Genomic DNA, 114,992 nt, shown 5'->3' with positions numbered 1-114,992 from the left:
GAGCGCGCCATGGAGTCGATGCGGCACCTGGCCGAGCTGAAGCCGTCGGTCCTGTGCTGCGGCCACGGGGACCCGGTGACGAGCGACACGGCGCGACAGCTGACGGACGCGGCCCGGTAGCGAGTCTGGTGTGCCCGCCGGTGGATTGTCGTGCGACTCCCTGAGGCCCCTTGGTCAGCCGACCGCCCCTTGGTCAGCCGACCGGTACGCCCGCCTCCAGATTGAGCACGGTACCGCGTTCCCGGGCGCGCAGGGCCCAGCGGAGGCGCTGGTAGCGGATCGGGGGCAGCATGTCGGCCGCCTCCTCCTCGGTGACGAAGCGCCAGCCACGGAGTTCGGCACCGGGCAGCAGGAGCCGGTCCGCCTCGGCGGCGGGGAGCCGGCCGCCGTCGAAGAGGAGGCGCAGGCCGCCGTAGCCGGGGGGCTGAGGGCGTTCCCAGTCGACGAGCAGCAGCCTGGGTACGGAGTCGAGTGCGATCCCTGTCTCCTCGGCGACTTCGCGCATGCCTGCGCGGGCGGGCGGCTCGCCGGTTTCGACGACGCCGCCGGGGAACTCCCATCCGGGCTTGTAGGTGGGGTCGACGAGCAGGAAGCGGTCGTGTTCGTCGAAGAGCAGGACCCCGGCGGCGAGCGTCTCGCCGGTGGGTTCGGGCGTCTGGACGATGCCGCAGGGTTCGGCGAGGCCGGCGTGTATGGCCTCGGCGACGGCGGTCGCGGTCTCGGCGGGCGTGAGCGTCGAGTTGTCGATGGTGTAGGCGTCGGCGGAGAGCCAGTCGAGGGCGGCGGTACGGAAGGGCTCGACGTGGTCGTGGCACCACTGGCGGGCGCGCTCGGCGCCCTCCGTGTCCTTCTCCACTGCCGCGCGGCTGTCGATCCGGGTCCGCAGGATCGTTTCGTCGGGGGCGAGCAGCACGTGCCGCACCTCGATCCGGCGCGCCGCGAGACCGCCGAAGATCTCGTCGCGGTACTCCTGCCGGATCAGGGTCATCGGTACGACGAGGACGCCGCCGACCTCGGCGAGCAGGGCGGCCGCGGTGTCGACGACCATGCGCCGCCACATCGGCAGGTCCTGGAAGTCGTCCACCTCGTCGAGTCGCTTGCGCGGCAGCAGCAGGTTCAGTGCGCCGCCGATGAGCTCGGGGTCGTACAGGGTGCTGTTCGGGATCAGCTCGACCAGCTCGCGCGCGGTGCTCGTCTTGCCCGCGCCGAACGCACCGTTGACCCAGACGATCACGATTCCCCCTCTTCGGTAGCCCCCAGTGGCTTGCCCGGAACACCCTGCCACGGAAACCCCCGGCGCGAACGCGCGTGCGGGCCGGTGCGTAACACTTCGGCGCGGGCTGTCGTTGGACCGGCGAGGCAAGGGGGTGCGGAGATGAGCCGTACGGTATTGGAGAGGTTCCCCGCGGGAGGCCCACGGGGCAGTTGGCCCGCCGAGGAGTTCGCCAGCGAGCGCCGGAACGAGGGGCTCCCGGCGGAGGTCGTGATGGACCTGGAGTCCGACGCGTTCCTGGTGGTCGTACGGCAGAGGACGCCGGAGGCGGCGGGGGCGGGGGCGGGGCCTTCGGCAGGACTCCGGCCGGGACTGCCTCGCCGATGACCATGGCGATCTGACGGCGCGTGGGACGCGGCCCCGCGCGGACGGCGTCGGGCGACGGGCTGTGGGGCCGACCTGCCGTCGGGCGTAGGCAGGCCGTCAGGCGGCAACCGTCAGGCCCGCCGCCGTCAGGCGAGTTTACGGGTCGCCGCTGCTGCGCCGAGGAGGCCCGCGTCTGTGCCGGTGAGGGCCGGGACGACGGCGAGGTCGCGGACGAAGGAGAGCGTGGCGTACTCCCGCAGGCTGCGCCTGAGCGGTACGAAGAGCACGTCGCCCGCGCCCGCCACCCCGCCGCCCACGACGGCGATGTCGATCTCGACCAGGGTCGCGGTGGCGGCGATCCCCGCAGCGAGGGCACGCGCGGCGCGCTCGAAGGACGCCGTGGCGATCGGGTCCCCGGCCGCCGCGGCCGATGCCACCGCCGCCGCGGAGGTGTCGCCGTCGGGACCCGGCCGCCAGCCGTTCTCCAGGGCGCGGCGGGCGATCTGCGGGCCGCCGGCGATGCGCTCGACGCAGCCGCGCCCGCCGCAGGCGCACAGCTCCCCGTCCAGCTCCACGCTGATGTGGCCGATGTGCCCGGCGTTGCCCGTGGGGCCGGGGTGCACCCGCCCGTCGAGCACGAGACCTCCTCCGACGCCCGTCGAGACGACCAGACACAGCGCGTTGTCGTGGCCACGGGCGGCGCCCTGCCAGTGCTCGGCGGCCGTCATGGCGACGCCGTCGCCGACGAGCGTGACCGGCCGTCCGCCGGCCGCCCGGTGGACCCGCTCGACCAGGGGGAAGTCGCGCCAGCCGGGGACGTTGACCGGGCTGACCGTACCGGCGGAGGCGTCCACCGGGCCCGCACTTCCGATGCCGACCGCGTGCGCGGACGCCCACAGCGGCGAGGCCGCCAGCTCCGCGAGCACCCCTTCGACCGCCCGCATCACCGTCTCGCCGTCCTCCCGCGCGGGAGTGGGCCGCTGGACCCGTACGAGAATGTCGCCGGCACCGTCCACCAGCGCGCCGGCGATCTTGGTGCCGCCGAAGTCCAGAGCGGCAACGAGGTCAGTCTGCATGTGCGCGGTGTCTCCAGAGGGGGCCGAGAGCGGTAGATCGCTGTGACGTACAGTCTCCCTCGGTCTGACAACGTTGTCCAGGGCCTATGCTCGGACGAGACGGAGACGAGACCGAGGAGATGCGCAGACTGTGGCCGACACCGCCCGCCGCCCCGAGCACCGCTACGGCAATCGGCCCACGATGAAGGACGTCGCCGCCCTGGCCGGCGTCGGGCTGAAGACGGTCTCGCGGGTCGTCAACGGCGAACCGGGGGTCACCCCCGACACCGAGCGCCGCGTCCAGGAGGCCATCGACTCGCTCGGCTTCCGGCGCAACGACAGCGCGCGCGTGCTGCGCAAGGGGCGTACCGCCTCCGTGGGCCTGGTCCTCGAGGACCTCGCCGACCCGTTCTACGGTCCGCTCAGCCGCGCCGTGGAGGAGGTCGCCCGGGCGCACGGGGCGTTGCTCATCAACGGTTCCAGCGCAGAGGACCCGGACCGCGAGCAGGAGCTGGCGCTCGCGCTGTGCGCCCGCCGGGTCGACGGACTGATCGTCATCCCGGCCGGTACGGACCACCGTTACCTCGAACCGGAGATCAAGGCGGGTGTCGCCACCGTCTTCGTGGACCGTCCCGCGGGCCGGATCGACGCCGACGCCGTCCTGTCGGACAGCTTCGGGGGCTCGCGCACCGGGGTGGCGCATCTGATCGCCCATGGCCACCGCAGGATCGGGTTCATCGGCGACCAGCCCCGCATCCACACGGCGACGGAGCGCCTGCGCGGGTACCGGGCGGCTATGGAGGACGCGGGCCTTGCCGTCGACCCCGCGTGGGTCTCGCTGGGCCCGACGGCCCCCGACCGGGTCCGGGAGGCGGTGACGGCGATGGTCTCCGGCCCGGACCCGGTCACGGCGCTCTTCGCGGGCAACAACCGCGTCACCGTCACGGCGGTTCGCACGCTGGCCGGGCGCGCCCACCCGGTGGCGCTCGTGAGTTTCGACGACATCGAGCTGGCCGACCTGCTCGGCATCACCGTGATCGCCCAGGACGCGGCGGCTCTGGGTCGCACGGCGGCGGAGCGGCTCTTCCGCCGCCTGGACGGTCTCGACGAGGCGCCGGCCCGGGTGGTCCTGGACACCCGGCTGATCCCCCGCGGCTCGGGCGAGATCCCGCCGCCTTCGGCATGACACGGCTCGGCCTCCACCAGCTCAGCAGACCGGCAGGCCGGGCACCGGCTGGTCGTTGTCGCCGCCCTTGATGTACACCACGCTGAAGTAGACGTTCGTGTTGCCGCTGTCGTCGTCCGTCTTCGCCCACCAGACGTTCGTCCACTCGCCGGACGTCTCGCGCCGGCCCAGATTGGCCTGGCAGTAGAAGTAGTTGGTGCCGGCGTTGAGGATGCCCGCCGCGGCGCCGTCGTACCGGTACGTCTTCTCGGTGCGCCACACCGTGCAGTCGTACTTCCCACCGCCCCGGGAGTGGCAGACGGGCGCGGGCGGTGTGGCCGTGCCGCCGCCGCTCGTCGTGGTCGAACCTGCGCTCGTACCGCCGGTGCCGGTCGTGCCGCCGGTCGTGCCACCGGTCGTGCCGCCCCCGGAAGCGTTTCCGCCGGTCGCCGTGGTCCCACCGTCCGTACCGCCGCTGCCGGAGCCCGGCAGGGGTGCTTTCGACGCCCCCGACGGGGAGGGCGTGGCGGTCTCCTTCCCGCCCGCCTTCGACGGGCCGGCGGACGGTGTCCCCGAGCCCACGGCACCCGGGTCGAGGACACGGCCGGGGCTCGCACCCGGGCTGCTCGGCGAGGCCTGGTCCCCGGCCAGTTGCTGCTGGTCCGTGCCGTCGCCGCCCCGGCCGAGCAGGGAGTACGTCACTCCTCCGCCCACCAGCAGGACGGCGGCCACGGCGGCGGCGACCAGCGCCGTGGACCGCTTCCGCCCAGACTCCCGCGAGGCGGAGGCCGGCGCCGGGCTCGGTGGCGCGGACGGCGCGTACCCGGCAGGAGGCACCAAGGGCCCGAAGCCGTCGGCTTGGTGAGCCCTCGGGGCGAACCCCTCGGCGGGATGCGGCAGAGCGGGGCCGAAGCCCTCGGGCCGGTGCGGCACCACGTTGGGCTCGGTCGGCACGGGCCCGGAGACCGGGCCGCGGCCGGCGATCGGGAGGTCGTACGCCGGGCGTCCGGGCGCCTGGCCTCCCGACGTCGGGAGGTCGTACGCAGGTCCGCCAGGCACTGGCCCAACGGACGCCTGGGCGTCCGACGTCGGGCCGACGTACGCCGAACCTCCCGGCACCTGCGCGCCGGACGTCGGGACGCCAGACGCCGGCCCGACCGGCACCGGGCCAACAGGCGCCTGGGCGCCGGAGCCCGCGGCGCCAGCCGGGGCCGCCGAGGCGGTCGCCTCCGTGTCCTGGCCTTGGGCGACGGTGGCGAGGAGTCGGGCCGCTGTTCTGGCGTCGGGGCGTCGGGACGGGTCTTTGTCCAGCAGCTGTCGCAGTACGGGGCCGAGGGCGCCGGCCCTGTGGGGTTCCGGCAGGGGCTCCACGACGATGGCGGTCAGCGTCGACCAGGTCGACGTGCGGCGGAAGGGAGAGGCGCCCTCCACCGCCGCGTAGAGCGTGGCGCCGAGCGCCCAGATGTCGGAGGCCGGTCCCGGCTGCTGGCCCTGGGCGCGCTCGGGCGCCAGGTAGTCCAGTGAGCCGACGATCTCACCGCTGCGGGTCAGATGGGTCGTGGAGCCGTCGCCGGGGTCGTCCATCGTGGCGATCCCGAAGTCGGTGAGGACGACCCGACCGCTCCTGTCGAGGAGGACGTTGCCCGGCTTCACGTCACGGTGCAGCACACCGACGTCGTGTGCTGCCGCCAGCGCCTCAAGGACGGCGGCTCCGATTCCCGCGGCTTCCTGCGGGTCGAGCACCCCGCGTTCGCTCAGCACGTCGTCGAGCGAGGGTCCGTCGACGAGCTCCATGACGATGACAGGGCGGCCCTGATGCTCCGTCACGTCGTGGACGGCGATGACCCCGTGATGCCGTACCCGGGCCGCCGCCCGCGCCTCGCGCTGCATCCGCAGGCGCAGATCGGCCAGTTCCGGCCCCGACGAGTCGTTGTACGTCCGCAGTTCCTTGACGGCCACCTCTCGGCCGAGGACCTCGTCGACGGCGCGCCAGACGACGCCCATACCGCCGCGGCCCAGTTGGCGCACGACTCGGTAGCGGCCGGCCAGCCGCTCGTTCTCCCCCGAAGACACCGATGCCCCGTTCCCTGTGGCGTGTGATGAACGCGTACAGAGTACGGGGCTCGGGTGGCGGGTCCGACGGCCGTTGGACGGCTGTTACTGGGCCGTGGCCGTGAGGTCGCCTCGGCGCGGGGCCGCGAAGCGGTCGAGGTCGGCGCGGGTGAGGCCGGTGAGGGCGTCGACCTCGGCGGTGTCGAGGGCCCCGCAGTCGATGCCGCGCAGGAGGTACGAGCTGAGGGCCTTGGCGGTGGCGGGCTCGTCCATGACGTCGCCGCCCGCGTGGTTGGCGTAGGCCGAGAGGCGCTTGGCGGCGGCCTCGAAGCCCTCGCGGTAGAAGGCGAAGACGGCGGCGTACCGGGTCGGGATGTGGCCCGGGTGCATGTCCCAGCCCTGGTAGTAGGCGCGGGCGAGCGCGCGGCGGGTGAGGCCGTAGTGCAGGCGCCAGGCCTCGTGCACGTGCTCGGTGGAGCCGACCGGCAGGACGTTGGTGGAGCCGTCGGAGACCCGTACGCCCGTGCCGGCGGCGGCGACCTGCATGATCGCCTTCGCGTGGTCGGCGGCCGGGTGGTCGCTGGCCTGGTAGGCGGCGGAGACGCCCAGGCAGGCGCTGTAGTCGAAGGTGCCGTAGTGCAGCCCGGTCGCGCGGCCCTCGGCGGCGCCGATCATGCGGGCGACGGCGGCGGTGCCGTCGGTGGCGAGGATGGACTGGCTGGTCTCGATCTGGATCTCGAAGCCCAGGCGGCCGTCGTCCAGGCCGTGGGCCTTCTCGAAGGCCTCCAGGAGGCGGACGAAGGCGGAGACCTGCTCGGGGTAGGTCACCTTGGGGAGGGTGAGGACGAGGCCGTCGGGCAGGCCGCCGTGCTCCAGGAGGCCGGTGAGGAAAATGTCGGTGGTGCGGATGCCGCGGTCGCGTACGGCGGCCTCCATGCACTTCATCCGGATGCCCATGTACGGGGCGGCGGTGCCGTTCTCGTACGCCTCCGAGATCAGCCGCGCCGCTCGGGCCGCGTCCTGGTCCTCGTCCTTGCCCGCGTAACCGTCCTCGAAGTCGACGCGGAGGTCCTCGATCGGCTCGCGCTCCAGCTTGGCCCGTACGCGGCCGTAGACGTCCTCGGCGAGGTCGTCGGCGAGGCCGAGGACGGCGGCGAAGGAGGCGGCGTCCGGGGCGTGCTCGTCGAGGGCGGCGAGGGCCTGGTCGCCCCAGGAGCGGATGGTTCCGGCGTCGAAGACGTTGCCGGGGACGTAGACGGTGTGGACGGGCTGGCGGGTGCCCGGGTCGCCGGGGTAGCGCCGGTCGAGCTCGGCGTCCACCGCTGCGAGGGAGGCGCTGATGCCCTCGCTGACCGCTCCGGCGAGGCTCGTCGACACCTTCTCCTGCTGACCCATCCCACATCCTCCTGTTTTCCGCTTCACGGAATCAACAATCCGTATAGCGAAGTTAGTAGTCCGCCGGGACCCGCGTCAATGGGTGTCCGAAACGGCCGGGGGCCGCGCGGTGATCATCACCACGCGGCCCCCGGGCCGAACAGAACCGCAGGTCAGCCCTTGCGGGCCTGGATCTCCTCGGTCAGCTGCGGGACGACGTCGAAGAGGTCGCCGACCACGCCGTAGTCGACGAGGTCGAAGATCGGGGCCTCGGCGTCCTTGTTGATGGCGACGATGGTCTTCGAGGTCTGCATACCCGCGCGGTGCTGGATCGCACCGGAGATGCCGGAGGCGATGTACAGCTGCGGCGAGACCGACTTGCCGGTCTGGCCGACCTGGTTGGAGTGCGGGTACCAGCCGGCGTCGACGGCGGCACGCGAGGCACCGACGGCCGCGCCGAGGGAGTCGGCGAGCGCCTCGATGATCGCGAAGTTCTCGGCGCCGTTGACGCCACGGCCGCCGGAGACGACGATCGCGGCCTCGGTCAGCTCGGGGCGGCCGGTCGACTCGCGCGGGGTGCGGGAGACGACCTTGGTGCCGTGGGCCTTCTCCGAGAAGGAGACGGCGAGCGCCTCGACGGTGCCGGCGGCCGGGGCGGCCTCGACGGGGGCCGAGTTCGGCTTGACCGTGATGACCGGGGTGCCCTTGGAGACACGGGACTTGGTGGTGAAGGAGGCGGCGAACGCGGACTGCGTCGCGACCGGGCCCTCGTCACCGGCCTCCAGGTCGACGGCGTCGGTGATGATGCCGGAGCCGATGCGCACCGCGAGGCGGGCGGCGATCTCCTTGCCCTCGGCGGAGGACGGGACGAGCACGGCGGCCGGGGAGACAGCCTCGTACGCGGCCTGCAGGGCCTCCACCTTCGGGACGACCAGGTACTCGGCGAACTCGGGGGCGTCGGCGGTCAGCACCTTCACCGCGCCGTGCTCGGCGAGGGCCGCGGCGGTGTCGGCGGCGCCGTTGCCGAGGGCGACGGCGACGGGCTCGCCCAGACGGCGGGCCAGGGTCAGCAGCTCCAGGGTGGGCTTGCGGACGGCTCCGTCGACGTGGTCGACGTAGACGAGAATCTCAGCCATGGGGATTCAATCTCCTGCGGAAGAAACGGGGGCGGACGTCAGCGGCTCGCGCGAGCCCTAGATGAACTTCTGGCTCGCGAGGAACTCGGCCAGCTGCTTGCCGCCCTCGCCCTCGTCCTTGACGATCGTGCCGGCGGTGCGGGCCGGACGCTCGGTGGCGGAGTCGACCGCGGTCCAGGAACCCTCCAGGCCGACCTCGTCGGCCTCGATGTCGAGGTCCTCGAGGTCCAGGGACTCCACCGGCTTCTTCTTGGCGGCCATGATGCCCTTGAAGGACGGGTAGCGCGCCTCGCCCGACTGGTCGGTCACGGACACGACGGCCGGAAGCGAGGCCTCCAGCTGCTCGGAGGCGGTGTCGCCGTCACGGCGGCCCTTGACGACGCCGTCCTCGACGGAGACCTCGGAGAGCAGCGTGACCTGCGGGACGCCCAGGCGCTCGGCCAGGATCGCCGGGAGGACACCCATGGTGCCGTCGGTGGAGGCCATACCGGCGATGACGAGGTCGTAGCCGGTCTTCTCGATCGCCTTCGCGAGCACCAGCGAGGTGGCCATGACGTCGGAGCCGTGCAGGTCGTCGTCCTCGACGTGGACGGCCTTGTCGGCGCCCATGGAGAGCGCCTTGCGCAGCGCGTCCTTGGCGTCCTCCGGGCCGACCGTGAGCACGGTGACCTCGGCGTCGTCGGCCTCTTCCGCGATCTGCAGCGCCTGCTCGACGGCGTACTCGTCGAGCTCCGACAGCAGGCCGTCGACGTCGTCGCGGTCGACGGTCAGGTCATCGGCGAAGTGCCGGTCGCCGGTGGCGTCGGGCACGTACTTCACACAGACAACGATCCTCAAGCTCACGCCGGCTCTCCTACTGCATCGTCATAACTGGGCTGCCTTGTTGCTCGCAGCATAGGCGCCTGAAGGGCGGGTTTCCGGTCAGGGCGTCCGACCGTCCCCACCGGGATATTACTCGTCAGTACAGCCGTTCCGTTACCGGTGAGCAAGCGCTCAGGCGTGTGACCTTGCCAACGCCGGGGTGAGGGGACCCTCAGTCACGCAGCGCGTTGAAGCGGCCCTGGTGGTACAGCAGGGGTCGGCCCACTCCTGACGGGTCTCCGGCGACGGCCTCGGCGATCACGATCCGATGATCTCCGGCCGGGACGCGGGCCACCACCCGGCACACCAGCCAGGCGAGGACACCGTCCAGGACCGGGACACCCTCGGGGCCCACGCTCCACCGGGTCGGGGCGCCGAAGCGGTCGGCGCCGCTGCGGGCGAAGGTGTCCGCCAGCTCCCGCTGGTGCTCGCCGAGCACGTGGACGCCTATGTGCTCGGCCTCGGAGACCACCGGCCAGCTGGAGGAGGAGGTCCCGACGCCGAAGGAGATCAGGGGAGGCTCCGCGGCGACGGAGCTGAGGGAGGTGGCGGTGAAGCCGACGGGGCGGTCCCCGTGGGCGGTGATGACCGCGACGCCGGCGGCGTGCTGCCGGAAGACGGAACGGAGCAGATCGGGAGAGGCCTGCCGGGGGGCGCCGATCGTGCGAAGCTCGGGCGAAACCGTCATGGAGTTGTCCTTCTGCCAGGGTGGTGTGCGAGGGGTCCGGGGGTTCTCAGACACCCGGACAGCGCGCGCTCGCGTGACGGACCAGATCGATGTGGACCCGTCCGTGGAGAAGGAGTTCTGAAGGCACGTCGTCAGACTGACGATCGGTGGCCGGTGCAGTCAAGCGCGTCCCGGGATGTGGGAGATGTGTCACCGCGTCAGACAGCGCGGCCCAGAGCGGCGATGACGTCCGCGCGGCGGGGCTGACCGGAGGCGCGGACGACGACGCGCCCGGTGCGGTCGAGGACGAGCACGGTGGGGGTGCGGACGATGTCGTACTTCCGTACGAGGTCCAGTCGCTCCTCGGCGTCGATCTCGACGTGGCCGACGCCCTCGACCATCGCGGCGACCTCGGCGAGGGTCCGGCGGGTGGCGCGGCAGGGCTGACAGAACGCTGTGGAGAACTGGACCAGGGTGGCCTTCTCCCCCAGCTCGACCCCGCTCTCGGTGCCGAGTCCGTCCCCGGTTCCGATTCCGGTGCCGGTTCCCGCGCCGGGCGTCTCGGACTGTCCCGCCATGTCTCCATCTCCCCTGTCGCGCACTACTCCCCCCATGCAGCGTCACACGCCGCCGATCGATCCCGTCACGGCCACCGGGGGTGACGATTATCTCCCCGTACGCAGCCGTCAGGACTGGTCACGGGGGCCCTTATGGGGCACGATCTGCCCAAAGCCGAAAACCTACGGCTGCGTAACTTCCGCCGGGAGAACCCTCCCCAGGCACAGAAGAAGGGGTTCCTCCCAGATGGCAGAACTCGTGTATCGGCCGGTCATCGGCGCCGCACTGACCCTGTTCAAGGCGCTCGACCTCAAGATCGACACGCAGGGTTCGGAGCACATCCCGCGTACGGGCGGGGCTGTGCTCGTCAGCAACCACATCAGCTATCTGGACTTCATCTTCACGGGCCTGGCCGCGCTGCCGCAGAAGCGGCTGGTGCGCTTCATGGCGAAGGAGTCGGTGTTCCGGCACAAGATGTCGGGCCCGCTGATGCGCGGTATGAAGCACATCCCGGTGGACCGTTCGAACGGCGAGCACGCCTACAAGCACGCGCTGGAGTCTCTGAAGGCCGGGGAGATCATCGGCGTCTTCCCCGAGGCGACCATCTCGCAGTCCTTCACGCTCAAGAGCTTCAAGTCGGGTGCGGCGCGGCTCGCGCAGGAGGCCGGGGTTCCGCTGATCCCGATGGCGCTCTGGGGCACGCAGCGGATCTGGACCAAGGGCCGCCCGCGGAACTTCAGGCGCAGCCACATCCCGGTGACGATCCGGGTGGGAGAGCCCATGGAGGCACCCGCGGACCAGTACGCGGGCGCCATCACGCGGCGGCTGCGCGAGCGCGTCCAGGAACTCCTGGAGGCAGCGCAGCGCGCCTATCCCGTACGGCCCAAGGACGCGAGCGACACCTGGTGGGTGCCCGCGCACCTCGGGGGCACGGCGCCGACCCCGCAAGAGGTCAAGGACGCCGGCTGACCGTTCCTACTCCGGGTCGCGGACGGTGATCCGGGCCCCGGGGCTCAGCTTCTCCAGCGACTCGGCGAGCTCGGTCCCGGCGGCGAGGAGTTCCTCGCGCGTCATGGGCGTGAGGGACTCCAGCAGGAAGACGGCGTTGACGGTGTCGTCGTCGATCCGGGTGCGCGGACCCTGGCGCCAGTTCCAGCGGCGGCAGGTGACGCCCGCCTCGTCACGCCAGACGATCTCGCCCGGCTCCGGGTGCTCGACGGTCTCCTCGCCGCCCGCCATGGTCACGAACGGCTCGTCGCCGGTGGCCCGTACGAGGCTCATCTCGCCCTGGATCTTGTCGAGATCCTCGCCCCCGACCGGGATGAGGTGCGCGACGCTGATCGCGTTGTAGGCGTCGACCAGCCGGTTGATCCGGGGCAGCCCGCCGTCGGCAAGGGCCCGCTTGGCCAGCGCCTCCGCGGAGTTGCGGGTACGGGAGGGCTTGGCGCCGAACGCGGAGTACGCCGCGCGCCAGGCCGCGATGTGCGGGTCCTTGTCCGGGGCCTGTCCGTCGAGCCGCGCGGCGAGGCGGCGGGAGGCGTCGTCGAGCAGAGCCGAACTGGCCTCGTCACTGGGTCCGTTGACGAGCCCATGGGCCTCGATGGCGAGGTGCGTGAAGCCGGGTACGAGGGTGCGCACCTCGTCGGAGACGGTGAGCGTCAGGGTCATGATCCGCCGTTCGAGTTTCCGGAATTCAGAGTTCCGTGGGGAGCGTCCGCCAGAGGTACGGCCGGTCGGGAGCATCCTTCAGCACGCTCAGGACAGCCGGGTGTGGTTCAGCATAGAGCACTGGATAGTCCACTTCACTGAACTCCGGTCGAACCGTCCACGCCAACCGCTCCTCCTCCAGTGAGAACTGGGCGTCGACGCCCGGCTTGTTGCCCCGGACGTCCTGGCGGGCCCACCTCTGCTCGCCCGGCAGCCTGACCGCGACCAGACCGTGAACGGCCGGGTTCGAACCGTCGTCATCGGTGAGCCGCTGATAGCAGAGCGCGGCCGGGATGCCTTCGGCGCGCAGGAGGGCCACGTAGGCGTGGGACTTGGCGTAGCAGATGCCCGTGCCCTGGGCGAGCACGTCGGAGGCCCGCCAGGTGACGCGCATGTCGCCGGAGTCGGCGGAGTGCGGAATGGTGTCGCGTACATACTCATAGGCGGCCTTGGCGTATGAGTATGCATCGCGATGCTTGGCGCGCAGCTCGCCGGCTATCTTGCGCACGAGCGGGTGGTCGTGGTTGTTGACCGCGTCGGCGGCGAGGTAGGCGGAGATTTCAGGGATCTGCTGGATCAGCTCCATAGTGGCAAGCATAAGTATGCGGTCGATCGGAAGTCAATGCATTTCCTTGATCGACCGCATACTTATGCATCAGTGCCCGTGGGTCATCTCTTCCTTCAGCGCCTGAAGGAAGGCGTCGACGTCGTCCTCCGTGGTGTCGAAGGAGCACATCCAGCGCACATCGCCCGCGGCCTCGTCCCAGAAGTAGAAGCGGAACCGCTTCTGCAGCCGGGTGCTCACGGCGTGCGGGAGCCGGGCGAAGACCGCGTTGGCCTGCACCGGGTAGAGGATCTCCACCCCGTCCACCTCGCGCACGCCGGCCGCGAGGCGCTGGGCCATCGCGTTGGCGTGCGAGGCGTTGCGCAGCCACAGGTCCTTGGCGAGCAGCGCCTCCAGCTGCACCGACACGAACCGCATCTTCGACGCGAGCTGCATGGACAGCTTGCGCAGATGCTTCATGTGGCTGACCGCGTCCGGATTGAGGACGACCACGGCCTCGCCGAACATCATCCCGTTCTTGGTGCCGCCGTACGAGATGACGTCCACCCCCACCGCGTTGGTGAACGCGCGCATCGGCACGTTCAGGGACGCGGCGGCGTTGGCTATCCGGGCGCCGTCGAGGTGCACCTTCATGCCCTTGCCGTGGGCGTGCTCCACGATGGCCCGGATCTCGTCCACGGTGTAGACGGTGCCCAGCTCGGTGTTCTGGGTGATCGAGACGACCTGCGGCATGGCGCGGTGCTCGTCCTCCCAGCCCCAGGCCTGCCGGTCGATCAGCTCGGGGGTGAGCTTGCCGTCCGGGGTCGGCACGGTGAGCAGCTTGAGGCCGCCCATCCGCTCCGGGGCGCCGCCCTCGTCCACGTTGATGTGCGCGGACTCGGCGCAGATCACCGCGCCCCAGCGGTCGGTCAGCGCCTGGAGGGCGGTGACGTTCGCACCGGTGCCGTTGAAGACCGGGAAGGCCTCGGCGGTCGGCCCGAAGTGGCTGTGCATGATCCGCTGGAGGTGCTCGGTGTAGTCGTCCTCGCCGTAGGCGATCTGGTGACCGCCGTTGGCAAGGGCGATGGCCGCGAGCACCTCGGGGTGGGCGCCGGCGTAATTGTCGCTGGCGAAGCCCCGGACCGACGGGTCGTGGTGACGACGGGCGTCGGTCTTCGCGGGCAGGCCCGACGGCAGGGCCGGGGTCACGGCTTGGGGGTCAGCCACAGACGCTGTCCATTCACTTCCTGCGCGGGCCGGTCCCAGACGGCGGCGATCTCTTCGGCCAGATCCTTGGCGTCGGTGAAGCCCGCGAACTTCGCATTCGGGCGCTCGGCGCGCATGGCGTCGTGCACCAGTGCCTTGATCACCAGGATGACAGCCGCCGCGTCCGGAGCGTCCTCGCCCCCTGCCTTGCGGAACGAGTCCGCCATGGCGAGGGTCCAGGCCTCCGCGGCGGCCTTGCCGGCGTTGTACGCGGCGTTGGTGGCCACCGGCTTGTGCGCGCCGGACTGGCTGACCAGGACGTACCGACCGCGGCCGCTGCGCAGCAGTACGTCGTGGAAGGCGATCGAGGTGTGCTGGACGGTGCGGATGAGGAGCCGCTCCAGGAAGTCCCAGTCCTTGAGGTCGGTGTCGGTGAAGGAGGCGCTGCCGCGCCAGCCGCCGACCAGATGGACCAGACCGTCGACCCGGCCGAACTCCTTCTCGGTCTTCGCTGCCCAGTCCTTGGTCGCCGCGAGGTCGAGCAGGTCGACCGTGTCGCCGACGACCGTGGCGCCGCCGTGCGCGTACCGGGCGGCGTCGACCGCCTCGGCCAGCCGGGCGGGGTCGGCGTCGCAGCCGACGACGATGGCTCCGGCTTCGGCGAGCCGCATCAGCGTCGCCCGCCCGGCCGGACCGGCCGCTCCCGCGACCGCGATGACGGCACCCTCCAGCGGCCCGCCGTTCCCGTTGGCGTTCATGGTCGTCCCCTCCTCCTCCGTGACTGGGTTCACGCGGCAGCCTGCTCGGTCCGCGAAGCGTTCGCGGCGGTGATGCCCTTGGTGGAGGCGATCACGGCCTTCAGCTTCTTGGAGAGGGCCTCATAGAACATGCTGAGCGGAAACTCGTCCGGAAGCACGTCGTCCACGAGCTTGCGCGGCGGCTGCGTCAGGTCGAGGGCGTCGGGACCCTTGGCCCAGCGCGATCCGGGGTGCGGAGCGAGGTAGGTGGAGACGAGTTCGTACGCCTTGAACCAGTGGACCAGCTTCGGGCGGTCGATGCCCTCGCGGTACAGCTTCTCGATCTCGGCGCACAGCTGGTTGGTGACCTCGGGGGCACGCTTCCAGTCGATCTTGAGCGTGTTGTCCGTCCAGCGCACCACGTCGTGCTTGTGGAGGTACGCGAAGAGGAGCTGGCCGCCCAGACCGTCGTAGTTGCGGTTGCGGTCACCGGTGACGGGGAAGCGGAACATCCGGTCGAAGAGCACGGCGTACTGCACGTCGCGGCCGTGCGCGTTGCCCTCGGCCTCGAGCTTCACGGCCTCCTTGAAGGCGGTGAGGTCGCAGCGCAGCTCCTCCAGGCCGTACATCCAGAACGGCTGGCGCTGCTTGATCATGAAGGGGTCGAAGGGCAGGTCGCCGTGGCTGTGGGTGCGGTCGTGGACCATGTCCCAGAGCACGAAGGCGGCCTCACAGCGCTTCTGGTCCTCGACCATGGCCGCGATGTCCTCGGGCAGCTCGATGCCGAGGATGTCCACGGCCGCCTCGGTGACCTTGCGGAAGCGGGCGGCCTCGCGGTCGCAGAAGATGCCGCCCCAGCTGAAGCGCTCGGGGGCCTCGCGGACGGCGATCGTCTCGGGGAAGAGGACGGCCGAGTTGGTGTCGTAACCGGCGGTGAAGTCCTCGAAGGTGATGCCGCAGAACAGCGGGTTGTCGTAGCGGGTGCGCTCCAGCTCGGAGAGCCACTCCGGCCAGACCATGCGCAGCACGACCGCTTCGAGGTTGCGGTCCGGGTTGCCGTTCTGGGTGTACATCGGGAAGAGCGCCAGGTGCTGGAGCCCGTCCCGGCGGTCGGCGGCCGGCTGGAAGGCGAGCAGGGAGTCCAGGAAGTCCGGGACCTCGAAGCCGCCCTCGGCCCACTTGCGCAGGTCGGCGACGAGCGCGCGGTGGTACGCCGCGTCGTGCGGGAGCAGCGGGGAGAGCTTCTCGACCGCCGTCACGATCCGCTCGACCGTGCTCCGGGCCTGGTCGGGCGACGGCGCGCCTTCGGCCTCGAAGTCGATGGAGCCGTCCTTGCTCTGCCAGGGACGGATCCCCTCCACGGCATTCTTGAGCTCGGGCCAGGCAGGGTGTTCGATCACCGGAGCAGCGGTGGATATCCCCCCACCGGTCACGTCCTGCACAAGAATTTCCGTCATTACTCTTCCTCCACAGGAGAACCTCGCGTCAAGACACCGTATCCGTCCGCGGTTCCTCCGGACAAGAGGAGCTTGGGAAATTATCCTGCGCGACCCCCATGGTCACCGTCAATTTTCCTGTCGGACAGGGTTACGGCAGTCGCTTCCGCCGACGGGCTCACACGTCGGAGGGGCACGTTCCGACGGCACGCGCGCGTGCGCTTCCTTCTCGCGGTGAAGTCATTAGGCTGCGCCCCGAGCCGCACCGGGAGCCCGGAGGGACCTGGGCCCGGACATCGACGGAAGCGAGAAGATCTTGAGTTTCCTCACCATCGGTCATCGCGGAGTCATGGGCGTCGAGCCCGAGAACACCCTGCGGTCCTTCGTCCGCGCCGAACAGGCCGGAATGGACGTCATCGAGCTTGACCTCCATCTGAGCAAGGACGGCGCCCTCGTCGTCATGCACGACGCCGATGTCGGCCGGACCACCGACGGCAGCGGCCCGATCGCCGAGAAGACCCTCGCGGAGCTGCGCGAGCTCGACGCCGGGGACGGGGAGCGCGTCCCCGTCTTCGAAGAGGTGCTGGACGCGGTGCGGTCCCCGCTCCAGGCGGAGATCAAGGACGTGGCGGCGGCCCGGACGCTCGCCGAGGTGATGAACCGGCGCGACCTGGTGGGCCGCGTGGAGGTCCTCTCCTTCCACGACGAGGCGCTCGCCGAGGTCGCGCGGCTGGTCCCCGGCGTCCGTACCGCGCTCGTCGCGGAGGAGTGGGGGGCGGACATCGTGGACCGGGCGAAGGCCGTCGGCGCCGGCGCTCTCGTCCTGAGCATCCAGCACCTCACCCTGGAGACGGTCGAGCACGCCCACCGGGAGGGGCTACGGGTGATCGGCTGGGTGGTCAACACCCAGGAGCATCTGCGGCTGGTCCGCGCCCTGGAGCTGGACGGTGCGACGACCGACTATCCGGAGATCCGCCGCACCGGCCGCTTCACGGCCTGAGCGCCGCCGTCACACCAGCGGTTTCACGAGGAGCTCGAACTCCAGGTCGTCCCGCTGCGGGACGCCGAAGCGCTCGTCGCCGTACGGGAACGGGGTCATGCGTCCCGTACGGCGGTAGCCGCGCCGCTCGTACCAGGCGATGAGCTCCTCGCGGACCGAGATCACGGTCATGTGCATCTCGCCCACGCCCCAGATCTCCCGCACCCGGCGCTCCGCCTCCTCGATGATCCGGCGGCCGAGGCCCGCGCCCTGGAGCTCGGGGCGTACGGCGAACATGCCGAAGTAGGCGGCGTCGCCCCGGTGTTCGAGCTGGCAGCAGGCGACGATCTCGCCGTCGCGCTCCACCACCATCAGCCGGCTGCCCGGCGTGGTGATGACGGCGCGCACGCCCTCCTCGTCGGTCCGCTGTCCCTGCAGGATGTCCGCCTCGGTGGTCCAGCCGGCCCGGCTTGAGTCGCCCCGGTAGGCCGACTCGACGAGCGGAACGAGGGCCGGGACGTCGTCCTCCACCGCGTCGCGGTACGCGATCCGGCCGGTGTCCTGGGTCGTGACGGTGTCCATGCGGTTCGGGTCTCCCCTCGGGGGCGCTGACGATCCCCCCGAGGGTAACGCGCTCGGGGTGTGCTCCCCCCACGTACGCCTGTGCGCTCGCGTGCGCCTGGCCGGGCGCGGGCATCGACCGGGGAGGGAGACCTGGGGAGGTGTGCCGTGCACGGACCGGCCTTGTCGGCCTGGCTGTTGCTGACGCTGTGCGGGGCGAGCGGGGCGTACTGCCTGCTGCGGGCGCGCCGCTGCGCGGGAGAGGAGCGCAGGACGGCGGCGGGCGAGGCCGTGATGGGCTTCGGCATGGCCGCGATGGCGCTGCCGGCGGCGGTAGTGACGCTGCCGTCCTGGTCATGGGCGGTGTACGCGGCGGTGTTCGGGGCGGCGGCGCTGCTCGCGCTGGCCTCGGTGCGGCATGGCGGACACCATCTGCACCACCTGGTGGGTTCGCTGGCGATGGTCCACATGGCGTGGCCCGGGCAGGGGGCGCACGGCGGGCACGGCAGCGGCGGTGGCGGCGTGCCGCTGGTGACGGCCGCGCTGCTCGTCTATTTCACCGTCTATGTGCTGCGTACGGGAGCGAGACTGGTCCCGGTGACGGCGGCGGTAACGGTGGCGGCGCCGGCGGGCGGTCCGCCGGTCGAGTGGGTCGTACGGCCCGAGTTCACGCTCGTGTGCCGGTTGTCGATGGCGCTCGCGATGCTGGCGATGCTCGTCGCGATGTGAGCCGGCCGGCGGGCCGGTGGGGCCGTGGCGTGCGTCACTTGGCGCGCGAGGGGCGTACCCATGGGTAGCGCGGCCTCATAGGCTGGCGTCATGTCGGTCTCCCTCGCGTTGCTCGCGCTCGGCGTACTGACCGCTGTGCTGGCCCCGCGGCTGCTGTCGCGGTCCGACTGGGCGGAACGCGAGCCCGTGGTGGCGCTGTGGGTGTGGCAGTGCGTGGTGGCCGCGGTGCTGCTGTGCTTCGCGCTGTCGATGACGTTCAGCGCGGCGGCTGCCTGGCAGGTGGTACGGGGTCAGGTGTTCGCGCCTGCGCCGAGCCGGGTGATCGAGGCGTACGGGCTGGGCACCGGCCAGCCCTGGTCGGCGGCGCTCGCCGTGCTCCTCGCCAGTGGCGGGCTGTGGACCGGCGCGATGCTCACCAGGGAGATCCGCGGGGCGCGGGTCCGCCGTCGGCAGCGGCGCTGCGAACTGCTGGTCCGTTCCCCGCTGTTGCCCGGCGAGGAGCCGGGGAGCGAGCGGCTGGTCGTCATGGAGGGCGAGCGTCCGGATGCCTGGTGGCTGCCGGGGACGAGGCCGCAGCTGGTGATCACGACGGCGGCGCTGCGCCGGCTGAAGGGGCGCCAGCTCGACGCGGTCCTCGCCCACGAGCAGGGACACGCCCGGGCGCGACACGACTGGCTGCTGCACTGCTCGGGCGCGCTGGCCGGCGGCTTCCCCGGGATTCCGGTCTTCGCGGCCTTCCGTGACCAGATGCACCGGCTGGTGGAACGGGCGGCCGACGATGTCGCCTCGCGCCGGTTCGGGCGGCTGACGATCGCCCTCGCGCTGGTGGAACTCAACGAGGAGCGCGGGGTGTTCGGCCCCGGCCCCGCGCCCGACGCGGACCTTCCCCGCCGGGTGAACCGGCTTCTGACCGCCGCGCCCCGGCTCACAGCCGGCCGGCGGCTGCGGATGACGGCCGCCGCCGCCCTGGTGCCCGTGGTGCCCGTCCTGGTGGCGTTCGTCCCCGCACTGAAGGCGCTCGGGTAGTCCCGACAGCGAGGGCACGGGTGCTCCTCCGCGAGCGTCGGGGAAGATCGGCTCATGCGCTCCTCCGCCGTGGTCTCCGGTGCTCTGGCCGTGCTGCTGCTCGTGCTCGTGGCGGTGGGCTGGTCCCCGCTCCTCTCCCTGGACCGCTCGGTCGCCGACGCCCTGCACCGCAGCGCCCTCGGAGAGCCCGGGTTCACCCGTTTCAACCGGATCCTGACCGACTGGGTCTGGGACCCGTGGACGATGCGGGCGCTCGTCGCCGTCGCGGTCCTCGTGCTGTGGTGGCGGCGCGAGCGGCGGCTCGCCCTGTGGCTGACGGTGGCGATCCTGCTGACGTCGGGCGTGCAGCAGGTGCTGAAGGCGGCGGTCGGGCGGGAGCGGCCCGGCTGGCCCGATCCTGTGGACTCGGCGGAGTACGCGGCCTTCCCGTCCGGGCACGCGATGACGGCGATGGTGGGCTGCGGGCTGCTGCTCTGGGTGCTCGCCCTGCACTGGCGGGAGACCTGGCGGGGCTGGAGCCTGCTCGCGGTGGCGGGGCTGGTGTCCGTGCTCGGTGCCGGATGGACCAGGATCTATCTGGGCGTGCACTGGCTGTCCGACGTCGTGGCCGGCTGGCTGCTCGGCTGGTGCGTCGTCGCTGTGACGATCGTCACATACCGCCGGTACGGCAGAGACGGGCGGGGCACCGGAGGGGTGGACCCGTCAGGCCCGGACCGGAGCAGAATGGGAGAAACGCCGTGAAGCCGCCTGTCCTGGACGATCCCCCGCGTCGCCCAGAACAGACGGCAAACCCGCTGACCAGCCACGAAGGCGCGACAGCAGGCTGCGCTGAGTATATTGGCTGTGAGCCAGTCAACGCAGGAGTCCAGCATGTCCCCGCGTAGCCCATCGGTCAATGAAGAGCTTCGGCGGCGCTCCCGCGAGCGGCTGCTGCAGGCGACCGTCGAGCTGGTGTCGGAGCGCGGCTACGAGGCGACGACGCTGGGCGACATCGCCGAGCGGGCCGGTTCGGCGCGCGGTCTGATCTCGTACTACTTCCCGGGCAAGCGCCAGCTCCTGCAGTCGGCCGTGCACCGGTTGATGCACCTGACGCTGGAGGAGGCGCTGGAGCGCGAGCCGCGCACGGAGGACGGCCGGGAGCGGATGGCGCGGGCCATCGACGCGATACTCGGCCTGGCCGTGGACCGTCCGGTGCTGATGCGGACGCACATGGCGGGCATCCTGCAGGCCGAGGGGTTCGTGCAGTGCCCGGAGCAGCAGCGTCTGGCGTTCCTGCTGCGGGACACGGTGACGCGGTACGGCTCGGCGAACGTGGACGCGGACTATCCGCTGCTGCGGGCGCTGCTGATGGGCGCGGTGGTGGCGGTGCTGCTGCCGGGGGCGCCGATGCCGGTGACGCGGCTGCGGGCGGAGCTGTTCCAGCGGTACGGGCTCGACTGGGAGCAGGGCATGCCGCCGGACGGGGGTCCGCCCGACGGCATGCCGTTCACGGCCTCGGTGTTACCGCCCCGAGTGCCGCGTCAGTCCTCGAAGTCCTCGAAGTAGTCCGGCTGGGTCTGGACGTTGAGCGCGTCCATCCGGATGCGCTTGGCCGGGTCCGTACGACGGTCGTCGAGCTTCAGCACGTCGAAGCCCTTCGCGATGTCGTTCGAGTAGATGTAGCCGTTGTAGTAGTACGCGGACCACGAACCGCCCGTGCTGATCGTGGTGGTGGAGAGCGGGCCGCGCTCGAAGTAGGCGATCTCCTGCGGCTTGGCCGAGTCGGTGAAGTCCCAGACGGAGACGCCGCCCTGGTACCAGGCCTGGACCATGAGGTCCTTGCCCTTGACCGGGATCAGCGAGCCGTTGTGGGCCACGCAGTTCTCCGTGTTCGCCTGGTGGCGCGAGATCTTGAAGTAGCTGCGGAAGACCAGCTTGCGGTTGTCGCCCTTGCCGACGATGTCGTAGATGCCGTCGGCGCCGCGGTTCGGGCCGACGGCCGCGTTGCAGGTCGCGCCGGAGCCGCCGCCGAGCTCGTCGGTGAAGACGACCTTGTTGGCCTTCTGGTTGAAGGTCGCCGAGTGCCAGAACGCGAAGTTGACGTTGTCCTGGACCTGGTCGATGACCTTCGGGTTCTCCGGGTCCTCGATGTCGAAGAGGATGCCGTCGCCCATGCAGGCGCCGGCCGCGAGGTCCTTGCCCGGCAGCACGGTGATGTCGTGGCAGCCGGTCGTCTTGGAGACGCCCGGGTTCGTGGGACCGCCGGGGTTGCCGCCGCCGTCCGGGCCCTCGCCCGGGAACAGGACGGGGAAGTTCACGATCGCGGACTGCTCGGGCGCCTTGCGGGGCACCTTGATGACCGAGATGCCGTCGTGCGGCGGCTGGCAGTCCGGGAACTCGGCGCGCGGCGAGTAGGACGAGACGTAGACGTACACGTCCTTCTTCTTGGGCACCAGCGTGTGCGTGTGCGAGCCGCACGCGGTTTCGACGGCGGCGACGTACTTGGGGTTGGTGATGTCGGTGATGTCGAAGATCTTCATGCCCTCCCAGGAGGACTTCTCCGTGGCCGGCTGGCTGACGCTGGCACAGGAGTTGTCGTTGCGGGAGGAGTCGGTGGAGAGGAAGACGAGGTTGCCGGAGACGGAGATGTCGTTCTGGGCTCCGGGGCACAGGACCTGGGCGACCGTCTTCGGGGCCTGCGGGTCGCTGATGTCGAAGATGCGGAAGCCGTCGTAGTTGCCCGCGAAGGCGTACTTGCCCTGGAAGGCGAGGTCGGAGTTGGCGCCCTTGAGCGCGTCCTTGGGGATGTTCACGAGGTGCTTGATGTTGTCGCTGTGGACGATCTCGTCCACGCCGGGTATCTCACCGCTCTGGATGGCGGACCGGGCTTCGGCCGCCTGTTCCGAGGACACGGTTCCCTGCGCGGCGGCGTCACCCGGGTCGGGCGTGGCGGCCGCGGGGCCGGCCGCGAGCAGGCTGACCAGCAGTCCGGCGGCGGCGGTCGCCACACCCAGACCTCTGATCCGGGCTCGCGGGGTACGTGTGATGCGCGTGGTACGCAACGAAGTCACTCCGTCCTCCCTTGTATCCGTTCGCAGTTGAACGGTTGATGGACCCCGGCAGTATCGTCCTTAGCGTGCACATCTCAACAGATGGCCACACGCATGTCATGAATGTTTTTGCCCGACGCCCCTGAGAAACGTGCTAGGAACGGTGCCCGACGCTTCTCCCCCGGTCCCTCGGAACCACCCCTGGAGGTCGCCTTGTTGAACCGCCGTATCCGTGGAGCTGTCGCCGTCGCGCTGAGCGTCGCCGCCGTATGGGCGCTGTCCGCCTGCGAGTCGGCCCCGGACGAGAGCGCGCCGCGGAGCAAGGCGTCCACGGGTCCCGCGGTGGTGGCCCCGGGGAAGCCCGGCGAACCGGCGCGGCGGATATCGCCCGCCGAGGCGTCCCGGCTGCTGCCCGACGACAAGCCCAACGCGGCGGACTTCGGCTACGCGCAGATGATGATCGTGCATCACCGGCAGGCGCTCACGATGACCGCGCTCGCTCCGGGGCGGGCCGGGTCGGCGCAGATCAAGAAGTTGGCGGACCGGATCACGGCGGCGCAGAAGCCGGAGATCGACGCGATGGACGGCTGGCTGAAGAACCACGGCGGCCCGCGCGAGCAGAGCGGTCACGACCACCACACGATGCCCGGGATGGCTACCGAGGCGCAGCTGGCCGAGCTGAGGAACGCGAAGGGCACGGCCTTCGACGAGCTGTTCCTGAAGCTGATGATCAAGCACCACGAAGGTGCCGTGACGATGGCGGCCGAGGTGCTGGGGCAGGGGAACAACGTCCTGGTGGAGGAGATGGCGAACGACGTGATCGCGCAGCAGACGGCGGAGATCAACCGGATGCGCTCGATGTAGGGGTCCGGCCGGGGGTCGCGGGGGGGGCGTCCGGTCCGCCGGCGTCGCGGGGGGCCGTTCGGGTCCTCCGGGCCCCCGCCGGCGTCGGGCGTCTCCCGTCCGGGGGCTTCCGGTGGGATGCTGGAAGCCTCTCGGCGGGTACACCCGCGGCGGGAAGGGGTACGGACGTGCTTCGTGTCGCAGTCGTCGGATCCGGGCCCAGCGGGGTCTACACGGCCCAGTCGCTGGTCCAGCAGTCGCTGGTGCCCGACGTCCGGGTCGACGTCCTGGACCGGCTGCCCTGCCCGTACGGCCTGGTCCGCTACGGGGTCGCGCCCGACCACGAGAAGATCAAGTCGCTGCAGCAGAACCTCCGGGCGGTCCTGGAGGACGAGCGGATCGCCTTCATCGGCGACGTCGAGATCGGCGCGCGCGGGCTGACCCCGGCCCGCCTCCTGGAGCTCTACCACGCGGTCGTGTACTGCGTGGGCGCGGCACGGGACCGGCGCCTCGGAGTGCCGGGCGAGGATCTGGCGGGCAGCTTCTCGGCGACGGAGTTCGTCTCCTGGTACAGCGCGCACCCCGACGCCCTGGGCAACGGCTTCGCCGGATCGGGCGCCGGCCTGGACGGCCGCTCGGCGGTCGTCATCGGCGTGGGGAACGTGGCGGTGGACGTCACCCGCATCCTGGCGCGGGGCGCGGACGAGCTGCGGGCGACGGATGTGCCCGAGGGCGCGCTCCGGTCGCTGGCGGCCAGCCGGGTGCGCGAGGTGCACATGGTGGGGCGGCGCGGCCCGGGGCAGGCCAAGTTCACGACGAAGGAGCTGCGGGAGCTGGGCGCCCTTCCGGGCGCGCGGGTGAGCGTGGAACCGGCCGACCTGGCCCTGGACCCGTCGTACGCGGACCCCGCGGGACTGCCCGCCGTGAACCGGCGGAACGTGGAGGTCGTGCGCGGCTGGGCGGACGCGGGTGCGGGGGCCGGGTCCGACGCGGCGCGCGAGATCCGGCTGCGGTTCTTCCTGCGCCCCGTGGAGCTGCTCGGCGAGGACGGCCGGGTGGCCGCGGTCCGTTTCGAGCGGACCGAGCCGGACGGGGCCGGGGGTGTGCGGGGCACCGGCCGGTACGAGGAGATCGAGGCCCAACTCGTCCTGCGGGCCGTCGGGTACAAGGGGGTCCCGCTGTCCGGGCTGCCCTTCGACGAGGCCCGGGGCACGGTGCCGAACGAGGCGGGACGCGTGCTGCGCGACGGTGCGCCGTCGCCCGGCGAGTACGTGGCGGGCTGGATCAAGCGTGGGCCCACGGGCGTCATCGGCACGAACCGCCCGTGCGCCAAGGAGACCGTGGCCTCACTCCTTGCCGACGCCGCGGATCTTGCCGGCCGGGAGGTCGCGGGCGACCCGCTCACCGCGCTGCGGGACCTGGGGCATGAGCCGGTCGCCTGGCGTGGCTGGCTCTCCATCGAGCGCGCGGAGTCTGCCCTGGGGCACTCGCTGGGCCGCGGCCAGGTGAAGATCCCCGACTGGGCGGGCCTGCGGGCGGCGGCCCGGTCGGAGTGACTTCCTCGAGCCTCTAGGCGCCCAGGCGTGCGGACTGGGCGTCGGCCGCTCCCAGGACGCTGTCGAGGAGGCCCGGGAAGAGCGCGTCGAGGTCGTCCCTGCGCAGCGCGTTCAGTTTGGCCGTGCCCCGGTAGACCTGCTGGATGACACCGCTCTCGCGCAGCACCCGGAAATGGTGCGTCTTCGTCGACTTGGTCACCGGCAGGTCGAAGAACGAGCAGCTCACCTCGGCGCCCTCGCGCGCCATGTCGCCGACGATCCGCAGCCGCACCGGGTCCGAGAGCGCGTGCAGGACGGCCTCGATACGGATCTCCTCGCGCGCGGGATGGTCGAGGGCGCGAGTCCTGGTCGCGGTCGTCACGGCGGCTCCACTTCGTCCGGGAGCCATCATTGTACGACAGTCACCGTAGTTTGACAGATGCCGTACTACGATGAGTATCGTACGAGCAGCCCCCGAAGGCCCCGGAAGAGGAGTCCCTCATGAGCGTCGCCCTGTTCGAGCCGTACACCCTGCGGTCGCTGACCATCCCGAACCGGGTGTGGATGGCGCCCATGGACCAGTACTCGGCGGAGGCGACCGGCCCGACCGCGGGCGTCGCGAACGACTGGCACTTCGCCCACTACGCCTCCCGCGCCACCGGCGGAACCGGACTGATCCTGGTCGAGGCGACCGCCGTCTCTCCCGAGGGCCGCATCAGCCCCGCCGACCTCGGCATCTGGAACGACACCCAGGCGGAGGCCCTCGGCCGCGTCGCCCGGTTCCTCAAGGAGCACGGCACCGTTCCCGGCATCCAGCTCGGGCACGGCGGCCGCAAGGCGTCGACCAGGCGCCCCTGGGAGGGCCGCGGCCCGGTCGGCCCCGGCCAGCACGGCTGGCAGCCGGTCGGACCGAGCCCCCTCGCGTTCGCCGAGGACCACCCCGTCCCGACCGAGTTGACGACTGATCAGATACGAGAGATCACCGGGCAGTTCGCCGAGGCGGCCCGCCGCGCGCTCGCCGCGGGATTCCAGGTCGTCGAGGTGCACGGCGCCCACGGCTACCTGATCAGCAGCTTCCTCTCCCCGTACGCCAACCACCGCACCGACGCCTACGGCGGCTCCTTCGAGAACCGCACCCGGCTGGCCCTCGAAGTCGTGGACGCCGTCCGGTCGGTGTGGCCCGAGGAGCTGCCGGTCTTCTTCAAGATCTCGGCCACCGACTGGCTGGAGGACCAGGGCTGGACCGGCGACGACACCGTGCGCCTCGCGGGCCTGCTCCGCGACCACGGCGTCGACCTCCTGGACGTCTCCAGCGGCGGCAACGGAGGTCCGGCCCGGATCCCGATCGCCCCCGGCTACCAGGTGCCCTTCGCGGCCCGCGTGAGGTCCGAGACCGGGCTGGCCGTCGCGGCCGTCGGGCTGATCACGGAGGCCGAACAGGCCGAGAAGATCGTCGCGAACGGGGAGGCGGACGCCGTCCTGCTCGGCAGGGAGCTGCTGCGCGACGCCTCCTGGGCCCGCAGGGCCGCGCGCGAGCTGGGCGCGCAGACCCACGCGCCGGCCCCGTACGCCTGGGCGATCTGAGTCCGCACGCCTCACTCCCGCCGGAGCGCGGAACACGCCTTTGACCTGGGGAGATGACCGTACCGGGAGCCGCTGTCAGTGGTCGGGTGCAGACTGGCCCGTATCCGCGACAACGGCGTCCTGGAGGTGTCGGCCATGCCCGACGTAGTACTGACCGTAGGCACCCGCAAGGGTCTGTTCATCGGCCGACGGCGCGACGGCCGGTGGGAGTTCGACGACCCCCACTTCAACGCGCAGGCGATCTACTCGGTCGCGATCGACACGCGGCGCGCGACCCCGCGGATCCTCGTCGGCGGGGACAGCTCCCACTGGGGTCCCTCGGTCTTCCACTCCGACGACCTCGGTGCCCACTGGACCGAGCCGGCCAGGCCGGCCGTCAGGTTCCCCCAGGACACGGGTGCTTCGCTGGAGCGCGTCTGGCAGCTGCACCCCGCGCCCGCGCACTCTCCGGACGTCGTCTACGCCGGGACGGAGCCCGCCGCCCTGTTCAGATCCGAGGATGGCGGGGAGTCGTTCGAGCTGGTCCGCCCCCTCTGGGAGCACCCCACGCGCTCCCGGTGGGTGCCCGGCGGAGGCGGCGAGGCCGTGCACACGGTGGTGACCGACCGGCGCGATCCGGACGCGGTGACGGTCGCGGTCTCGACCGCCGGCGTGTTCCGCTCCCGGGACGGCGGGGCGAGCTGGGCCCCGTCCAACCAGGGGGTGTCCGCGGTGTTCCTGCCCGATCCGAACCCGGAGTTCGGGCAGTGCGTGCACAAGATCGCACAGGACGCAGGGGACCTGGACCGGCTCTATCTGCAGAACCACTGGGGCGTGTACCGCAGCGACGACGCGGGTGCGAAGTGGACCGACATCGGCGCCGGCCTGCCCTCCGACTTCGGCTTCACGGTCGCCGCGCACCCCCAGCGGGCCGATGTGGCCTATGTGTTCCCCATCAACGCCGACGCGGACCGGGTGCCCGCCGGCCGCCGCTGCCGGGTCTACCGTACGAGTGACGCCGGGGAGAGCTGGGAGCCGCTCACCGCGGGGCTGCCCGAGGGCGATCACTACGGCACGGTGCTGCGGGACGCGATGTGCACGGACGACGGGAACCCGGCGGGCGTCTACTTCGGCAACCGCAACGGAGAGGTGTACGCGAGCGCGGACGACGGCGACAGCTGGACGCTGCTCGCCGAGCATCTGCCGGACGTGCTCTGCGTACGGGCGGCGGTGATCGGGTGAGGGGACATGACACAGCGCCAGTAGAGTGACGGCCGTGGCAGCACGACCGTTGAATGAGATCGTCGAGCCGGGATGGGCGCACGCGCTCGCGCCGGTGGCCGACAACATCGCCGCGATGGGCGACTTCCTGCGCGGGGAGATCGCCTCCGGGCGTACCTACCTGCCCGCCGGAGCGAACGTCCTGCGCGCCTTCCAGCAGCCCTTCGACGAGGTGCGGGTCCTGATCGTCGGACAGGACCCTTACCCGACGCCGGGGCACGCGGTGGGCCTGAGCTTCTCGGTGGCGCCGGAGGTGAGTCCGCTGCCGCCGAGCCTGGAGAACATCTTCCGGGAGATGCACACCGATCTGGGGCATCCGCGGCCCGCGAACGGCGACCTGACGCCGTGGACCCGCCAGGGGGTGCTGCTGCTCAACAGGGCGCTCACGACGGCGCCGAGGAAGCCGGGGGCGCATCGCGACAAGGGCTGGGAGGCGGTCACCGAGCAGGCCATCCGGGCGCTGGCCGCCCGCGGCAAGCCCCTGGTGTCCGTGCTGTGGGGGCGTGACGCGCGCAATCTGCGTCCGCTGCTCGGCAGTCTGCCGGCGATCGAGTCCTCGCACCCCTCCCCCATGTCCGCGGACCGCGGCTTCTTCGGGTCGCGGCCGTTCAGCCGCACCAACGAACTGCTTCTGCGCCAGGGGGCGCAGGAGGTGGACTGGCGGCTGCCGTGACGGCCGGGGCCGAGGGCTGGGTCGTCGGGGTCGACTCCGGCGGCTCGGGGCTGCGGATCGCCCTGGGACCGGCCTCGGACGCGACGCGGCCCGTCGAGACCGTGACGTCCCGTGAGCCGGTGCGGACCGGCGCCGGCGGGATCGACGCGGCCCATCTGCTCGATCAGCTGCTGCCCGCCGTCGAGTCGATGCTGGGCCGCGCCGGGGACCGGCCCGTGGTCGCCCTGGCCATCGGCGCCGCCGGTATGGCGACGCTCGGCGACGAGCTGCGGGCCGTTCTGCCCGGCGCCCTCGACAAGGCCCTGGGCGTGCGGCGCGTCTTGCTGGCGGCCGACGCCGTCACCGCGTACGCCGGAGCGCTCGGGCAGCGGCCCGGTGCCGTGGTCGCGGGCGGCACGGGCCTCATCGCCCTCGGTACGGACCTGACGACCTGGCGCCGTGCCGACGGCTGGGGCCATCTTCTGGGCGACTGCGGCGGCGGCGCCTGGATCGGCCGCGCCGGCCTGGAGGCGGCGATGCGAGCCCACGACGGCCGGCGCGGCGGTTCATCCGCGCTGCTCGACCGCGCCGAGGCCCGGTTCGGGCCCGTCACCGGTCTGCCGGGCGCGCTGTACCCCCGGACCGACCGGCCCGCCGTGCTCGCCTCTTTCGCGCCCGACGTGGCGGACCGCGCCGCCGACGGCGACCCGGTGGCGGCCGGGATCCTGCGGCAGGCCGCCGCGCACGTGGCCGAGGCCGCGGCCGCCGTGTGCCCGGCCCAGGGCGCCTGCGAAGTAGCTCTGACGGGTGGTCTGTTCAAGCTGGGCGACCCGCTGCTCGTGCCGTTGCGTGCCGAGCTGGCCGAGCAACTGCCGCATGCCCGGGAGGTGTCGGCGGCCGGGGATCCGCTCGACGGTGCCCTCGCGCTCGCCGGGGCGCTGGCGACGGACGGGCTACGGCTGCCGGTGGAGCCGAAGTTGGTGCATGTGACCGCGTAAACCGCGGTTCGGACAAAGAGGGGCAGATAACGCTCTGCCGCACCTCACCGCAGTGCGCGGCGGGCAAAACCAGTAGCATGCGGCGCCATGAGCTCCCCCACTGGGCCTGCTTCCGGCCTGCCTGTACGAATGCCGCGACCCCGCCAGTCCGGGCGACACCGTCGCCCCGAACCCGTGGCGGCGCCCGAGGGCGCTCCCGCGCTGGTGCTCGCCGTCCCCGGCGTGCCGTCGGCCGCCATACGCTCGCTGGCCGAAGAGGTCGTGAGCATCGCCCGCTCCGAGCTGCCCGGCCTGGAGGCCGCGATCGGCTACCTGGACGGTGACGACGCCGAGTACCCCACCCTGGGCGGCGTGCTGTCGCAGGCGGAGACGCTGCGGACCCAGCGGTACGAGCTGGCCGTGGCCGCCGGCCGCGAGGTCAGCGCCCCGGAGGGCCCCGCCGCCGTCGTCGTACCGCTGCTCGCGGGCCCGGACAGCGCCCTGATGCGCCGGATCCGCCAGGCCGTGATGGACAGCGGCAACGTCGCCGAGCTGACGGACGTGCTCGGTCCGCACCCGCTGCTCGCCGAGGCCCTGCACGTGCGCCTGTCGGAGGCCGGTCTGGCCCGCGCCGACCGCGCGCGCCTCTTCACGGTCGCCACGGCCGCCGACGGCATCGTGCTCGCCACGGTCGGCGGCGAGGAGGCCGTCCAGGCCGCCGGCATCACGGGCATGCTGCTGGCCGCGCGCCTGGCCGTCCCGGTGATGGCCGCCGCGCTCGACCAGGAGGGTTCGATCACCGCGATCGCCGAGCAGCTGCGCGGCTCCGGCTCGGAGCAGCTGGCGCTCGCCCCGTACCTGATCGGCCCCGAGCTGGCCGACGGCCTGCTCGACGCGGCCGCCAAGGAGGCGGGCTGCGCCGCAGCCGAGCCGCTGGGCGCCTACCCGGCGATCGGCAAGCTGGTGCTCTCGCAGTACACGGCCGCGCTGGGCATCGCCCCGCAGCAGCCGCAGGGAGCCCCGGCGCACTGAGGTTCCGCGTGGCTGAGGGCCCGTACCGGACGCGTCCGTTACGGGCCCTCGGTCGTACCGCCGTACAGCCGTTTCAGCCGAAGACCACGCAGGACGCCGCCGGGGCGTCGATCGAGCCCGCGCGGTGCGGAATGCCGGTCTCCGGGTCGAGGTCGAACCAGGTCACGTCGCCGGAGCGCTCGTTGGCCGCGTAGAGCCGTCGCCCCGAGGGGTCGAGGGTCAGGTCGCGCGGCCAGCGCCCGCCGCAGTCCACGGCGGTACGGAACTCGGCCCGCTCGCCGCTCGGGTCGAGGGCGAGGACGGCGATGGTGTCGTCGCCGCGCACGGCGGCCCAGAGGAAGCGGCCGTCGGGGGAGACGACGACCTCGGAGGGGTGGCTCGGCCCGGCGGCCGCGGCGGGGACGACGCGGGTCTCGCCGAGCGGCTCCAGGGTGCCCGCCGACGCGTCCCAGCGGCAGACCGTGAGGGTGGGCTCCAGCTCGTTCAGGACGTAGGCGTGGCCGCCGGCCGGGTGGAAGGCCACGTGGCGCGGACCGGTGCCCGCCCGCAGCGCGGTCTCGCCGTGCCGCCGCAGGGCGCCGGATGCGGCGTCGAGGGCGTAGATCCGTACGGAGTCGGTGCCGAGGTCCACGGCGACCGCCCAGCGCCCGCCGGGGGCGGGCAGGACGTGGTGGGCGTGCGGGCCGCTCTGGCGGTCGGCGACGGGACCTGAGCCCTGGTGCGGGGAGACGTGGGTGGCGGCGCCGAGGGAGCCGTCCGCCGTGATCGGCAGGGCGGTGACGCTGCCGGAGGTGTAGTTGGCCGTGAGGACGTGGCCCTCGGTGACGGCGAGGTGGGTGGGGCCGGCTCCGCGTACGGACGCGGGGGCGCCGAGTGGCCGCGGTACGGCCCCCGTGACGTCGAACGCGGCCGCGGCCCCGTCCTCGGTCTCGGAGACGGCGTAGAGGACCGGGCCTTCCAGGGCGAGGTAGGACGGGTCGGGAAGCGCGTCCGTCGCGCCGGTGACGGTCAGGGCTCCGGTGTCCGGGTCCACGTCGGCGCTGAGGATCCCCCGGCCGCCCGCCGAGGTGAACGACCCGATGAAGGCCCGTACCGGTTGTCGCGCGTCCGTCCCGCCCATGGCGTCTCCCCTCTCCGCCGGGCGGTCACGATTGACCGCCCGCGTGGTCGGGGCCGACGTTAGCAGTCGGTCTAGACCAACTTGGATCAAGCGGCTCGAGCCAGCCGCTTGGATCAGGCGGCAGGCACGAGTGGGGCGCTCGGCGCCGTGCGCAGGGGGGCGGCCAGCTCGACCAGCGCCCGCTCCACGCCGTACAGGTGGCCGAGCGCGGCCTCCGCGCCCGGGTGGTGGGACGGGGCTACGGCCGGCTCCACGGCGCGGCGCCCGGGGCGGGCCGGCGGGACCAGGGCGTGGACGGCCGCCTCGACCCGCCAGGAGGCGGCGGCGAGCCGGGCGTCGTGCGAGGCGTCCGGGTCCGCGGCGACCGCCGCGAGGCCCCGGACCTCACGGGCGCAGTCGTCGAGCAGCGCGAGGACCCGGCGGGCGCGGGCCTTGCGGGCCCGCAGCGGGCTCAGCGGGTGCACGAGCGGAGCCAGCGAGAGCCGGACCCGGCCGAGGAGCACCTCTAGCTCGGCGGCGAGCGGCGCCGGGTCGGCCTCCGGGTCGCCTGCGAGGCGCCGGGCCGCCGCGGTGGTGCAGTCGTGCACGCAGGTCACGGCGCGCTCGATCCACGCGTTGGTGGCGGCGTGCGTAGTCACCGGCAGCAGCGCGACCCCCACGGCCGCGCCGAACGCGCCGACCGCCGTCTCCTCGAAGCGCAGCAGCAGGAGCCCGGGGTGCAGGACGCCGAGGAGTCCGTACAGCAGCCCGGCCATGACGGTCACGAAGAACATCATCCAGCTGTAGGAGAGCGGGGCCGTGTAGAAGATCCCGAAGACGCAGACGGCGACGAGCGCGGCCGTCGGTCCGGCCGCGCCGGCCAGCGGGATCGCGATCAGGAGTCCGGCGGCGATGCCGGTGACCGTTCCGACGACCCGGCGGAAGCCGCGGATCAGGGTCTCGCCGCGGGAGGCGGTGTTGACGAAGATCCACCAGGCGGTGCCGACGGCCCAGTACCAGCGCTCGTGCGAGATGAACTGGCCGGCGGCGAGCGCGACGGCGCAGGCGGCGGTGGCCTGGAACGCCTGCCGGGTGGTGACCCGGTCGAGGCCGCTGCCGGGCAGCGTGGCGGGCGCGGCGGGCGGCGGGACGCGCCGCTCGATGCACCAGGCCACGAAGCGGACCGCGCTCGAGGCGGCGAGGGCCAGGCCCACCGCCGCGTACAGCTCCGGCAGTTGCGCGGGCAGCGCGTGCAGGAACTGCGTGACGAAGAACATCATGAACGCGAAGATGCCGAGCGCGTGTCCGCGCGGGCCCCAGCGGCGGGCGTACACCCCTGCGAAGATGACGAGGAGCCAGGAGGCGTCGCGCAGCAGCGGCGCGTTGTGCAGCACGGTCGCGAGGGCGAGGACGGGGAAGCCGACGGCGGGGAGCAGGGCGGTCGTCTCGACCTGGCGGCGCACGGTGGGGTCGCCGACGGTGAAGAGCGCGAGCAGCGCGGCGAGACCGCCGGTGATCGAGGCCGTGAGGGAGAGCCCGGCCAGTTCGGCCGCGGCGACCGCGAGGCCGACGCCGATGACGGCGCGCGAGGAGACGCGCAGCCGGACGCGGCCCGGGTCGGGGGCCACGAACACGAGCCTGACCAGCCGACGGCCGGCCGCTCGGACCTTCTTCACGGCGGTTGTCCCGCCCCTGCTGACGTGCACACACCCTCTTCGCGCGATCTCGTGCCCCGGCCTGCTTGTGGCGGCTCCAGGACATGGGAAAGGCGCCGCGGTCCTGGTCCGGCCTCGTCGCCGGTCCGGCGCGTGCGCGGCGCCATGTCTTTCGTACTGTTCCCCCAGGGAAACACCTCACCCCCCACTGGCTCAACCGATGCTCCAGGCGGTGGGCCATTGGTACAGTCGAGAGATATCGGAGACAGCCAGAGGGGAGCCAACGGACCATGGCGGTGGACGAGCTCGACACGCGGATCCTGCGGCTCCTGATCGAGCAGCCGCGCACGAGCGTGCGCGAGTACGCGCGGATCCTCGGGGTGGCCCGGGGCACGGTGCAGGCCAGGATCGACCGCCTGGAGCGGGACGGGGTCATCACGGCGACCGGTCCGGTCCTCTCCCCCGCCGCGCTCGGCCATCCGGTGCTCGCGTTCGTCCACATCGAGGTCACCCAGGGGCATCTGGACGAGGTCGGGGACGCGCTCGCCGAGGTGCCGGAGATCGTCGAGGCGTTCTCGATCACGGGCGGCGGCGATCTGCTGACACGGGTGGTGGCCCGGGACAACGGGCACCTGGAGGACGTGATCCAGCGGCTGATCCAGCTTCCGGGGGTCGTCAGGACCCGTACGGAGATGGCGCTGCGCGAGCGGGTGGCGCACCGGCTGCTTCCGCTGGTGGAGTCGCTGGGGCGGGCGTCGGCCCGTACCGGCTGATCGCGGCACCGCTCCTCGGTTCGCCCGCGATGGCGACGTTCCACCATGCGTGAGATCATTTGTATGAAGCGACAACAGGCCCCACGATGACACACAAAGAGGGCGCAATGTCTGCCATCAAGGAAACCATCGACATTTCCCGCAGCCCCGCGGAGGTCTTCTCCTACGTCACCGACCCCACACATCTGCCCGACTGGCAGGAAAATGCCGTCGCGGCCCGCCCGTTGAGCGACGAGCCCTTCACCGTCGGGTCGAAGGTCGCCGTGACGCGGCACATCGGGCGTCGGGACATGACCATGACGATGCAGATGATCGACATGGATCCGCCGAGGAGTTGGCACATGCACGGCATCGACGGGCCCGTACGCGGCGATGTCCAGGGCACGATCGAGCCGATCGACAACGGTACGCGCTCGCGGCTGACGCTCGCCGTCGATTTCGAGGGACACGGCATCGGCAAGGCGCTCGTCCCGCTGGTCGTCCGCCCGCAGGTACGCAAGGAGCTGCCCAGGAACGAGCAGACCCTCAAGGGCATTCTGGAGGCCGGCGCGGCGCGCTGACCAGGCCGCGGGAACGATCAGTCGTCGCTCGTTCGGCCGGCGTCGAGGAGATCGGGGACGTCGGCGAAGGAGTCGAGGACGTGGTCGGGGGTGCCGGAGGCCGCACGGTGGGTCTCGGGCAGGTACTTGCCGGTCTTCACCAGGGCGCCGGTGATGCCGCAGCGCTGGGCGGCGAGGACGTCGGACTCGATGTCGTCGCCCACCATCAGGGTGGCGGACGCGTCCGCGCCCACATGCGCGAGGGCCGCCTCGAAGAAGGCCGGTGAGGGTTTGCCGGTGATCTCCGCCTCGACGCGGGCGGCCTGTTCGAGGCCGGTGAGGAAGGCGCCGGTGTCGAGGTCGAGGCCGTCGGCGGTACGCCAGTAAAGGTTGCGGTGCATGGCCACGAGCCGTGCACCGTCCCGCACATGGCGGAAGGCGCGGTTGAGGGTGGCATAGCCGAAGGCGTCGCCCGCGCCGCCTAGGACGACCACATCGGGCGGCTCGTCCTCGTCCACGAGCGTGAGGCCGCCGAGGTCGTCCCGTACGTCCCCGGTGTTGATCAGCAGACAGCGCGCACCGGGGTGGTGTTCGCGCAGATACGCGGCCGTGGCGGCGGGTGCCGTGAGGATGTCGTCGGAGCCGACGGGAAAGCCCTCGGCGGTCAGTGTGGCGGCGAGGGAAGCGCGGGTGCGCGAGGTCGTGTTGGTGACCAGCGCGAGGGGGATTCCCCGGTCCCGCAGGTGCTTCATCGCCGCCACGGCGCCCGGCAGCGGTTTCCAGGACACGGTGAGCACACCGTCGATGTCGATCAGGACCGCTTCGATACGGGGCTTACGGGGCACGAGAGGGCCTCCACACATGCAGTCCCCGGTAGTCCATCTCCGCACTCGGACATCTCGGCCGTCGCCGAAAGGCCTGAGTTCCGGGAGGATCTGCCGGGGGCCTGGCCAGAGCCAGCGAGTGGTCACGCGCGTCAGTGAACGTCTTCACCGGCGTGTGCGGCTCGCTCCGGTTTTCTGGTGTATTAGGGATTTTCCTCCTTATTTCGCCCGCGTCAAGACCCCCAGGCCTCGAACTCGTAGATCCTTGCCGCGGGGTCGGTGGTCTGGGTGGGCCGGGTGATCTCCAGGCGGACGTAGCGGGCCGTGGTGCTCACCGGATGCGTGGTGGTGGCCGCCGTATTGCCGGTGACGGTGGCGACGGTCGTCCAAGGGTCGGCGGTGGATCCCCTGACCTTGAGGGTGAAGTCCCGGGTGTTCCAGGACGCGCTCTCCCCGCCCGCCGCCGCGTGCTTCACCGTGAACCGGGCGAGCGCGCGGGCCGAGCCGAGATCCACCTCCAGCCATTTCGCGGAGGTCGTGGTGCACCACTTGTCGGCGTTGCCGCCGGTGACCGAGCCGTTGACCGCCTTCGCCGGGGTCTCGCTGCTGTTGCACTGGCCGGAGGCGGTCGCCGGGCGGCCGAGGGCGAGGTTGGACTCGGTGCCGCCCGGGGCCCAGCCGACGGTGGCGGTGGCGGCCGGCGAACGGCCGTACTCGGTGGAGACGGCCTCGACGTCGAGCGTCGTCGACGTCTCCGTACCGACGCGGTCGAGCTGGGGGACGAAGAGGGCGTCGTTGGGGGTGGCGCCGAGGAAGGTACGGGAGCCGTCGGCGCCCCGCCGGTACACCTCGTAGTGGTGGACGGAGCCGGAGGCCGAGGGCGTCCACGACAGGCGCAGCGACTTGCGCGTGGCGCTCACATCGGTGGCGCCGAGGACGGTGACGCCGGTCGGGGCGGCGGCGGTGTCCACCGCGCCGTCCTGGACCGCGATCTGGCCGACCCTGATGTCGTACGAGGGGACGGAGCCGGCGGCCTCCAGGCCGATCTGGGCGATGGTCCGGCCCGCGAAGGCGGACAGATCGAGGGTCCTGCGCTCCCAGCCGGTGGTGGTGGTCGAGCCGAGGTCGAGGGTGGTGAAGCTGGTCGGGGCGTCGGTGAAGGAGACGGCGGCCTTGAGGCGGGTCGGGCCGGCGGCCGGGGTCTTGAGGACCACGGACAGCTTGGTGTCGGCGGCGACCGGAAGCTTCGTCTGGTAGAGCCGGACGGTGTTCACGACGTCGAGGGTGCCGGTCAGGCGCAGGGAGGAGCCGCCCTCGTACGCGTCGGTGAAGTCGATGGACGGGGTGAGCCTGGAGCCGCTGGAGGTGACCCGCCAGCGGTAGGTGGGCGGCACGTCCTGGAGGGAGAGGTTGTTCCAGCCGGTGGACGAGACCCGCACACCGCCGGAGTGGTAGAAGTCGCCCTGGCCGGCGCCGAACGAGGTGACGAAGGGTTTGGCCGTCACGGCGGAGGACTCGGGGACGTAGTGGGCGAGGCCCTTCCAGGACGAGGTCGTCGTGGTGTTCGACGGGTCGCCGTTGGCGCCGACCCAGTAACGGGACTCACGGGCATGGGAGTCGGCCCGGCCGGTGGACGAGGTGAAGGTCCACTCCGGCCGGTAGATGCCGAGCGAGGTGACGTGCGACTGTCCGTCCGGGAAGACCGCGGACCAGGGGACGGAGGTGTTGAAGCCGTTCGCCTCGGTGTCGATGCCGGAGTACAGCTCGTACTCGCTCCGGCCCAGGCTCCGGGCGAGCGTACGGGAGGAGCTCAGTCCGGAGGCGCTCCAGCCGAAGTCCAGGAACATCGAGTCCGAGGTCCGCAGCGAACCCTCCTGGAGGAACGAGTCGTTGGCGGAGGTCAGGGCGTCCTGCCAGCTCACCGCGCCGGACTCGGTCATCGCGTCGTACCACATGAACTCGACCGGTCCGAGGGAGCGTGCGTAGCGCATCTCGTTGCGCAGCTCCGTAGCGAGCGCCGCGTCGCCGCCCGCGGTCTCCTGGTTGATGAACCAGCCGTCGAAGCCGTAGTACTGGGCGACTTGGGCGAGCTTGTCGGCGACCGGGTAGGTGGAGCCGGACTTCTGGGCGAAGTCGCGCACCCACTGGATCTGGCCGCCGTAGGCGGTCGGCGGGAAGAAGACGCTGCCGTAGACCTTGACGCCGTTGCGGTGGGCGGCGTCGATGACGGTCGCGTTCGGGGCGAGGATCAGGCCCTCGCTCGCCGAGCCGCCCCAGAAGACCAGCTTGTCGATGTACTGCCAGTGGCCGAAGGCGTAGTAGTGCGGGTTCGTGGAGCCCTGCGAGGGGTTGTTCGAGGTGGGGCCGAAGGAGACGAGGGCGGCGATCTTCCCTTCGCCCGCGCGGGCGTTGGCGTTGGCCTTCAGCGCGGGGTCGGAGATGCGGGGCCGCAGCGGGACGCGGGAGCGGTTGAACCGCGCGTCGGGGTCGGTGGCCGGGTCCCAGTTCAGGAGGGTGTTGGGGTGCCAGTACGAGGCGTAGGGCTGATCGCCGGCGGCCGACGGGGCCTGGGTGGCGGCGTGCGCCTGGGGGGTGAGCGGGGTGAGCGGGGCGAGGCCGAGCAGGGCGGCGATGAGCGCCGCGACGATCAGCAGGGGGAGGTGTCGTCTCATCCGATACTCCGGTCCAGCGGGAGGGTGGGGTGCTGGGACGTACGGGAGGTGCGGCGGTACGGAGACAGTGCGGCGCTTCGGCGAGCGTGCCGTGGCACGAGGGCGCAGTGGTACGGAGTGGGCGCGGCGCGCGAGGAGCGGCGGGCCCGCCCGGGCCACGGACCGGGCGGGCGTCGGCGCCCGTCTCGCCTCGGGAGGCTAAACCCCTTTAGTCGGCCGGGTCAAGGGCGGGTGGCGCGGTGGACTCGCGGACTGTGAGGCGCGGTGTCGGGTTCTTGATGTCCCGTGCCGCGGCCGGGTCGTCGACGACGGCGAGGAGCGCGTGCGCGACCTGCTCGCCGAGGGCGAAGGTGTCTCGGGAGAGCGCCGTGAGCGAGGGGTGGACGATGCGGGCGAGGGCGGAGTCGTCGAAGGAGACGATCGACAGTTCGCCGGGGACGGCCACGCCCATCTCGTTGGCCACACCGAGCCCGGCCACGGCCATCACGTCACTGTCGTAGATGATCGCCGTCGGCCGCTGCGGCCGGGCGAGGAGCGCGCGGGTGGCGGCGGCGCCCTCGGCGTCGCTGAAGTCGGTCGGCAGCGACACCGCCTCGGTGAGCCCGAGGCGCCGGGCGCTGTCCCGTACGGCGCGGATACGGCGCTGGGTGTGCTGGAAGGCCGGAAGTCCGGCCAGGTGCGCGATGCGGCGGTGGCCGAGGGCGGCCAGGTAGTCGACGATCGACACCATCGCCTCGCGGTCGTCGGCCCAGACGCTCGGCAGGCTGCCGTGCCGCCCGGGTCCGCCGAGCACGGTCGTGGGCACGCCAAGCTCTTCGAGGACGGGGATCCGCGGGTCGCGGACCTGGAGGTCGACCAGGACGAAGCCGTCCACGCGGTGCTCGGAGGTCCAGCGCCGGTAGACCTCGATCTCGGCGGCCGTGTCCTCGACGACCAGCAGGTTCAGGGCCGTGCCGCGCACGGAGAGCCCGGCCTGGAGTCCGCTGAGCAGATGACCGAAGAAGGGTTCGAGCCCGATGGTCCGCGCGGGGCGGGCGAGGACGAGGCCGACGGCGCCGGCCCGGGCTCCGCCGAGGGCGCGCGCGGCGCTGTGCGGGCGCCAGTTCATCTCCTCCGCCACCCGCAGGATGCGTGCGCGGGTGGCGTCGCTCACCCCGGGGCGGCCGTTGAGCGCGAAGGACACGGCGCCCTTGGACACCCCGGCCCTGCGGGCGATGTCGGCGATCGTCGGTCTGGCCACGCGGCGGCCCCTTCGGTCTCGCGCAGTGCCGTCTCGCGCACTGTCTTGACAGCGGAGTGTAGCGGGAGCATAGTCCCCCATCGCTAGACCGGTTTAGTAGCTCTGCCTCGTCCGCCAGAACAGACCGGGAGACCTCTCATATGCGAACAAGCAGCCACTGGATACGGCTGGCCGTGGCCGCGGTCGCCGCGGTGACCCTCGCCGGCTGCGGCCTCGGCGACCCGAACGCCTCCGACGACGCGGGGGCGGGCGGCGGCGGCGAGGTCAAGGGCAGGGTCTCGCTCCAGACCTGGGCCCTGAAGCCGAAGTTCACCGCGTACATGGAGGGCGTGATCGACGCCTTCGAGAAGGAGCACCCGGGCGTCGAGGTGGAGTGGCTCGACCAGCCGGGCGACGGCTACTCCGAGAAGGTGCTCAGCCAGGCGGCCGGCGGCTCCCTGCCCGACGTCGTCAACCTGCCACCGGACTTCGCGCTGCCGCTGGTGAAGCAGAACATGCTGCTCGACGTGGCGGGCGCCGACCCGAAGCTGGAAGCCGACTACGTCGAAGGCGGCACCGCCGCCTATCGCTTCGCCGGCCACGAGGGTACGTACGGCTACCCCTGGTACCTCAACACCGACGTCAACTACTGGAACTCCGCGCTGCTGACCCAGTACGGCCTGGACCCGAAGAACCCGCCGGCCACCCTGGACGAGCTGATCACGGCGGCCAGGACCGTCAAGGAGAAGTCCAAGGGCTCGGTCTATCTGATGAGCCGCAAGCCGGGGCTGATGGACTTCGCCAACGCCGGCGTGAAGCTCATGTCCGAGGACGGCAAGAGCTTCACCTTCAACACCCCCGAGGCCGCCGCCCTCCTGGACACCTATCGCGGCGCGTTCAAGGAGGGGCTGCTACCCAAGGACGTGCTGACGGAGACGTACGCGGGCAACACCAAGCTGTTCTCCTCCGGCACGGCCGCCTGGACGACGGCGGGCGGCAACTACATCACCACGCTGGCCGTCGACAACCCGAGCCTCGCGCCCAAGGTGGTCTCCTCCCCCGCGATGGGCACCCCGCCGCTGTACGTCCAGGGCCTGTCCGTCTCCAAGGCCACCAAGAACCGGGCCACGGCGCTCGCGCTCGCCCGCTGGGTCACCAACGCCGAGAACCAGGCCGCCTTCGCCCACCTCACGAGCATCTTCCCCTCCACCAGGGCCTCGGCCTCGGACGCCTACTTCAGCAAGAGCGACGGGACGAACGCCGCGGACGCCAAGGTCACGGCGTTCGCCTCGCTCGCGAAGGCCCGGATGCTGGAGCCCGTCCAGGCCAACGACGCGATCAAGACGGTGATCAACCAGCAGATCGCCCTCGCCCTGAACGGCCAGGCCGGTTCCCAGGAGGCGCTGGACACCGCGGTCGACCGCGCCAATCAGATGCTGAAGGACTGAGCGGCGGCCGGGAGCGGCGCCGACTTCCCCCGGCGCCGCTCCCCTTCCCGGAAGGCACCCAATGACACACCGGCGCTGGTTCACCCCGTGGCTGCTCGCCGGGCCGGCCGTCGTCTGGCTCGTCGTCTTCAACCTGTGGCCCGCCGTGAACACGGTGATCCTGTCGTTCACCAACGCCAAGCCGCTGGGCGGCGGCCGGTTCACCGGCCTCGCCAACTACGAACGCGCCCTGAACGACGACCAGTTGACCGACGTGCTGATCAACAGCATCGTCTACCTGCTCATCTGTCTGCCACTGCTGACCCTGCTGCCGCTGCTGCTCGCGCTGCTCGTGGAGAAGAAGCTGCCGGGCATCACCTTCTTCCGTACCGCCTTCTACACCCCGGTGGTCGCCTCCGCCGTCGTGGTCGCCCTGATCTGGGGCTGGGTCCTGGACGACCGCGGCCTCCTCAACGGTCTGCTCGGCCAACTCGGCCTGACGGAGCGGCCGGTGGACTTCCTCACCGACCGCTGGCTGCTGCTCTTCAGCGCCATCGCCCTGACCGTGTGGAAGGGCCTCGGGTACTACATGGTCATCTGCCTCTCCGCGCTGGGGAACGTGGGCCGGGAGCTGCACGAGGCCGCCGCCGTCGACGGGGCGTCCGCCGTGCGCCGCTTCTGGCACGTCACGCTGCCCGGCGTACGAACCACGATGATGCTGGTCTCCGTCCTGATCTCGGTCTCCGCGCTGCGGGTCTTCTCCGAGCTGTATGTCCTGTCCCACGGCACCGGCGGGCCGGGCGGCCGGGACATGTCGGTGGTCATGCTCATCCAGATGTACAGCCGCGGTTTCACCGGGCACATCGGCTACGCCTCCGCCCTGAGCCTGCTGCTCTTCGTGATCACCGTCGGCCCGATGCTGTTCCTCGCCCGGCTGAACAGGAAGGCGTCCTGACCATGCCCGTACGAGGATTCGGTACGGCCACCCCGGCCGCGAAGGCGGCACGCTATCTGCTCCTCGCCCTGGTCCTGCTGCTCACGATCGGGCCGTTCCTGTGGCAGCTGTCGACGTCGCTGAAGGGCCCCGGCGAGGACGTCTACTCCCGTACGCCTGACTTTCTGCCTCGGGATTGGACGTTCTCCAACTACACCCAGGTCGCCGACGCCATCCCGGTGTGGACGTACGCCCTCAACTCGCTGACGGTGGCAGCGATCGCGGTCGCCGGGAACGTCGTCGGGGCCACGCTCGCCGGCTTCGCGCTCTCCCGGCTGCGGTTCCGCGGCGCGCGCCTCGCGCTCGGTCTGTTCCTGGCCACGCTGGTGCTGCCCGGGGAGGTCACGATCGTCTCCCAGTACGTGACCGTGCGGAGCATGGGCCTGACGGACACCCTGCTCGGGGTGGCGCTGCCCGGGGCCATCGCCATGCTGAACGTCCTGCTGATGTACACGGCGTTCCAGGCCGTCCCGCCCGAGCTCGACGCCGCCGCGCTCGTCGACGGCGCGAACGTGTGGCAGCGCCTGGTCCATGTGGGGCTGCCGAACGTCCGGGGCATGCTCAGCGTCGTGGTGATCTTCACCTTCATCGGCGCGTGGGACGACTTCCTGTGGCCGCTGATCGTGCTCAACGACCCTGAGCGGTACACCCTCACCGTGGGGCTGCAGTACCTCGACGGAACGTTCACCGCCAATCCGCGCCTGATCGCGGCCGGGACCATGATCGCCTTCCTGCCGGTCGTGGCCGTGTTCGCCGCGCTCCAGCGGTTCTTCTTCAAAGGCGTCGAGGAAGGCGCCATCAAGGGGTGACCTCCGCAGATGACCTACGTAAAGGACTCGATGCCGAGCATGACCTCCCCGCTCGACGCCCCTCGCTTCGGCGTCAACTACACCCCGAGCCAGGGGTGGTTCCACCACTGGCTGGACTTCGATCTCGACGCCGTCCGCGCCGACCTGGACTCGATCGCCGCGCTCGGCCTTGACCACGTCCGGGTCTTCCCGCTCTGGCCCGTCTTCCAGCCGAACCGCACCCTGATCCGCCCGCGCGCGGTCGAGCAGCTCGTCCGGATCGTCGACGCGGCGGCCGAGCGGGGTCTGGACGTGGCCGTCGACGGGCTCCAGGGCCATCTGTCCAGTTTCGACTTCCGGCCCTCGTGGACGCTCACCTGGCACCGGCGCAACCTCTTCACCGACCCCGAGGTGCTCGACGGCCAGGCGACCTACCTGCGCACCCTCGCCTCGGCCCTCGCGGACCGCCCGAACTTCCTGGGGATGACGCTCGGCAACGAGATCAACCAGTTCTCCGGCGACCCGCATCCCGATCCGGACCGGATCACCCCGGACGAGGCCGAGAGCTGGCTGCGGCGCATGCTGGAGGCGTGCGAGCGGGGCGCACCCGGACGACTCCATCTGCACGCCGAGTACGACGCCGCCTGGTACCTGGACGACCATCCCTTCACCCCGGCGCAGGCGGCCCGGCTCGGCGCGGTGACGGCCGTCCACTCCTGGGTCTTCAACGGCACCGCCCAGCGCTACGGCGCCGACTCCGTCGCGACCGGGCAGCACGCCGCCTATCTGGTCGAGCTGTCCAAGGCCTGGGCCGAGGACGCGGCGCGCCCGGTGTGGCTCCAGGAGGTGGGCGCGCCCGCCCCGCACATCGCGCCCGACCGGGCCGCCGCCTTCACCCGTACGACGGTGGCGGCGGCGCTCGACTGTCCGGACCTCTGGGGCATCACCTGGTGGTGCTCGCACGACGTCGACCGCTCGCTCGCCGACTTCCCCGAACTGGAGTACAGCCTCGGTCTGTTGACCACCGACCGTGAGGTGAAACCGGCCGGGCGGGCGCTCGCGGACGCCGTGGCGGAGGCCCGGGAGAGCGCCCACCGCCCGCGCCCCCGGACCACGGCGCTCGTCCTCGATCTGCCGGACGAGGCGCCGAAGCGCTCGACCTGCGCGCCGGGCGGGGCGTTCTTCGAGGCCTTCATGCGGCTCGCGGCGGACGGCGCGCGGCCGACGGCCGTACTGGCGTCACGGGCGTCGGACCGCGATCATCTCAGCGCACGCGGGATCACCGAGACGGTCACCGTCGACGACGTCGGCCGGGCCTGACCGCCTACCTCTTACGTGATGGAGCGACTGCCATGCATGACGACCGCACCCTGATCGAGTCCCGTCTCAAGCGCGTCCTCGAGGAGCGCGTCCGCCCGGCGATCCATCCCGAGTCGGTGCCTCTGGAGGTGGGGATCTGGACCGCGCCCGACGAACCGGTGCCGGTGGCCGAGGGGATCGCCGCGCCGCGCAGCCCGATCGCCGTCGGCGACGCCTGGGGAGCGCCCTGGGGTACGAGCTGGCTCACCGTCTCCGGAGTGGTGCCGGAGGCCTGGGCGGGGCGGACGGTGGAGGCCCTGATCGACCTCGGTTTCGACGCGAACATGCCCGGCTTCCAGTGCGAGGGGCTGGTCTACCGGCCGGACGGCTCGCCGGTGAAGGGCCTCAACCCGCGCAACCAGTGGGTGCGGATCGCCGCTCCGGCGGCCGGCGGCGAGGAGGTGCTGCTACATGTGGAGGCCGCGTCCAACCCGGTGATCCTGGACTACCACCCCTTCCTGCCGACCGAGCTCGGCGAGAAGGAGACCGCGGGCGACACCCCGCAGTACCGGCTCGCGCGGATGGACCTGGCGGTCTTCGACGAGACCGTGTGGCAGCTGGTGATCGACCTGGAGGTGCTCGGCGAGCTGATGGCGGAGCTCCCGGTGGAGGGCGCCCGCCGCTGGGAGATCCTGCGGGCCGTGGAGAGCGCCCTGGACGCGATCGACCTCCAGGACGTCAACGGTTCGGCCGCGGCGGCCCGTTCACGTCTTGCCGGGGTGCTGGCCTCGCCGGCCGAGCCGTCGGCGCACCGGATCAGCGCGGTGGGTCATGCCCATATCGACTCGGCGTGGCTGTGGCCGCTGCGCGAGACGGTCCGCAAGGTGGCGCGGACGACGGCCAACATGACCGCGCTCCTGGAGGACGAGCCGGAGTTCGTCTTCACGATGTCGCAGGCGCAGCAGTACGCGTGGATCAAGGAGCACCGTCCCGAGGTGTACGCGCGGGTCAAGAAGGCGGTCTCGGAGGGCCGGTTCGTGCCGGCCGGTGGCATGTGGGTGGAGTCGGACACGAACATGCCGTCTTCGGAGGCGATGGCCCGTCAGTTCGTGCACGGCAAGCGGTTCTTCCTGGAGGAGTTCGGCGTCGAGAACGAGGAGGCGTGGCTGCCGGACACGTTCGGGTTCGCGGGCGGCCTCCCCCAGATCATCAAGGCGGCTGGCTCGAAGTGGCTGCTGACGCAGAAGATCTCGTGGAGCCAGGTCAACTCGTTCCCGCACCACACGTTCTGGTGGGAGGGCATCGACGGGACGCGGATCTTCACGCACTTCCCACCCATCGACACGTACAACTGCTCGATGAGCGGCAAGGAGATCGCGCACGCCGTCCGCAACTTCAAGGACAAAGGCCGGGCGCGGCACTCGATCGCGCCGACCGGCTGGGGCGACGGGGGTGGTGGCACCACGCGCGAGATGGTCGCGAAGGCGGCCCGGCTGCGGGATCTGGAGGGCTCGGCGCGGGTGCGCTGGGAGCGGCCGGCGGAGTTCTTCGCGAAGGCGGAGGCCGAGTACCCGCACGCGCCGGTCTGGGTGGGCGAGTTGTATCTGGAGCTGCACCGGGCGACGCTGACGAGTCAGGCGCGGACCAAGCAGGGCAACCGGGCGAGCGAGAACCTGCTGCGCGAGGCGGAGCTGTGGGCGGCCACGGCGTCCGTGCGGTCCGGAGTGCCGTATCCGTACGAGGAGTTGGACCGGATCTGGAAGACGGTGCTGTTGCACCAGTTCCACGACATCCTGCCGGGCTCCTCGATCGCGTGGGTGCACCGTGAGGCGGAGCGGACGTACGCGGCGGTCGCCGAGGAGCTGACCGGCATCATCGGCCGGGCGCAGCGGGTGCTCGCCGGCGACCCGGTGGCGGGCGGCGAACTGGTCTTCAACGCGGCCCCGCACGAGCGCTCAGGGGTTCCGGCGGGCGGGGCGAGGGTCGTCGCCGAGGCCTCGGGCGGCTGCGTGGCGGAGGCGCGGCCCGGCGGCGGGTTCGTCCTCGACAACGGGCTGCTGCGGGTGACGGTGGACGGGCGCGGTCTGGTGGTGTCGGTCCTCGACCTGGCGGCGGGCCGGGAGACGCTCGCTCCGGGGGCGGCGGCCAATCTGCTCCAGATCCACCCCGACTTCCCGAACATGTGGGACGCCTGGGACGTCGACCAGTTCTACCGCAACACCGTCACGGACCTGACCGAGGCGGACGAGGTGACGCTCGCCGCCGACAGCGCGCGGGCGGTGTCGGTGCGCGTGACGCGCACGTTCGGCGCCTCGCGCGCGGTGCAGACGCTGACACTCGCGGCGGGGGCGAAGCGGCTCGACCTGGACACGGAGGTCGACTGGCACGAGACGGAGAAGTTCCTCAAGGCCGCCTTCCCGCTCGACCTCCACACCGACCGGTACGCCGCGGAGACCCAGTTCGGCCATCTGTACCGGCCGACGCACACCAACACCAGCTGGGAGGCGGCGAAGTTCGAGGCGTGCAACCACCGCTTCGTCCACTTCGAGGAGCCCGGCTGGGGCGTCGCCGTCGTCACGGCGTCGACGTACGGGCACGACGTGACCCGTACGGTACGGCCCGAGGACGGCGGCACGACGACGACCGTACGGATGTCCCTGCTGCGCGCCCCCAGGTTCCCGGATCCGCACACGGACCAGGGGACGCACCGGTTCCGGCACGCGCTGGTACCGGGTGCCTCGGTCGGGGACGCCGTGCGCGAGGGCTACCGGATCAATCTTCCGGAGCGCGTGGTTCCCGGGGACGCGGAGGTCGTCCCACTGGTCGTCGTGGACGACGACACCGTCGTGGTCAGCGCGGTGAAGCTGGCGGACGACCGGAGCGGCGACGTGGTGGTGCGGCTCTACGAGTCCCGGGGCGGGCGGGCGCGGGCCCGTCTCACCACCGGCTTCGGCTGGGACGGGGTGACGGCGTGCGATCTCCTGGAGCGCCGGATCGGCGACGCCCCGCCCGGGGCGGTGCGCGGCGAGGACGGGGGTGTGGAGCTGTCCCTGCGCCCGTTCGAGCTGGTGACGCTGCGCTTCGCGGGGGTCGGCCAGCGCGGGTGAAGGGCGTCGATGCGGAAGTCGTGGACATGGCGGTGCCCCTGCCCCGCGCCGGCCAGGTGCGGGTGGTCGGTGGCCAGCTCGGGGTGGCGGTGTTCCAGCTCGTCCGGGTCCGCGCGCGGCCAGAGCCGTAGGGCGGCGACGGCCGCGAGGAGCGCGAGGAGGGCCAGCGCGACGGCGGCGGCCGAAAGGCCGGCGCGCGCGGCCGTCCACCCCGCGAGGGGGTAGGTGAGCAGCCAGCAGCCGTGGGCGAGGGAGAACCGGGCGGCGAAGACGGCGGGCAGGTCCGCGCTGCGCGCCGAGCGCCGCAGCAGCCGCCCGCCGGGAGTGAGGACGGCGGAGCCGGCGGCCCCGAGCAACAGCCAGGCGGCGAGCAGCGCGGGCCAGGCCCAGGGGCCGGGGCCCGCCGCCAGGCCGGCCGGGAGGAGGGCCAGGACCGCGGCCGTCACGAAGGCGGCGGGGAGCATCAGAGCGCGGTCGCCGGCCCGGTCCAGGATCCGTGGCAGCAGCAGCGCCGCGGCCATGGACCCCGCTCCGTACGCCCCGAGCGCGAGCGTCACGTCGCCGACCGGGCGGCCGAGGACCTCGCGGACCAGGACGACGGTGTTGACGAGGACCATCGCGCCGCCCGCGGCGACGACCAGATCGAGCGCGAGGAGGGCGCGCAGGCGCGGGGTGGCGAGGACGAGCCGGATCCCGAAGGCGGCCTTGGCGTACACGCCGCCGGTCCGCTCCGCCGGTGCGGGCGTGGGCAGCAGGACGGAGGCGACCAGGGCGGCGGAGGCCAGGAAGCCGGCGGTGGTGCCCGTGAACAGCAGGCCGGGCGGCACGACGAGGAGCAGGGCGGCGGCCAGCGCCGGGCTGAACAGGTTCTCCAGGTCGTAGGCGAGTCGGGAGAGCGAGAGGGCGCGGGTGTAGTCGCGCTCGTCGGGCAGGATGTCGGGGACGGTCGCTTGGAAGGTCGGGGTGAAGGCGGCGGAGGCGGCCTGGAGCAGCAGGATGAGGACGTAGACCTGCCAGACCTCGGTGACGAAGGGCAGGGCGAGGGCGGCCGTCGCGCGGCAGAGGTCCATGGCGACGAGGAGCGCCCGCCGGGGTATTCGGTCGGCGAAGGCGCTGATCAGCGGCGCGATGCCGACGTAGGCGACCATCTTGATCGCGAGCGCGGTGCCGAGGACGGCGGAGGCGTCGGCGCCCGCGATCTCGTACGCGAGGAGGCTCAGCGCGACCGTCGCGAGCCCGGTGCCCGCCAGGGCGACGACCTGCGCGGCGAAGAGCCGACGGTAGGTACGGTGACGCAGTACGGACAGCATGGGGCCCGCCCTCGTTCGGCTCCGGGGGTCGTGACCACCGTAGCGGACATGTGCATGGTTGCGCACATGTCATGCGAGCGAGGGGTTCAGTCGTGCCAGGGCTCTCCCGTCACCTGGTGGTCGGCGTGGCTGATCGCCTCGACCACGAGGCGCCGCATATGGCCGTCCGGAAGCGTGTACACGACCCGCCGGCCGTCCTTCCGGTACTGGACGAGCCCGCTGAGCCGCAGCTTGGCCAGGTGCTGGCTCACGGCCGGACGGGCCGCGCCGCAGGCCTCCGCGAGGGCGGTGACGTCCGACTCCCCGCGCGACAGCAGCCAGACCAGATGCAGCCTGGTCGGGTCCGCGAGGAGCGCGAACACACCCGCGGCGGCGGCCAGCTCACGGGCGCCGGGAGTGCGCTGGTGCACGATGCTCGCAGGTGGGGATCCCTCGCGTTCTGCCATGGGGCCATCGTAGGCACGGGTACGGAAACCGCCCCGGCGCGTGATGCGCCGGGGCGGTCTCCGTGAGGCTGTCGGAGCTCTGTCAGAGCTTGTGCATGCCTTTGAAGGGGCTGAGGACTCGGACCTGGGTGGCTCCGAAGTCGACGAGCAGCGCACCCGTCGGCTCCTGGCCGATGATCTTCCCGAGGCCGTGACGATCGTGGGAGACGCGGTCACCGACGGCGAACTCCTTGATCACGGGATCGGCGGGAGCCGCGAAGGGGCTGGTGGACAGGTGGCGCCGGGGCGCGGATCGGTTCGTCATCGTCCTGCCAGTATGCCCCGAGGGAGGGCGGGGGCACAGACACGAACGCCCCCGGGATGCCCGGCCGCCCCGGGCCGGAATCCGCCACTCCCGGCACGTCCGGCCCAACTCCCCCGGTTCACCGGCGGTTTCGGCGGGTAGCATCCGCCGTACGGCGAGAGAGGGAACGGGTGTGTCCGTCCGTTATTACCTGTACATCAGCGATGCCAAGGTCGACATGCTGCTCTCGCAGATCGACGCCTCATGGGCGCGCAAGCGCGTCACGGAGTTCGGCGTGGACCTGAAGGTGGCCAGCGCCAAGCGGAGCGTCGAGGCGGCCGGCACGGACCGGGTCGCGCGCCTGGAGCGCGTGGTGCGGCATCTGGAGGACCACGGCGATCTGGGAGACGTGGACGAGCCGGGGCAGTACGTGCACGGGGTGCTGCCGATGCAGTGGGGCACGCTCAGCAACGCGGACGGGGTCTACTTCGGCGGTAGCAGCGAGCGGACGATCGTCGGACTCGGCGGGTCGACGGCCCACCTGTTGGGCGCCGTCGCAGGTGAGCCCCCGGCGCGCACCGCGATCACCTCCTCGCTGCTGCCCGTGCTCATCGACCAGCTCACCACCCTCACCGATGGGGAGGGGACCGCCTCACACGACCACCTGGCGACGGTCGTGCGGGCCCACGCCAGGCTCCGGGGTCCCGCGCAGACCGTCGAGTTCGTGGCCAAACGCCTGCTGCACGGACCGCACCCGTACCCGGAACTGGCCCCTCGGAACGACATGACGGTGCTGCTCGCCAGCCCCCTCTATGTCGCACTCGTCGACTGAGCGGGCGGGGCGGGAGGAGAGGCGGGAATGACGGGCGTCGGCGGGGGTGTGTCCGCACGGATCGAGTCGGCCTGCCGGGTCATGACGCAGCTCGCCATCGACCCCCTGGTCCTGGAGATCGGCCCGGACGGGGCCCTGATCGTCGCGGTGATGCAGGACCACGCCCTCAGGACGCGCAGCCGCGGCCCGTACAGCCCGGACAATCTTCCGCCCGAGGCGATGCGCATGATCGAGTGGCTCAGCCTGCGCTGGTCGCTGGAGCCCGAGCCCCCGGGCTTCACGATCGCGGGCGGTGGCCCCTGGCCGGGCCTTGTGATGGTCCTCCCGGACCGCCGGGTGCGGGTCCACTACCTCGTACCGGAGGAGGCGCCCTGGCCCTACCCGCCGGATCCGGGCAACCGGGACCTGGGCACGCACATCCGCATCGCCCTGCAGTTTCTGGCCCGATCGCTGGCGGAGGCCGCCGGCGACACGCGTGAGGGGGAGCCTCCCGTCACGCTGTCGCTCGCCTTTCCGGCGGATCCGGCGTACGAGGAGGTGCTCGCCTCCACCGACGAGCGGTTCCGCGACGTGGTGCCGTCGGTCGTGCCCACCGTCGAGGTGGACCGGAGCCGGTGTTCCCGGCGGCAGCGCGCCGCACACGACAAGGCCCTGTGGGCGGGGGCGTACACCGATCAGAGCGTGGGGCGGCTGGGACGTACGGGCTTCACGACGCGGATCGGCCAGGCCCGCGTCCAGGACTCCGGCGGCTGAGCGGCACCCGGCGCCGCCAGGCCCCGGCGCCTGGTGCCGCCTACGCGCACTCCTCCAGCGCCCGCGCAAGTTCGGCCGCGGTCCTGACCTCGATGCGCGGGGTGTCCACGAGGGCCGCGTCGACGACCTCGGCGAGCCGGGCCGGAACCGACGGGTCGCGGTCCCCGATCCGTACGACCGGCTCGCGCAGCGCGACCGCCACCGGGTCCTTGTGCGGCGGAAAGTCGCGCGGGGTGGCGCCGGTGAGCATCCAGTACAGGCAGGCGGCCGCGGCCCATACGTCGACCTCCGGCCCGGCGTACTTGTAGCCGAGGAGCTGGGCGCGGGGGGTGAACGGGATCGTGCCGCCCAGGGCGCCCGTCTTCGTGTGCCCGGAGAGGCCCGCGTGCTCGAACGCCTTGGCCAGACCGAAGTCCGCCAGCTTCACCGCCGGGCCGCCCATGGGCGAATCGCCGCCTGTCAGCAGGATGTTGGCGGGCTTCACATCACGGTGCACCAGTCCACGCGCCGTGGCCGCGGTGCCGTCCGCGAGGCGGGCCGCGGGCAGCTCCGCGCGGTGCGCGTGGTCGAGCGCGGCGAGCACCTGCCGTACGACGGACAGTGCGGCGGTCACCGGAAGACGGCCGCCCTCGGCCCTGGCGGCCGACCGCTCCAGGCTGCCGCCGGGGCAGTACTCGCAGGCGAACCAGAACTCCTGGGCGCGGTCTCCGCTGTCGCGGAAGGCGACGATGTTCGGGTGGTGCAGGGCACGGATGCCCGCGAACTCGCGGCGGAAGGCGAAGCGTGTCTGCTCGTCCACGGGTCCCTCGGCCGACACCCGTTTGAGCGCGACGAGTTCTCCCGAGCCCCGGTGGCGGGCCAGGTGGACGACGCCCTGGGAGCCACGTCCGAGCTCGCGGAGGACGTCGTAGCCGGGGACGGCGAACGGGGGCCGCGTGGCCGGGTCCTCCTCCGGGGGCTTGTCGATGCTCTCCAGGACGGCGATCCGCAGCCGGACGTCGCCGATCGCGATCTCGTCGCCGTGCGCCAGCGGGTGTTCGGTGAGGCGGCCGAGCCGCGCCCCGTTGACGTATGTTCCGTAGCTGCTGCCGAGGTCGCGGACCAGCACGCCGGGCGGGTCGATGGTGAGCCGGCAGTGGCGGCGGGAGACGCTGCGGTACCGGTCGGGGATCCGCAGGGCGCACGCGGCCGAGCGGCCCACCTCGCGGTCGGCCGGGGTGTCGTAGACGTACTCCTGGACCGTGTCCGGGGTGTGGACGGTGACCGTCACCCGTGCCGTCACCGGGCGTCGGGCCCGGTGGTGACCTCGTAGTCCCAGTCCAGCTCCCACAGCCGCAGCGCGGGGCGGAAGTCGGCCGAGACCACGTTGCGGCCGTCGGCGGTGAAGACGACCCCCGACAGGCTCTGCGGATGGCCCTCGAGGCGGTGGACACACGCTCCGGTGCGGACGTCCCAGATCCGCAGGACCCGGTCGCGCCCGGCGGTCACCACGTACCGCCCGTCCGGGCTCACGTCGTACCACTCGGTGAACTCGGGCAGTTCGCACAGGACGCGGCCTCTCCCCGTCTCCCACACCCGGACCGTGCCGACGCCGGAGGACGCGGCAACGCGGCCGTCGGCGCTCATCGCGAGGGTCCGGTGGTAGGCGGCCTCCTGGGTGTGGATCTCCCGCCCGGTGCGTACGTCCCGGACGGTGACCTGCCGGGCATCGTTGACGTACAGCCGCCGGCCGTCCGGGGAGAACCTGAGGGTGATGTCCCCGATGCCGACGGGGAAGGTGAGCAGCGGGCGGCCCGTGGCCGTCTGCCAGAGCCTGCCAGTGCGGTCGTCGTGCCCCGCCGACGCGGCGTACGCGGCGTCGGGGCTCAGCCGCACCGCGCCCACCCTCCCCTCGTGTCCGACCATCGTGCGGATCCGCGAGCCCAGACGCAGATCCCACAGGCACAGCGCGCCCTCGCTGTCGCCGACCAGCGCGGTCGTGCCCGCCGGGTCCATCGCGATGCGGGTGACCTGGCCGTGGTCGCCGTACAACTGGCGGCGCCTGATGCCGCTTTCCAGGTCCCACTGGTGTGCCGTGCCGCCCCGGTCGGCGGTCAGGGCCACCGAGCGGTCGTCGGCGAGGAGGACGGTGTGGGTGTCGCCCACCCGCTCGGGGAACCGGTGCAGGCACTGGGCGGTCTGGAGCTCCCAGACGCGGATCCAGCCGTCGGTTCCCCCGGTGACGAGCAGTTCGGCGTCGCGGCTCAGCGCGAAGGTCGGCGTCTGCGTGAGGATCCAGGTGGCGTGGAGGTCGTACCGCATCCAGAGGCCCAGCAGTTCGGTGCTCCGGCCGGCGACGCGGCCCACGTCGTTCCAGAGGGCCCGTAGCTCGGGATGGCGCTCGAAGCCGGGGATGGCGCGGGCGGCCCGTAGCTCGGCGGCGGCCGCCGCGTACGAGCCCCGCCCGGCCAGCTCCCGGGCCCGATCGAGCGCCTGCCGGGCCCGGGTCTCGCCGTCCTCGAGGGCGAGCGCCGTGCGCGGGCGGGCGTAGCTCCAGCCGGCGCGGAAGCCGGGCGGCGGCAGGTGGTGGACCTGGATGCCGCCGTAGGTGTCGCCCACGACGACGACCCGGCCGTGGCTACTGATAGCCACGCACGTGGGCCGCAGGAAGTCTTCGCCCTCGACCTCGGTGGAGATCGTCCGCAGGCAGCGTCCGGTCCGCGTCTCCCAGATCCGTAACGGCGGAGCGCTGCCGCCCCCGACGCCGACGGAGGCGGCGATGGTCCCGTCGCCGTCGAGCGCGAAGACGTCGCGATGGTTGAACCGGTTCGTCGCGGTGTGGCGGATCCGGTCCGTCCTGGTCTCCCAGACGCGGAACAGACCGGACGGGGGACCTGCCAGCAGCGCGTACGTGCCGTGCGGGCTGAGCACCACCTCGTCGATGCCGGTGGTGTGGAGGTCGGCGGACGTGACCAGTTGGTGCAGCGGGCGGGCGGTGGCGACGTCCCAGACCACGACGCTGCCGTCCCAGGGCGCGGCGGAGACGACGGCGGCGCCGTCCGCGCTCAGCCCGAGGACGGTGGCCGTGGACGGCTTGTAGAGGGTCTCCGGGTGGGGCCGAAGGGTCTTCGGGTCCATCTTCCGGTACGGCGCGGGCGGGTGGACGAACTCCCGCATGAGCCGGCCCGCCAGGTCCCAGACCTGGACCGGCCCGCCGTCGTACGCCACGGCGGCGGCGCCTGCGCCGTTCAGCGCGACGGCGGTGACGCGGGCGGCGCGGCCGGGGAGGGTGCGGAGCAGGGTCCCGTCGGCAAGGTCCCAGACCTCCAGAGCGCCTTCGCCGCGCGCGGAGAGACCGGTCCGGCCGTCGGGGGTGACGGCGACGGCGGTGACGGGCGTGTCGTCGTCCACCGGTGCGGCCATCGGTGTGCGCGGAAGCTCGTACCGGCAGCGGCGTTCCGTCGTGGACCAGACCCGGACCCGGCCGTCCTTGCCCCCGGTGAGCACGGTCTGGCCCGTGGCGTCCACGGCGAGCACCGTCACCGCTCCCTCATGGCCGGTCAGCCGGATCCGTTCCGGGGTTCGGCCCCGGCGCGCCAACTCGGCCCGTCCCGACTCGACTTCGGGAATGTCGGGCGCGCTCGTCAGCGGTGCGCGGGCGGCTTCGTCGTCGCCTCGTTCGAGGTGGACGAGGCCGAGCAGATGGTCCCCGCTCCATCGCGCGCCCTCGATGGTGCGCGCCGTCCTCAGCTCCGAGACGATCTGCTCGTCGGTGAGCTTGCCCTGCCGCCACCGGTACAGCGCCCAGTTGTAGACGGTGGACGGGTGGTGCGGATCGATGTCCGTGGCGGCGCGCCAGAGTTGCTCGGCCTCGTCGGGGCGGCCGAGGTCGAGGAGCGAGAGGGCCTGGTTGGAGAGGCCGTCGGCAAGCAGGTTGGCGGCCTGTGGCGCGGGGCGGGGGAAGGGGGCGCCGACGACGTCGGCGTAGATCTCCGTGACGGCCGTGGCGAGTTCGGCCATGTCGCGGGGGCGCGCGTCCGGGTCGATCGTGAAGCAGGCGTGGAGCAGGTCGACGAGTGCCGGGGGCATGGCGGGTGTTCCTGGCCCGGCCCGGCCGCCGTACTCCAGGTACGCGGCGAACACCTCGGGCGCCGACTGCCCGAACAGCCAGGGCCGTTCGCCCATGAACATCTCGAGTACGCACAGGGCCCAGGACCAGACGTCCGTGGCGCGGGTCAGCGTGACGGGTACGCCGGCGGCCGCGGCGGCCTGCTCGGGTGAGCAGTACGCGGGGGTACGCCCGCCGTAACTGGCCGCGAGGCTCGCTCCGGGCGGCGGGGTCGTGTTCTCTCCCGCGGCCGCGCGGGCGCCCGCGATGCCGAAGTCGGTGACCTTCGCGGTCCAGTCGGCGTCGACGTCGACCATGATGTTGGCGGGCTTCACGTCCTGGTGGATCACGCCCTGGCGGTGCGCGTGGTCGATGCCCCAGGCGATCTGCGCGGCGAGGTCGAGGGCGCGGGCGGGTGACGGCCCGGAGCGCGCCGGCTCGGCCTCGTACAGCTGCCCGGAGCGCGCCGGCTCGTCCTCGTACAGCCTGCCGTTCCGTACGAGCTCGGCGAGCGAGCCGCCGCCCACCCACTCGGCGAACACACACGGGATGTCGTCGACCCTGCGGACGTACACGCAGGGGACGACGTGGGGGTGCAGCCCCAGATCGACCCAGGTGCCCGCCTCGGACTCGAAGCCGGTGCGTCCGGCGGCGGTGGCCACGAGCTCGGGGCGCGGCACCTTGACGGCGAGGTCGGTGTTCCACGCCCGGTGGCGGACGCGGTGGACCAGTCCCATCCCGCCGCTTTCGAGCACGTCAAGTACGTCGTACAGACCGAGGACGACGTCCCCGCGCCGCCAACTCCCCACCGTCATACGGTCATTCTGCCATCAGCCCTTCGTCAGTTCCCTGAGCGCGATGTTGAGCTGGAGGACGTTGACGCGGGGCTCACCGATGAAGCCGAGGATCCGGCCGTCGGTGTGGTCGGCGACGAGCTTCTCGACCCGCGTGACGTCGAGGCCGTTCTTCTCCGCCACGCGGTGGACCTGAAGCTTCGCGTACTCCGGGGAGATGTGCGGGTCCAGGCCGGAGCCGGAGGAGGTGACGGCGTCGGCCGGGACGTCCTCCGGCTCGACCGTGCGGCCGGGGACGGAGTTGTCCTTGACGACGGCCGCCTTGGCGTCCTTCACCCACTGGATCAGGTCCGCGTTGTCGCCGGACCGGTTGGTCGCGCCGGAGAGGATCAACTGGTACTGCGTGTTGACGCTGTTGGTGCCCAGGCCGTTGGAGGGGCGGGGCTGGAACCACTTCAGGTCCGGGGCCGCCGTCTCCTCCCCGTCCTTGAGCGGCAGGTTGTAGGTCTGGCCGATGAGTTCGGAGCCGACGACCTTCCCCTCGCTCCTGACCTCGGAGCCGTTGGCCTTGTCGTGGAACGCCACCTGGGCGAGGCCCGTGACGGCCAGCGGGTAGAGCACGCCCGTCACCACGGTCAGGACGAGCAGGGCGCGCAGTGCCGCCCAGAGCAGCCGTCCCGCGTTTGCTACGGAGTTGTTCATCGTGGTCAGCACGCTTTCTGATTAACGCAGCCCGGGGATGAGGGAGATGAGCATGTCGATGATCTTGATGCCGATGAAGGGCGCGATCAGGCCGCCGAGACCGTAGATCCCGAGGTTGCGGCGGAGCATCCTGTCCGCGCTGGTCGGCCGGTACCGCACGCCCTTCAGAGCGAGCGGGACGAGCGCGATGATGATCAGCGCGTTGAAGACGACCGCGGAGAGGATCGCGGACTCCGGCGAGGCCAGGTCCATGATGTTGAGCCTGTCCAGTGACGGGTAGGCCACGGCGAACATCGCGGGAATGATCGCGAAGTACTTGGCCACGTCGTTGGCGATCGAGAACGTCGTCAACGCGCCTCGTGTGATGAGGAGTTGCTTGCCGATCTCGACGACCTCGATGAGCTTGGTCGGGTTGGAGTCCAGGTCCACCATGTTCCCGGCCTCCTTGGCGGCCGAGGTACCGGTGTTCATGGCCACGCCGACGTCGGCCTGGGCAAGGGCCGGGGCGTCGTTCGTGCCGTCGCCGGTCATCGCGACGAGCTTGCCGCCGGCCTGCTCGCGCTTGATCAGCGCCATCTTGTCCTCGGGGGTGGCCTCGGCGAGGAAGTCGTCGACGCCCGCCTCCTCGGCGATGGCCTTGGCGGTCAGCGGGTTGTCACCCGTGATCATGACGGTCTTGATGCCCATGCGGCGCAGCTCGTCGAACCGCTCCCGCATGCCCTCCTTGACCACGTCCTTCAGGTGGATGACACCCAGGACCCGGGCGCCCTTGTCGTCCTCCACGGCCACGAGCAGCGGGGTGCCGCCGGCCTGGGAGATGGTGTCGTTGAGGGTCTGGGCGTCGTCGGAGACGTCGCCGCCCCGCTCCTTCACCCAGGCGAGGACCGAACCGGTGGCGCCCTTGCGGACCTTGTGGCCGTCGACGTCCACACCCGACATACGGGTCTGGGCAGTGAAGGCGATCCACTCGGCGTGGGCCACTTCGCCCTGGTGGCGCTCGCGGAGGCCGTACTTCTCCTTGGCCAGGACCACGATCGAGCGGCCCTCGGGGGTCTCGTCGGCGAGCGAGGAGAGCTGGGCGGCGTCGGCCAGTTCGGCCTCCGTCGTCCCGCGCACCGGGACGAACTCGGCGGCCTGGCGGTTGCCCAGGGTGATGGTGCCGGTCTTGTCCAGGAGCAGCGTGGAGACGTCACCGGCGGCCTCGACGGCGCGACCGGACATCGCCAGGACGTTGCGCTGCACCAGCCGGTCCATGCCGGCGATGCCGATCGCCGAGAGGAGCGCGCCGATCGTCGTCGGGATGAGGCAGACGAGGAGCGCGGTCAGGACGATCATCGAGGTCTGCTTGTCGGCGCCCGCGTAGATCGCGAACGGCTTCAGCGTGACGACGGCCAGCAGGAAGACGATCGTGAGCGACGCCAGCAGGATGTTGAGGGCGATCTCGTTCGGGGTCTTCTGCCGGGCCGCGCCCTCGACCAGGTTGATCATCCGGTCGATGAAGGTCTCACCGGGCTTCGTCGTGATCTTGATGACGATCCGGTCGGACAGCACCTTCGTACCGCCGGTGACGGCCGAGCGGTCGCCGCCCGACTCGCGGATGACCGGGGCCGACTCGCCGGTGATGGCGGACTCGTCGACGCTCGCGACACCTTCGACGACGTCACCGTCGCCGGGGATGATGTCGCCGGCCTCGCAGACCACGAGGTCACCGATCTTCAGCTCGGTGCCGGGGATGTTCTCTTCGCCCGTCTTGGTGAGGCGGCGGGCGACGGTGTCGGTCTTGGCCTTGCGGAGCGTGTCGGCCTGCGCCTTGCCGCGGCCCTCGGCCACGGCCTCCGCCAGGTTGGCGAAGATCGTGGTGAGCCACAGCCAGGCGGTGATCGCCCAGCCGAACCAGTCGCCCGGGTTCTTGACCGCCAGGACGGTGGTGACCACCGAGCCGATCAGGACCACGAACATGACGGGTGACTTGACCATCACGCGCGGGTCGAGCTTCCTGATCGCGTCCGGGAAGGACGTGAGCAGCTGCTTGGGGTCGAAGAGACCCCCGCCGACGCGTCCGGCCGGCTTGTGCCCGGCGGACTGGTCGCCGTGCGGCGCCTTCGTCGGAGCGGCGGAGTCGGCGGCGGAGTCGGTGGCGGTAGACGTCTGCGTCACAGCGTCCTCGTGCTTCTTTACGTCGATGGTCATGCCGCGAGCCCTTCGGCGAGCGGGCCAAGGGCGAGGGCCGGGAAGTAGGTCAGACCGGTGATGATCATGATCGTGCCGACCAGAAGGCCGGTGAACAGCGGCTTCTCGGTCCGCAGCGTGCCCGCGGTCTCGGGGACGGGCTTCTGCTCGGCGAGCGAACCCGCCAGGGCCAGGACGAACACCATGGGCAGGAACCGGCCGAGCAGCATCGCGATGCCGATCGTCGAGTTGAACCACTGCGTGTCGGCGTTCAGACCCGCGAAGGCGGAGCCGTTGTTGTTGGCGCCGGAGGTGTACGCGTAGAGGATCTCGGAGAACCCGTGCGCGCCGCTGTTCGTCATCGAGTGGGCCGGGGTGTCCAGGGCCATCGCCGCGGCGGTGAAGCCGAGCACGAGCGCCGGGGTGACGAGGATGTAGCAGGCCGCGAACGTGATCTCGCGGGTGCCGATCTTCTTGCCGAGGTACTCGGGCGTACGGCCGACCATCAGACCGGCGATGAACACAGCGATGACCGCCATGATCAGCATGCCGTAGAGGCCGGAGCCGACACCGCCGGGGGCGATCTCGCCGAGCTGCATGCCGAGCATCGCGATCCCGCCGCCGAAGCCGGTGAAGGAGGAGTGGAAGGAGTTGACCGCACCCGTGGAGGTGAGGGTCGTCGCCACGGCGAAGATCGACGAGCCGCCGACCCCGAACCGGGTCTCCTTGCCCTCCATCGCGCCGCCGGCCAGATCGAAGGCCGGACCGCCGTGGTGGAACTCGGTCCACATCATCAGCCCTGTGAAGACGAGCCAGATGGTGACCATCGTCGCCAGGATCGCGTAGCCCTGCTTGAGCGAGCCGACCATGCGGCCGAAGGTGCGGGTGAGCGCGAAGGGGATGACGAGGATCAGGAAGATCTCGAAGAGGTTCGACAGCCCGTTGGGGTTCTCGAAGGGATGGGCGGAGTTGGCGTTGAAGTAGCCGCCGCCGTTGGTGCCCAGCTCCTTGATGACCTCCTGGGAGGCGACCGCGCCGCCGTTCCACTGCTGCGAGCCGCCGATGCTGTGCCCATTCAAGAATTGGCCGACCTCGTGGATGCCGGAGAAGTTCTGGATGGCGCCGCAGGCGACGAGGATCAGGGCGCCCACGACGGAGATCGGGAGCAGGATGCGGACGACACCGCGGACGAGGTCGGCCCAGAAGTTGCCCAGCTCACCGGTACGTGACCGGGCGAAGCCGCGCACGAGAGCGACGGCGACCGCGATGCCCACGGCGGCCGAGACGAAGTTCTGCACCGCGAGGCCGCCGGTCTGGACGACGTGGCCCATGGCCTGCTCGCCGTAGTACGACTGCCAGTTGGTGTTGGCGACGAACGACGCGGCGGTGTTGAACGCCTGGTCCGGGTCGATCGAGGCGAAGCCGAGCGAGCCGGGGAGCGATCCCTGCACCCGCTGGAGCAGGTAGAGGAAGAGGACGCTCACCGTGGAGAAGGCGAGGACGCCGCGCAGGTAGGCGGGCCAGCGCATCTCCGTGTTCGGGTTGGCACCGATGGCCTTGTAGATCCACTTCTCGACGCGCAGGTGCTTGTCGGAGGAGTAGACGCGAGCCATGTGGTCACCGAGCGGCCGGTGGGCGAGGCCGAGAGCGACGATCAGCGCGAGGAGCTGGAGGACACCAGCAAGGACGGGGCTCATATTCGTACTCAGAACCTCTCGGGCTTGACGAGGGCGAGGACGAGATAGGCCAGCAGGGCGACGGCCACGATCAGACCGACGATGTTCTCGGCAGTCACAGCTTGGCCACCCCCTTGGCGATGAGGGCCACCAGCGCGAAGACCGCGATCGTGGTGACGACGAAGGCCAGGTCGGCCATCGTGAGCTCCTGAGTGAAGAACGGATTCTCGGACGAGATGAGCAAAACGCCTTTTGTCCAGGTCACGGCCTTCGTTAACGCGTCCCTGACGACCCGCGGCGCGCTCTTGACGCATCCCCTACGGCGTACGGTGTGAGCCGGTGAGTTCGTCACGTGCGGGACGGGAGGGAAGCGATGGTTCCGGGGACGGTGCAGCAGCTGACGATTCTGCTGGTTCTGGTCCTGCCCGGGGTCTTCTACCAGGCCGTACGCGAGCGTCTGCGCGGCGCCCTGGCGGCGGAGCAGGAGCCGCAGAACCGGATCGTGCGGGCGATCGCGGCGGGGGCTCTCCTCGACGCCGTGTACGCGGTGGCCGCGGGGCCCTGGCTGGTGCGGCTGCTCGCGGGGCAGGGGCAGGGGCCGGTCGCGGGGGTGCTCGCGCGTCCTCGGGAGGCGGGCCTGGCGGCGCTGCTCCTGGTGGTCGTGGTCCCCTCGGGGATCGCCTGGGCGGAGGCCGCCCGGGACCGCCGGCGCAGGAGGGCGCGGTACGAGCCGACTCCGACGGCCTGGGACGCGCTGTTCCGGGACCGTGGTTCGTGTTTCGTCCGGGCCCGGCTCAAGAACGGTCTGTGGGTGGGTGGTTGGCTGGGATCGCGGTCTGCGGTGTCGGCCTATCCGCAGCCCGGCGACATTTATCTGGAGTCCCAGTACCGGATGGCGCCCGACGGCAGGTTCCTCGGGAAGGTGCCCGACACCGGCGGGGTCTATCTGCGGGCCACCGACATCGACGTACTGGAGGTGCTGCTGCGGCCGTCGGCTCCGCCCGCCGTCCCCGCACAGCATCAGCAGGAGGAGGAAGGAGCGTCACATGACGCAGCATCACAGCCCGTCGGATGAGCGGGAGTTGGAGGAGCTGGCTGCGGAGTACTCCGAGCGCCGGACGTACCGGCCGTCCGACGACGCCGCGGAGCCGGACGACGTGCCACAGGCACCGTCGGGCACGGCGATGGGCGAGGCTCCGGCGTCCGACTGAAGCGGCGCGCTCGGTCTCCTGGCGGCTCGGCCGGAGTGGGCTCACCACACATACAGAGGTCCATACATCCCGAACACTGAGGAACAGTCATCATGCGTACTCTGATCAGCACGGCCTTCATCTCGCTCGACGGCGTCGTGGAGGGCCCGGGCGGCGAACCCGGCTACCGGAACTCCGGATGGACCTTCAAGGACGTCGAGTTCGTCCCCGAGGCGTTCGAGATCAAGGGGCGGGAGCAGCAGGAAGCCACCGCGATGCTGCTGGGCCGGGTCAGCTACGAGGCGTTCAGCCCGGTGTGGCCGGACATGGAGGATTTCGCGCGGTACAAGACGATGCCGAAGTACGTCGTCTCCACCACCCTCACCGAGGACGACCTGGTGTCGAACTGGGGCGAGACGACGATCCTGCGCTCGCTCGACGAGGTCGCCGCGCTGAAGGAGACCGAGGGCGGCCCGATCATCGTCCACGGCAGCGCCACGCTGAACCAGGGCCTCTCGGACGCGGGCCTGATCGACCGTTACCACCTGCTCGTCTTCCCCCTGCTGCTCGGCGCCGGCAAGCGCCTGTTCAGCACCACGGACAAGGACACCCAGAAGCTGAAGCTCGTCGAGCACGAGGTCTACAGCAACGGTCTGCAGAAGCAGGTCTTCGACGTCGTCCGCTGACGGCGCGGCCCGACCCCCCGCCTCACGGACCTGTGTGGATGTGCGCCGCCCACAGGTGCGGGGCGCGGGCGAGGCGGCGGCGCAGTTCACGGACCGGACGGTGCAGGGCCGTCGCCGGATCGATCGGCCGGCGCCGCGCCAGGTCGTCCGTCAGCGCCGCGTACAGCTCCTCCGTCAGACGGGTCGCCACCTTGTCCGCGACGGGCCACAGCGTGCCGATCACATGCGGATAGCCGGCCAGTTGGAACGACGACGCCAGCTGCACCGACTCGTCGGGCACCGTGAATCCGCCCTGGGACGTGGAGCAGGCCGACAGGACGGCGAGGACCGCCTCGCCGGGGCGCTGCTCCGCGGCGTCGGCAGCGGTGAGCCGCCCGTCGTGGAGGATCAGCCCGCTCTCGGACGGCGTCTCCGGATCGGTGACGCCGTGGCAGCTGAAGTGGACCCAGGGGTGGGCGGGCAGCGCCCGCCGGACCGCGTCCACGGTGGCCGCGGAGCCCGCGAGCTCGACGTGGTCGGGAAACAGCCTCCGCAGCAGCCTGGCCTCGCGGGAGGCACCGGGCAGGGGCGGGGCGCCGGGTGTCTCGGCCAGGGTGACGATCAGCGGGGCGGGAAGGGTCGTGGCGGCGCCCGCGGGCGCGTTCCGGGCGCGGACCAGGGCGCGCAGCGTCGGCGTGTACGAGGAGACGACCCGGTCCATGACGGTCTCGCCCGCCGTGGTGTCGGTTCGCCCGGCGGCGTGCAGCGGCAGCAACGACAGCCATCCGGTGGGGCACCACCAGAGCCGGGTCCACGGCGCGTGCGCGTCGTCGCGCGGGGCGGCGGTGCGCAGGCCCAGCCGGTCGAGGACCGGTGCGGCGACGGCGGTCCAGAGCCACTCCAGGGTGTCGGACAACGTCCGCATCGCGGCGACGGCCTGCCGTGGCCCCCGTTCGCCGTACGCGTCGTCGACGGCCTCGACGAACTCCGTCGCCCGGTTGAGGACCTCCTCCGGGGTGAGGGCCGGCAGCGGGACGACCTGGATGCCGTCGTCCGCGGTGACGAGGATCGCGTCGGAGCGGTACTGGCTGACGTTGACCACGACGACCGGTCCCCCGGACGCCGCGCCGCGCAGCTCCGCCGCCGACGGCGGGGTCAGGAAGCCTTCGAGGCCGGGGAGGCGGCGGATGCGGTCGAGGAGTTCGTCCCACGTCCGGGCCAGGGCGTGCCGTGACTCGGCGAGCAGCCCGGCGTCCGACGTGCCCGTCGCGCCAAGGCCGGTGGGAACCGTCCCGGAACCGGCACTCAGGGCATCCCGGACCCGCTCGAACTCGGCGGCCAGGGCAGGGTCGACCGTACGGAGCCGGGAGAGGTCGCCGCGGGTCTCCAGGCCCTGGGCGAGCAGCACGCCACGGCCCTGTTCGAGCAGCGTGAGCGCCGCCTCCGGGTCGCCCAGCCGCAGCGCCATCGCGGCGGCGTCGGAGGCGAGGCCCATGCCGGCGACCAGCCGGTCCTCCTGATCGGCGCGGAGGAGACCGCGTTGGGCGATACGGGGCAACAGGCCGACCGCGTAAGAGTAGCCGGCGAGCGCCTCGGCATCCTGACCGTCGACCGCCGCCGCGTCGCCCCACGTGCGGGCGGCGAGCAGTCGTCTGGCCACGGAGGCGACCGGGCTGTGTGCGGCCTGCCGGGCGAGCCGTACGGCCTCGGCGAGGTCCGGGCGGTTGGTGTCGTCCGGCCGGTCGGTGACGGCGGCGCGGTCGGCGGCGGCGCCGTCGAGTCGGCCGTGCTCCGTGCTGTCGAGTCGGCCGTCCTGCGCGCTGTCGCGTGGGCCGGGCGTCGCGCTCGGTGTGGCGCGGAGGCGGGCGAGCGAGAGTTGGGTTCGGGCCAGGGTCCACTGGGCGTGGGACTGTTCGGGGTGGAGTTCGGGCAGTCGGCCGAGTGCCTCCCGCGCCGCGCTCGCCGCGCGGTCGAGCAGGGGGCGGAGTGCCGGATCGGTCGTGTCCTCGGCCAGATCCGCGGTCGCCAGGCACGTGCCGGCCAGGTTGATCAGGGCGGCGGTCCGCCGGGGGTGCCCGTCGTCGAGGCTCGCGACGGCCTCCTCCAGGACGCGCCTCGCCTCCGCGAGCAGTACCGGATCCCCGGTCCCGCCCGGGGCGGGGAGTGCGATGCGGTGCAGCAGGACGCCGAGGTTGATCCGAGCGATGTCCCTGCCGTGCGCCTCGCCGCGGTCGAGGGCGATCGCCTCACGCAGCCGTTCCACCGCCTCGTCGGCGAGGGCCCGCTCCCACGTGTCCTCGTACCGGACCCTTAGCGCCTCGGCGAGGTTGGCGAGCTGGACGGGGCGTTCGAAGGAGTCCGGCGGGCTCTGCTCGACGGCCCGGCGCAGGAGCGTCACGGCCTCGTCGAGCCAGGTGCGGTCGCCGGTGAGGCGCGCACGCCGCATCAGCACGATGCCCAGGTTCATGAGGACGCCCGCGTGTCCCGTGTGGTGGGCGGGGACGACGGCGGCGGCCTCGCGCAGGACGCCGATCGCGGTGGCCATGAGCGTGTCGTCGGCGGTGTCGGCGGCCTTGCCGCCGAGCACGTTGCCGTAGCTGGTGAGCAGGGCGTGACGGTGGCGGGGATCGTGGGGGCCGGCGAGCACGGCGCGGTAGTGCTCCAGCGCCTCGTCGCGCAGCGATTCGTCGCGGGTGCGGACGTGCTGCTCGGCGAGGGTGCCGGCGAGGCCGGCCCGGGCGTGTGCCTCGGAAGTCCGCCGCGTACCGGCCCCGCTTCGGCGGGCTCCGTACGTGACGGCGCCGTGCGCGCCGGTGCCGTGCGCGCCGGTGCCGTGCGTGCCGGTCTCCTGTGCCGCGGCGACGGCCTGCCGGTGCCAGTGGACGGCCTCTTCGAGCGGTGCGCCGTCGCCGGTGAAGCGGGCGAAGGTACGGAGGGCGCTGCCCAGGCGGGACAGGTTCTCGCTCCGGCCAGGCACGGTGGGTCCGGCGGTACGGACCGCCTCGCGCAGCACCTCGACGGCTTCCTGGACGAGGCCGACGTCCGAGCGGAGCTGGGCGAGGTGGTGGAGCGCCTCCCCCAGGCTGCCGAGGCAGTGGGCGGCGTAGCGGTCGCCGGGCGGGGCGGCGGCGACGGCGTCCCGGTGTGCCCGCACCGCCTCGGCGAGCAGGGCCCCGTCGGCGGTGAGGTCGGCGAGGCTCGCAAGGGCGACGCCGAGGTTCGAGCAGCTCATCGCCCGCTGGTGCCCGCTCGTGCGCGGGGTGGCGGCCACGGCCAGGCGGAGGACGCGTACGGCCTCCGCGTACGCATCCGGGTCGTTCACCGTGGCGGCGTGCTCGAAGTGGACACCGCCCAGTTCGAACAGATACTCCGGGCGTCGCGGATCGCCCTCGCCCAGCAGGTCGATGACGCGCCGGATCAGGGCGATGCCCTCCCGCCGCGCGCCGTCGTCGTCGGCCCGGTTGCCCCGCTGAGCCAGCGCATGCCCGAGCGCGAACGTCACGTCGGCCAGGTCACCGCCGAGCGACTCCGTCAGCGTGAGGCACTCCTCCAACGTCCGCTCCGCCTCGACGTCGGCCGCCGCGGCCGTCGCCCCCGTGCCGTTCCCCAACGCCTGAAGCGCCCGCCCCAGTTCGAGGAGCACGCGGGCCCGCAGGGCGGAGTGCGCCGGGAGGTCCGCGGCGAGGCCGCGCAGCAGGGTGAGCGGTTCGGCGAGCGCGTCGGGGGCGCCCACGGCGTCGGCGCGCAGTCGCAGCAGGTCGGCGAGGGTCACGCCCCGGCTCACATGGCGCGGGTCGTCGGCCCCGTTGGCCTCCAGCGCGCTCCGGGCGTACTCGATCGCGGCGTCCAGGTCGGCGAGGACGCCCGTCTCGAGGTACCGGGAGCGCAGGACCTCGGCCAGGACGTACTGGGCCTGGGTATGGGCCGGGTGACCGGGCGGGGCCGCCGCCAGGGCGTCACGCGCGGCGCCGTGCGCGTCGTCGAGAGCGGCGGGGCTTCTGGCGCTGCCCGTGGGCCCGTTGAGGACGAGGGCGAGGTTCGCGAGGTAGAAGGAGGCCTCGACGGGGTTGCCCGCGGCTTCGGCGGCGCTCCGGCAGGTGTCGATGCCCTCGTCGTACAGCGCGGTGCCGTCCTGCCCGTCGGGGGTGTCCACCGGGGCCAGCGAGAGGGTGACCAGCGCCATCCCGAGATCGGCGAGGTGCGCGGCGGGGGTCGGCCGGTCCGGGGTCGCGGCGGCGGCGGAGCGGCGCAGGAGGTCGACGGCCTCGGGCAGGAGAGCCGGGTCGCGGAGGCGCGCGGCGGCGTCGGAGAGGGCGGAGCCGAGCAGGGCGAGATGCAGGACGTGGTGAGGATCCCCCGGCTCGCCGCCCCGTAACGCCTGCCGCAGCACGGCCACGCTCTCGCGTGCGGTGTCCGGGTCGGCCGTGGCCTCCGCCGCGTGCTTCAGTACGAGCCCCAGGTTGCCGAGTCTGCGGGCCTGTTCGGTCCGCTCGCCGGGCGCGGCGGCCACGGAGGCGCGGCTGTGGTGCACCGCCTCGGCGAGCAGCTCGGGGCCGCCGCCGTCCCGGAACGCGTAGAGCATGGTGAGGCCGAGGTCGGAGAGGCAGGTGCCCTGTTCGGCGCTGCCCTCCGGGAACCCCTGGACGGCGTGGCGCAGCAGGACGGCCGCGGCGGGCAGCAGGCCGGGGTTGCGGTGCCGCGTGTACACGGCGAGGACTCCGGCGCCCGCCCGGTACGCGACGCCGGGGTCGGCGTCGGCACCGTCGGGCTCGCCCGCGAGGAGCGCGAGGGCCGGGCTGAGGACGGGCGGTGGGTGGCTGGGTGAGACGCGGTGGATGTCGAGGAAGCAGAGGACGGCGGAGCCGAGTGCCTCCATGTCGGCCTCCTCGCCTGCGAGATGGCGGCACCAGTCGTAGTAGCCGATCGCCTGGACGGCGACGAGCATGATCTGCCCGTCCGGCAGCGTTCCGGCGCGGCGCACGTCGTCGGCGGCCGCGGCTGCCTCGTCGGTCAGGAACCAGCGCAGCGCGTCGGGATCGTGGTCCACGCTCAGGACGCGGTCCAGAATGCGCTGTGCTGCCTGCTCGGCGTTCATGTTCCGCGCCACCCCCGACTGCGTACCCCGAAACCGCGTTCCCGGACGCGTTGCCCGACTGTGTTGCCACCCCGTCCGGTCAACGTAGCTCAGCGGAACGGGCGTTCATCAGGCGGGCCCCCGTGACGTGGCCCGTCGCCCCGCTCGTCAATACGCCGCGAGCCGCGCCTCCGCCGCGTCCAGCATCAGCTCCAGGGCGAAGGGGTAGCCGCTGTCCCGCATGTCCGCGGCGAGCAGCGGGAACGTCGCCGCGATGTTCGGATGCGTCTCCGGTGGCAGCTTTCCGTACGAGGCGAGCCACACCTCCTCGTCCGCCTCACGCGCCGGGTCCGGCAGCGCGAGCGCGGCGGCGTCCAGGGCCGCGAAGGCCAGGGCCTGGTCGACGAAGGCATGGTAGAGCCGTACGGCGGTCGCGTCGGGGAAGCCTGCCCCGCGCAGGATGCCGAGGATCCGCTCCACCGCCGCCGTCTCGTGGACGCGGCCCGTCGTCCGGTGGGCTGCGAGGAGAGCCGCCTGCGGGTTGGCGAGATACACGGAGTGGATCCGCAGGCCCATCTCGCGGAGGTCGGCCCGCCAGTCACCGGACGGCTCCCAGCCGTGCTGCGCGCGTCCGACGAACTCGTCGGACAGGGCGAGCAACAGGTCGTCGGTGTTGCGGAAGTAGCGGTAGAGGGAGCTGGGGTCGGCGCCGAGGGCCGCGCCGAGCCGCCGTACGGACAGGGCGTCCGCGCCGTGCTCGCCGACGAGGCGCAGGGCGGTCTCGATGATCAGCCGCTCCGAAAGGACGGCGCCTTGCTTGGTGGGCCTGCGGCGCCGCCGCTGCCCCTCGGGGACCACTCGCTCGACCATGCGGGGACCTTATGACAACGCCATTGACATGTAAATGGCCCACCCAGTTGCATGTCCGTTCACCACGCCTCCACCCTCTCTTGCTCTGGAGCACCCCTTGACCAAGGCCGATCTGGTCTTCACCCATGGCCCTGTCCACACCGGCGATCCGGCCCGCACCCGCGCGTCGAGCCTGGCCGTCACCGGCGAGCGCATCAGCGCCGTCGGTCATGACGAGGTGCGCGAGCTCATCGGCCCGGGCACCGAAGTCGTCGACCTGCGAGGCAGGTTGCTGCTCCCGGGCTTCCAGGACGCGCATGTCCACGCCGTGTTCGGCGGGACGGAGCTGGCCGAGTGCGATCTGACCGGCACGGTCGGCGTCGAGGACTATCTGGCCCGGATCCGGGATTTCGCCGACGCGCACCCGGACCGGCCCTGGATCACGGGCAGCGGCTGGTCGATGGAGAGCTTCGAGGGCGGTGTGCCCACCCGGCAGTTGCTCGACTCGGTGGTCCCCGACCGGCCGGTCTACCTCGTCAACCGGGACCACCACGGCGCCTGGGCCAACACCCGCGCCCTCGAACTCGCCGGGCTCACCCGGGAGACCCCCGACCCCGCCGACGGCCGCATCGAGCGCGAGCCGGACGGCACCCCGAGCGGCACCTTGCAGGAGGGCGCCACCGGCCTCGTCTCCCGCCTCGTGCCGCCGAGCACCGCCACCGACCGGCTCGCCGGTCTGCTGCGCGCGCAGGAGCTGCTGCACTCGCTCGGCATCACCGGCTGGCAGGACGCCATGCTGGGGGTGTTCGCGGGGCACCGCGATCCCTCCGACGCGTATCTCGCGGCGGCCCGCGCGGGGACGCTGACCGCCCGGGTCAACGGGGCGCTGTGGTGGGACCGCAAGCGGGGAGCGGAGCAGATCGACGAACTCGTTGCGCGACGCCGGGAGTTGTCGTACGGACGCTTCCGGGCCGGCTCGGTGAAGATCATGCAGGACGGCGTCGCCGAGAACTTCACAGCCGCGATGACGACTCCGTACCTGGACGGCTGCGGCTGCGCCACCGCCAACTCGGGCCTGAGCTTCGTCGATCCGCTCGCCCTGCGCTCGTACGTGACCCGGCTCGACGCCCTCGACTTCCAGGTCCACTTCCACGCGCTCGGCGACCGCGCGGTGCGTGAGGCCCTCGACGCGATCGAGGCCTCGGTCGAGGCCAACGGCCGGCGCGGCAACCGGCACCACCTCGCCCACCTCCAGGTCGTCCACCCCGATGACATGGAGCGGTTCGCGCGGCTCGGCGCCATCGCCAACATCCAGCCGCTGTGGGCCGCGCACGAACCGCAGATGGACGAGCTGACGATCCCCTTCCTCGGGCCCGAACGGGCCGCCTGGCAGTACCCGTTCGGCTCCCTGCTGCGCGCCGGGGCGACCCTGGCGGCGGGCAGCGACTGGCCGGTCTCGAGCCCCGACCCGATCGCGGGCATCCATGTCGCGGTGAACCGGAAGGAGCCCGGCACGGCCGACGAGCGGGTCTTCCTGCCGGAGCAGCGGCTCGACCTCATGACCGCCGTGGCCGCGTACACCGCCGGTTCGGCGCATGTGAACGGGCTCGACGAGACCGGCACGCTGCGGCCGGGCATGCTGGCCGACCTGGTGGTGCTCGACCGTGACATCTTCACCGGGCCGCCGGAGGAGATCGCCGAGGCGAGGGTGCTGAGCACGTACGTCGGCGGCACGCGGGTGTACGCGGCCTGATGTCACACGGACACGGCCTCGCCGCCCGCCCCGCTCCCGCGCCGCCGCGAGGACTCCCGTACCAGGAGACGGGTCGGCACAAGGACCCCCGACGGCTCCTCGTCGCCCTTCTCCAGGGCGGCCACCAGCAGCTCGATGCCGGCCTCGGCGACCGCCTCCGGCTGGAGGCTGAGCGTCGACACCGGCGGGTCGGTGTGCGCGGCGGTCGTGTCCTCGCTCACGCACACCACGAGGAGGTCGCCGGGCACGTCGTGACCGTGACGGCGCGCCGCCTCCAGAACCAGCGGCGGGCTGAGTTCGGCGACGACGAACAAGGCGTCGGGCCGTCCGGCGTCGGGCGACAGCGCCTCGTCCACCGCCCGTACGACCGACGCGTTGCCGGGCTCGGCGGCGAGGGTGATCCGGGGCGTGGCGCCGTGTGCGGCGCACCAGTCGCGGTAGGCGGTGAGGACGCCCTGGTGGAACAGCGTCGTGCTGTCGGGCAGGACGAGCGCGGGCCGCCGCGCGCCCTGCTCCCTGAGGTGGTCCAGGGTCTCGCGGACCGCCGCCCCGGTGTCGACGTCCACCCAGTACGCCCCTGCCCTGCCCTCGACCGAGGCATCGCTGAAGACGGGGATACGGGCGGCGAGCAGCTCCTCGACGACGGCGTCGTCGGCGACCGGATCGGCGACGATCACCGCTTCGAACGGCAGATCGGCCCACTCGCTCTGCAGCGAGCCCGCCGGCAGCATCACGAGCGCGTATCCGCGCCGGAGTGCCGCCGCGGCGACGGCGCTGGTCAACTGGGCGAAGTACGGCGACTCCAGATAGGTCCACGGCCGTGCCGCGAACTCCCCCACCACGTAACCGATCAGCCGGGCCCGTCCCGCGCGCAGCTGGCGCGCGGTGGCGTTGGGCCGGTATCCCATCCTGCGCGCCGTCTCCCTGGCCTTCTCCCGTACGGCCGGGGAGAGCCGTCCCGTGCCGTTGAGCGCGGCCGAGACGGTCGTCTTCGAGAGGCCCGCCTCCCGGGCCACGTCAACGAGACGGACGCGGGGCTGCACGGGGCGCGAGGGGGTCGGCGAGGCGTGCCCGCCGTGCCTCGGAGCATCGGTCATGTGCTGATGCTGCCACCCCTTTGACCTCGGCAGAACCCCTCCCGCAAAGTCCCGCAAAGCCTTGTGCGGGAACGTTCCCGCATCAATACTCGCTCCATCCCCCAGCGCCCGTCACTACACCCGTAAAGGGGTGGGTCTCCTTGCGCATGTCCAGAGCCACCGCACTGCTCGTCTGTTCCGCCGCCGTCGCGGCCACCACCGCCGGGTGTTCCGGCGCGACCGGTGCCGGATCCGGCGGCGGCGACTCCGCCTACACCGTCACCCCCACCTCCCCCGCGGCGCGGGGAGCGCTCGACTCCCTCACCTGGTCGCTGTACGCCGAGCCCTACACGCTCGACTACGCGCTCGCCTACGACTACCCGCCGAACACGGTGCTCGCCAACGTGTGCGAGCAACTGCTGCGGGTCACCCCCGACTTGAAGATCGAGCCCGGGCTCGCGGAGAAGTACGCCAACCCCGACCCGAAGACCTGGGTCTACAGCCTGCGTCCCGGCGTGACGTTCCACGACGGCACGCCCATGACCGCCGATGACGTGGTCGCCTCCCTCAAGCGCCACATGGACCCGGCCACCGGCTCCCCGTGGGGATCGGCGTTCAAGAACGTCGCCTCGATCGCCAAGAGCGGTCCGCTGGAGGTGACGATCAAGCTCACCAGGCCCGACGTCCTGCTCAACGAGCTCCTTGCCGCGTCCCCCGGCACCGTCGAGAGCGCCGCCTTCCTCGCGAAGGCCGGCAAGGACTACGGCGGCCCCAAGGGCAAGGTGAACTGCACCGGCCCGTACGCGCTCGACAACTGGGCCCAGGGCGACAGCGTGACCCTCAAGAAGTACCCGGCGTACTGGGACAAGGCCCTGGCCCCGAAGACCGGCACCGTGAAGTTCACCTTCATCGAGGACCCGGCCGCCCGTACCAGCGCCTTCCTGTCGGGCACGGCCGACGGCGGGTACATGGTGCCCTCGTCCTCGCTGGGGCAGCTGCGCAACACCCCCAAGGGAAAGGTGTACTTCGGCCCCAACACCGCGGCGGCCGACCTCGCTGTCCTCGACTTCGAGGGCACGCTCGGCGACCTCAAGGTCCGCCAGGCCCTCTCCATGGCCCTCGACCGGAAGAACATCGTCAAGGCCGCGGCCGGCGGCATCGGCGTCCCGGCCAAGGCCCCCACCGCACAGGGCGCTTGGGCACTCGTACCGGAGAAGACGGAGGGCTACTTCAAGGCCCTGCCGGAGCCGGTGTACGACGTGGCCGCCGCGAAGAAGCTGATCGAGGAGGCCGGTGCCACCGGTCGCAAGGTCACCCTCGTCACCAGCACGCTCGCCCCGGAGATCAGCGTCGTGGCCAACGCCGTCCAGGCTGCCGGCCGGCAGATCGGGCTCGATGTCCAGCTGAAGTCCGTCGCCCCGGAGGCGTACAGCAGCATCTTCGTCGACCCGACCGCCCGCAAGGGCCTGGACCTGGTCATCACCAACGGGTACGACAGCACGCCCGATCCTCTGGAGTTCTACCAGTACCTGCGCACGGGCGACTTCGGGAACTACGGCAACTGGTCGAACCCTGAGTACGACGCCGCCTTCGACAGGGCGAACGCGGAGCCCGACCCGGCCCGCCGGGCGGACCTGACCGCCGAACTCCAGAAGATCGCCGTGCGCGAGCTGCCCGTCATCCCGCTGTACGAAGCGCCCTTCTCGGTCTTCCTCGGCAGCCGGGTGACGGGCGCGCCGACCGGGATCGCGCAGCTGTACTACCCGTGGGCCGCGACGATCGGGGCCGCTCGGTCATGACGCGCCCTCTCAAGACGCGCAATCTCACGACGCGCAATCTCACGACGCGCCATCTCACGACGCGCTTCCCCATGACGCGCTATCTGGCAGGCCGGCTCGCCGGCCTGGCGACGGTGCTGCTCGTGACCTCGGTCGTGGTCTTCGCCACCGTCCACCTCGCGCCCGGCGACCCGGTGTCCTTCCTGCTCCACGGCCGCCCGGCGACCCCGGAGACGGTCGAAGCGCTGCGCGCCCAGTACCACCTGGACGACCCGCTTCCGGTCCAGTACGGGAAGTGGCTGGGCGGGGTCCTGCACGGCGACTTCGGCCGCTCCTCGCAGTTCCACCAGGACGTCGGCTCCCTGATCGGCTCGCGTCTGCCGGGCACGGCGGTGCTCGTCGGGTACGCGGCGCTGCTCGTCGCCGTCCTCGGCGTGTCCGCCGGCGTCCTGGCCGCCCTGCGGCCCGGGGCGGTGGACCGGGCGGTGCTGCTCGGCACCGGAGTGGCGACGGCGACGCCCTCGTTCGTCAGCGCCATCGCGCTCGTCTCGCTCTTCTCCGTCCAACTGGGCTGGCTTCCCGGGCCCGGTGGCACCCCCGAGACCTTCGGCGACCGGGTCTACCACCTGACGCTGCCGGCCTTCGCGCTGGCGATCACCTTCGCCGGTCTGCTCGCCCGGGTGACCCGGTCGGCGATGCTCGACGAACTGGGGCGCGAGCACGTCGAGGTGGCGCGCGCCCGCGGGGTCGCGGGCGGCGCCGTCGTCCGCCGGCATGTGCTGCGCAACGCCCTGGGCCCGATCGTCACCGTCGGCGGCACCATGCTCGCCGGTCTGCTGATCAGTACGTCGATCGTCGAGACCGCCTTCAACGTGTCCGGCGTCGGCTCGCTGCTCGTGCAGTCGGTGACGGCCAAGGACTTCGCCGTCGTCCAGGCGATCACCCTGCTGAGCGTGACGGCGTTCGTCCTCGTCAATCTGGCCGTCGACCTGCTCGCCCCGCTCGTCGACCCCCGGCTCTCGCTCCACGGGGAGGCGTCCCGATGACCACCACCGCCTCCCCGGCGTCCGGCGCGCTGCGCCGCCGCCCCGGGCTGCGCGCGCTGCGCATCTTCGGGCAGGGCCCGCTGTTCACGGCCTCGGTCGCCGTCCTCGCGGCGCTCGTCCTGGTCGCCGTACTGGCTCCCGTACTCGCGCCGTACGATCCCGAGGCGCTCGACCTGTCGGCGAGCCTGGTGGGCACCGGCGGCGACCATCTCCTCGGCACCGACCAGTCGGGCCGGGACATCCTGTCGCGGCTGCTGCACGGCGCGCGGACGGGGCTGCTCGGACCGCTGCTCGTGGTCGGCGTCTCGACGCTCCTCGGCACGCTGCTCGGTCTCGCCGCCGCCTGGCGCGGCGGCTGGGCGGACGCGGTGCTGTCCCGCTCGATGGACATGGCCTTCGCGATCCCGGGGCTGCTGCTCGCGATCCTGCTCGTGGCGGTCCTCGGCTCGGGCATGACCGCGCCCGTGATCGCCATGGCGGTGGCGTACACGCCGTACGTGGGGCGGCTGGTGCGCGGGATCGCCCGCCAGGAGAAGGCCCGTCCGTACATCGAGTCGTACCGGGTGCAGGGCTGGTCGGGCCTGACGATCTGTCTGCGCCACCTGCTGCCCAACATCGCGCCGACCGTGTGCGCGCAGTCCGCGATGAACTTCGGGTACGCCCTGATGGACCTCGCCGCGCTGTCGTTCCTCGGGTTCGGTGTGCAGCCGCCCACGGCCGACTGGGGAGCCATGATCAACGAGGGCCAGGCGGCGCTCCAGCAGGGGGCCATGCTGCCCGCGCTGGCGCCGTCGGTGTGCGTCGTCCTGGCCGTGGTGGCGTTCGGCATCGTCGGCGAGGGCCTCGCCGACCGGATCGCGAAGCGGGAGCGATGAGCACGATGACATCTGCTGTCCTGGAGATCGACGGGCTCGGGGTCCGGCTGCCGGGCGGTCAGGCGGCCCGGCCCATCCTCGACGGTGTCTCGCTCCGCGTCGCGGCCGGCGAGACGGTCGGCCTGGTCGGCGAGTCCGGGTCGGGCAAGTCGGTGGCGTGCCGCAGCGTGCTCGGCCTGCTGCCGCCCAAGGCCCGGACCACCGGTGAGGTACGGGTCGGGGGCCGCGACGTCCTGACGATGGACCGGACGGAGCTGACCCGGCTGCGCGCCCGGCAGGTCGCGATGATCTACCAGGATCCGCGCGCCTCGGTGAACCCGCTGCGCCGCGTCGGCGACTTCCTCACCGAGGGTCTGCGCGGTGCCGGCACCCCCGCGGCGGCGGCGCTCGCCCGGGCCGAGGAACTCCTCGACGCCGTGGGCATCCGCGATCCGCGGGGCGCGCTGTGCCGCTATCCGCACCAGTTCTCCGGCGGCATGCTCCAGCGGGTGGTGATCGCGGCGGCGCTCGCGGGCGAGCCGGAGCTGCTGGTGGCCGACGAGCCGACCACGGCGCTCGACGTCACCACGCAGGCCGAGATCATCGCGATCCTCACCCGGCTCCAGGCGGAGCGCGGCACCGGCATGCTCTTCGTCACCCATGACCTGGAGCTGGCGTCGGCGACCTGCGACCGGGTGTACGTGATGTACGCCGGCCGGATCGCCGAAACGGCGGACACCGACGCGCTGTTCGACCGGCCGCGCCACCCGTACACGGCGGGGCTGCTCGCCTGCACCCCGCGTATTGAGGCCGAGGCCTCCGCCCCACGGCCCATCCCGGGCCGGCCCGTCTCCCTCGCCGAGGCCCCGCCGGGGTGCGCCTTCGCGGCGCGCTGCGTCCACGCGCAGCCGCGGTGTGTGGCGGAGACACCTGTACTGGCACGCCACGGCGACGGTCTGGCCGCCTGCCACCGCGCGGACGAAGGGATCGCACTGTGACCGCAACCGGGACCGGGCTCGTGGTCGAAGGGCTGTGCAAGCGGTACGGGGACCATCTGGCCGTGGACGACGTGTCGTTCACGTTGGCGCCGGGCGCCTCGCTCGGCATCGTCGGCGAGTCGGGCAGCGGCAAGACGACGACCGTGCGGATGCTCGTCGGTCTGGAGCGGCCCGACGGCGGCCGGGTCCGCATCGGCGGCCGCGACCGCTCGGCGCCGGCCCGCGGGCGGGCCGAACGCCTGGCGCGGGCCCGCGAGATCCAGATGGTCTTCCAGGATCCGTATCTCTCGCTCGATCCGCGGGTGCCGGTGGGCCGCTGCGTCGAGGAGGTGCTGCGCCTGCACGCCCCGATGGAGCGGGGGGCCAGGCAGGCGCGCGTCGCCGAACTCCTCGACCAGGTGGGGCTCGGCGAGCGGGAGGCGGCGGCCCTGCCCGCCAGGCTGTCGGGCGGCCAGCGCCAGCGCGTGGCGATCGCCCGCGCCCTGGCCGCCGAGCCGCGGGTCCTCGTCCTGGACGAGTCGGTGGCGGCCCTGGACGTGTCCATCCAGGCGCAGGTGCTGGAACTCCTGGGCACGATCCGGCGCGAGACGGGCATCGGCTTCCTCTTCGTCACGCACGACCTGGCCGTCGTCCGGCACATCACCGACGAGGTGATGGTGCTCAGGGCGGGCCGGGTGGTGGAGCAGGGCCCCACCACCGACGTACTGGCCGCACCGACCCATCCGTACACCCGCCTGCTGCTCGACTCCGTCCCCCGCCGCGGCTGGAACCCGTCCCTGGCCGCGGCGGACCGCCGGTCCCTGGAGTGACCACGATGCGAAGAGGAGCCAGGCCGGAGAGGTCCGGCCTGGCTCCTCGCCTCATCGGATGTCTCAGTCCAGGTTGTACGGGCGCGGATACGGCCCCGGCTCGAAGCGGGTGTAGCGGGTCGGGGACGACGGATCGGCCCGGTGGGCCGCCGCGTTGAGGGACTCGGGTGAGGTGTCGGGCCAGTGTCCCGTGGCGATCCGCCGCTCCAGGGTGCGCAGGGCGGCGATCTGCTCCCCGGGCGAGAACGTGCAGTGGCCCGCTGCCTCCACGTACGCCTGACGCAGCAGCGGGGCCCGGCCGGCCGCGGTGACGGCCGCGCGGTGGGCGCTCTCCACCCGTACGGGGACCAGGGCGTCGCCCGTGGTGTGGATGTCGAGCTGCGGCTTCGTCAGCTGTCCGGTGAAGGCGATGTTGCGGGCCATGTACGCGACCGCCTCCGGGTCGGCGGAGAGCCGCGGTGCCTGGTCGAGCGCCCGCAGGTCGGCGGTGAGCGAGCGGTCCGCCGCCTTGTACAGGGCCTTGACCTCGGCGTACTGGGCGGAGTGCCGAAGCATCGTCGCGTAGTCGACGCCGGTGTTCCACGACATCGTGCCGCCCGCCCGCACCTCGGCCTCCTGCCGCCAGCGGAAGGCGGGCGCCTGGATCAGCCCCTGGACGGCCCTGAACTGCTGGGCCTCCTGCGCCGCGTGGTCGTCGGGGGCGGGGCGCGGCAGGTCCGGGTCGTTCCAGCCGGGGATCGCGTGCAGCGCGGCGGCGAGCGCGATCTGCGCCCGGCCCTCGGGCGTCCGCTGCGCGTCGGTCACCGCCGCCCCGAGCCGGTCGGCGGCGCGCCCCGCCTCGGCCGCGTCCCGGAATCCGGTGAGCGGGATGTCCGCACCGGGTGCGAGCAGCGTCCTCAGGGCGTACGTGGCGTCGAGCGTGGAGTTCCAGTTGGCCACGCCGCCGTGGACGAGGCCGCACATGGCGAGCGAGCCGTCGACGCGCCCGGGGTGGCGTTCGGCGATCGCGGTGGTGACAAGGCCGCCGTACGACTCGCCCCAGGCGATCGTGCGGCGGGCCTCGCCGACGCGAAGGGTGAACGCGTCGAGCGTGGAGAGCTGGTCGGGCACCGCCTGCTCGACGGCCCACCCGGTGGTCGCGTACGACGAACCGGCCAGCGCGTACCCGCTGTCGAGGAGCAGGGCGCGGGTGGCGTCGTCCGGGGCGTCGGTCGCGGGGTTGGCGGAGCCGGCCGGCCGGTAGCCGTGGCTGAAGAGCAGCACGGTGCCGTTCCAGCGTTCCGGTACGTCGATCTCGTACGCCGCCCCGGAGTCGAGGATCCCGGTCAGGTGACGGGGCGGTGCCGGTGACGGAGTGGCGGCGGTGAGCCCCAGGACCAGGGCGGCGGCAACCGTGGTGGCGGCCGCACCCCGGCGGCGGGAACGCGTGCTGGTCATGGGGCGACTCCTTGCTCGGCCGGGGAGGCGGCGGTCGGGACGGACAGGGAGGTGCGGTGCGTCTCGCCGATGCGCCATACGGCGAGCACGGTGAGCGCGGCGGCGACCAGAAGGAGCAGCGCGACGGGCCCCGTGCCGCCGTACGTGGCGACGAGGGACTGCGCGAGCAGCGGCGACAGGCCGCCGCCGACGAGGGTGGCCGTCTGGTAGCCGAGGGAGGCACCCGTGTACCGCGTCCGCGTGCCGAACAGCTCGGTGAGGAGCGCGGCCAGCGGACCGTACATGATCGACTGGGCGATGCCGTGGCCGATGACGCAGGCCAGGATCAGCAGCCCGGGACGGCCCGAGCCGACGAGCGCGAACACCGGGAACGCGGTGGCCGCCGAGAGGAGCGCGCCGAGGGCGACGACCGGGCGCCGGCCCCAGCGGTCGGACGCGGCGGCCGCCACCGGCAGGACCACGAGCGCGACGGCCGCGGCGCAGGTGACGCCGGTCAGGACCTGTTGCCGGGTGTAGCCGTGGCCGGTGGCGTACGAGATCAGGAACGTCGTCATGACCGACTGGGCGGCGAACGGGGCGATGCCCACCCCGGCCCCGAGCAGCACCGCCCGGGGCCGGCGGAGCACCTCGACCACCGGCGGCCGGCGCCGAGCGGCCCCCCGTGGCCGCTCGGCGCGGAAGAGCGGGCTCTCGGCGACCGAGACCCGGACGTACAGCCCGATCGCGAGCAGCACCACGCTGAGCAGGAACGGGACCCGCCACCCCCAGCTGAGGAAGTCCTCGTCGGGCAGCGTGGACACGGCGGTGACGACGGCGGTCGACGCGAGCGTGCCCGCCGGGGCGCCGAGCTGGGTGAACGCGGTCCACCGGCCGCGCGGTCGGTCCCCGGCGTGCTCGGCGGCCATCAGCGTGGCCCCGCCCCACTCCCCGCCGATCGCGATGCCCTGCACCACGCGCAGCAGGACGAGCAGCACGGGCGCCCACACCCCGATGGCCTCGTACGTGGGCAGCAGGCCGATGAGGAGGCTGCCGGTGCCCATGAGCGTCATCGTCCACAGCATGGACGCCTTGCGGCCGATCCGGTCGCCGAAGTGACCGAAGAGGATGCCGCCGAGCGGCCGGGCGATGTAGCCGGCGGCGAACGTGCCCAGGGCCGCGATGGTGGAGATCGCCGGATCGGCCTCGGGGAAGAACAGCTCGCCGAAGACGAGGGCGGCGACCGTTCCGTAGACCAGGAAGTCGTAGAACTCCACGGCCGAGCCGAGCAGCCCGGACAGTGCCACGCGGCGCAACTGCCGTATGTCTGCGGAGTGTTGCGGAGGAGCGGACATGGCGTACTCCTGGAGGGTGGGGACGGGCGGAGGGTCAGACGTAGAAGCGGGACAGCGAGCGCAGGACGGCGGCCGGCTTGGCGCCGCCCTCGATCTCGACCGTGCCGTCGACCGCGATCTGCACACCGCCGGGGACGTCGTCCACCGAGGCGAGCCGCCCGGCGAGCCGGATGCGGGAGCCCACCGGGACCGGAGCGGGGAAACGGACCTTGTCCAGGCCGTAGTTGACCTTCGTGGCGACTCCCTGGACGTCGAGCAGACCGGTGAAGAGGGGGATGAACAGGGAGAGCGTCAGATAGCCGTGGGCGATCGGCGCGCCGAACGGGCCGGCGGCGGCGCGCTCGGGGTCGGTGTGGATCCACTGGTGGTCGTCGGTGGCGTCGGCGAAGGTGTCGATGCGCTGCTGGGTGATCTCCAGCCAGTCGCTCGTGCCGAGGTCGCCGTCGTTCTCCGCGGCGAGCTTCTTCAGCGCGTCGATGCCGTGCACAGTGATGGTCATGCGGGGTTCTCCTCGGAGTTCGTGAGGCCGTGGATGCGGCGGAGTTCGGGCTTGCGGAGCTTTCCGGAGGCCGTGCGCGGCAGTACGTCGGTCACGACGGCCGTCTTCGGGATCTTGTACGGGGCAAGGCGCCCGGCGAGCGAGGCGAGGACGGCGTCCGTGTCGAGCTCGACGCCCGGGTGCGGCACGAGCACGGCGCGCGGTACCTCGCCCCACTTGGCGTCGGGGACGCCGATGACGGCGCACTCGGCGACGTCGGGGTGGGCGAGCAGCGCGTCCTCGACCTCGGCCGGGTAGATGTTCTCGCCGCCGGAGATGATCATGTCCTTGATCCGGTCGGTGATGGTCACATAGCCGTCGGTGTCGGCACGGGCGGCGTCGCCGGTGTGCAGCCATCCGGCGCCGAGCGCGGCGCCGCTCGCCTCGGGCAGCCCCCAGTAGCCGGACATGACGTGCGGGCCGCGTACGAGCACCTCGCCGGTCTCGCCGGGCGCCGCGTCGCTCCCGTCGGGGCGTACGACGCGGACGTCGGTGAAGAAGTGCGGGACGCCCGCGGAGCCGGCCTTGCTGACGACGTGCTCGGGGTCGAGGAACAGCACCCCGGGCGAGGCCTCCGTCAGCCCGTATCCCTGCTGGAAGACGAGACCCCGCTCCTGGTAGGTGGAGATGAGCCGGCCGGGGACGGGCGAGCCGCCGCAGTTGAGCGTGCGCAGCGACGACAGGTCGGCGTCCGTCCAGCGGGGCGAGCGGGACATCAGGTCGTACATGGTGGGCACGCCGAACATCGCGGTGATGCGGTGGCGTTCGACCAGGTCGAGGGTGGCGTCCGCGTCGAAACGCCCCACCAGGACGCAGGTGCCGCCCTTGAGCAGGACGGGCAGGGCCAGCATGTTGAGGCCCGCGGTGTGGAACAACGGGGCGGTGACCAGGGCCCGTTCGTCGGCGCGCAGTTCGGTGTCGATCAGGACGTTGACGGCGTTCCAGGTGAGGTTGGCATGCGTGAGCATGGCGCCCTTGGCGCGGCCCGTGGTTCCCGAGGTGTACATGATGATGCAGACGTCGTCCCCGGAGACCGGCTCGTCGGGCGGGGAGGCGCCGGTTGAGGAGGAGATCAACTCCTCGTAATCTTCCCCCACTTGAACGCGGCGGACCGATCCGACAGTGGTGCCGTCCGCGCATCCCGGAGCGTGCACCAGGGTGTGCGTGCCCGAGTCGGTGAGCTGGTGGTCGATCTCGGGCGGCGCGAGGCGGGTGTTGAGCGGCACGAAGACCGCGCCGAGCAGTCCGGCGGCGAACAGCGTCTCCAGGAACGACGGATGGTTCGGACCGAGGTAGGCGATCCGGTCGCCGCGGCGCACGCCCCGCGCGCGCAGCGCGGCCGCAAGCCGCGAGACACGGTCGTGCAGCTCGGCGTAGGTCAGGGAGGTCCCCTGGTGGATCAGGGCGGTGCGGTCCGGGGTCTTGCGGGCCCGGCGTGCGGGCCACGAGCCCAGGCCCATGTTCGTACCCTTGTGATGCATCTGGGGCGGCCCTTCAGACGAGCCCGAGCAGCCGGGCGGCGTTCTCCTTGAGGATCTTGGGGCGGACCTCGTCCCTGATCGCGAGCTTGTCGAAGTCGGCGAGCCAGCGGTCCGGGGTGAGGACGGGGTAGTCGGAGCCGAAGAGGACCTTGTCCTTCAGCAGCGTGTTGGCGTACCGCACGAGCTGCGGCGGGAAGTACTTCGGGGACCAGCCCGAAAGGTCGATGTGCACCCCGGGCTTGTGGGTGGCGACGGCCAGGGCCTCGTCCTGCCACGGGAAGGACGGGTGCGCCAGGATGATCTTGAGGTGGGGGAAGTCGGCGGCGACGTCGTCGACGTGCAGCGGGTTGGAGTACTTCAGCCGGATCCCACCGCCGCCGGGGACTCCGGCGCCGATGCCGGTCTGGCCGGTGTGGAAGAGCGCGATGGTGCCGGTCTCTTCGAGCACCTCGTACAACGGGTAGGCGAGCGAGCGGTCGTCGGGGAAGAAGCCCTGGATGCTCGGGTGGAACTTGAAGCCCCTGACCCCGTACTCCTCGACCAGCCTGCGGGCCTGGCGGACGCCCGCCCTGCCGCGGAAAGGGTCGACGGAGGCGAAGGGGATCAGTACGTCGGAGTTGGCCGCCGCGGCCTCGGCGATCTCCTCGTTCGGGACCGGCGGGGTGCCGGTCGCGGACTCGGCGTCGACGGTGAAGACCACGGCGGCCATGTTCCGCTCGCGGTAGTACGCGGCCATCTCCTGGACGGTCGGCCTGCGCTCGCCGGCGACCTTGAAGTACGCGGAGGAGGCGTCGTTCAGTTCGTCCGCCAGGGAGGCGTGGCCCTGGGCGGAGACCTCGGCGTGGGTGTGGACGTCGATGGCGACGAGGGCGTCGAGGTTCATCGGGTCTCCGCCGGGGCCGGAACCTTGGGGGCGGGGATGCCCACGGTCTGCGGGCTCGCTCCGACAGAGGTGTGCCACGCGGTGGCGATCGCGTCCGGGGTCCAGCCGCCGTCCGCGTACGCCGAGGCGACCTCCTGCGGGTGCGACCAGAGGGTCAGCCGGTCGCCTCCGATGCCGATGCACTGACCCGTCACGTCGCGGGCCGCGTCCGAGGCGAGGAAGGGCACGAGCGCGGCGCAGTCCTCGACGGTGCCGAAGCCCTCGCCCTTGCGCAGGAGGTCCGGCAGCGGCTCGCCCCGCTCGCGCAGCGCCGCGATGTGCGGCGCGAAGGCGGGGATGGTCTCCGTCATGGCGGTGGCGGCGACCGGCACGATCGCGTTGACGGTGATGCCCGCCTTGGCCAGCTCCATGGACCAGGTACGCGTCATGGCGGCGATACCGGCCTTCGCGGCGGCGTAGTTGGTCTGCCCGAAGTTGCCGCGCTGGCCGGCGGGCGAGCCGACGAGGACGAGTCGGCCGCCCTCGCCCTGCTCGCGCATGCGCACGGCGGCGGCGCGGGCGCAGGTGAAGGTGCCCTTGAGGTGGGTGGTGACGACGGCGTCGAAGTCGTCGTCGGTCATCTTCCACAGCACGCGGTCGCGCAGGATGCCGGCGTTGGTGACCATCACGTCGAGCCGGCCGAACTCCGCGACGGCCCGGTCGACCAGGCGCTGGGCGGCCTCGGCGGTGCCGACGGCGACGGCCTCGGCGACCGCGTCGCCGCCGCCCGCCTTCCCCGCCTTCCGTACGGTCTCGGCGGCCTGCTCGGCGGTCTCGGCGTCGAGGTCGTTCACGACGACCCGGGCTCCGGCACGGGCCAGCGCGGTGGCGTAGGCAAGGCCGAGGCCGCGGCCGGAACCGGTGACGACGGCGACCTTCCCGCGCAGGTCGACGTGCGGGGACGGGAGGGGAGCGGGAGAAGACACAGGTGTCCCTTCGAGAGGAGTCTCCTGGCAGGAGGCGTCGTTGATGGGTCGACCGAATGGAAGCTAGGACCAATAATTGTTGACGTCAATAGTTGTCGCATGGGTCGACCATGGCGCATCCTGGGGCCATGAACCTGGCGATGGACTCCGACGAACCGTGGATGCGCTCGCTCCACTCCGACACCGGCTACCTGCTCTACCGGCTGGGGCTGCGCTCGGGACAACTCTTCAACGCGGCGCTCCAGGAGTCCGGCGTACGCCTGCGCCACTACGCCGTGCTGCGCTACCTCTCCACCGTCGAGGGCGCCCTGCAACGGGAGTTGAGCACGAACCTCGGCTACGACCCGAGCGCGATCGTCAGCCTCGTGGACGACCTGGAACGCCTGGGCTTCGTGGAGCGCCGCCCGGCCCCCGGCGACAGGCGCAGCCGGATCGTCGTCCTGACCGCCGACGGCGGCGCGTTCCTGCGGGACACCGACCGGACGAGCCGCGGCGTGACCGACGAACTGACCGCGCCGCTCGACGACGACGAACGCAAGGTCTTGCACGACCTGTTGCTGCGCATGGCGGGCGAGGAGTGAGGTGGCGCCCACTCACCCCAGCCTGACGACCGCCTTGTGCGTGGCGGCCAGCGTCCCCGGGGTGATCCGCAGGGTGATCGCGGAGCCCGTGGTCAGCACCTGGACCGTGGCGTCCTTGGACACCACCGACGGCACGGGGCGGTTCCACGTCAGGTCGATCGTCGCCCCGTCGCGCAGGGGGCCCGAGACGCAGATCGTGGCGGTCGTACCGGACTCACGGATCAGTACGGACGCGGGCGCGCCGGCCGTGACGTCGCCGACCGTGCCGGCGAGCCAGAAGTTGACGCCGGTGAAACCGAGCGCGGGGACCCGTACGCCCTGCTGCTCGTTGGCGTTGGCGAGGACCGTGAGCCACCCCGTGTCGGCCGCGCGCGCCGCCGTCTCCGCCTGGCTCGCGCCCGGCATCAGGACGTACGAGTAGGCCGCCCACGTCGGATCGGTGCCGTGGTCGAACCAGAGCGTGAGGTACCGGCGCGTGTACGGACTGGTCACGGCCCCCTTGTTGATGTCCGACCAGGCGCCCGTGCGGGCCTGGCGCAGGGCCTTCAGCGCGCCGGCGCCGCCGGGGAAGACATAGCCCGCGAAACCGGCGAGATGGGCCCACCGGGCGCCCGTGAGGGTGGCGCTCCAGCCGAGCGCCGTGGACTGCGCGGCGCCGTCGACGGTGAAGGCGTGGACTCCCGTCTCGCCGAGATTGCGGTTCTCCACGACCGACTCGACACCGGTGCCGTCGCGGCCGTGGATCCCCGCGCCCAGACAGACGATCGCGTCGTCCAGGAAGAACCAGGACTTCTTGGCCAGGAGCGTGGACGACAGCCCCTTGAGGTACTGCCCCACGGCCGCGTACGTGCCGTCCGTCGTCCCGCCGACCCAGCGCACATCGGGCCGGGCCGCGCCCCAGACCCCGCCTTCGCCGTCGGCGAGCGGCTTGCGCGAGGCGGTGGTGCCGGGCAGCCGGTAGGGGTCGACGGTCGGCCAGAAGTGGTCGCTGTACTGCCCGTTGGCGAAGTCGTCGCCCCACCAGTAGAGCATTCCCGAGCCGCTGTGCCAGGCGCGCAGGTTCTCGCCGTTGCCGTTCTCGTAGTACGTGATCCGGTTCGACGCCATGGAGAGCGACGCCGCCCACCCGGCGCGCCGGTGCACGGCCCGGTCCATGGCGGGGAAGAGACGGTGCCCGGACGGCTCGGGGCTCGCCGCGGCCGTGCCGTCCTGGACGGCCTTGAGGCGGGCGAGCGCGGCGACACCGAGCGCCGGGTCGGCGAGCAGCGGGCTGTAGTAGTCGCGCGCGATCCAGCCCTTGACCATGCCGTCCCAGCGGGCCTTCTCGGCGGCCGACGCGCTCTGCGCGAGCAGCGCGACGCACGCGATGATCCCGTGTCCGCGCAGATGGTCGTCCTGGCGTACGCCCCTGGTGTCCGTCTTCTGCACGCCGCGGCTGATCGCGCGCCCCGCGACGGCGTCCATGGCCAGGCCGTTGAAGAGGAAGGGCGCGTAGGCCCTCTCTACGGAGTCGAACACCACCTGCCGGCCGCTGTCGGTGACCTCCCACGCCGAACCCTTGAGCAGGGCGAAGAGCATCGAGAGCCCGCCGAGCATGACGGCACCGTACGAGGCCGCGTAGGGGACGTAGGTGTGCTGGATGAAGCTGCCGTCGGCGTGGAGCCCGTCGCCGGACGTGACGTACGGGAAGACCGGTGAGAGAGCGTCGCGGGCCAGGGCCAGCTTCGCGGAGGACTTTCCGACGACTCCGCGGAGCGCGAGGACCCGGCAGAGGTCGACGCGGTTGGCGCCGGTGGAGGTGCCGGTGTAGCTCGCGACGGCGCTGTCGGGGACGAAGTGGTCGACGGCGGCGCAGTGTTCGGCGATACGGGCGGCGCCGAGGACGTCGTACAGCAGGACGTCGATGTCGAGCAGCGCCTGCGGGATGCCGATCTGCCAGCTGTACCAGTTGCCGTAGCGGACCTGGGTCGCGTTGTACGCCTGGTCGTGGAGGTGGTCGAGACCGGCGAGGATCTCGGCGCGCAGGGTCGCGTCGCCGGTGAGTCCGGTACCGGGCTGTGCGTACGCCTCGGTGAGGGTACGGAGCCGGTTGTAGCTGGTGTTGAGGTTGCCCGAGTACGTGTACGACTCGGCGTCCGTGTCCGGTTCGGGGTCGGCGTACGGCAGGTCCGGCCAGAGGGAGCCGTTCGCCGGGGCCATGGCGGAGCGCAGGTCGCGGGCGGTCGCGCCGAGCGCGGCGAGCTTCGAGGCGAAGGGCTCGGCGGTCGGCACGACGTCGGTGCCGAGGAGCAGGTCGCGCCATGTCAGGCGCAGGGTGTCGTACGCGTCGGCGGCGTGCGCGGGTGTCGCGGCGGCCGGTATCGCGAGCGGGGCGACGACGGCGGCGCCGAGGGCCGCGCGCAGCAGACCTCGGCGGGACGGGGAGGAGGGCATGGGGGAGGAACCTCCGGAGGACGGGCGCCCGGGCGGTCGGCGCGGTGGCGGACAGCATGCCCGGGCCAGAAAGCGATTTCTAGCCCTTGGTGGCCGGGATCCACCGCCGAGACGTCCGCGCCCTAAGCCGGCCGCGTCGACGTCAGGACGCCTATCTTGTCGATCCGGTGCTCGGGGTTGCCCTGGGCATCCCGCCAGAAGTTGCCCGCCGCGTCGTCCTCCGGCGTCGCGCACGTGGAGAGGGTGATCATGGCTCGTGTGGGCTTCTCCCCCGGCTCACCCGGCACGGCGGCCCGCTGCTCGGCGAGCGAGCGGTCCGAGCGGAAGGACGTGGTCCGCGTCTGGACTATCTCGTACGTGTAGACCGTGCCCCGGGCGGTGACATGCACCAGGTCCCCCACATCGACCGCAGGCAGGTCACGCAGCGGCCCGCCGGCGGAGAGCCGGTGGGCGGTCACCAGATAGTTGCCGATGTCTCCGGGCCCGACGCCCCCGCGCTCGCCGTAGGGGCTGGCGGCCATGCCGCGGTCCTGGATCCGGGTTCCCGCCCGGTCGTCGGTCGTGCCCTCGTACGGCACGACATCCAGCGCTTCGATCCCGATCGACGGTATGGACACCTTCGCTGCGACGGGAGCGACGGGAGGCCGGGGTGTGGGCGCCGACGGCGAGGGCGGCGGCGCGACCGCCGACGACGGGCCGGGAACAACAGCAGTCGCACCGCCCGCACCGCGGACACCGGGAAACGTACCGTCCGCACCACGGACCGCGGCCGTCGTACCCTCCGCGCCGCGCACACCGGCAGGCGTACCGCCCGCGCCGCCGCCGCGCAGAGCGACGCCCGCGGCCACCGCGACGACGGTGATCACGGCGGCGGCAGCGAGCACGGCGCGGGCGCCCCGGACTCCGGACAGGCCCTTGCGCAGGGGCCCACGACGGTTGGCACCCATACGCCAAGGATCGCCCACCCGACACGCCCCGGCACCTGCGGCCGGTCAGCCGACGCGATCCCCGGGCGCCACGCGGTGGACCTCCAGGCCGGGGGCCGTGAGCAGTTCGGCGATCAGGGCCTCCGAGCCGCAGACGTACGTGCTCACCAGATCGACGTCCCCGCCCACGCACCAGGCCCGGTCTTCCGGCCACCACAGATCCGGGAGTTCGTCGAACGAGTCGACCAGCTCGGGGGACACGACGTCGGCCAGCGCTCCCGACAGCAGGATCTCGTCCCGTCCCGGGGTCGGGAAGGTCGGGATCCCGGGCCACTCACGGCGGCCGTACCCCTCCCACAGCCCGAACCAGCACCGCTCCGGCGTGTCCGTGTGCAGGGCCAGTACGGGAATCAGTTCCCGCGCCACGTCGCCTGGCGTGGGGCCTTCGGCCGGGTGCTCGTCCCACACCCCGGGCAGGCCGTACACCTCGTCGTTCTGGTAGAACCAGTCCACGCCGATCACCTCGTGCCAGTCCGTCAGCGCCCGGACGCTCCGCCCGTAGGCGGCGGCGACGGTCTCCCAGCGCACGGGGCGCTCGTCGAGGCTCGCGGGGTGCAGCACGCGCGCGTAGGCGGCGAATCCGGGTGCGGCGACACCGCTCACGGTCCCGAACTCACCGTGTCCGAGCCGCCGTTCGGTCAGCCGGCGCGCAGGCCCGAGGTCCGTCCGCTCGACGCGCAGACGCCCGTACAGGCCGGCATCCGGCCTCTCCTCGCTCACGCGCCACCCCCGCCGTTTCGACGTCCGCCGAGGCAGACGTCCGCCAGGGCAACGGTCAGCGTAGCCGCGCGGCGAGGGCCCAGCGGCCGTACAGAGCGCGTACATACTCCGTCCAGAGAGCCCCTTGCAGAATGGCAGCGCCCGCCACCCATGCGGCCCCCGCAAGAACGATTCGCCGCAGCACGAGCAACGGCAGGCCTTCCGTCGTCCTTCCCGGCGACGGTGCACAGACCGCGCGTCGGAAATCTGATTCGTCCAGTGAATCCAAGGGGAAACACATGCCAGAAGTCGGCGGCTCCAAGGGTCTGACCGTACCCGATGACCCGTTTCTGTCCACCGTGGACAGGGTGTGCGCATGGCTCGGTTCCGCGCCTGAGAAGGTCGACGCCCTGTCGGGCGGCGAGCGGAGCCGCGTCCTGGGCGAGGTGGCCGACATCAACGCCGCTGCGGCCGCGGGCGACAGCGGCGCCCTGTACGCACAGCAGTACCTCCTCGACCGGATCTACCAGCTGTACACGAAGATCCCGCAGCGGCAGAACGCCGAGGGATCGGTCGTCGTGTACGAGATAGCCCGGCTCCTCGAGACCGCCACCGCGGCCGCGCAGGACCGGCTGATCGAGCCGGGGCTGCTCGAAGAGGCGCCCACGGAGGCGCGGGAGTACCTGTCCTGGCTCAAGAACACGGCCCGGAGCCACCGGGTGTACAAGCACCCGTACTACCACGAGTTCATCCGCAACGAGGCCACCCACGACGACCTGCGGAACTACGTGATGCAGGAGTCGGTCGTGGACGGCCGCTTCGACGACCTGCTCGCCATGATGCAGGTGGGCACCGCCGGCGCGGCCAAGATGGAGATCGCCGCCAACTTCTGGGACGAGATGGGCAATGGCGACCACGCCCAGGTGCACACCCATCTCTTCAACAAGATCTACGAGGTCTTCGAGATCTCGGAGGACGAGCTGAGCCGCTCGCTCACCGCGACCTCGCTGCTCAACGGCAACCTCGCGGTCATGCTGTGCCGCCACCGCGCCCTGTACGCGGAGGCCGTGGGCTTCCTCGGCATGACCGAGTGGATGGCGCCGGACCGGTTCGTCCAGGTCGTGCACGCCTGGGAGCGCCTCGGTCTGCCCGAGGTCGGCATCACCTATCACAAGCTGCACATCACGATCGACTCCCAGCACGCGCAGGGCTGGTTCCACAACGTGGTGCTGCCCGCCGCCGAATCCGCGGACATGCGGCGCGCCATCGCCCGCGGCATCCTCTGGCGGCTCAACTCCTCTGCCGCCTACCTGGACGAGCGCATGCCGTCCGTCGCCGCCTGACGTCCGACGACATCACCTTTTCTGGAGGAGAGACCATGGCCCTTGGCAGCGAACGCTTCGCCATCATCGACCTGCCCGATGTCTCGGCCGACATCCTGCCCAGCTACGACGACTGCCCGGTCGACGAGTACATGGGCAACGGCACCCGCTTCAAGCGGTTCTCGCAGTACCGCCTCCGCCCTGAGGGCAGTGACGGGTGGTCGTTCGAGCGTCTCGCGCACCGCGACTACACGACGTACAAGAAGTTCAACTCGGTCGGTGGCGGCATCCGCCGCGTCTACGAGCCGATCAAGGTGGACTTCACGCCGCTGATCGAGCACGGCGTCCGTGAGCTCGGTCTCGACCGGTCCGAGGACTGGCAGATCAACGTCCACCAGAACCGGACCCGCGCCGACGGCGGCACGCCGGGCCCGCTCACCCCGGAGGGCGTGCACCACGACGGGCACGAGTTCGTGATGATCGCGATCCTCAACAAGGTGAACGTCGCCGGCGGCCAGACCCGTCTGTGGAACCCGGGGGCGGACGAGCCCTTCTGGACCGGGACGCTGGAGCCGGGGCAGGCGGTCCTCCTGGACGACCGGGCGCTGGCCCATGACGTCACCGACGTGCTCTCCGCCGACGGCGGCCCCGGCCACCGGGACATCGTCATCGTCGCGTTCTCCCGGTGGGCGGAGAAGTGGTACGGCGAGGAGCACGACGCCGCCGCGCTCTCCGAGCAGTGAACCCGGGCGCCGCCCCGGGGTGAGGCACCACGCCTCGGGGCGGCGCCGCGCCCCGCAGCCAAGGGAGATCATCCGTGATCGACTTCTTCAAATACCAGGCAGCAGGCAACGACTACTTGGTGATCGACCCCCGTCACACCGACTTCCCCGTGACCCGTGAGGCGATCCGGCTGGTCTGCGACCGGCATCTGGGCATCGGTGCGGACGGAGTCCTCTACGGGCCGCTGGAGCCGCCCCGCCCCGGTGTCCCGGTCTCGCTCGACCTGTACAACTCCGACGGTTCCGACTGCGGCAGGAGCGGCAACGGTCTGCGGATGTTCGCGCTCCACCTCGCCGGGCAGGAGCCCGGCACCTGGGCCGACGGCCGGGAGTTCACCCTTCGTACGGTCGCAGGCGACTGCCCGGTACGGGTCCTCGACGCCGCCGCGGGACGCGTCGAGGTCGGCATGGGGCGGCCCAGCTTCGCCGCCGCCGATCTGCCCCTGCTCCGCGAGGACGGGACCCCGTACGACGGCCGGGCGGTGGACGTACCGCTCACCGTGGACGGCGACGAGCTGACCGTCACCTGTGTGTACAACGGCAATCCGCACACCGTCGTACGGGTGGACGACGCCCCCTCCGCGGAGCTGGCCCGCCGGCTCGGCCCGAGGATCGCCGGGCACCCGCGGTTCCCGGACCGCACCAACGTGCAGTTCATGCGCATGGCGGACCGGTCCGTGATGGAGCTCGAGGTCTTCGAGCGCGGCGCCGGATATGTGACGGCGTCGGGCGCCGGCGCGTGTGCTGCGGTGTCCGCGGCCCGCGAACTGGGGCTCTGCGACAGCCGGGTGGAGGTCAGGATGCCCGGCGGCACTGTGGAGATCAGCGTCGCCGATGACGGCCACGTCACCATGACGGGCGACGCCGAGCAGGTGGCGGCCGGATCCTTCGCGCCCGCCCTGCGCGCGCGGCTCGACCGGACGGCGCCGGCGGGGACCGTACGGTGAGCCCCTCCTCGCAGGCGCGGACGTCGCGCGACTATCCGATCCAGCGGTGGGTGTTCGAGGACGCCGCGGGGCGCTTCGACATCGACCTCGGCGACAGCAACATGCTCCCCGGGCGTCTCGACGCCCTGAAGGTGCCGGCCGGACTGGAACTGGACTACGGACACGACCGGGGCCTCGCCGCCCTGCGCGAGGCGGTCGCCGGCCTGTACGGCGGGTCGCCCGACTCGGTGCTCATCACCCAGGGCGCCCAGCAGGCGCTCTACCTCGTGTACGCGGCGCTGCTGACCCCCGGGTCCCGGGTGATCGCCTTCCGGCCCGGCTGGCAGCAGTCCTGGGACGTGCCGCCCGAGCTGGGCGCCCGGGTCGACCTCGTCGGTTTCCGCCCGGATCTCGGCTTCGACGTCGAGGCCGCCGAGGCGGTGGCCGGGCCGGACGTGCGGCTGATCGTCGCCAACAGCCCGTGCAATCCGACCGGTCGGCGCATCGCGGAGAAGGACCTGCGAGGCCTGCTCGCCCTGGCGTCGCGCACGGGAGCCCATCTGCTGCTCGACGAGGAGTACGCGCTCGACCTCTCGCGCTCGGCGGCCGTCGGCAGCGACCGGGTGATCTCCGTGTCCAGCCTGTCCAAGGTGTACGGCTTTCCCGGGCTACGGGTCGGCTGGCTCTACGGTCCGCCGGCCGTCGTGGAGGGCTGTGCGCGGCGCAAGTTCCTGTCCACCATCTCCAACTCGGTGCTGTGCGAGACGCTGGCCTGCGACGTCCTGGCCCACCGCGAGGACCATCTGCGCGCGTACCACGAGGTCACCGGCCAAGGGCTCGCCCTCGTACGGGACTTCGCCCGGCGCAACGCGGACGCGGTGACCCTCGTGGAGCCCGAGGGCACCCCGTTCGCCTGGCTCTGGCTCACCACCGGGGAGGAGCCGCTGGCGATGTGCCGCAGAGCGCTGGACCTGGGCGTCCTGCTCATGCCCGGCGAGACGCTCGGAGCCAGCGACGGCTTCCGGATCTGCTTCGCGCGCTCCCCCGAGGCCGTGGCCGAAGGACTGAGCCGCGTGGAGCGAGTACTCAGACCCTCCACTCCCCCGGCCGGCCCCGCCGTCCAGGTCCGCTGACCCGCCGGGGCCCTGGCCCCTCAGTGTCCCCCGCCACCGGGGGGCCGCCGCCCCGGCCCGTCAGGAACCCTCAGGTTCCTCCTTTCCGCGACCCCAGGGCGATGCGCCGCGCTGCCCGCCCCGCCCTGCCGTGCCCTTGCTCCGCCCTGCCCTGCTTCGCCCTGCCCTGCCATGCCCCCGAATGGAGTTCTGTGACGATGAGCATGCACACCGCCGAGTCGCGCATCCAACTATCCTTCGGACAGGAACAGTTGTGGTTCCTGGACCAGATGAGCCCCGGAGAGACCACCTACAACGTCCCCGTGGCCTATCGGCTGCGCGGACCGCTCGACACGGCCGCCCTGGAAGGCGCGCTCAACCTGCTCGTGAAGCGCCACGAGCAGCTCCGGGTCACCTTCCACGCGGCGGACGGCGTCCCGTACCAGGTCGTCTCGCCGGCCGAGGACCGGGCGCTGCCGGTCCGGGACCTCTCCGAGCTGGCCCCGGAGGAGGCCGAGAGCGCGCTGCGCGAGGCGCTGCAGACCGAGGCGGACACGCCGTTCGACCTGGCCGCGGGGCCGATCTCCCGGTTCCAGCTGTTCCGGCTGGCCCCCGATCACCACGTGCTCAGCCTCAGCTTCCACCACATCGTCACCGACGGCTGGTCCGGCGGTGTGATCAGCCGTGAGATCTCCCAGGCCTACGGCGACCTGGCCGCGGGCCGTGCGCCTGCGCTGCCCGAACTGTCCATCGGCTACGGCGATCACATCAAGCGGCAGCGCAAGCAGCGGGCCGACGGCGTGTGGGAGGAGGAGCTGAAGTTCTGGGAGGAGCGGCTGGCCGGCCTGGAGGCGCTCGAACTCCCCGCCGACCGGCTCCGGCCGGCGGAGCCCACGCAGAACGGCGAGACCTTCGTGGTCGACTTCCCGGCCGAACTGCTCACGAAGGCACGGGCCTTGGCCCATGAGCAGGGCGCCTCCCTGTACATGGTGGTGGCCGCGGCCCTGAACGTCGTACTGAGCCGGTACAGCGGTCAGAACGACATCGCCCTCGGGGTGCCCATGCTCGGCCGCACCGACCCCGAACTCGAAGACGTGGTCGGTCTGTTCATCAACATGACGGTGCTGCGGTGCGACCTGTCGGGCGGTGTCACGTTCACCGAGCTGCTCGAGCGGATCGCCGACGCGAACCTCGACATGTACGACAACCAGGACGTGCCGTTCGACCACGTCGTGGACCGCGTGCAGACGACCCGGGACGCGGGACGCAACCCGCTCTTCCAGATCGCCTGCCAGCTCCTCGGCGAGGCAAGCACCGGCGACGCGCTTGAGCTGACCGGCCTCACGTCCGAGTCGATCACGCTGGCCACCTCCCGCTCGCGCTTCGACCTGTCCTTCAGCTTCGTGGAGGGCGCCGAACGGCTGCGGCTGATCGTCGAGTTCGCGACCGACCTCTACGACCGCTGGCGCGTCGAGGCGATGATCGACCACTTCCGCACGGTGCTCGACGCCGCCGCGGACGCCCCGGACACCCCGGTCTCCGCCCTGCCGATGCTCTCCGAGGCGGAGCGCCGTGAGCTCCTGGAGGTGGGGCGCGGAGCCGACTTCGACTACCCGACGGAGCCGGTGCACGCGACGATCGCCCGGATCGCCGAGGAGAACCCGGACCTGGTCGCGGCGGTCTGCCGTGGCGTGGAGATGACGTACGGCGAGCTGATGCGCCGGGCCGGCAAGCTCGCCCGGTACATCCGTTCCCGCGGGGTGCGCCAGGAGGAGGTCGTGGCCATCGCGATGGACCGCGATCTGGACGCGCTGGTGGCGATCCTGGGTGTCATGGTCTCCGGCGCCGCCTACACCATCATCGACCCCTCGCACCCCAACGCCCGCCTGGACCACATGCTGCGGGACACCAAGAGCCCGCTGGTCGTCACCCGGGCGGCCGCGCTGGGCGACCTGCCGGAGTCGTGCGGCTGGGAGAGCATCCGGATCGACGCCGACTGGGACGTCATCGAGGCCCAGCCGGACGACGAGCCGCTGGAGGAGTGGGCCGAGCCGGCCTCCCTGGTCTACGTCCTCTACACCTCCGGCTCCACCGGGCGTCCCAAGGGCGTGATGATCGAGCAGCGCGGCCTGCGCATGTTCATCGAGGCGTACCGGCGCAGCTTCGGCGAGTGGACCACCGAGGACCGGCTCCTGCAGCTGCCGGCGCTGACCTTCGACATGTCCCAGGGCGAGATCTTCGCCGGTCTGATCAGCGGCTCGGCGCTCGTGCTCGTGGCTCCGGAGGACGCCTCCTCCCCCGAGACTCTGGGCGCCCTGATCCGTGATCAGCGGGTGACCTACGCGGGTCTGTCCCCGGCGATCCTCTCCGTGGTCGAGGCGGGGCCGTACCCGGATCTGAAGTACATCATGGGCGGCGCGGAGGCGCTGCCGGCCGACCTGGTCAACAAGTGGAACCTGCCGGGCCGGAAGTTCGTGAACCTCTACGGCCCCACCGAGGCGTCGATCGCGACCACCGAGTACCTGTGCGAGCACAAGGAGTGGCAGTCTTCGCCGCCCATCGGCCGGCCCGAGTTCAGCCGGCTGCACTACGTGGTGGACAAGGAGTTCAACCTGGTGCCGGTGGGTGTGCCGGGCGAGTTGCTGATCGGCGGCGACGAGGGCCTCGCGCGCGGCTACCTCAACCTGCCGGAGTTGACCGACGAGAAGTTCGTCCCCGACCCGTTCCTGGGCGAGGGCCGGGTCTACCGCACCGGCGACCTGGTGCGCTGGACCCGCGATCTCCAGATCGACTTCATCGGGCGGCTCGACAACCAGGTGAAGCTGCGCGGGCTGCGGATCGAGCTCGGTGAGATCGAGTCGGGCCTGCTGACCCACCCGAAGGTCCGGATGGCCCTGGTGCTGCTGCGCGAGGACTACGGGGAGAAGCAGCTCGTCGCGTACTACACCGTGCTCGGCGACACCTCGCCGACGGTGGCGGAGCTCCGTGAGCACCTGGGCAGCACGATGCCCGAGTACATGGTGCCCACCGGGTGGGTGGAGCTGACGGAGTTCCCGCTGACCCCGGCCCGCAAGATCGACCGCGCCAAGCTGCCGGCCCCGGTGTCCGGTTCGGGCGACGGGACGGCGAGCTTCGTCGCCCCGGTGACCGCGACCGAGGAGAAGGTGGCCGAGGTGTTCGGCGCCGTCCTGTCCATGACGCAGGTCAGCGCGGACGGCAATTTCTTCGAGCTGGGGGGCAATTCGCTGCAGGCGATGCGGGTCGTGAGCCGGCTCAACAAGCACTTCGGCGTCAAGGTCAACGTCCGGCTGCTGTACGGCGGTGCCACGGTCGCCACGGTCGCCACCGCCATCGACGCGCTGGTGGAGTCGAAGGCGGGTACGCGTGCTTGACGCCCCGCGGGTCTCGTTCCCGTCCCCGCCCGCGCCGCAGAACGGCTCCGGCTCCAGCGCCGGCTCCGGCTCCGGTTCCGGCTCCGGTTCCGGCTCCGCGCAGGCCGTGCTGCTGCGCCAGGGAGTGGAGCTGCTGAACCGGACCGACCCCGAACTGGCCCTGTTCCTCGACCGGGAGGTGGAGCAGCAGGCCATGACCCTCGCCATGGTGGCGTCCGCCAGCGTCGCGAGCCCGGCGGTCCTGGCCACGGGTGGCGCCGCCCTGTCGAACGTGACGGCCGAAGGCTATCCGGGGGCCCGCTACCACCCCGGCGCGGAGCGGTTCGACGGCGTGGAGCGACTCGCCGTCGACCGCGCCAAGCAGGCCTTCGGCGCCCGTTACGCCAATGTGCAGCCGCATTCCTGCTCCTCGGCCAACCAGGCGGTGCTGGCCGCGCTGCTGCCTCCGGGCGGTGTCCTGCTCGCCCTCGACCTGGACTCCGGCGGCCATCTCACGCACGGCTCCGCCGCCTCGGTGACCGGCCACCATTACCGGGCGGTCCACTACGGCCTGGACGACCAGGGGTTCATCGACTACGACCAGGTGGCCGAACTGGCCCTCGCCCACCGCCCCAAGGTGCTCATCGCCGGAGCCAGCGCCTATCCGCGGACCCTGGACTTCGCCCGGTTCCGCGCGATCGCGGACTCCGTCGGGGCGTATCTGGTGGCCGACATCTCGCACATCGCCGGTCTGGTGGCCGCCGGGGAACACCCCAGCCCCATCGATCTGGCACATGTCACGACCACCAGTACGTACAAACAGCTGGGCGGGCCGCGCGGAGGGCTGATCCTCATCGGGGAGGAGCACCGGGCACCGGGCCCGGACGCCCGCCGCACCCCGCTCTCCCGGCTGATGCAGCGCGCGGTCTTCCCGCAGTCCCAGGGCACGCCGAGCCCCGCGTCGGTCGCCGCCAAGGCGCACGCGCTCAAGCTGGTGGCGGAGCCGGCGTTCCGGGCGACCATGCGGCTGGTCCGCGACGACGCCGCGGCGCTCGCCGACGCTCTGGACGAGTCCGGCTACCGGGTCCTGACCGGCGGCACCGAGAACCACATGGTGCTCCTGGACATGCTCGACCGCGGCATCACCGGTGTGGTCGCCGAGCGCGCCCTGGAGGCGTGCGGAATCCTCACGAACCGCAACCGCATCTCGAAGGACACCAAGGCCCCGCTGGTCGCCAGCGGTCTGCGGCTGGGCACGAACGTGCTGGCCCAGCGGGGCATGGGGCCGGAGGAGATGCGGGTCTGCGCCGCTCTGCTTCACGAGGTGCTCAGCGCGACGACCGTGCTCGGCGACACCGAGTTCCGCACCGACCCCGTGGTGCGCGACCGGGTGGCGGCCGAGGTCGCCGCCCTGTGCCGCACCCACCCGCTGCCCTTCGGGGCCGGCGTCGGCGCCGCCGATGTCTCCGCCCGCGAGCCAGGAGAGAGGTCTTGAGCCGGAACCCCGCCCCCATGACAACTCCCGCACCGGCGCCGCCCGTGCTGCTGCCGGCCGATCGCCCGCGGCTGCCCGGGTCCGCTCCGGAGCGGACCGGATCCGCCCGGCTGCGTCTCGGCCCCTCGGCCCGGACCGCTCCGGAGGAGATCCTCCTGGCCGGCTTCACCGCGCTGCTCCACCGCTGGAGCGGCCAGGCCGACTTCGGCTTCGTCGTGACGACGCCCGGTGCCGGTACGGCGGCCCGCCTGAGCCGTACCGTCACCGGTACGGAGACCCTGGCCGCACTTGCCCACGGCTCGGCCGCCGAGCCGGTCGGCCGGGACGAGTTCGAGCTGGTCCTGCACCCGCCGGGCGAGGGCGACGACGGCCTGCCGAGCGCGGAGCTGCGCTACGCTCCCGAACTCTTCGACCAGTCCACCGCGGTCCGGCTGCTCGACTCCTACCGCACGCTCCTGGAGGACGCGCTCGCCGACCCGGAGCGGCCGGTGTCGCGGCTGCGGCTGCTCCCGGAGGGGGAGCTGCGCCGGATGCTCGTCGAGTGGAACGATACCGCGGCGGACCTTCCGCACGACGTCTGCCTGCACGCCGCGTTCGAGGCGCGCGCCGCCGAGGCACCCGACGCCCTCGCCCTGGTGGGCGGTGACCGCAGCTGGACGTATCGCGAGGTGAACGAGGCGGCGAACCGTCTCGCCCACCATCTGCGGGACCTGGGCGTCGGCCCCGACCGGCGGGTCGGCATCTGCCTGGACCGCTGCGCCGAGCTGCTTGTCGCCGTCCTCGGGGTGCTCAAGGCGGGCGGCGCCTATGTGCCGCTCGACCCCGACTACCCCCGACAGCGCCTCGCCACGATGGTGGCCGGCACGTCCTGCGCGGTGGTCGTCAGCCGGAGCGGTCCGGCCGGGAGCCTGCCGCCGGCGGACACCGGGCCCGACACCCCGGTGGTGCTGCTCGACCGGGACGAGGCGCTCCTCGCCGGGCTCCCCGACCACAATCCCGAGGGCGGCGCAACGCCCGACGACCTCGCGTACATCATCCACACGTCCGGGTCGACCGGTGCCCCCAAGCCGATCGCCCTGCGCCACCGCGGGGTGATGAACAACATCGCCGACCTCAACTCCCGCTTCGGCGTGGGTCCCGGCGACCGGGTCCTCGCGCTGTCGTCGCCCAGCTTCGACATGTCGGTGTACGAGTTCCTCGGGCTCACCACCGCGGGCGGCACGGTGATCCTGCCGGAGCCGGAGCGGGCGAAGGACCCGGAGCACTGGGCGGACCTGCTGGCCGCCCACCGGGTCACCGTCTGGAACTCGGCTCCCGCTCTCCTGGACATGGTGGTCGACCACCTGGAGACCACCGGTGCCCAGCCGCTCGGCGACCTGCGGCTGGCCCTGCTCGGCGGCGACTGGATCCCCGTGTCGCTCCCCGACCGGGCACGGGCGCTCGCCCCCGCCCTGCGCTTCATCGCCCTCGGCGGGGCGACTGAGTCCTCCATCCACTCGACGATCTACGAGGTGGTGAAGACCGACTCCCGCTGGACGAGCATCCCGTACGGACGCCCGATGGCCAACCAGCGCACGTACATCCTCGACGAGAACCTCCAGCCCGTACCCCCGGGGGTTCCCGGCGAACTCCACCTGGCGGGGATCGGGCTCGCCCGGGACTACCTCGGCCGGCCGGAGCAGACCGCGGAGCGGTTCTTCGAGTGGTCCTGCGGCGAGGTGTCGGGCGAGCGCCTCTACCGGACGGGCGATGTGGCCCGCTACGGGCCCGACGGGCTGATCGAACTCCTCGGCAGGGCGGACTTCCAGGTCAAGCTGCACGGCCTGCGGATCGAGCTCGGCGAGATCGAGTCCGTGCTGCGCGCCCACGACACGGTCCGGGAGGCGGTCGTCACCGCCCAGCCAGACGGATCGGGCGACCGGCGGCTCGTCGCGTACCTCGTCGCCGAGGCCGGCCGGACCGTGGAGCTGCCGGAGGTCGCCGAGCACGCCGCCCGGTCCCTCCCCGGCTTCATGGTGCCCGGCACCGTACTCGTCCTGGACGAGCTGCCCCTGACGCCCAACGGCAAGGTCGACCGCAAGGCCCTCCCGGCGCCGCCCGACGACCTCGGCGAGCCGCCTGCGAGCTACACCGCACCGTCCACGGCGACCGAGAAGACGGTGGCCGAGGTCTTCGCTGCCGTGCTCGGCACATCCCGAATCGGCGCGGACAGCGGCTTCTTCGCGGTCGGCGGCAACTCCCTCCAGGCGATGCGCGCGGTCACCCGGCTCAACAAGCACTTCGGGATCAGGGTGAACGTCCGTCTGCTGTACGGCGGAACCACGGTCAGCGGCATCGCACGTGTCATCGACGAGCGGCTCGCGCAGCCCGCACCTACCCCGAACGGAGCGCCGGCATCGTGATCGAACCGACCGTCGGCAGTCTCGTCACCCTCCGCGCGGAGGGTGACCTCCTCCCGCTGCACTGCGTCCATCCCGTCTCCGGTTCGCCGTTCTGCTATTCGTCGATGGCGCACCGACTCGACCCCGGGCGACCGGTGTTCGGATTCGAGGCACCCGGATTCGACGGTGTCTCGGAGCCCCTGACGTCGATCCGGGAGCTGGCCGAGCTGCACACCGCCTCGCTCCGGGCGGACCGGCCGCACGGCCCCTACCAGTTGCTCGGCTGGTCCCTCGGCGGGGTCGTCGCGTACGAGATGGCACGGCTCCTCGTCGCCGCCGGTGAGGAGGTGCCGCTGCTCGTCATCGTGGACGCGGCGCTGCCCGGGACGCAGTCGGTGCCGCCCGACGACGAGCTGGCCCGCTACTTCCTGTACGACTTCCTCGGCGTGACCCGTGACCGGGCCCCCGGCGTCGACAAGGCGCTGGCCGGCGTCCGGCCGGGCGCGGATCCGGCCGAGGTCTTCGCCGCGGCGGAGCTCCACGGCGCCGTACCGGAGGAGTTCGACGCGGAGTTCCTGATGGAGCGCTACGCCCTCTTCCGTACGCATGTCGTGGCCATGCGCGAGCACCGCCTGGACGCGGTCCACGAAGGGCCCGCGATCCTGATCAGGGCCGCGGAGTCGGTGGAGCGGCTCCTCGACTGGAGTCCGTACGTGAGCCGGCTCACCGAGCACATCGCACCGGGCGACCACCATTCCGTGTGGCAGGGCCCGGGTCTGGCGGCCATCAGCGCCATCGTCAACCAGGCCCTACGAGAGGCGAGTCCAGCATGACGGAGCACGGCAGGCCCACCGCGTCTGCCCCCGCGGCCGAGGCGGAGGGCCCCCCTCGGCCGCTCTGGCGCGACAGGGACTTCATGGTGTTCTGGACGGGCGAGGCGCTCTCCCTCTACGGCACCCAGATCACCCAGCTCGCGCTCCCGCTGACCGCGGTCCTGGTCTTCGGGGTGGGGGCCGGGGAGCTGGGCATGCTGCGGTTCGCGCAGCTGGTTCCCTTCCTCGGGCTCGCGCTGCTCTTCGGCGTCTGGGTGGACCGGATGCGGAAGCGGCCGGTGATGCTGGGCGCCAACCTGGTCCGGATGGTGCTGATCGGGCTTGTGCCGGTCCTGTACGAGTTCGAGCTGCTGACGCTCTCGGCGCTGTACGCGCTGGCGCTCGGCATCGGGGTGGCGACGGTGCTCTTCGACGTCAGCTGGATGTCGTACGTTCCGGTGCTCGTGAAGGACCGGCGCAGCCTGCTTGAGGCCAACACCAAGCTGAACGCCACGCTGTCGTCGGCGGACATCGCCGGGCCCGGTCTGGCCGGCACGCTGGTGAGCGCGTTCTCGGCGCCGTTCGCCATGACCGCCAACGCCTTCTCGTACGCCCTGTCGGTGCTGTCGCTGATCCTCATCAGGAAGCCCGAGCCCGCCCCGGAGGTGCCCGAGGAGAAGCGCCGGCTGCGCGCCGAACTCGCCGAGGGGCTGCGCTGGGTGTTCGGCAACCGCTGGCTGCGGGCGATGGGCCTGGTCGGCTGTTCCTGCAACTTCCTGCTGACCATGGTGCAGACGCTGTTCCTGCTGTACGCCGTGCGCGACAAGGAACTGTCCGCCGCGGCGGTCGGTTTCGTGATGGGCGCGGCGGCCGTGGGTGGCCTCCTTGGCGCGCTGGTGTCCGGCGTGGTGGTGCGCCGGCTGTCGGTGGGCACCGCCTACCGGGTGTCGGTCTCCATCATCTTCCTCGGCCCGCTGCTCGTCCCCGCGGCGGGAGGTCCGCGCTGGCTGCTCGTGGGCCTGTTCGTGGCCTCCTTCTTCATGGAGTACGTCGGCGCGAGCGTCTCGAACGTGCTCATCGTGAGCCTGCGTCAGACCATCACTCCGCAGCATCTGATGGGCCGGATGACGGCCGCGATGCGCATGCTGCTCTACGGCGGCGGTGCGCTGGGCGGACCCGTCGGCGGCCTCCTCGCGGCGCTGGCGGGGCTGCACGGAGCGCTCTGGATCGCGGGCCTGCTGTCCGCGGCGATGCTGATCCCGATCTTCCTGTCCCCGGTCGGCAGGCTGCGCGCCATGCCGACCGGGCCGGAGGACGAGGCGCTCACCTCGCGGTGAGGTCCGTCGGCCGCGTGACGTCCTCGCGCTGCCGGAACGCGGCCCTCCGGAGCACCGCGGCGCGCCGCAGCACGACGGCGTAGGACTCGCCCCCGTCCGCCTCTGCCGCGTCCAGCCGTGCCAGGGCCGCCCTCCGGTTCAGCATCGGCTCCTGTTGGGCGCACTCGGCCGCGTAGATCCCCAGGAGATCGTGGAGGCGGTACCGCTGCCCGTGGTCCTCCAGGAGGTGGTGGGCGACGAGCACGTCGAGCAGCCGTCGCGCGGTGTCGCGGTCGGTGTCGGCCAGCGACGCGGCGGCGGAGACCGTGATCGGCCCGTCCTTGCGTAGGCCGAGGAAGCGGAACATCCGTGCCGCTTCGGCGGGCAGGGCCTGGTACGAGGTCTCGAACGCGTCGCGCACGCTCGCGAGGGCGTCGTCTGCCACGGTGAGGCGGTCGAGCCGGCCGCTCTCCGTCGTGTACTGCTCCACGAGCGTGGCGAGCGGGACACCGGGGTTCGCGGTGAGCCCCTCGGCGGTGATCCGCAGCGCGAGCGGCAGCCCGCCGCAGAGCGCCGCGAGGCGCCGGGCCGCCTCCGCGTGGCCGGTGAGCCGCCCGCCGGACAGGGTGGTGAGCAGGCCGGCGGCCTCGTCGACGGCCAGCGGCCGGACGGTGACCGTGCGCGCCCCGTCCCGGGCGGCAAGGCCGCCGAACCGCTGGCGGCTCGTGGCCACGATGCAGGACGCGCCGCGCGGGATCAGAGGCCTCAACTGGTCCGCGCTCAGGGCGTCGTCCAGGACGACCAGCATGCGTTTGCCGTACAGGAGGCTGCGGTAGAGGGTGGCACGGCCCGCCAGGTCCCGGGGTATCCGCGTGCTGTCGGCTCCCAGGCTGGTGAGCAGGTGCAGCAGCGCGTCCGAGGCGCTCAGCGGTCTGCCGCGCAGCCCGTTGCCACAGAGGTCCACATAGAGCTGGCCGTCCGGGAAGCGGTCCGCGAGCCGGTGCGCCAGTTCCAGTACGAGTGCCGACTTGCCGACGCCCGCGGGGCCGTCGACGACGATCACCGGGGTACTCCGCTGGGCGAACTCGTCGTCGACGAGCCCCTCCAGCTCCCTCAGCTCCGTCTCGCGCCCGGTGAACCCGCGTGCCACCGGCGGGAGTTGAGCGGGTACGGGCAGACCGGCACCCAGTCCCTCGCGGGGCCTGGGGGTCAGGCTTCCGCCGGGGAGCCGTAACTCGCGCTGCCCGGCGAGGATCCGCCGGTGGAGGTCCTGGAGCTCGGTCCCCGGCTCGATGCCCAGCTCCCGGCGCAACAGCCGGCGGGTCTCCGTGTACACGGCGAGGGCGTGCGCCTGGCGGCCCGCGTGGTAGAGCGCCAGCATGAGCAGCCAGCGGAGCTTCTCGCGCAGGGGCTCGTCGGCCGCGGCGCGCGAGAGCGGGTCGACCACCTCGGCGTACTCGCCGGCCTCCAGCATGACGGCGGCCCACTCCTCGACCGCGGTCAGTCTCAGGTCCCGCAGGCGGACGCCCTCCATGGCGGCGAAGGGCCCCGGGACTCCGGCGTACGCCTCGCCCCGCCAGAGCGCCAGGGCGTCCTCGTACAGCCGTAAGGTCGTCTCCGCGCTGCCGCCCTCACGTGACCTGCGGGCGTGGCCGTGCCGTTCGACGAAGAGCGTGGCGTCGACGTCCGCCGGGTCGAGCCGCAGGCAGTAGCCCCCGGGCTCCGAGGAGAGGACCGTGCTGGCCGCCCTGCTGCCGCGTCCGGGCTCCAGCGTGCGACGCAGCCGGGCCACGTAGGTGTGGACACCGTTGGCCGCCGTCTGCGGGGTGTCGCTGCCCCAGAGGGCGCTGGTGATGCTCTCCCCGCTCACCACCTCGCCGGCCCGGCTGGCGAGCAGGCTCAGGACCGCGCGCTGTTTGGGCGAGCCCAGCGCGACCTCCTCACCGTGCCGCCAGGCACGGATCGGTCCCAGAAGCTGGATGCGAAGAGGTGCCCCCGTGCAGGTCATGGTCCCGTTCACCCCTCAGGGCCGCAGGGCTTTGTGGTGACCATGACATGCACAAGGGCCGCGCAGCGTGCCGGAACGGGCGTCACTCGGGGCATGGCCGCGAATGTAATCCGGACCCCAGGGCGGCACCAGGCCCTTCAGGGAGCATCGGGCATGCTCCTTAAGGCGTATTGCTTACCCTTCCCCGCGGGGTCGATGAGCCGTGCCTCCACGGCCCTGTTGACGGCCCCGATGCGCGAGGCCGCGCCCAGCTTCTCGAAGATGTTCCGCAGGTGCCGCTTCACGGTCGCCTCGCTGATGCCCAGCGCCTTGGCGATCTGACGGTTGCTCAGCGCGTCGGCGACATGGGTGAGGACCTCTCGTTCGCGGGGCGAGAGGGGCTGCCCGGCAGCGCCACGGAACGCGGTTCCCGGCGTGGCGCTGCACGGCAGGGCGATCATGACCTGCGGGTCGCGCGCCATGACGCCGCGGATGGCGGACAGCAGCGACGCACGAGGGGCGCTCTTGTGCACATAGCCATGGGCCCCGCGGGCGAGCAGCTCGTGCACGAGCGGGCCGTGGTCGTGCATCGACAGCATCAGCACCCGCAGCCGCGGGAAGCGCGCCGTCAGCTCGCTGACCACGGTGGGCGCGTGGTGATGGGGCATCTCCACGTCGAGCAGGACCACGTGCGCCCCGGTACGCGCCACCAGGTCGCCGAGCCCCACGGAGGTGTCGGCCTCGGCCACGACGCGCAGGTCGTGCTCGACGTCGAGCAGCTGGCAGAGGGCGTCGCGCAGGAGGGAGTGGTCGTCGACCGCGACGATACGGATCGGCTCGCCCGCCCTCGACGGCCTGTGCTCATCGGGCGTCCGCATGCCACTCCTCGCCCGTCGGCACCGAGAACACGAGTGTCGTGCCCTGTCCCGGAGCACTCTCGATCTCCATCCGGCCGCCCAGGAGCCGGATCCGTTCCGCCACGGAGGCCAGGCCGTTGCCGAACTCCCTCTCCGGGGGAAGGCCGACTCCGTCGTCGCTCACACACGCCCGTAATCGGGGCCCGTCACCGCGTATGTCGAGGGTCACCCGGGAGGCGTGGGCGTGCGCCAGGGCGTTGCGGAGGCATTCGCGCAGGACGAGGAAGAGGTTCTCGCCGGTGCCGTCCGGCAGGGAGCCGTCGTCGCCCTCGACGCGTATCTCCACCACGGGTCTCTCGATCGCCATGGCGGTGACGAAGGCGGACAACGCCGCCTTGAGGGAGCCGGTGGAGTGGGCGCCCGTCCGGAGTTCGGTGACGATGTCCCGGGTGGTGTGCATCGTCTCCAGGATGGCCTGCTTCAGGCTGTCGAGCCGGGGGTCCGTCGCCGAGGAGACGTTGTGGGTGAGTTCGTAGAGCTCCAGCTGGCGCAGGGCGAGGCCGGCCGTGCTGCCGATCCGGTCGTGGATCTCCCTCGCCATCGCGTCGCGGCTGCGCCGTGTGGAGTCCCGTACGACATCGAGCAGATGGAGGTCGTGCTCGTACGCGCAGTCCGTCACGGAGCGTGTGACCGCCGCCTGAACCCGTGCCAGCAGCCGGATCCTTCCGGCCTCGCCGGACAGCGGCGGCGTGAGGCGCTCCAGGAACTCCGCGACGACCTCGACCAGCAGGGACCCCGCGCGCACGGCGTGGACCGGCACCGTTCCCGGCGCGATCCGGCCCGCCCCCTGCGGGCCCGTGGGCCGCACGGGTCGCGGCTCGCCCGATGGCCCGGCCTCGCCACTCCCCGGGGTGTCACGGCATTCGGTCAGGATTCCGTGAACCCGGTCACAAACGGAATCCCAGGCTTCCATGTTCAGCCCCAGCGGATTGCGTTGTTCGACGAGCCTGCTCCGATAAGCTTCGAGCAACTCGGCCTCGCAGGCGAGTAATTGCGCGGCCGGCTCCTCGTCTTCGACACAAGGACCGTGCCGCGGCTTTCCCCGCGCCGACGTGTCGGACACGTCTCCCCCTCCCCTATGCCCATCCTCTCCGCCGGCTCCCTCGGCACACAGACGGTGCAAAACGGAGAGAAATGCCGGAGATCGCCATGATCATGCCGTACCACCAAAAGGACGTCAAGTGGCGCGTCCACGGAATCCACACTTCCAGGTGCCATTGACGAGCGACACAAATCCTCCGAAAGAACTCGGACGGCGACGAACATCCGGCATATCGACTTCCGGTCTGCCCAAGGACCACCGAAGGTCCGCCGAACACCAGCGGTGCGACGGGCGAACACCGGCGGAACACCGTGGCGGGGGCGGCCTGACACCACCGGACGATCCCTCACCACCCGTCAATGCGGCGCAGACGCCAACAGCCGTTTCCGGCCGACTGGGCGCCGCCTCCCGAGCGAACGACGGACACGCCTTGTGCCCCCGCATTCGCGCCGCATAAGGTCACCGCGGCCTCGAATTCCCTGCCCAGTCGCGAAGCACGCCGTCGTAAGGACCCGACTGAAAGCCGATGGAATATGACACAGCTCTCCGCTCTGAGCCGCAGGACCAATGTCCCCGTCCGCACACTGCGGTCGTATCAGGACCTGGAACTCCTTCCTACACTTCCGAAATACGATGAATCGCATGTGCGCAGGGTTGCACTGGTAAAGGCACTCCTGAATATCGGAGGCCTCCCGCACGCCGAGGTGCGCAGACTCGTACGCCATGTCGAAGAAGAACGACCACCGGCCGCCGAACTTCTGCGCATCACTCAGTACGCCTTACCCACACCCGGCTCCGCGTCGACCGATCAGGAGTGGGAATGGGCCGAGGCCAGCGTGTCCGCGCTGATCCGGGGCCGGGGCTGGCAGGTGAGTCCCGACAACCCCGCCTGGCAGACGCTCTGTCAGGTCGCCATCGCCTGCAAATCGCTCGATCACCACGACATTCCACGGCTGTTCCACGCCTATGCCGAACAACTGGAGGGGATTGCCCGGCTCGAGGTGCAAATCCTCAACGAGCAGGACGATCCGGAGAGCGCCGCGACAAGCCTGGTCGCCGTCACCGCGCTCGGCGGCCTCGCCATGTCCGCGTTGCGCCGGCTCGCCCACGAGCATTTCCTGCTGTCGGGAGAGAGCGGCGCGGAACCCTCGCAGTCCCCCACGGGCTGAAGCAGCGGGTCGGCCGGGCGCCCGGACCCCCCGCGTCCCCACCTCACCCATGCCTCGCCACGCCTCACGAGTCCTTCACGAGAGCGCCACAACTATGGCTGAAATGCAGCGAGTTAGGGCACATGTGTTCACAGAACCCCCCAGAGATCGCTAGCTTCCCCTCAACCTCGTTCGCACCGGGAAGGACCTCTGTGAACGCATCCCGTCTCAGAGCCGCGGCCACCCTGGCCGCAGCCGCTCTCGCGACCCCGCTCCTCCTGGCCTCCGCCTCACCCGCCTCCTCCCAGCAGGACAGGCCGGGCCAGGACGCCGCCGCGCTCTCGAAGGCGCTCGTTCGCGACGCGTCCGCCGAGGGTGCCTTCAAGCACCTCCAGAAGTTCCAGGCGATAGCCGACTCGGCGGGCGGTCACCGCGTCGCCGGCTCGCTGGGGCACGACGCTTCGGCCGCGTACGTCTACCAGCAGCTGAAGAAGGCCGGGTACAACGTCTCGTACCAGAGGTTCGACTTCGTCTACACCCAGACGCTGGCCGAGAAGCTCTCCACCGTCACGCCCGCCCCGCGCGACATCGAGATCAGGGCGCTGACGTACACCACGTCGACACCGGTCGGCGGAGTCACGGCCGAGGTGGCGGCCGTCCCGGTCGACGCCGACGGCACCACCGGCTGCGAGCCAGGCGACTACGCCACGGGCTCCTTCACCGGCAGGATCGCGCTCATCAGGCGCGGCGGCTGCTCCTTCGCCACCAAGCAGCAGCAGGCCGCCGCCGCCGGCGCGACCGGCGCCCTCATCTACAACAACATCGACGCCGGATACGGTCCGCTCTCGGGCACCCTCGGCGACCCGGCCGCCGCGAAGATACCCACCGGCGGCATCAGCAAGGCCGAGGGCGAGAAGCTCGCCGCCGACCTCGCCCAGGGCCCGGTGACCCTCTCCTTCGAGATCCGCCAGCTCCAGGAGAAGCGTTCCACCAACAACGTGATCGCCGAGACGAAGAGCGGCAACGCCGCCGACACCGTGATGCTCGGGGCCTCGCTGGACTCGGTGCTCGCGGGTCCGGGCATCAACGACAACGGCTCCGGCTCCGCCGGGCTGCTCGACGTCGCGCTGAAGCTGGCCAAGAAGGAGAAGCACCCGCGGAACAAGGTGCGCTTCGCCTGGTGGTCGGCCGCGGAGAGCGGCCTGGTCGGCTCCCACCACTACGTCGCGAACCTCACGCCGCTCGACCGGCAGGAGATCAAGCTCTACCTCAACTTCGAGCTGATCGCCTCGGCGAACCACGGCCTGTTCGTGTACGACGGCGACAACTCGGACGGCGCCAACACGCAGACCGCCCCGGCGGGCTCCGACCGACTCGAGCGCGACATCACCGCGTTCCTCGGCAGGAAGGGACTGCCGCACGCCGGCACGCCGTTCGTCGCCCGCTTCGACTACGGCCCGTTCGTCACCGCCGGCATCCCCTCCGGCGGTACGTTCGCCGGCGCGGAGGCGCTCAAGTCGCCTGCCGAGGCGGAGAAGTTCGGCGGAACGGCGGGGGTCGCGTTCGACCCGAACTACCACGCCGCCGGCGACACCCTCGGCAACATCAGCATGACGGCGTTCGAGCGCAATATCGACGTCATCGCAAACGCGGTCGGCACGTACGCGCACGACCTCGGCAGCCTGCGGCAGCCGTCCGCCGGCGCGCAGTCCGGCGTCCGACCGGCCGGCGTCGCCACCTCCGGCGTCGTACGGGAGGCCAGCACGCCCGGCGTGACCGAGTAGTCCGGCCCAGAACCCGTACCCCCGGTGCCGGCGCCCCGTCCGACGGCCCGGCACCGGGGGTCGTGCCCCGTCCCACGGCATCCCGCGACCCAGCCCCCCATGACGAGCCGTCCGACAGAAAGCCGAGGCCATGCCCATCGACGTCACCGCACTCCGGGCCCACTTCCCCTCCCTCGACCACGGACTCGCCTTCTTCGACGGGCCGGGCGGTACGCAGACCCCGCGCCCCGTCGCCGAGGCCATCGCCGCGACGCTCACCGGGCCCCTCTCCAACCGGGGAACGGTCAGCCCCTCCGAGCTCAACGCCGAGCAGTCCGTCGCGGACTTCCGCGCCGCCTACGCCGACCTGCTCCACATGCCCGCGAGCGGCATCGTCCACGGGCGCAGCGCCACCCAGCTCACGTACGACTTCTCCCGCACCCTGGCCAAGGGCTGGCAGACGGGTGACGAGATCATCGTGAGCCGCCTGGACCACGACACCAACGTCCGCCCCTGGGTCCAGGCGGCCGAGCACACGGGAGTGACGGTCCGCTGGATCGAGATCGACCGGGAGACGGCGGAGCTCGACCTGGAGTCGTACGAGCTGGCCCTCTCGCCCCGGACCCGGGTGGTCGCGGTCACCGCGGCCTCGAACGTCCTGGGCACCAAGCCGCCCGTCCGCCGGATCGCCGACCTGGCCCACGAGGTGGGCGCGCTGGTGTACGTGGACGGGGTGCACTACGCGGCTCACCACCTCGTGGACGTGCCCGCGCTGGGGGCGGACCTGTTCGTGTGCTCGCCGTACAAGTTCCTCGGCCCGCACTGCGGCGTGCTCGCCGGAGCGCCGGAACTCCTCGAAACCCTCCGCCCGGACAAGCTCCTGCCGTCCTCGGACGCCGTGCCGGAGCGCTTCGAGTTCGGCACGCTGCCGTACGAGATCCTGGCGGGCGCCCGCGCCGCGGTGGACTTCCTCGCCGCGCTGGACCCCGGCGCAGGCGTCACGCGCCGGGAGCGGCTGACGCGGTCCCTGACCTCCCTGCACGAGCACGAACTGACGCTGTGTACGAGGCTTGAGGAGGGTCTTCGGGATCTGGGCGACGCCGTCACGCTGCACTCGAAGGCCCAGGACCGCACCCCGACGCTCCTGATGACTCTCGAAGGCCGCGACCCGCGGGAGGCCCAGCTCCACCTGGCCGCCCGCGACGTCCTGGCCACCGCCGGGCAGTTCTACGCGCACGAGCCCTTCGCCGCGATGAAGCTGGAGGGCCCCGCCCTGCGGGCCGGTTTGGCGCCGTACAACACGACCGACGACGTCGACCGGCTTCTCTCGGGCCTCGCCGACTTCCTCTGACGCCACCTTCCTCCGAGGGCACGGCCCCGGCACCCTGTTCCGGGGGAGAACCGAATCTCCCCCGGCGCGCGTCCTGAACCAGGGTGCCGCCAGTGGCCGAGGACGAGGGGAGAGCCCGTGGAGCAGGCAAGGACAGTGCTCGCGGAGCGCATCGCCGAGCAGCGAAGGGGGATCGGCGACCCTCGCGCGCTGGTCGGGGAGATGCGGCGCTCGGTGCTTCTGGTGCCGACGGACGGCGGCGGTCTCTGGTCGGCCCACTCGGGCGGGGTGCGGTGGATCTGCGGGTTCACGGACGAGGCCGCGCTCGCCCGGTTCGCCGAGCTCCGCGGAACCGGGGACCGGCCCATGGACTACGCGGCGCTGCTGGGCGCGCGCATCGTCGACGAGGTCGTGCCGTCCCTGGACGAGCCCGCCGGCCTCGCCGTCGACATCGGCACCGAGGACGGGTCGATGTTCTTCCCGCCGGTCCTCGGCGTCGTTCCGGATGGCGTCGCCGTGGACGCAGGTGTCGCGGAGGAGGGGCGCGGCCATGGGCGGTGACGGTGACATCCAGTTCGACAAGGCGTCCGTCGCGAAGTTCACGCAGGGCGTGGGCGCGATCATCGACCAGCTCGGCGACCTCGGCGGCGCGACCGGTTCGGTGATGGGCAAGGGCTTCTCGGAGCTCGCGATGACCGGGATGGAGGCCGGGCACCACGGTCTCTCGGTCGACTTCGAGGACTTCTGCGAGCGCTGGGAGTGGGGCGTACGCGCTCTGGTGGCCGATGCCAGCGGAATCGCGAACCGGCTCGGCCTGGCGGCGGGCACCCAGTGGGAGCACGACCAGTACGTCGAGGGCGCGCTGAAGGTGGGCGTCAACTCGGTGATGGGCGGCAACCCGCACGCCACCGAGGAGGAGATCACCAAGCAGAACTGGGGCGATGTCTTCACACCGGACGCCCTGAACCCGGACTGGAGCGCCGAGTCGTGGGACAAGGCCGGTCAGGAGATGGCCCAGACGTGGAAGGACACCGGCCGCACGGTCCTCACCGAGGGCCAGGGCGGACGGCAGTCGGCGCTGCTCAACGAGGCGCTCGGGATCTCCGACGACCAGTGGAACCAGGCACTGGACGACACGTTCGGCCCGTCTCCTGAGGAGCGCGCCAAACAGGCCGAGCAGCAGGGTGACTCCGGGGGGAACTGAACATGGGTATCGGCGACTTCATCAGTGATGTCACGCCCGACGTGGTCGAGGACGCGGTCGAGGAGGGCGTCGAGTGGGTCGGCAACCGGGTCGAGGACGCCGGCAACTGGACCGCCGACCGGCTGGACGACGTCGGATGGGAGTCCGGTGCGGACTGGGTGCGGGAGCAGTCCCGTTCGGTCGCCAACCGGATGGGCGCCGAGGTCGACGAGATGGATCTCGGGCAGACCGAGGACAAGACCAAGTTGATCTACGGCAGCCCCGACAAGCTCATCTCCACCGCCAAGAAGCTCCGCGGCTTCCAGTCGGCCTTCGAAAGCTCCGCCGAGGGCCTCAGGGGCCTCGACTCCTCCCAGCTGAAGGGCGAGGCGGCCGAGGCGCTGCGGGCCGCCGTGCGCACCCAGCCGCCCAAGTGGTTCACCGGAGCCGACGCCTTGGAGAAGGCGGCCGGCGCGCTGTGGGCGTTCGCCGGCACGGTCACCTGGGCGCAGGGGCGGGCGCAGACGGCGATCGAGAAGTGGAAGGAGGGCACCAAGGCCTCTGCGGACGCCGCCGACGCGCACCGCAAGAAGGTCGACGACTTCAACAGCGCGGTCGACCGGTACAACGCCCAGCCCGCCGACAAGCGCGACCCCTCGACGCTTCCTCCCCGGCCCGCCGCGACGTTCGCGGACCCCGGCAAGAAGTTGATGGAGGAGGCGCAGGAGATCCTTGCCGAGGCCCGTAAGCAGCGGAACACGGCCGCGGAGACCGCGCGCACCGCGGTCCGCGCCGCGCGTGACAAGGCCCCGGAGAAGCCGTCGTACGCCCAGCAGTTGGGCCAGGGGCTCCAGGAACTGCAGATCATGGGGGACCACGTCGGCGGCGGCGCCATCAAGGGCACCGCGGGCCTGTTGAACTTCGTCCGCGGGATCAACCCCCTGGACTCGTACAACCTCACGCATCCGGCCGAGTACGCCACCTCGCTGAACAGCCTCGCGGCGGGTCTTGTGGTCGCCGTCAACGACCCGGTGGGCACCGGCCGTCAGATGATCAGCGACTTCATGAAGGACCCGTACGAGGGATTCGGCCGTCTGCTGCCCGACGCGGCACTGACCGTGGCCACCGGCGGTGGCGGCGCCGTGGTGAAGGGCGTACGCATCGCCGAGCAGATGGCGGACGCCGCGAAGGCGCGCAAGCTGGTCGACGACTCCCCCGACGGCACCCACCGCATCCCGGACGGCGACCGCGACGCCGGCGGCGACCCGGTGGACCTCGCCACGGGCCGGATGTTCCTGCCCCAGACCGATGTCCAACTGCCCGGCATCCTGCCGCTGGTCTTCACCCGCCGCACCGAGTCCGCTTGCGCGGTCGGCCGCTTCCTGGGTCCCGCCTGGACGTCCACCGTCGACGAGCGACTGGAGATCGACGCCGTCGGTGTCGTCCACGTCACCGCCGAAGGGCTCCTGGTCCCGTACCCGCACCCGGTCCCCGGCGCGCCCACCCGGCCGGAGACGGGCCGGGCCCGCACCCTGCTTGCCCGTGACGCCGACGGCGACTACACGGTCACCGACCCCGACAGCGGCCTGGTCTTCCACTTCTCCGCGCCGTCCGGCAGCGAGCCGGGCGGCGACGGCGACGCCTGGCTGTCCGGGATCAGCGAACGCAACGGCCACTTCCTCACCGTCGACCGTGCCGAGGACGGCCTGCCGCTCGCCCTGGTGCACTCGGCGGGGCACCATGTGAAGCTGTCCTCCGCCGACGGCCTGGTCACCGCGCTGTCCCTGGCCGGCGCGGGCGAGGGCGGCGCGGATCTGCCGCTGATGCGCTACGGCTACCAGGACGGCAACCTCACCGCCGTCACCAAGCCGTCGGGCGCCACCACCACGTTCGTGTACGACGAGCGCCGCCGTGTCATCGCCTGGATCGACTCCAACGGAAGCCGCTACGACTACGTCTACGACGACCGCGACCGTGTCGTGGCCGAGGGCGGCGAGGCGGGCCACGTCCAGATCACCCTGGCGTACACCGAACCCGAACCGGGGACGGGCCGGCACACCACCACGCTCACCACCGCGGCCGGGCACGCGACCCGCTACGAGTACGCCCCCGGCTGCCGTCTCGTGTCCGTCACCGACCCGCTCGGCCACACCACCCGGTTCACCCACGACCCGCGCGGCAACACCCTGACCCGCACCGACCCGCTGGGTCTCACCACCGCCTTCTCGTACGACGAGCACGACCGGCTGATCGCCGCCGTACGCCCCGACGGAAGCGAACTGCGCACCGTGCGCGACCCGTTCGGACGTCCGATGGAGGTCTTCGGCGCGGACGGGACCCGCACGGTCCACGAGTACGACGAACGCGGCAACCGCACGGCGGTCACCGACGAGGCCGGCACCACCACCCGCTACACCTACGACCACGCCGGCCGGCTCACCTCCCTCACCGACGCCCTCGGGGCGACGACCCGCGTGGTGTGCGACGCGGCGGGTCTGCCCGTGGAGGTGACCGACCCGGCCGGTGCCGTCACCCGCACCGAGCGCGATGCCCTCGGCCGCCCGGTCCGCGTCACCGACCCGGTGGGCGGGGTCACGCACCTGGAGTGGGACGCGGACGGCCGGCTCGCGCGCCGTACGGGCCCCGACGGCGCCACGGAGTCGTGGACGTACGACGGCGAGGGCAACCTGCTCGCCCACACCGACGCGTCCGGCGGCGTCTCCCACTTCGAGTACACCCACTTCGACCTGCCGGTCGCCCGCACGCGCCCCGACGGCGGGCGGTACGAGTTCGAGCACGACGCCGAGCTGCGCCTGACCCGCGTGGTCAACCCCCAGGGGCTGAGCTGGAGTTACGCGTACGACGCCGCGGGCGACATCGCCTCCGAGACCGACTTCGACGGCCGCACCCTCACCTACCGGGTGGACGCCGCCGGCCGTCTCACCGCCCGCACCGACGCGCTCGGCGGCACCATCGCCTTCGAGCGCGACCAGCTCGGCCGTGCGATCCGCAAGGACGTCGACGGCCGGGTGACGACCTACGCCTACGACAGGGCCGGTCGCCTGCTGGAGGCATCCGGACCGGACGGCGAACTGCGCTACCAGTACGACCGTCGCGGTCTCACCAAGACGGAACTGGTCGACGGCCGCCCGATCCTGTACGCGTACGACGTCCTGGGCCGCCGTACGCGCCGCACCACGCCGACAGGTCACGTCACCTCCTACGCCTACGGCGCCGACGGGCAGGCCCGCCGTCTCACCACCGGCGGCCGGCACGTCGACTTCACCCACGACTCCGCCGGACGCGAGCTGGCCCGGGTCTTCGGCGACGCGATCACCGTGACCTCCGCCTGGGACGAGGCCGGACGCCTCTCCGCGCAGCACATCACCGCCGGGGGACGCGACGTCAACAGCCGCGCCTACTCCTACCGCGCGGACGGTCACGTGACCTCCGTCGCGGACCGGCTGTCGGGCACCCGCACCTTCGACCTCGACCGGGCCGGCCGGGTCACCGCCGTCCACGCCCAGGGCTGGACGGAGCGGTACGCCTACGACGACGCCGGCAACCAGACCTCGGCCTCCTGGCCGTCCGGTCACCCGGGCGGCGAGGCCACCGGTTCACGTACCTACACCGGTACGAGGATCACGCGCGCGGGAGACGTCCGCTTCGAGTACGACGCCCTCGGCCGGGTCACCCTGCGCCAGAAGACCCGTCTCTCCCGCAAGCCGGACACCTGGCGCTACGCGTGGGACACGGAGAACCGCCTCACCTCCGTGACCACCCCCGACGGGACCCGCTGGAGGTACCGCTACGACCCGCTCGGACGCCGCATCGCGAAGCAGCGCCTGGCGGCCGACGGCGAGAGCGTGGTGGAGGAGGTCCGGTTCACCTGGGACGGCCTGACCCTGTGCGAACAGACCACCCACCAGCCGGATGATCCGCGCACGGTGGCCCTCACCTGGGACCACCGGGACGTCGTCCCCCTGGCCCAGACCGAGCGCATCCTCACGGCAGACAGCCGCCAGGCGGAGATCGACCGCCGGTTCTTCGCCATCGCTACGGACCTCGTCGGCACTCCCACGGAACTGATCGACGAGTCCGGCGACATCGCGTGGCGCTCCCGGGCCACGCTGTGGGGCACGACCGCATGGGCCCGCGACAGCAGTACGTACACTCCGCTCCGCTTCCCCGGCCAGTACTTCGACCCGGAGACGGGCCTCCACTACAACTACTTCCGGCACTACGACCCGGAGAGCGGCCGCTACACCTCCCCGGATCCCCTCGGCCTCGCTCCCGCCCCGAATCCCGTCGCCTACGTGGACAACCCGTACACCGGGTGCGACCCGCTGGGCCTCATGCCCAAGTACACGAAGGAGGAGCAGGCAAAGAAGGCCAGGGAGGACGCCCACAAGGCCCTGGACGCAGTCATCCAGAGGGCGCAGGACGGCAAGATGAAGAAGGCGGGCAACTACCACGCAGACGACCATGGCTTCACCGAGGACATGGTCAAGGAGATCCTCAAGAAGCCGGACGCGGTGTACCACTCGACTGCGGGCAGCGGAAAACTGATCTTCCGTCAGGGTGAGGACATCGTGGTGGTCCGGGCCGACCGTCAGGGGGCGGGCAACGTCATCACGGCATACGGTTCGTCCGGGATCAAGGGTCCTTCCGGGGTCGAGGCGCTAGGCGGCCTGCCCACCGATCCCGGTAAGCCGATTACGCACACAGACGTGGTGGAGGGCAGGATTCCGGCCAAGAACGGCTACATGGCTCCCGCCGAACAGATCAGATGAGGTGGCATTCCCCATGAAAATCACCATCGACGACGGCTGGACCGCGACGGTGACGGGCGATCCGCTGCACATCACACCGCGTTTCGACTTTCGGGACTTCCGTGTGCGCGTCGCGACGTACGCAGACGTCAAGGAACGCGGGCGGTTCCTTCTG

96 protein-coding genes and 1 pseudogene (2 of these 97 cut by a window edge) are annotated in these 114,992 nt (G+C 71.9%); 51 read left to right on the top strand and 46 right to left on the bottom strand.

Annotated elements, in window-relative coordinates; genetic code table 11:
- Nucleotides 1-120: the 3' portion of an MBL fold metallo-hydrolase gene (locus tag ACZ4VI_RS14050; protein WP_467999453.1), read on the top strand. 561 nt of this gene lie to the left of the window's left edge; the window shows 120 of its 681 coding nt (coding positions 562-681); its start codon lies beyond the left edge, outside the window; it ends in the stop codon at nt 118-120.
- Nucleotides 121-193: 73 nt separating this feature from the next.
- On the opposite strand, the gene ACZ4VI_RS14045 is transcribed toward ACZ4VI_RS14050, so the two are convergent.
- On the bottom strand, nt 194-1,234 hold the full coding sequence (locus tag ACZ4VI_RS14045; RefSeq protein WP_467999452.1) for an NUDIX hydrolase: 1,041 nt from the start codon (nt 1,232-1,234) through the stop codon (nt 194-196).
- A gap of 141 nt (nt 1,235-1,375) precedes the next feature.
- Here ACZ4VI_RS14045 and ACZ4VI_RS14040 point away from each other — a divergent pair, with 141 nt between their 5' ends.
- Complete coding sequence (locus tag ACZ4VI_RS14040; protein ID WP_467999451.1) at nt 1,376-1,600, top strand: hypothetical protein; 225 nt, start codon at nt 1,376-1,378, stop codon at nt 1,598-1,600.
- 125 nt (nt 1,601-1,725) lie between these two features.
- On the opposite strand, the gene ACZ4VI_RS14035 is transcribed toward ACZ4VI_RS14040, so the two are convergent.
- On the bottom strand, nt 1,726-2,655 hold the full coding sequence (locus ACZ4VI_RS14035) for an ROK family protein (RefSeq protein ID WP_467999450.1): 930 nt from the start codon (nt 2,653-2,655) through the stop codon (nt 1,726-1,728).
- Nucleotides 2,656-2,836: 181 nt separating this feature from the next.
- Between ACZ4VI_RS14035 and ACZ4VI_RS14030 the strand changes: the two genes are divergently transcribed.
- Nucleotides 2,837-3,820 carry a LacI family DNA-binding transcriptional regulator gene (locus ACZ4VI_RS14030; protein WP_467999644.1) on the top strand — a complete coding sequence of 328 codons (984 nt, stop codon included), beginning with the start codon at nt 2,837-2,839 and terminating at the stop codon, nt 3,818-3,820.
- Nucleotides 3,821-3,841: 21 nt separating this feature from the next.
- Here ACZ4VI_RS14030 and ACZ4VI_RS14025 read toward each other — a convergent pair whose 3' ends face one another.
- The 6 genes from ACZ4VI_RS14025 to ACZ4VI_RS14000 all read right to left on the bottom strand — a co-directional run bounded on the left by ACZ4VI_RS14025 (nt 3,842) and on the right by ACZ4VI_RS14000 (nt 10,467).
- Nucleotides 3,842-5,872, bottom strand: a complete 2,031-nt coding sequence (locus tag ACZ4VI_RS14025; protein WP_467999449.1) for a serine/threonine-protein kinase — start codon at nt 5,870-5,872, stop codon at nt 3,842-3,844.
- Nucleotides 5,873-5,956: 84 nt separating this feature from the next.
- Complete coding sequence (locus tag ACZ4VI_RS14020) at nt 5,957-7,246, bottom strand: DUF6986 family protein (protein ID WP_467999448.1); 1,290 nt, start codon at nt 7,244-7,246, stop codon at nt 5,957-5,959.
- A 152-nt stretch (nt 7,247-7,398) separates the two neighbouring features.
- Entirely contained in the window at nt 7,399-8,361 is a 963-nt protein-coding gene (locus ACZ4VI_RS14015; RefSeq protein ID WP_467999447.1) for an electron transfer flavoprotein subunit alpha/FixB family protein, read from the bottom strand.
- 57 nt (nt 8,362-8,418) lie between these two features.
- Entirely contained in the window at nt 8,419-9,204 is a 786-nt protein-coding gene (locus ACZ4VI_RS14010) for an electron transfer flavoprotein subunit beta/FixA family protein (RefSeq protein ID WP_467999446.1), read from the bottom strand.
- 190 nt (nt 9,205-9,394) lie between these two features.
- On the bottom strand, nt 9,395-9,910 hold the full coding sequence (locus ACZ4VI_RS14005) for a flavin reductase family protein (RefSeq protein WP_467999445.1): 516 nt from the start codon (nt 9,908-9,910) through the stop codon (nt 9,395-9,397).
- Between the two features lie 197 nt (nt 9,911-10,107).
- On the bottom strand, nt 10,108-10,467 hold the full coding sequence (locus ACZ4VI_RS14000; RefSeq protein WP_467999444.1) for a TlpA family protein disulfide reductase: 360 nt from the start codon (nt 10,465-10,467) through the stop codon (nt 10,108-10,110).
- A 226-nt stretch (nt 10,468-10,693) separates the two neighbouring features.
- Between ACZ4VI_RS14000 and ACZ4VI_RS13995 the strand changes: the two genes are divergently transcribed.
- Nucleotides 10,694-11,416 carry a lysophospholipid acyltransferase family protein gene (locus ACZ4VI_RS13995; protein ID WP_467999443.1) on the top strand — a complete coding sequence of 241 codons (723 nt, stop codon included), beginning with the start codon at nt 10,694-10,696 and terminating at the stop codon, nt 11,414-11,416.
- 6 nt (nt 11,417-11,422) lie between these two features.
- Here the strand turns inward: ACZ4VI_RS13995 and ACZ4VI_RS13990 are convergent, their stop codons facing one another.
- From ACZ4VI_RS13990 to ACZ4VI_RS13970, 5 genes are all read right to left on the bottom strand, one after another.
- Nucleotides 11,423-12,115, bottom strand: a complete 693-nt coding sequence (locus ACZ4VI_RS13990) for a B3/B4 domain-containing protein (protein WP_467999442.1) — start codon at nt 12,113-12,115, stop codon at nt 11,423-11,425.
- 25 nt (nt 12,116-12,140) lie between these two features.
- Nucleotides 12,141-12,740 carry a transglutaminase-like domain-containing protein gene (locus ACZ4VI_RS13985; protein WP_467999441.1) on the bottom strand — a complete coding sequence of 200 codons (600 nt, stop codon included), beginning with the start codon at nt 12,738-12,740 and terminating at the stop codon, nt 12,141-12,143.
- A gap of 69 nt (nt 12,741-12,809) precedes the next feature.
- On the bottom strand, nt 12,810-13,883 hold the full coding sequence (locus tag ACZ4VI_RS13980; RefSeq protein ID WP_467999643.1) for a threonine aldolase family protein: 1,074 nt from the start codon (nt 13,881-13,883) through the stop codon (nt 12,810-12,812).
- A gap of 20 nt (nt 13,884-13,903) precedes the next feature.
- Nucleotides 13,904-14,662 carry an SDR family NAD(P)-dependent oxidoreductase gene (locus tag ACZ4VI_RS13975; protein ID WP_467999440.1) on the bottom strand — a complete coding sequence of 253 codons (759 nt, stop codon included), beginning with the start codon at nt 14,660-14,662 and terminating at the stop codon, nt 13,904-13,906.
- Nucleotides 14,663-14,691: 29 nt separating this feature from the next.
- Nucleotides 14,692-16,098: a DUF6421 family protein gene (locus ACZ4VI_RS13970; RefSeq protein ID WP_467999439.1), complete on the bottom strand. Its 1,407-nt coding sequence runs from the start codon at nt 16,096-16,098 to the stop codon at nt 14,692-14,694.
- A 295-nt stretch (nt 16,099-16,393) separates the two neighbouring features.
- On the opposite strand from ACZ4VI_RS13970, the gene ACZ4VI_RS13965 reads away from it, so the two are divergent.
- Complete coding sequence (locus ACZ4VI_RS13965; RefSeq protein WP_467999438.1) at nt 16,394-17,077, top strand: glycerophosphodiester phosphodiesterase; 684 nt, start codon at nt 16,394-16,396, stop codon at nt 17,075-17,077.
- A 9-nt stretch (nt 17,078-17,086) separates the two neighbouring features.
- On the opposite strand, the gene ACZ4VI_RS13960 is transcribed toward ACZ4VI_RS13965, so the two are convergent.
- Complete coding sequence (locus tag ACZ4VI_RS13960; protein ID WP_467999437.1) at nt 17,087-17,638, bottom strand: GNAT family N-acetyltransferase; 552 nt, start codon at nt 17,636-17,638, stop codon at nt 17,087-17,089.
- Between the two features lie 147 nt (nt 17,639-17,785).
- Here ACZ4VI_RS13960 and ACZ4VI_RS13955 point away from each other — a divergent pair, with 147 nt between their 5' ends.
- The 4 genes from ACZ4VI_RS13955 to ACZ4VI_RS13940 all read left to right on the top strand — a co-directional run bounded on the left by ACZ4VI_RS13955 (nt 17,786) and on the right by ACZ4VI_RS13940 (nt 20,917).
- The gene (locus tag ACZ4VI_RS13955) at nt 17,786-18,346 is read left to right on the top strand and encodes a DUF5134 domain-containing protein (protein WP_467999436.1); all 561 of its coding nucleotides are present in this window, start codon (nt 17,786-17,788) and stop codon (nt 18,344-18,346) included.
- A 90-nt stretch (nt 18,347-18,436) separates the two neighbouring features.
- Nucleotides 18,437-19,372 (top strand): M56 family metallopeptidase, encoded by a 936-nt coding sequence (locus ACZ4VI_RS13950; protein WP_467999435.1) that lies wholly within the window; start codon nt 18,437-18,439, stop codon nt 19,370-19,372.
- A gap of 54 nt (nt 19,373-19,426) precedes the next feature.
- Nucleotides 19,427-20,113 (top strand): phosphatase PAP2 family protein, encoded by a 687-nt coding sequence (locus tag ACZ4VI_RS13945; protein WP_467999434.1) that lies wholly within the window; start codon nt 19,427-19,429, stop codon nt 20,111-20,113.
- A 129-nt stretch (nt 20,114-20,242) separates the two neighbouring features.
- Entirely contained in the window at nt 20,243-20,917 is a 675-nt protein-coding gene (locus tag ACZ4VI_RS13940; protein ID WP_467999433.1) for a TetR/AcrR family transcriptional regulator, read from the top strand.
- Here the strand turns inward: ACZ4VI_RS13940 and ACZ4VI_RS13935 are convergent.
- A complete protein-coding gene (locus tag ACZ4VI_RS13935; RefSeq protein WP_467999432.1) occupies nt 20,893-22,422 on the bottom strand; it encodes an LVIVD repeat-containing protein in 1,530 nt (509 codons plus the stop codon). The two genes, ACZ4VI_RS13940 and ACZ4VI_RS13935, sit on opposite strands and share 25 nt — an antisense overlap.
- Before the next feature lie 192 nt (nt 22,423-22,614).
- Here ACZ4VI_RS13935 and ACZ4VI_RS13930 point away from each other — a divergent pair, with 192 nt between their 5' ends.
- The gene (locus tag ACZ4VI_RS13930; RefSeq protein WP_467999431.1) at nt 22,615-23,265 is read left to right on the top strand and encodes a DUF305 domain-containing protein; all 651 of its coding nucleotides are present in this window, start codon (nt 22,615-22,617) and stop codon (nt 23,263-23,265) included.
- Nucleotides 23,266-23,432: 167 nt separating this feature from the next.
- Nucleotides 23,433-24,800: an FAD-dependent oxidoreductase gene (locus tag ACZ4VI_RS13925; RefSeq protein ID WP_467999430.1), complete on the top strand. Its 1,368-nt coding sequence runs from the start codon at nt 23,433-23,435 to the stop codon at nt 24,798-24,800.
- Between the two features lie 13 nt (nt 24,801-24,813).
- Here the strand turns inward: ACZ4VI_RS13925 and ACZ4VI_RS13920 are convergent, their stop codons facing one another.
- The gene (locus ACZ4VI_RS13920; RefSeq protein ID WP_467999429.1) at nt 24,814-25,161 is read right to left on the bottom strand and encodes a transcriptional regulator; all 348 of its coding nucleotides are present in this window, start codon (nt 25,159-25,161) and stop codon (nt 24,814-24,816) included.
- A gap of 119 nt (nt 25,162-25,280) precedes the next feature.
- Here ACZ4VI_RS13920 and ACZ4VI_RS13915 point away from each other — a divergent pair, with 119 nt between their 5' ends.
- From ACZ4VI_RS13915 to ACZ4VI_RS13895, 5 genes are all read left to right on the top strand, one after another.
- Nucleotides 25,281-26,363 (top strand): NADH:flavin oxidoreductase/NADH oxidase, encoded by a 1,083-nt coding sequence (locus ACZ4VI_RS13915; RefSeq protein ID WP_467999428.1) that lies wholly within the window; start codon nt 25,281-25,283, stop codon nt 26,361-26,363.
- A 135-nt stretch (nt 26,364-26,498) separates the two neighbouring features.
- Nucleotides 26,499-27,584, top strand: coding sequence for a WD40/YVTN/BNR-like repeat-containing protein (locus ACZ4VI_RS13910; RefSeq protein ID WP_467999427.1), 1,086 nt, complete (start codon nt 26,499-26,501; stop codon nt 27,582-27,584).
- Between the two features lie 34 nt (nt 27,585-27,618).
- Nucleotides 27,619-28,296, top strand: coding sequence for a uracil-DNA glycosylase (locus tag ACZ4VI_RS13905; protein WP_467999426.1), 678 nt, complete (start codon nt 27,619-27,621; stop codon nt 28,294-28,296).
- Nucleotides 28,293-29,273, top strand: a complete 981-nt coding sequence (locus ACZ4VI_RS13900; protein WP_467999425.1) for an N-acetylglucosamine kinase — start codon at nt 28,293-28,295, stop codon at nt 29,271-29,273. Before ACZ4VI_RS13905 ends, ACZ4VI_RS13900 begins: the two co-directional genes overlap by 4 nt.
- An 87-nt stretch (nt 29,274-29,360) precedes the next feature.
- Entirely contained in the window at nt 29,361-30,284 is a 924-nt protein-coding gene (locus ACZ4VI_RS13895) for a sirohydrochlorin chelatase (protein ID WP_467999424.1), read from the top strand.
- A gap of 73 nt (nt 30,285-30,357) precedes the next feature.
- Here ACZ4VI_RS13895 and ACZ4VI_RS13890 read toward each other — a convergent pair whose 3' ends face one another.
- Nucleotides 30,358-31,404 carry a lactonase family protein gene (locus tag ACZ4VI_RS13890; RefSeq protein WP_467999423.1) on the bottom strand — a complete coding sequence of 349 codons (1,047 nt, stop codon included), beginning with the start codon at nt 31,402-31,404 and terminating at the stop codon, nt 30,358-30,360.
- A 113-nt stretch (nt 31,405-31,517) separates the two neighbouring features.
- Complete coding sequence (locus tag ACZ4VI_RS13885; protein WP_467999642.1) at nt 31,518-33,017, bottom strand: FUSC family protein; 1,500 nt, start codon at nt 33,015-33,017, stop codon at nt 31,518-31,520.
- Nucleotides 33,018-33,328: 311 nt separating this feature from the next.
- Between ACZ4VI_RS13885 and ACZ4VI_RS13880 the strand changes: the two genes are divergently transcribed.
- Nucleotides 33,329-33,811 (top strand): Lrp/AsnC family transcriptional regulator, encoded by a 483-nt coding sequence (locus ACZ4VI_RS13880; RefSeq protein WP_467999422.1) that lies wholly within the window; start codon nt 33,329-33,331, stop codon nt 33,809-33,811.
- A 107-nt stretch (nt 33,812-33,918) separates the two neighbouring features.
- On the top strand, nt 33,919-34,371 hold the full coding sequence (locus tag ACZ4VI_RS13875) for an SRPBCC family protein (protein ID WP_467999421.1): 453 nt from the start codon (nt 33,919-33,921) through the stop codon (nt 34,369-34,371).
- A gap of 17 nt (nt 34,372-34,388) precedes the next feature.
- Here ACZ4VI_RS13875 and ACZ4VI_RS13870 read toward each other — a convergent pair whose 3' ends face one another.
- From ACZ4VI_RS13870 to ACZ4VI_RS13860, 3 genes are all read right to left on the bottom strand, one after another.
- Nucleotides 34,389-35,195 (bottom strand): TIGR01458 family HAD-type hydrolase, encoded by an 807-nt coding sequence (locus ACZ4VI_RS13870; protein WP_467999420.1) that lies wholly within the window; start codon nt 35,193-35,195, stop codon nt 34,389-34,391.
- Nucleotides 35,196-35,407: 212 nt separating this feature from the next.
- Nucleotides 35,408-37,846, bottom strand: coding sequence for an endo-beta-N-acetylglucosaminidase (locus ACZ4VI_RS13865; protein WP_467999419.1), 2,439 nt, complete (start codon nt 37,844-37,846; stop codon nt 35,408-35,410).
- Nucleotides 37,847-38,054: 208 nt separating this feature from the next.
- The gene (locus ACZ4VI_RS13860) at nt 38,055-39,086 is read right to left on the bottom strand and encodes a LacI family DNA-binding transcriptional regulator (protein ID WP_467999418.1); all 1,032 of its coding nucleotides are present in this window, start codon (nt 39,084-39,086) and stop codon (nt 38,055-38,057) included.
- A 140-nt stretch (nt 39,087-39,226) separates the two neighbouring features.
- Here ACZ4VI_RS13860 and ACZ4VI_RS13855 point away from each other — a divergent pair, with 140 nt between their 5' ends.
- From ACZ4VI_RS13855 to ACZ4VI_RS13835, 5 genes are all read left to right on the top strand, one after another.
- On the top strand, nt 39,227-40,513 hold the full coding sequence (locus tag ACZ4VI_RS13855; RefSeq protein WP_467999417.1) for an ABC transporter substrate-binding protein: 1,287 nt from the start codon (nt 39,227-39,229) through the stop codon (nt 40,511-40,513).
- Between the two features lie 61 nt (nt 40,514-40,574).
- Nucleotides 40,575-41,447, top strand: coding sequence for a carbohydrate ABC transporter permease (locus tag ACZ4VI_RS13850; RefSeq protein WP_467999416.1), 873 nt, complete (start codon nt 40,575-40,577; stop codon nt 41,445-41,447).
- A gap of 2 nt (nt 41,448-41,449) precedes the next feature.
- Nucleotides 41,450-42,295 carry a carbohydrate ABC transporter permease gene (locus ACZ4VI_RS13845; protein WP_467999415.1) on the top strand — a complete coding sequence of 282 codons (846 nt, stop codon included), beginning with the start codon at nt 41,450-41,452 and terminating at the stop codon, nt 42,293-42,295.
- Nucleotides 42,296-42,304: 9 nt separating this feature from the next.
- The gene (locus ACZ4VI_RS13840) at nt 42,305-43,594 is read left to right on the top strand and encodes a glycoside hydrolase 5 family protein (protein WP_467999414.1); all 1,290 of its coding nucleotides are present in this window, start codon (nt 42,305-42,307) and stop codon (nt 43,592-43,594) included.
- Nucleotides 43,595-43,626: 32 nt separating this feature from the next.
- Complete coding sequence (locus tag ACZ4VI_RS13835) at nt 43,627-46,680, top strand: alpha-mannosidase (protein WP_467999413.1); 3,054 nt, start codon at nt 43,627-43,629, stop codon at nt 46,678-46,680.
- Nucleotides 46,681-46,772: 92 nt separating this feature from the next.
- Here ACZ4VI_RS13835 and ACZ4VI_RS13830 read toward each other — a convergent pair.
- From ACZ4VI_RS13830 to ACZ4VI_RS13820, 3 genes and pseudogenes are all read right to left on the bottom strand, one after another.
- Nucleotides 46,773-47,990, bottom strand: a pseudogene (locus tag ACZ4VI_RS13830) (MFS transporter); the annotation flags it as partial.
- A gap of 86 nt (nt 47,991-48,076) precedes the next feature.
- A complete protein-coding gene (locus tag ACZ4VI_RS13825) occupies nt 48,077-48,436 on the bottom strand; it encodes an ArsR/SmtB family transcription factor (RefSeq protein ID WP_467999412.1) in 360 nt (119 codons plus the stop codon).
- An 82-nt stretch (nt 48,437-48,518) separates the two neighbouring features.
- A complete protein-coding gene (locus ACZ4VI_RS13820; RefSeq protein ID WP_467999411.1) occupies nt 48,519-48,740 on the bottom strand; it encodes a hypothetical protein in 222 nt (73 codons plus the stop codon).
- A 172-nt stretch (nt 48,741-48,912) separates the two neighbouring features.
- Here ACZ4VI_RS13820 and ACZ4VI_RS13815 point away from each other — a divergent pair, with 172 nt between their 5' ends.
- The gene (locus ACZ4VI_RS13815; protein WP_467999410.1) at nt 48,913-49,551 is read left to right on the top strand and encodes a DUF7019 family protein; all 639 of its coding nucleotides are present in this window, start codon (nt 48,913-48,915) and stop codon (nt 49,549-49,551) included.
- A 27-nt stretch (nt 49,552-49,578) separates the two neighbouring features.
- Nucleotides 49,579-50,304 carry a hypothetical protein gene (locus ACZ4VI_RS13810; protein WP_467999409.1) on the top strand — a complete coding sequence of 242 codons (726 nt, stop codon included), beginning with the start codon at nt 49,579-49,581 and terminating at the stop codon, nt 50,302-50,304.
- Between the two features lie 40 nt (nt 50,305-50,344).
- Here ACZ4VI_RS13810 and ACZ4VI_RS13805 read toward each other — a convergent pair whose 3' ends face one another.
- From ACZ4VI_RS13805 to ACZ4VI_RS13775, 7 genes are read right to left on the bottom strand one after another with little or no spacing between them, the layout of a single operon-like run.
- On the bottom strand, nt 50,345-51,574 hold the full coding sequence (locus ACZ4VI_RS13805; RefSeq protein WP_467999408.1) for a protein kinase domain-containing protein: 1,230 nt from the start codon (nt 51,572-51,574) through the stop codon (nt 50,345-50,347).
- A gap of 8 nt (nt 51,575-51,582) precedes the next feature.
- Entirely contained in the window at nt 51,583-55,206 is a 3,624-nt protein-coding gene (locus ACZ4VI_RS13800) for a protein kinase domain-containing protein (RefSeq protein WP_467999407.1), read from the bottom strand.
- A 15-nt stretch (nt 55,207-55,221) separates the two neighbouring features.
- A complete protein-coding gene (locus ACZ4VI_RS13795) occupies nt 55,222-55,887 on the bottom strand; it encodes a potassium-transporting ATPase subunit C (protein WP_467999641.1) in 666 nt (221 codons plus the stop codon).
- A 21-nt stretch (nt 55,888-55,908) separates the two neighbouring features.
- Nucleotides 55,909-58,077: a potassium-transporting ATPase subunit KdpB gene (gene kdpB, locus ACZ4VI_RS13790; protein ID WP_467999406.1), complete on the bottom strand. Its 2,169-nt coding sequence runs from the start codon at nt 58,075-58,077 to the stop codon at nt 55,909-55,911.
- The gene (gene kdpA / locus ACZ4VI_RS13785) at nt 58,074-59,753 is read right to left on the bottom strand and encodes a potassium-transporting ATPase subunit KdpA (protein WP_467999405.1); all 1,680 of its coding nucleotides are present in this window, start codon (nt 59,751-59,753) and stop codon (nt 58,074-58,076) included. Before kdpA ends, kdpB begins: the two co-directional genes overlap by 4 nt.
- An 8-nt stretch (nt 59,754-59,761) precedes the next feature.
- The gene (gene kdpF, locus ACZ4VI_RS13780) at nt 59,762-59,851 is read right to left on the bottom strand and encodes a K(+)-transporting ATPase subunit F (protein ID WP_467999404.1); all 90 of its coding nucleotides are present in this window, start codon (nt 59,849-59,851) and stop codon (nt 59,762-59,764) included.
- On the bottom strand, nt 59,848-59,976 hold the full coding sequence (locus tag ACZ4VI_RS13775) for a hypothetical protein (protein WP_467999403.1): 129 nt from the start codon (nt 59,974-59,976) through the stop codon (nt 59,848-59,850). The genes kdpF and ACZ4VI_RS13775 overlap by 4 nt, the downstream gene beginning before the upstream one ends.
- Before the next feature lie 129 nt (nt 59,977-60,105).
- Here ACZ4VI_RS13775 and ACZ4VI_RS13770 point away from each other — a divergent pair, with 129 nt between their 5' ends.
- The 3 genes from ACZ4VI_RS13770 (at nt 60,106) to ACZ4VI_RS13760 (ending at nt 61,608) form a co-directional block, all read left to right on the top strand.
- Nucleotides 60,106-60,807 carry a DUF6338 family protein gene (locus tag ACZ4VI_RS13770; protein WP_467999402.1) on the top strand — a complete coding sequence of 234 codons (702 nt, stop codon included), beginning with the start codon at nt 60,106-60,108 and terminating at the stop codon, nt 60,805-60,807.
- Complete coding sequence (locus tag ACZ4VI_RS13765; protein ID WP_467999401.1) at nt 60,779-60,943, top strand: hypothetical protein; 165 nt, start codon at nt 60,779-60,781, stop codon at nt 60,941-60,943. Before ACZ4VI_RS13770 ends, ACZ4VI_RS13765 begins: the two co-directional genes overlap by 29 nt.
- 92 nt (nt 60,944-61,035) lie before the next feature.
- Entirely contained in the window at nt 61,036-61,608 is a 573-nt protein-coding gene (locus tag ACZ4VI_RS13760; RefSeq protein ID WP_467999400.1) for a dihydrofolate reductase family protein, read from the top strand.
- A gap of 22 nt (nt 61,609-61,630) precedes the next feature.
- Here ACZ4VI_RS13760 and ACZ4VI_RS13755 read toward each other — a convergent pair whose 3' ends face one another.
- The gene (locus tag ACZ4VI_RS13755; RefSeq protein WP_467999399.1) at nt 61,631-66,682 is read right to left on the bottom strand and encodes a CHAT domain-containing protein; all 5,052 of its coding nucleotides are present in this window, start codon (nt 66,680-66,682) and stop codon (nt 61,631-61,633) included.
- 147 nt (nt 66,683-66,829) lie between these two features.
- Entirely contained in the window at nt 66,830-67,531 is a 702-nt protein-coding gene (locus ACZ4VI_RS13750; RefSeq protein ID WP_467999398.1) for a TetR/AcrR family transcriptional regulator, read from the bottom strand.
- 97 nt (nt 67,532-67,628) lie between these two features.
- Here ACZ4VI_RS13750 and ACZ4VI_RS13745 point away from each other — a divergent pair, with 97 nt between their 5' ends.
- Nucleotides 67,629-69,263, top strand: coding sequence for an amidohydrolase (locus ACZ4VI_RS13745; RefSeq protein WP_467999397.1), 1,635 nt, complete (start codon nt 67,629-67,631; stop codon nt 69,261-69,263).
- A gap of 2 nt (nt 69,264-69,265) precedes the next feature.
- On the opposite strand, the gene ACZ4VI_RS13740 is transcribed toward ACZ4VI_RS13745, so the two are convergent.
- The gene (locus tag ACZ4VI_RS13740) at nt 69,266-70,360 is read right to left on the bottom strand and encodes a LacI family DNA-binding transcriptional regulator (RefSeq protein WP_467999396.1); all 1,095 of its coding nucleotides are present in this window, start codon (nt 70,358-70,360) and stop codon (nt 69,266-69,268) included.
- 146 nt (nt 70,361-70,506) lie between these two features.
- Here ACZ4VI_RS13740 and ACZ4VI_RS13735 point away from each other — a divergent pair, with 146 nt between their 5' ends.
- The 5 genes from ACZ4VI_RS13735 to ACZ4VI_RS13715 all read left to right on the top strand — a co-directional run bounded on the left by ACZ4VI_RS13735 (nt 70,507) and on the right by ACZ4VI_RS13715 (nt 75,824).
- Nucleotides 70,507-72,138, top strand: a complete 1,632-nt coding sequence (locus ACZ4VI_RS13735; protein WP_467999640.1) for an ABC transporter substrate-binding protein — start codon at nt 70,507-70,509, stop codon at nt 72,136-72,138.
- Nucleotides 72,139-72,209: 71 nt separating this feature from the next.
- Complete coding sequence (locus ACZ4VI_RS13730; RefSeq protein ID WP_467999395.1) at nt 72,210-73,163, top strand: ABC transporter permease; 954 nt, start codon at nt 72,210-72,212, stop codon at nt 73,161-73,163.
- Entirely contained in the window at nt 73,160-74,038 is an 879-nt protein-coding gene (locus ACZ4VI_RS13725; protein ID WP_467999394.1) for an ABC transporter permease, read from the top strand. The genes ACZ4VI_RS13730 and ACZ4VI_RS13725 overlap by 4 nt, the downstream gene beginning before the upstream one ends.
- A 5-nt stretch (nt 74,039-74,043) precedes the next feature.
- Complete coding sequence (locus tag ACZ4VI_RS13720) at nt 74,044-75,015, top strand: ABC transporter ATP-binding protein (protein ID WP_467999393.1); 972 nt, start codon at nt 74,044-74,046, stop codon at nt 75,013-75,015.
- A complete protein-coding gene (locus ACZ4VI_RS13715) occupies nt 75,012-75,824 on the top strand; it encodes an ABC transporter ATP-binding protein (protein ID WP_467999392.1) in 813 nt (270 codons plus the stop codon). The genes ACZ4VI_RS13720 and ACZ4VI_RS13715 overlap by 4 nt, the downstream gene beginning before the upstream one ends.
- Before the next feature lie 63 nt (nt 75,825-75,887).
- On the opposite strand, the gene ACZ4VI_RS13710 is transcribed toward ACZ4VI_RS13715, so the two are convergent.
- The 6 genes from ACZ4VI_RS13710 to ACZ4VI_RS13685 are packed head-to-tail and all read right to left on the bottom strand — an operon-like array spanning nt 75,888 to nt 82,459.
- Entirely contained in the window at nt 75,888-77,261 is a 1,374-nt protein-coding gene (locus ACZ4VI_RS13710; RefSeq protein ID WP_467999391.1) for an alpha/beta hydrolase, read from the bottom strand.
- Complete coding sequence (locus ACZ4VI_RS13705; RefSeq protein ID WP_467999390.1) at nt 77,258-78,592, bottom strand: MFS transporter; 1,335 nt, start codon at nt 78,590-78,592, stop codon at nt 77,258-77,260. The genes ACZ4VI_RS13710 and ACZ4VI_RS13705 overlap by 4 nt, the downstream gene beginning before the upstream one ends.
- Before the next feature lie 34 nt (nt 78,593-78,626).
- Complete coding sequence (locus tag ACZ4VI_RS13700; protein WP_467999389.1) at nt 78,627-79,091, bottom strand: MaoC family dehydratase; 465 nt, start codon at nt 79,089-79,091, stop codon at nt 78,627-78,629.
- Nucleotides 79,088-80,611 (bottom strand): acyl-CoA synthetase, encoded by a 1,524-nt coding sequence (locus ACZ4VI_RS13695; RefSeq protein ID WP_467999388.1) that lies wholly within the window; start codon nt 80,609-80,611, stop codon nt 79,088-79,090. Before ACZ4VI_RS13695 ends, ACZ4VI_RS13700 begins: the two co-directional genes overlap by 4 nt.
- Before the next feature lie 13 nt (nt 80,612-80,624).
- Entirely contained in the window at nt 80,625-81,494 is an 870-nt protein-coding gene (locus ACZ4VI_RS13690) for an amidohydrolase family protein (RefSeq protein WP_467999387.1), read from the bottom strand.
- Nucleotides 81,491-82,459: an SDR family NAD(P)-dependent oxidoreductase gene (locus ACZ4VI_RS13685; protein ID WP_467999386.1), complete on the bottom strand. Its 969-nt coding sequence runs from the start codon at nt 82,457-82,459 to the stop codon at nt 81,491-81,493. Before ACZ4VI_RS13685 ends, ACZ4VI_RS13690 begins: the two co-directional genes overlap by 4 nt.
- Nucleotides 82,460-82,587: 128 nt before the next feature.
- On the opposite strand from ACZ4VI_RS13685, the gene ACZ4VI_RS13680 reads away from it, so the two are divergent.
- The gene (locus ACZ4VI_RS13680; protein WP_467999385.1) at nt 82,588-83,040 is read left to right on the top strand and encodes a MarR family winged helix-turn-helix transcriptional regulator; all 453 of its coding nucleotides are present in this window, start codon (nt 82,588-82,590) and stop codon (nt 83,038-83,040) included.
- A gap of 12 nt (nt 83,041-83,052) precedes the next feature.
- On the opposite strand, the gene ACZ4VI_RS13675 is transcribed toward ACZ4VI_RS13680, so the two are convergent.
- The 3 genes from ACZ4VI_RS13675 to ACZ4VI_RS13665 all read right to left on the bottom strand — a co-directional run bounded on the left by ACZ4VI_RS13675 (nt 83,053) and on the right by ACZ4VI_RS13665 (nt 87,179).
- Complete coding sequence (locus ACZ4VI_RS13675) at nt 83,053-85,473, bottom strand: polysaccharide lyase 8 family protein (RefSeq protein WP_467999384.1); 2,421 nt, start codon at nt 85,471-85,473, stop codon at nt 83,053-83,055.
- A gap of 122 nt (nt 85,474-85,595) precedes the next feature.
- Entirely contained in the window at nt 85,596-86,420 is an 825-nt protein-coding gene (locus tag ACZ4VI_RS13670) for a class E sortase (RefSeq protein ID WP_467999383.1), read from the bottom strand.
- Nucleotides 86,421-86,465: 45 nt separating this feature from the next.
- A complete protein-coding gene (locus ACZ4VI_RS13665; RefSeq protein ID WP_467999382.1) occupies nt 86,466-87,179 on the bottom strand; it encodes a hypothetical protein in 714 nt (237 codons plus the stop codon).
- Between the two features lie 278 nt (nt 87,180-87,457).
- On the opposite strand from ACZ4VI_RS13665, the gene ACZ4VI_RS13660 reads away from it, so the two are divergent.
- The 9 genes from ACZ4VI_RS13660 (at nt 87,458) to ACZ4VI_RS13620 (ending at nt 100,696) form a co-directional block, all read left to right on the top strand.
- Nucleotides 87,458-88,501 carry an iron-containing redox enzyme family protein gene (locus ACZ4VI_RS13660; RefSeq protein ID WP_467999381.1) on the top strand — a complete coding sequence of 348 codons (1,044 nt, stop codon included), beginning with the start codon at nt 87,458-87,460 and terminating at the stop codon, nt 88,499-88,501.
- Between the two features lie 35 nt (nt 88,502-88,536).
- Complete coding sequence (locus tag ACZ4VI_RS13655) at nt 88,537-89,223, top strand: 2OG-Fe dioxygenase family protein (RefSeq protein ID WP_467999380.1); 687 nt, start codon at nt 88,537-88,539, stop codon at nt 89,221-89,223.
- 74 nt (nt 89,224-89,297) lie between these two features.
- Nucleotides 89,298-90,209: a diaminopimelate epimerase gene (gene dapF / locus ACZ4VI_RS13650; protein WP_467999379.1), complete on the top strand. Its 912-nt coding sequence runs from the start codon at nt 89,298-89,300 to the stop codon at nt 90,207-90,209.
- A complete protein-coding gene (locus tag ACZ4VI_RS13645) occupies nt 90,206-91,321 on the top strand; it encodes a pyridoxal phosphate-dependent aminotransferase (protein WP_467999378.1) in 1,116 nt (371 codons plus the stop codon). Before dapF ends, ACZ4VI_RS13645 begins: the two co-directional genes overlap by 4 nt.
- Nucleotides 91,322-91,518: 197 nt before the next feature.
- Complete coding sequence (locus ACZ4VI_RS13640; RefSeq protein WP_467999377.1) at nt 91,519-94,692, top strand: non-ribosomal peptide synthetase; 3,174 nt, start codon at nt 91,519-91,521, stop codon at nt 94,690-94,692.
- The gene (locus ACZ4VI_RS13635; RefSeq protein WP_467999376.1) at nt 94,685-96,166 is read left to right on the top strand and encodes a serine hydroxymethyltransferase; all 1,482 of its coding nucleotides are present in this window, start codon (nt 94,685-94,687) and stop codon (nt 96,164-96,166) included. The genes ACZ4VI_RS13640 and ACZ4VI_RS13635 overlap by 8 nt, the downstream gene beginning before the upstream one ends.
- A gap of 17 nt (nt 96,167-96,183) precedes the next feature.
- Nucleotides 96,184-98,568 (top strand): non-ribosomal peptide synthetase, encoded by a 2,385-nt coding sequence (locus tag ACZ4VI_RS13630; protein WP_467999375.1) that lies wholly within the window; start codon nt 96,184-96,186, stop codon nt 98,566-98,568.
- Nucleotides 98,565-99,380 (top strand): thioesterase domain-containing protein, encoded by an 816-nt coding sequence (locus ACZ4VI_RS13625; RefSeq protein WP_467999374.1) that lies wholly within the window; start codon nt 98,565-98,567, stop codon nt 99,378-99,380. The genes ACZ4VI_RS13630 and ACZ4VI_RS13625 overlap by 4 nt, the downstream gene beginning before the upstream one ends.
- A complete protein-coding gene (locus ACZ4VI_RS13620) occupies nt 99,377-100,696 on the top strand; it encodes an MFS transporter (RefSeq protein WP_467999373.1) in 1,320 nt (439 codons plus the stop codon). Before ACZ4VI_RS13625 ends, ACZ4VI_RS13620 begins: the two co-directional genes overlap by 4 nt.
- On the opposite strand, the gene ACZ4VI_RS13615 is transcribed toward ACZ4VI_RS13620, so the two are convergent.
- The 3 genes from ACZ4VI_RS13615 to ACZ4VI_RS13605 all read right to left on the bottom strand — a co-directional run bounded on the left by ACZ4VI_RS13615 (nt 100,683) and on the right by ACZ4VI_RS13605 (nt 104,387).
- Entirely contained in the window at nt 100,683-102,683 is a 2,001-nt protein-coding gene (locus tag ACZ4VI_RS13615; RefSeq protein WP_467999372.1) for an AfsR/SARP family transcriptional regulator, read from the bottom strand. The two genes, ACZ4VI_RS13620 and ACZ4VI_RS13615, sit on opposite strands and share 14 nt — an antisense overlap.
- A gap of 137 nt (nt 102,684-102,820) precedes the next feature.
- Nucleotides 102,821-103,540, bottom strand: a complete 720-nt coding sequence (locus ACZ4VI_RS13610) for a LuxR C-terminal-related transcriptional regulator (protein WP_467999371.1) — start codon at nt 103,538-103,540, stop codon at nt 102,821-102,823.
- Complete coding sequence (locus ACZ4VI_RS13605) at nt 103,524-104,387, bottom strand: sensor histidine kinase (protein ID WP_467999370.1); 864 nt, start codon at nt 104,385-104,387, stop codon at nt 103,524-103,526. Before ACZ4VI_RS13605 ends, ACZ4VI_RS13610 begins: the two co-directional genes overlap by 17 nt.
- A 767-nt stretch (nt 104,388-105,154) precedes the next feature.
- Here ACZ4VI_RS13605 and ACZ4VI_RS13600 point away from each other — a divergent pair.
- The 7 genes from ACZ4VI_RS13600 to ACZ4VI_RS13570 form a co-directional block, all read left to right on the top strand.
- Nucleotides 105,155-105,790 carry a MerR family transcriptional regulator gene (locus ACZ4VI_RS13600; RefSeq protein WP_467999369.1) on the top strand — a complete coding sequence of 212 codons (636 nt, stop codon included), beginning with the start codon at nt 105,155-105,157 and terminating at the stop codon, nt 105,788-105,790.
- A 191-nt stretch (nt 105,791-105,981) separates the two neighbouring features.
- Nucleotides 105,982-107,553: a M28 family peptidase gene (locus ACZ4VI_RS13595; protein WP_467999368.1), complete on the top strand. Its 1,572-nt coding sequence runs from the start codon at nt 105,982-105,984 to the stop codon at nt 107,551-107,553.
- Nucleotides 107,554-107,683: 130 nt separating this feature from the next.
- Nucleotides 107,684-108,883, top strand: coding sequence for a cysteine desulfurase-like protein (locus ACZ4VI_RS13590; protein ID WP_467999367.1), 1,200 nt, complete (start codon nt 107,684-107,686; stop codon nt 108,881-108,883).
- 117 nt (nt 108,884-109,000) lie between these two features.
- Complete coding sequence (locus ACZ4VI_RS13585; protein WP_467999366.1) at nt 109,001-109,423, top strand: hypothetical protein; 423 nt, start codon at nt 109,001-109,003, stop codon at nt 109,421-109,423.
- The gene (locus ACZ4VI_RS13580) at nt 109,413-110,066 is read left to right on the top strand and encodes a hypothetical protein (protein ID WP_467999365.1); all 654 of its coding nucleotides are present in this window, start codon (nt 109,413-109,415) and stop codon (nt 110,064-110,066) included. Before ACZ4VI_RS13585 ends, ACZ4VI_RS13580 begins: the two co-directional genes overlap by 11 nt.
- Before the next feature lie 2 nt (nt 110,067-110,068).
- Nucleotides 110,069-114,838, top strand: coding sequence for a putative T7SS-secreted protein (locus ACZ4VI_RS13575; protein WP_467999364.1), 4,770 nt, complete (start codon nt 110,069-110,071; stop codon nt 114,836-114,838).
- A 13-nt stretch (nt 114,839-114,851) separates the two neighbouring features.
- On the top strand, nt 114,852-114,992 hold the 5' end (the start) of the coding sequence (locus ACZ4VI_RS13570; protein ID WP_467999363.1) for a hypothetical protein. Its footprint extends 633 nt past the window's final position; 141 of the gene's 774 nt are visible here — the first part of the coding sequence; it begins with the start codon at nt 114,852-114,854; its stop codon lies off the right edge, out of view.

This window comes from Streptomyces sp. NPDC029169, assembly GCF_055563935.1.
This window is presented reverse-complemented; position numbering and strand designations above follow the sequence as displayed.

Bases quoted from the DNA above. Each gene is read 5' to 3' on its own strand.
- ACZ4VI_RS14040 (WP_467999451.1), top strand. From the start codon at position 1,376: ATGAGCCGTACGGTATTGGAGAGGTTCCCCGCGGGAGGCCCACGGGGC.
- ACZ4VI_RS14035 (WP_467999450.1), bottom strand. From the start codon at position 2,655: ATGCAGACTGACCTCGTTGCCGCTCTGGACTTCGGCGGCACCAAGATC.
- ACZ4VI_RS14030 (WP_467999644.1), top strand. From the start codon at position 2,837: ATGAAGGACGTCGCCGCCCTGGCCGGCGTCGGGCTGAAGACGGTCTCG.
- ACZ4VI_RS14020 (WP_467999448.1), bottom strand. From the start codon at position 7,246: ATGGGTCAGCAGGAGAAGGTGTCGACGAGCCTCGCCGGAGCGGTCAGC.
- ACZ4VI_RS14015 (WP_467999447.1), bottom strand. From the start codon at position 8,361: ATGGCTGAGATTCTCGTCTACGTCGACCACGTCGACGGAGCCGTCCGC.
- ACZ4VI_RS14005 (WP_467999445.1), bottom strand. From the start codon at position 9,910: ATGACGGTTTCGCCCGAGCTTCGCACGATCGGCGCCCCCCGGCAGGCC.
- ACZ4VI_RS14000 (WP_467999444.1), bottom strand. From the start codon at position 10,467: ATGGCGGGACAGTCCGAGACGCCCGGCGCGGGAACCGGCACCGGAATC.
- ACZ4VI_RS13995 (WP_467999443.1), top strand. From the start codon at position 10,694: ATGGCAGAACTCGTGTATCGGCCGGTCATCGGCGCCGCACTGACCCTG.
- ACZ4VI_RS13990 (WP_467999442.1), bottom strand. From the start codon at position 12,115: ATGACCCTGACGCTCACCGTCTCCGACGAGGTGCGCACCCTCGTACCC.
- ACZ4VI_RS13985 (WP_467999441.1), bottom strand. From the start codon at position 12,740: ATGGAGCTGATCCAGCAGATCCCTGAAATCTCCGCCTACCTCGCCGCC.
- ACZ4VI_RS13975 (WP_467999440.1), bottom strand. From the start codon at position 14,662: ATGAACGCCAACGGGAACGGCGGGCCGCTGGAGGGTGCCGTCATCGCG.
- ACZ4VI_RS13970 (WP_467999439.1), bottom strand. From the start codon at position 16,098: ATGACGGAAATTCTTGTGCAGGACGTGACCGGTGGGGGGATATCCACC.
- ACZ4VI_RS13960 (WP_467999437.1), bottom strand. From the start codon at position 17,638: ATGGACACCGTCACGACCCAGGACACCGGCCGGATCGCGTACCGCGAC.
- ACZ4VI_RS13950 (WP_467999435.1), top strand. From the start codon at position 18,437: ATGTCGGTCTCCCTCGCGTTGCTCGCGCTCGGCGTACTGACCGCTGTG.
- ACZ4VI_RS13945 (WP_467999434.1), top strand. From the start codon at position 19,427: ATGCGCTCCTCCGCCGTGGTCTCCGGTGCTCTGGCCGTGCTGCTGCTC.
- ACZ4VI_RS13940 (WP_467999433.1), top strand. From the start codon at position 20,243: ATGTCCCCGCGTAGCCCATCGGTCAATGAAGAGCTTCGGCGGCGCTCC.
- ACZ4VI_RS13915 (WP_467999428.1), top strand. From the start codon at position 25,281: ATGAGCGTCGCCCTGTTCGAGCCGTACACCCTGCGGTCGCTGACCATC.
- ACZ4VI_RS13910 (WP_467999427.1), top strand. From the start codon at position 26,499: ATGCCCGACGTAGTACTGACCGTAGGCACCCGCAAGGGTCTGTTCATC.
- ACZ4VI_RS13895 (WP_467999424.1), top strand. From the start codon at position 29,361: ATGAGCTCCCCCACTGGGCCTGCTTCCGGCCTGCCTGTACGAATGCCG.
- ACZ4VI_RS13890 (WP_467999423.1), bottom strand. From the start codon at position 31,404: ATGGGCGGGACGGACGCGCGACAACCGGTACGGGCCTTCATCGGGTCG.
- ACZ4VI_RS13880 (WP_467999422.1), top strand. From the start codon at position 33,329: ATGGCGGTGGACGAGCTCGACACGCGGATCCTGCGGCTCCTGATCGAG.
- ACZ4VI_RS13875 (WP_467999421.1), top strand. From the start codon at position 33,919: ATGTCTGCCATCAAGGAAACCATCGACATTTCCCGCAGCCCCGCGGAG.
- ACZ4VI_RS13865 (WP_467999419.1), bottom strand. From the start codon at position 37,846: ATGAGACGACACCTCCCCCTGCTGATCGTCGCGGCGCTCATCGCCGCC.
- ACZ4VI_RS13855 (WP_467999417.1), top strand. From the start codon at position 39,227: ATGCGAACAAGCAGCCACTGGATACGGCTGGCCGTGGCCGCGGTCGCC.
- ACZ4VI_RS13850 (WP_467999416.1), top strand. From the start codon at position 40,575: ATGACACACCGGCGCTGGTTCACCCCGTGGCTGCTCGCCGGGCCGGCC.
- ACZ4VI_RS13845 (WP_467999415.1), top strand. From the start codon at position 41,450: ATGCCCGTACGAGGATTCGGTACGGCCACCCCGGCCGCGAAGGCGGCA.
- ACZ4VI_RS13840 (WP_467999414.1), top strand. From the start codon at position 42,305: ATGACCTACGTAAAGGACTCGATGCCGAGCATGACCTCCCCGCTCGAC.
- ACZ4VI_RS13835 (WP_467999413.1), top strand. From the start codon at position 43,627: ATGCATGACGACCGCACCCTGATCGAGTCCCGTCTCAAGCGCGTCCTC.
- ACZ4VI_RS13825 (WP_467999412.1), bottom strand. From the start codon at position 48,436: ATGGCAGAACGCGAGGGATCCCCACCTGCGAGCATCGTGCACCAGCGC.
- ACZ4VI_RS13820 (WP_467999411.1), bottom strand. From the start codon at position 48,740: ATGACGAACCGATCCGCGCCCCGGCGCCACCTGTCCACCAGCCCCTTC.
- ACZ4VI_RS13810 (WP_467999409.1), top strand. From the start codon at position 49,579: ATGACGGGCGTCGGCGGGGGTGTGTCCGCACGGATCGAGTCGGCCTGC.
- ACZ4VI_RS13800 (WP_467999407.1), bottom strand. From the start codon at position 55,206: ATGACGGTGGGGAGTTGGCGGCGCGGGGACGTCGTCCTCGGTCTGTAC.
- ACZ4VI_RS13795 (WP_467999641.1), bottom strand. From the start codon at position 55,887: ATGAACAACTCCGTAGCAAACGCGGGACGGCTGCTCTGGGCGGCACTG.
- kdpB (WP_467999406.1), bottom strand. From the start codon at position 58,077: ATGACCATCGACGTAAAGAAGCACGAGGACGCTGTGACGCAGACGTCT.
- kdpA (WP_467999405.1), bottom strand. From the start codon at position 59,753: ATGAGCCCCGTCCTTGCTGGTGTCCTCCAGCTCCTCGCGCTGATCGTC.
- ACZ4VI_RS13770 (WP_467999402.1), top strand. From the start codon at position 60,106: ATGGTTCCGGGGACGGTGCAGCAGCTGACGATTCTGCTGGTTCTGGTC.
- ACZ4VI_RS13765 (WP_467999401.1), top strand. From the start codon at position 60,779: ATGACGCAGCATCACAGCCCGTCGGATGAGCGGGAGTTGGAGGAGCTG.
- ACZ4VI_RS13760 (WP_467999400.1), top strand. From the start codon at position 61,036: ATGCGTACTCTGATCAGCACGGCCTTCATCTCGCTCGACGGCGTCGTG.
- ACZ4VI_RS13755 (WP_467999399.1), bottom strand. From the start codon at position 66,682: ATGAACGCCGAGCAGGCAGCACAGCGCATTCTGGACCGCGTCCTGAGC.
- ACZ4VI_RS13750 (WP_467999398.1), bottom strand. From the start codon at position 67,531: ATGGTCGAGCGAGTGGTCCCCGAGGGGCAGCGGCGGCGCCGCAGGCCC.
- ACZ4VI_RS13740 (WP_467999396.1), bottom strand. From the start codon at position 70,360: ATGACCGATGCTCCGAGGCACGGCGGGCACGCCTCGCCGACCCCCTCG.
- ACZ4VI_RS13735 (WP_467999640.1), top strand. From the start codon at position 70,507: ATGTCCAGAGCCACCGCACTGCTCGTCTGTTCCGCCGCCGTCGCGGCC.
- ACZ4VI_RS13730 (WP_467999395.1), top strand. From the start codon at position 72,210: ATGACGCGCTATCTGGCAGGCCGGCTCGCCGGCCTGGCGACGGTGCTG.
- ACZ4VI_RS13725 (WP_467999394.1), top strand. From the start codon at position 73,160: ATGACCACCACCGCCTCCCCGGCGTCCGGCGCGCTGCGCCGCCGCCCC.
- ACZ4VI_RS13720 (WP_467999393.1), top strand. From the start codon at position 74,044: ATGACATCTGCTGTCCTGGAGATCGACGGGCTCGGGGTCCGGCTGCCG.
- ACZ4VI_RS13710 (WP_467999391.1), bottom strand. From the start codon at position 77,261: ATGACCAGCACGCGTTCCCGCCGCCGGGGTGCGGCCGCCACCACGGTT.
- ACZ4VI_RS13705 (WP_467999390.1), bottom strand. From the start codon at position 78,592: ATGTCCGCTCCTCCGCAACACTCCGCAGACATACGGCAGTTGCGCCGC.
- ACZ4VI_RS13700 (WP_467999389.1), bottom strand. From the start codon at position 79,091: ATGACCATCACTGTGCACGGCATCGACGCGCTGAAGAAGCTCGCCGCG.
- ACZ4VI_RS13695 (WP_467999388.1), bottom strand. From the start codon at position 80,611: ATGCATCACAAGGGTACGAACATGGGCCTGGGCTCGTGGCCCGCACGC.
- ACZ4VI_RS13690 (WP_467999387.1), bottom strand. From the start codon at position 81,494: ATGAACCTCGACGCCCTCGTCGCCATCGACGTCCACACCCACGCCGAG.
- ACZ4VI_RS13680 (WP_467999385.1), top strand. From the start codon at position 82,588: ATGAACCTGGCGATGGACTCCGACGAACCGTGGATGCGCTCGCTCCAC.
- ACZ4VI_RS13675 (WP_467999384.1), bottom strand. From the start codon at position 85,473: ATGCCCTCCTCCCCGTCCCGCCGAGGTCTGCTGCGCGCGGCCCTCGGC.
- ACZ4VI_RS13670 (WP_467999383.1), bottom strand. From the start codon at position 86,420: ATGGGTGCCAACCGTCGTGGGCCCCTGCGCAAGGGCCTGTCCGGAGTC.
- ACZ4VI_RS13660 (WP_467999381.1), top strand. From the start codon at position 87,458: ATGCCAGAAGTCGGCGGCTCCAAGGGTCTGACCGTACCCGATGACCCG.
- ACZ4VI_RS13655 (WP_467999380.1), top strand. From the start codon at position 88,537: ATGGCCCTTGGCAGCGAACGCTTCGCCATCATCGACCTGCCCGATGTC.
- ACZ4VI_RS13640 (WP_467999377.1), top strand. From the start codon at position 91,519: ATGAGCATGCACACCGCCGAGTCGCGCATCCAACTATCCTTCGGACAG.
- ACZ4VI_RS13630 (WP_467999375.1), top strand. From the start codon at position 96,184: ATGACAACTCCCGCACCGGCGCCGCCCGTGCTGCTGCCGGCCGATCGC.
- ACZ4VI_RS13620 (WP_467999373.1), top strand. From the start codon at position 99,377: ATGACGGAGCACGGCAGGCCCACCGCGTCTGCCCCCGCGGCCGAGGCG.
- ACZ4VI_RS13615 (WP_467999372.1), bottom strand. From the start codon at position 102,683: ATGACCTGCACGGGGGCACCTCTTCGCATCCAGCTTCTGGGACCGATC.
- ACZ4VI_RS13610 (WP_467999371.1), bottom strand. From the start codon at position 103,540: ATGCGGACGCCCGATGAGCACAGGCCGTCGAGGGCGGGCGAGCCGATC.
- ACZ4VI_RS13600 (WP_467999369.1), top strand. From the start codon at position 105,155: ATGACACAGCTCTCCGCTCTGAGCCGCAGGACCAATGTCCCCGTCCGC.
- ACZ4VI_RS13590 (WP_467999367.1), top strand. From the start codon at position 107,684: ATGCCCATCGACGTCACCGCACTCCGGGCCCACTTCCCCTCCCTCGAC.
- ACZ4VI_RS13580 (WP_467999365.1), top strand. From the start codon at position 109,413: ATGGGCGGTGACGGTGACATCCAGTTCGACAAGGCGTCCGTCGCGAAG.
- ACZ4VI_RS13575 (WP_467999364.1), top strand. From the start codon at position 110,069: ATGGGTATCGGCGACTTCATCAGTGATGTCACGCCCGACGTGGTCGAG.